Origin of the sequence: Streptococcus oralis (assembly GCF_026782375.1) — a bacterium.
Lineage (GTDB): Bacteria > Bacillota > Bacilli > Lactobacillales > Streptococcaceae > Streptococcus > Streptococcus oralis_CL.
Window position 1 is genome coordinate 88,098 of the sequence record NZ_JAKUWJ010000003.1, and the last position, 107,647, is coordinate 195,744.

Sequence of the window (107,647 nt, forward strand, 5' to 3'; positions counted from 1 at the left end):
AGGTAGTTCGTTGCGGTTGTAACATTTTGTTGATTTATAATATTCACTTGGCAGATACTATCTTTTTTCATAATTTTTTCTCCTAGCCGAACACAGTCCTTAGCATGTCAAAGCTGTTGTTTTCAATCAGGATATACATCCCCAATCCTAAATAAATAACGGCAATAAACCATCTGCTATATTTTTCCAAAGTTTCTCCAACAGAAGGGACTTGTGCCAATTTTTGGGCAGAAAAAACCAAGAGATAAATCATGACTAGAAAAGTAAGTAAAGCCACTATCAAATTCGCTAAATTTAAGGTAATAAAATATGGGACAAAAACACCAATATTGTCAGCACCACAACTTGCAAAAGTAATCATAGCGACTAGAAAAATCAGGTTATTATTATCTTTGCGCAAACCATCTTTTGCAATAGCTTCTCCATCAGAATCTCCTAAAAGCAAAACTTTGAGCCCTAGGAAAATTGGAATCAAACCGAGCAAACCTAAAATCTCTTTACTAGGAATATAATTTAAGACAAATGCAAAAAGTAAACTTAGCAATATTAGACTAACAGAGCCTAGAAATTGTCCTAAATAGATGTTAATGATGTCTTTTCTGCTTTTTCTTTTGGCAAAAAATAACATTAGGATAATAAGTAAGTCTACGGCTGTCCCAGAATACAGGATTATTGAAGTAACAACATTTTGAATCATAAAATACCTCATTCAAATATATTTTTGAATGTATTCTAACATTAAGCTTTGTAGATGTCAACTTAAAATCCACCAAAATATAGATAAGAAGGTAGTGTAACAAATATTAAAAAGTCCTGCCATCAAAATGATAGCAGGGCTTAACTTCAATATCTAGATGATATATTTATCTAAAAAAGGTAGAGTTTTTATTGATTTGTAGTGCGATATAATGAGTTTCTAAAAATCAAAAATCGCTTAAAATCAATATTTTGACATCTATTGACGTGTACTGAAACCCTTACTTAACCTCTGTAAAAATTAACTTATACTCTTACAAAGCTTATTCTGATAGACTTTATAACTGTCCTCGAAAAAAAGGTAGAGATTTAAAATTAAGACACAAATATAGTTATCTTCTTAGTTAAATTGATTATATTACTTGCAAATAGTTAATCTAAATTATACAATTTAGCAAAAAGAAATAAATTTTTTTACTTCATTCTAAAAATCCTCGGAGTATTCTAATATGAAACAGACTAAGAACTCATTTCGGTATTCTAAAATGAAAAAAGCTAAGAAAACGTCACGGAAACGTAAATTAACAATCTTTGATAAAGATGTTAGTTTTAAACGTATTGAAAGAATTATTTTAATCCTTACTTTTATTGTTACTCTTGTAACAAATATATTAATACCTGCATATAATTATTTTACAAATAAACCGGAATATTCTTTTGTGTTAAATAACCCCGTAGGTTGGTCTAAAAACGATGATATATTTTCAATCTATAACTATAGTGACACAGATATGAAAGATACTACTGTGTATATACGATCTTACATGGTTTTGTCTGGTGATTCGAATTGGGATCGTTTTGATGATTATCTTTCTAGTGATAGTAAGTATATACCTATGGAGGGTCTAGATATGAGATTTCAGCTGACTGGGAAATCAAGAGGAAAAATTGGTAATATTACGATGGATAAAGAGAGTAATCCCTTTAGTAACTATTTCGTTAATAATAATTACGCTGAATTTGGACCAAGTTTAGGAACGGATATTATATCCAGAATACATGATAAGAATTTAAGTGACTATGCTAAGGAGTATAATACAGCCTTTGACAAGATGAATATTGTCATTTTTACAATTTTTGATGAAAATACTAATTCGTTTAACAGAGATTATAATAAGATTCAAGTATATGCAACAGACTATAGTGTTGGTAAGTCTGGTACAAAATTGGTAGATTCAAAGAAATACTTTGACAAGTATGACAACTCAGAAGATTATGCAGTATATTATAATAAAGATACCTACGATAAATTTTGGAACGACAAAGATATAACAAGAACCTATTACAATAAATTTATCGATGAAATAATAAATGACTCCTTGCCGGATAACAAAAAATATAATTATTAAGGAAAATAAGTAAGAATTAACCTTACGTACAACTATTATTTTTCTCACAAGAATAGCTGTTATAATTTTTGTATTATTTTATTGATTTTAGGTTTTGAATTTTTGAAAGTCTTTTATAGCAAAAAGGAGTTTTATTGTTTTGATCAAGGTAGGTTTGAAGACGATCATTTTTATTTAGGAACGTAGCAAGATGAGAAATTCCTATTGTTTCGATTGTTTTTATTTCTGACTAAATTTTTACCTCATCACATATCTCTATCTATTATTTGTTATACAATTAAGAGGATAAAGAAAATCGATATCTCTATTTTTAAAAATCTTAAATTAAAGTTTTCATACATATTTTTTTACATTACTCAACTTTCCGAAAAATAAGTATTCTTCCGAAACTTGATTGTGATTGTTTTTCAAGGAGAAATATTTTTTCCCGTAACCAAAAATTTTTTAGAGCTAATTATTCTCAATTATGTATTTTGTTTAAGTGAAAACTGGTATTTTTAAAAAATGTTCATCTACTGTAGAATGTACTTTATTTATGTAAATACTAAAAATTTTTTCAAATATACATTTTTGTTTTTATGTTTGATGAACCAAAGTATCCTTGCTGATTTGCTCTTAAGCTTCTCCCTAAAAATGCGAAAAGTTAAACTACTGAAAAAATGTAGCTTGGTTTTTAGACTATGATTATCCCATCCAAAATAGGATAACGAATTCATCCGTTTTGAAAAATCAAAGTAACATACCAAGATTCCATATACACTAAAATAAACGAAGAACATTAAAATCACTTATGGTGTATTATAGTCTTAATTGTTTATGATCTATTTTTATGTAATAAAGTCAGAATTACAGCATATTCATTTTTTAATCTAAAAATGGCATTTTTGTTGGCGGGAATTCAAAAAAAGAAAAAAGGAATTATTTATTCCATTTTTCTTTTTTTTGAACTGAAAAAGTGATATAATACCATTAAAAGATATAGGAGATTCAAAATGGTAATTAAATTAAGGGAATTAACAATTGAACACATTAAAAATGTTGACTATGGCAATATAAAATTCTATGACAAGAACGGTTATATCAATCTCTTGGGAATCTATGGACAGAATGGTTCGGGAAAAACAACAGTGGTTGATGCAATTGACATTGTAAAAACTATTATGACAGGAGATTCAATCCCTGAAGATAGCTTCGGGATTTTTAACACCAGTGAAGATTATTTACCCAAAATTTCAGTAGAAATTGAATCTGAAAATAACCTTCTACTGAAATATGAAGTGGAGTTTATTTCAGATGAATCCACAGTGGAACAGAATGTATATCTTGCACATGAAGCAATTTCTTATAAGGAGCTTAAACCAAGAGTGCAATTCAAAAATCTTTTTACTTTTACACCTTTGCATAGAGACGAGCAAGGTGAATTCGTTGGTAGCTTAAAGTCACGTTCGAAATTCTTGAGTAAAGATGCTATAGAAGTATTAGCTGAAACTGCTATCAGAACTAAATCCTCTGTCCTTTTTTCTAAAGAATTTAAAAATCGCTTAGAAAAACAAACTGAGAAGGAATTAGAAAAAGAATGCTATAAAGTATTAAATGATTTTTGTGATCATATAAGAATTTATACTCAGCGTTATGCAAATTTAACTGGTATGGGTGCAATGCCAATTAATATCAATTACAAAAATGAAACACACGCTTTCCAAGGTGCTTTACCAGCTCTTTTAAATAAGGGAGGGATGCCAATTCCACAAGATCACCTTTCAGTCTATAAAGACACAATACGTTACATGAACGAAATAATTCCAGTAATTATTCCAGATTTAGTTTTGGATATGACTGTAGGTGAATTGCAAATTGATCAAAACGAAAATAGTTATTATAATGTTAATTTTTTTGCTAAACGTAATGATAAAACTTTTTCTCTAATTCATGAATCTGAAGGGGTTAAAAAAATAATTAGTATGATTGGTTTTTTAGTCGAGGTATATAATCATCCTGGAACAATTGCTTTTATTGATGAAATTGACTCGGGAATTTTTGAGTATCTACTAGGAGAATTAATGGAAGTATTCTCAAGAGATGCTAAAGGCCAACTAATATTCACCTCTCATAACCTTAGAATATTAGAGATGCTGCCAACACGTAAAATCCGTTTTTCAACTACAAATCGAAAAAATCGTTATATTACTCTTAAGGGGGTAAAATCAACGAATAATCTTCGTGACCTATATTTGAGATCAATCCAAATTGGTGGAGCAGATGAAGAACTTTACCAAGGAAAAAGTCAATCTAAAATCCGTCGGGCTATTAGAAAGGCGGGTAAGTATAGTGGCGAATAGTAATAAAGAAATGGTATTCTTAATTTTTGTTGAAGGTAGTACGGATGCAGACTGTTTAGATCTCATTGTTGAAGATTTCAAAAAAAAATTAGATCTATCTGATATCACAATACGTATTCAGAATGGAGATATATTTACTTCAACAGAAAATAAAACAAAAAACGGTCAGACTATTTTAAAAGATCAGATTCAGTTTTATCTAAACTATAGTAAATTATCTCCCCAGCAAATCATACATGTTGCTTTTGTTACTGACACAGATGGGATTTTTATAAATCCAATAAATTATCTTGTAACACCTTCAATTGATTCTTGGTATTATGATTTTTCAAACAAGAAAGTATTATTTAAAGACTCTGTTCAGAAAAGAGATGTTATTGCTTCTAGACAGACAAAAGCTAGAAAAGTATCTCAAGTTATTAAAGACCCATCTGAAAGCACTTTGAAAATAAACCGAACTCAATTATCTTATTCGGTTTACTTTAATTCAGTTAATCTTGAACATGTATTATTTGAAAAAGTCTTGCCCGACGAACAAAAAACAGAAGCCATTGATAATTTGTTGGATGAGGTTGATGATGATCCAAATAAAATGATTGCAATTTTCGAAGGTAAAGCATTGGGTACTTCTTATCTAGATTCTTGGAATCAAATAAAAAATCTAGAAAAAGAGATGAAACGTAGCTACACAAATTTACATATACTGTTTGAATTATTAGAGAGTTTCAAAAATATAGAAAAAATGTAAACTTCTTGCATTCAACTCTAATAAAAAAGTTTCAGAGTCACTCAAGACTTTGAAACTTTTTAATTTCTTTTTGCTCATCAATTTTCTTATTCCGATTTCAGTTGACAATGAGCCTATTTCAATAACTTTCGATCTCTAATATATTCATGTCAAAGATTCGATACTACTATAATTCAACTAGTTCAGCATCAGATAGATAGGCCAATTTCTTCAAAAAATTGGTTCATCGAAATACATCTAACATTAAGTTCTTCACATACGTCTGGAACTTTAGCATTTTTACTAGGATTCATAGCGTTGAGATTAATATTTTTAATTTCATCAGTTACGATAGTATAGTTCTCACTTTTAGCAATAGCAATCAACCAAGGGTCTGCAATTTTTTCATTCGCCCAACCTTTTTCCGATGAGAGAGCAGTATCTTTGTATAAAGGACTATCTTGAATATATTGAATTACTTCACTCCACTCTCTAGCATAAGATTTATGGTCTATTAAATCTTTTTCGTAATTATCATCTAACCAGTCCCTAAACCATGGATCTTGATAATTCTCTGAAACCACTATATCAGGAACTTTTACATCTGAATTCAAAATACTCACAAAATTAAGCCAGAAAGTTGGGAAAAATTCATTACGATAATATCTATCATAAAAGTTGATGTATATATTTGAATCTAATAAATACATTTATCCCTCTCCCTTACTCAATATCTTATATCCTTTATAACCGACTCCAACAATATTAAAAGCATCTGTATATGTAATCTTATTTTGTTGGACAGCATTATTCACATATTTAAAGAAGTTATTGTCGATTCTGAATCTAAGATTATTACTATAATTCCCACCGCTGGAAGGTTTTCTGAGTTTTTGTATTTGCTTAAATTCTTCCTCTAATTCATAATTTATAGATTGATAAGTATCTTTTGAAATCATTGATAAATCATATAAACGCCTTAGAGCAACAAACTTACTAACCTCAGTTTTCTTTGAAATGATTTCTAAATTATCTTTTATATTTTTCTCTTCATCAAATAAATCTATAATTAAAGATTTTGGAGCTAAAATTTCGGCTGTTACCGAATTTATTATCGCCTCTTTTTTATTTCGTTTTCTCAACTCTTCGCTTTCTAATAAGTCACTATCACCATACAATACATGAATAAATTCATGTATTAGCGTGAATAATTGACCTGCTTTAGAATCTAACTGATTGATAAAAATAATAGGCGCTTTTTTATCAGACAGAACAAAGCCCCTAAATTCTTTAATATTTAATGGACGATGAGTGTTATCTTTATACTTACCATTTAAAAAAATATATATTCCTAAATTACCTAACACTTTTCTATAATGGTTAAATCGATTTTTTGTAATCTCAGCTCCCAGAAGATTTCGTGCTTTTTCTATTACTTCTTCATGTTTACTATCAAAATCAAACATACCAACGAAATAACATTCATTCTCAACTGTATCTCTCAAAAAGTCTTGTTTTTCTTGCATTTCAAGAATTGTAGCTTTTAATTCCGGACTAATGTCAGATAAATATTGTGAATTCAAAGTTCTAAAATCAATATTTAAACTAATAGGAGTAATTCTTTCTTTGAGTACTAACAATCCAGTAGGAACATTAATAAGTTTTGAAAGTCTTGATAATTGATTAAATGTCGGATCTAGTTCTCCAGATAAAAATTTATCTATATTAGGCAATCTTTTACGTATTAATTCAATAGGAGTATTAGAATTATGAATATATGCTGATAAAACTTTATTATTTACTTTTATACGTTGCGTCATAATATACCTCCTTTTTTTTATTCTACCAAAATATTTTAAAAAATTCTATCTATATCAATTGCCACACATAAAAATTACAAGCTCAACATTCAACTCAAAAACGAGTAGATTACTAATCAAATAATTAGAAATCAGAACGATACTTTGATATCTCTTTAGACAACTTACACTTTTTGAGTTAACTTGATATACTTTTCATTACTCATTTAATAATAAGAATTATTCCTCTCAATAAAAGAGAGCGGAACTTCCTATTATAATTTCGAATCCTCAACAAGAACATCTCAATGTCCTCAAAACATATAAAATCATTTTTACCATACGTTGTTCCAATAACATTATTATAATTTTCTTATATCTTGGTTAATTTACAATTCTGTGGTAGACTAGACTATAATAACAAATCATTCTCTAGTAATCAATCGCAAATCCACTCAACAAATTGCTTATGTTTTTTGTGATTACACAATAAGTCTCCGACTATTTATATAAATATTGATAGAAAAGGGTAAAATATGGTAAAAAATACAAACGATTTTAGCGAGATAGACACATTAAAAAAAAGTCTAGAACAACTTAAATCGCCTTGGGAGTTTCAAGGAAATGAGAAATCTGTAAAAGTTGAAACTAGTATAATTGAAGATATAAACTATAACTTTTTAGGGATTATTAGTGATTTTTACTTCATAGAATCGCTAGATAAGCTTGAAAAATCTGAAAAACATAATTCAGATATAATACTTACTTTAGAAAGAATTTCAGATTATCATAGATTTCTTCTATTCCTAAAGTATCTCTATCAAACTGAATTAAAAAATTATTTAGGATATCTAATAAAGAATAATCGTAAGAAAAAAGAAATTATACTAAATTTTCAACCTTTTGAAAGTGTATCAGAAATTTGGAATTATATTTTTTCAAGAGTAAAAAAAAATGAATACCCCTTAAAAGTATTAATCTTAATTTATCTTTATAGAGATCTTCTAAATTTTAGCGATGATAACGAATCTGATAAAGATATTCTCACTGATATTAATAATAATTTAAGTTTATTTGATTCTCGTTACAGTTATAGAGAATATTTAAAAATATTAGTAGGTTTGACTTTTATTAGCGATGATATTAATACCTTTTTGGCTAATCTAATCAATAGGTTTCAACTTTGTTTGTTAGAGTTTAAACAAAGCAAGTCAGTCCCTGATGATGTATATTCAAGTTTTGCTAATTTATCTTCACTAAAAACTACGATAGATAAATTCTCAGAAAAAATAAATCAGGATGAAAAATTAAAAACTTTTTATGAGAACAAGGTTAACTGCGTTGCATCCGCTTCATGGAATAATCACAAATATATAGCAATTAACGGATTAGATGTTAAACAAAAATCACAAAAAATTATTGAAATTATCAATGAACTATCAATCCCTCGAAAATATGAGTATGTTAAGATTCCTCAAGAAACACAATATTTTCTTAAAAAGGAGACCTTACTTTTCCACAAATTAAGCAATAATATTACATACAAAGAGTTTGAAGATTATAAAAAATATCTAAGAAAAACAAATATTTCAAAAAAAGATATAAATTCCAATAATCGAATGTTTACATGCTGTGAAAGAAAGTTGATTAGTAATATTACTAAAAAGGGTATTGGGGAGAATAATCCTAACTTAGAACTAATTATAGCAATGAAACCATGTATTTTATGTAAGCGAACCATTGATATAATCTCTCAAGAAAATAACTTTAAGCTTACTATAATCCACTCAAAGAAATCTTCTGAGTTGCCAAAAGAAAATATTAATAAATATGATAAGCTTGCTAAGGCTATTCTGAAATTTGAACAACAAAAAAAGAATTCAGATTAATCTAAAAAGACTTAGCCTACACCTTATAGAACTAAATCCTTTACTTAAATTATTTTTTATCATTAGAGGTCAAGATTTAACTTGACCTCTTTTTCTATTCACTTCATGTTTTAGAAAGGATATAAAATACTACAAAAAAGAAGTGGAGAGGTTGACAAATGAAAATTCTAAGTTCTAAAAAATTTGGTCGTAGGCTAGTATTGACTTTAGAAGAAAACCTTCCTGATGATTTTAAGAATAATTCTAAAATTTCAATCGATGGACATATATTCACAGATGCTCTTGTTACGATGACTTCTTGGGAAAAAACACGGAATGTCCTTTCTGTTTTATTTGATGGAGTTTCTAATGTAGACGGGAAAGAATTAGTGATTTTATAGATTGCTTATTCAGAGGATAAGTAAAAATAGAATTTGTTTATTAATAATTATCAAAGCACCTAGAACTATCTAAGTGCTTTTTTTCATGCTCAGAGAGGAGAAATTTTGGTAAGGTACAAGAGTTATGGTAAAATTAAGATAGAACAATGAGTACAAAGTAAAGAACTGGAAGGTTTTAAACCATTATGAAATACAGTCAACAAGTCTTAGACTTGCTAAAAAGAGGTGTAAATGGTGATGTTGATGATTACTATGACTTTTTTCTTGAACTCACTGCCAAATTAGGCGAAGACGAGGCTTTTGCTGAAGGTTTGATAGCAGAGAATGAACCCCTTTTTGATCTTATCAATGATGAACCAATGTATTATTTCTATGTTGAAGAGGATACAGAAGATAGAGAATTGTGTAGGAAGTTCCTTGAGCCATACTACAACAAGGCAAAACAGTTAGTAAATTATAGCGCATAGAACAATCTAGGCGCTTTTACAATCTAAATATTGAAAAGGAGGAACTCATTGAAACTATGGGAATATGTAGATAAAAAGTGCGCCTTGTTTTAGAAGATGGCACCTCCATCACTGGCAAGGTAGTTGATTGGTTTGACGGCTATGATTTAGATGGTGCTGACGAAATCGTTATAGGTGACCACTCATACCCTGAGAACATTATCAAGGAAATCAAAATTATCAACGCTAAGAACAATCTGGGCACTTTTGCCTGCCTTACTTGAAAGAAAACGCTACGGAAAAGGATTTAGATTTATATGGCAATATTAGATGATTTACAAGCGTTATACGATAATGGTTGGGATGCCTCTTTTGTCTACAAAGGGCAAGATTGTGCCATTTTACCAAATTCTGTTCATGATATTGTAGTGGTGATTGGAGATAAGGAATACCAGGTATCGTCATTCAATGATCTGATTTCTTTAAAAATTGAAGATTACACTTTAATAAATATTATGGATGGAATTGAAGTTCAGTATTATTAAAATAAAATGCACCCATGAAAGGTGCATTTTATTTGTTTACTGAACACATCAATTTAATTAACCTTTTAGTTAACCATTGTATTTTCTCTACTTATTTATAAAATGAACTTTGGTAGAAAACAGAGCAGGCTTAGGCCTGTTTTTCTGTACCTTTGAATAGGGAGATAACAAAAAGTTATCTTTTCCTATTCATAATCTCTTAAATTCCCTGTTTTATACTGTTCAACCAATTCCCATAGATTATGAGTAGTTAAATCTGGTACAAACGTATACCATTTATTGGCCACGAATAACTCCACTAACATATCAATTGCATATTTGAAATTTAGAATCTCATTCATTTCTGTAATACTATAATACAGTTTATCATGGCAACAGTGATAAATAATCAAATTCAACCTATCATCAATGAAATCAAACTCTAGTTCTTCTCCTTCACGAGATAAAGTTAGATAAAAATTATATTCATCACGGCAAAAATTAACAGTAACATCAAAATCCGCACCTGCTTCAATTTCGATATTTACAGTCTCTAAAATTTTTTTAGATAAATACTCTTTATAAACCTTCATATTTTTTCTCCTTTTGTTGTTTATTGAGTTTAAAAATAAATTGAATGATACCAATGTCTGGAGGGCCAAGTTCATATACTAGGCCTGTATTTAAAAACGAATATGTTTTATACATATTTAATCCCCTTTGCTTTTACAATTAAAGTATGCCATAAATTTTAAAATAAAAAAAAATAATTAAGAAAAAATGATAAATAAGTTGTTTCGCTTATTAAATTTTTTTGTAGTTTTTCCTCTTTCTCTCATTTCTAATTTTTTACGATTCTGATTTTTCTGTGTGTTTAGCGTTGACAGAAACGTATGTGTAAGTCACGCTAAACACACAGTACTAGGTAAAAGTGAATAACGTAAAAAAATCTTATCCTAATTTTTTTATTTTAAAATTTATGGCATACTAATAATATCTAGATAATTGATTGAGTAGAGACGTAACTAATATAGCTACGTTTTTTATGTTTGAAAGGAGGTAGCTATCATGGAAACAGTAGGTTTAAGCTGGGTTAGGAAAGAACCAGTTTTGTATTTCATTAACTAAAAAAAAATAAATGTATAGATAATAAAAGAGATGTCAATAGCAGTTTAAAAAAAATTTTTTGATCGTAACAAAGTAAGAAACGAAAGTAAATAACAGGAACCAATTTTTGTATTTCATTTACCAATAAAAAATAAATGTATAGATAATAAAAGTAATGTCAACAGCAGTTTAAAAAAATTTTTTGATCATAACAAAGTAAAAAATCAAAGTATAAAAACTAAAGTAAATAACAAAAGTCTAAAAATCAAATACAAAAACTAGCTTAGCTCAGTCGCTTAATTCAGAGCATTTAAACCTGAAAAAGACTAACAAGAAAAAATAGAAGACATTCATTTAATCCATACCGACCGAACTCTTCATAACTACGCTGGGTCCTGGAGCAGATTTGCTTCCTTTGTTGCCTCAATAACTACTGCCGAAGATTTAGAAGCTCTTGAAAAATCTAACAATATTGAGGGATGGATTGACTTAGTAAATCAATACTTAGAACATTGTAAGAAATTAAGACTTTCTGCTCCAACTCAGTCAACCTACAAAGCAGCATTAGCCAAAGTTTTAGGAGTACCTTCTACCGCTTTTATTGCAACGAATATTCGATATCGAGCCGACAAAAAGAATAATCGTTTGAAGTCTAATGACGACAGGATGTCTGAAGAAACAAATAATCGCTGGTTCTCAATCGTATCTGCCACTGGGCTACGGAAAAATGAATTAAAAGCTATTACAGGTGATTCTCTACATCAACGTGAAGATGGTCGATACTATCTTAAAATCATTGGTAAAAAGCATAAATCAAAAGGAGCACGAGACCGATGGATTCCGATTATTACGCGAGACAAAAAAGAATTAGAAAGGCTTGTTGAAGAATTTAAACTAGCTGGTAAAAAGCGTGTGTTTCAAGTTCCATCTGCTTTAAAACCTCATAAATATCGTGCAGAATACGCAAAGCGTCTTTATCTTCTTGTAGCGCGAGATTCCAAAGATATCAGAGATAAAAAAGAAAAAATTTATCTACGAGGCGAATTAAAAGGTGTTGTCCTTGATCGAAAGGCTTGTTTAGTTGTATCACGTGCTCTCGGGCACAATCGACCTGAAGAGTTTCAAAAGTCCTATGCTTATAAGTTAATCGCACAAGCAAACTAAGTAACTTCTTTAAACATTATGATATATCTCTCCTTAAAATAAAAAAGGTGGTTCAAATTATTGAACTACCTTTTTTTAAGACTATTTAGCTATTTTTGCTTTTCAAATGTTCCATCAATTATACGAAACTTACTTTGTAATGTTTTAGCTGTATCAAACTTAAAATCAAGTTTTTTCACTTCTTTAGCACCTTCTTCAGGTAATTCTGCTTTTGCACTAGATGCACCATCTATAGATAATTTGATATATTTACCAGCTACTTTCCATGTTCCTTCTTTAGTTTCATCTTTATCATTAGTCACTTCAAGGCTGTTATCTTTTTTAAATACTATCATAACATCATGCTCTTTATCATACCATGAGCCAACGAACTGGCTTGCTGGATCAGATTTTTGATTTAGGTAAAAGAACGCTCCACCCGCCACTAAAAGTGCTACAAGTACAGAAGCTACTATCGCAATAATTTTTTTCATCATTTTTTCCTCCTAAAATACTAAAATGTATTGAATAAAAATTTTAAATCTTTTTTATAGAAATTAAAATACTAAAAATTTCATGTTGTATTCGTTCTGCCCTTATAAATAACTTACTATTCTAACAGAACTCTAACTTAGTATATCCTAGTTAATCACGTCTTCTAAGTGGTAATGCTAGACCAATTCCACTAAGTATAGTTCCTAGAACTACCATCAACATATTTTCAGTTGAACCTGTATTTGGTAAAGTCGTATTGACACCATATTTAGGTTTGTTTCCAACATAGATATAAGCTGGATTACTTAGAGCAGTTCTAAGTTTATCTGTTACCAGTTTATGTTCTATATTTGATACCTTAGAATCATGTCTATGGTTCAATGATTCTTGAGGTTTATTATATACCTTCTGATAAGCAAGTAGAACAGCCTCGTACTGAGCCTTGGCATCCAATTGGTTTTGGAGGAGAGCATTTAGTTTAGCTTGTTCTGCTTCAAGAGTTTGAAGAGCTAGGCGGTGAGCCTCAAGAGCTTTTTCGTACTCATCTTTTGCGACTTCGTAGTTTTCAGAAGCGTGGACTAGGCTATCAAGGAGTTTTTCCAACTCTTTAATGCTGTCTTCGATTTTAGCAATCTCTGCACGAACAGCTTTTTCTTGAGCTTTCAAGTCGTCTAGTTTAGCTTGAATAGTTGCTAGAACTTTTTCCTCTTCGGCTTGTTTTGCTTTGAGTTCTTCAAGAACTTTCTCTTCTTGTGCAAGTTCAGCTTGCACATTGTCCAAAGCTTCTTGTTTAGTCTTCACATCAGCAGTTAGATTTTCAACTGCCAATTTAGCATCTGACAAGCGTTTTTCTGCAAGAGACTCAGCTTCAAGAGCTTGGTCATAAGCTTTTTGAGCATCAGGAGTTAAGTCCTTAGTTGCCTCCAACTCTGCAATCACTTTGCGAGTAGCTGTAAGCTCATCCTCAGCTTTTTGATAAGTAGCTTGTGCGACTTCCAATTCAACTTGTGTCGCTTTCGCAAGAGCTTCAGCTTCTTCAAGTTTTTGAATAGCATCTGCCAAAGCTTGGCGTTTTTCTTGCAATCCTGCGTTTAGGTTCTTAACGGCTGTTTCCGCATTTTCCAAGCGAGTTTGAGCAGCCTTGTACTCTACTGTTGCATGGTCAAATTTAGCTTGTGCATCAGGTGTCAAATCCTTAATGGCGAGGAGTGAAGTAAGAGCGTTTTGGATGTTTGAAAGCTTACTTGTTGCTTTAGTATGTACTTTTTCTGCATCAACTTTCTTAGCTTGAGCAGTATCGTTAGCTTTTTCAGCGTCTTCAAGTGCTTTGATAGCATCAGCCAAAGCTTGGCGTTTCACTGCAAGGTCAGCGTTTAGGTTTTTAACGGCTGTTTCTGCATTTTCCAAACGAGTTTTAGCTGTATTGTAGGCTAGTTCTGCTTGGTCAAATGTAACTTGAGCTTCAGGAGTCAACTCTTTAATCGCATTTGCTTTATAAAGAGCATCTTTTGCGACATCAAGTGCTTTAGAAGCATTGTTCTTAACAGAAGTTGCTTCTTTGAGATTAGCTTGTGCATCCTTGTCAGTTTGTTCTGCTTGGCGCAATTCTGCCTTAGCTGTATTTAGAGCATCACTATTTGTGTTGATCTCGTTATTAAGGTCAGTCAAAGCTTTCTCAGCAGTTGCAAGTCGTTTTTCAGCGGCTTGATGTTCTGCTTTAGCAGTATCAAACTTAGCTTGAGCATCAGGAGTTAAGTCTTTAATGGCTTTTGTACGTTTGATAGCATCTTTAATGCTATTTAGTTTATCAAGAGCATTATCATGTGCAGTAGTTGCTTTTTCAAGAGTTTCTTGTGCAACTTTATTTGCGACAGTTGCTTTAGATAAAGCTTTTTCTGCTTCTTTGTGAGTAGCACGCTTAGTTTCAATTTCTTTTGTAAGATTTTTATAAGCAGTGCTTGCGTTTGTATTGCGCAATGTAGCTTTGCTTAATTCTGACTTAGCAGCATCAAGAACACGCTCTGCATTAGGAGTCAAGTCTTGTGTATTCAACAAGGTATTGAGACGACTTGTAGTTGTTTCAAGTTCAGATTTTGCAGTTTCGTCTGCATCTTTAGCAGCACTTAAACGACGTTGGGCATTGTTGTGAGTGGCAAGGGCAGAAGTTTGAGTTCTCTTAGCTTGCACCAAGTCTTCTTCCATCTTGCTGGTGTCAAATGGAGTAGGGAGTGGTTTGGCAATACCGTTTTGGTAATATTCATCCACATAAGTTTCTGTTTTTTGACCTGTTTCTGGGTCTCGTTCGATGATAATACGAGCGTTTTTCCCTGCAAATTTAACGAAGTGCATCCGACCTGTGTTATCTTTCGTGTAGCTAATGTTACCACCAACTGCACTTTGGATGGTTGGCTGAACACGCCCCACCATTCCTTTCATGTGTCCAAAATTAGCATGAATATCGTTGGTCATAAAGGCGATTACTGAGTCATAAACCTCACGGTAAAGTTGAGACATAGTGGCTTTATGAGTTTTTTCAGTATCAATCGCTTTTTCTAAAGGAGAAGTGCTACTTAATGTATTTGTATAATTCATTACTTCGCCATTAAAACGAATACCATCTACTCCGTGATTATTTAAAGCGGTGTCGCTATGTCCACTATTGTATGGTTTATTTTCTTTGGCATAATTTTGAGTAATCTTCTTAATGCCTTGAATGGACTCTTTGGTAACAACAAAATTGTGCGTTCCCCAAACTTGGTCTTGGAGATTGTTTGCAAGAAGAACGTAATAGTGACTTAACGCCTTAATTTGTTCGTCTGTTGGATTGTCAAGATTTACAACTGTATCATCAATCGGCAGAACAATGTTTTTGTTTGCCCAACCTTTAAAGACAGTTGTTTGCATGTTGTCAGACCATTCAAATTGGCGAGTACCAAAGTCATACTTACCCCCCTTGTACCAAGCTTGAATAGCATTGTTCAAAGCGTGTTTATTAGCTTCACTAGCATCATTCAAGTAAGTTTTGTATGCTGCAATGACATTTTGTGGCAATTGAGGAATGGTCAAGTTCTTGATCGCAGAGATTTGTTTTTCAAGCGTATCAACAGCTTTATCTGCTTTATTCTTAGCATTTTCAGCATTTTCAGCGGCAGTTGTTGCGTCAAGCAACTCTTGAGCAGTTGCACGCTTGGTATCTTCTTGTTGACCTTTTAGAGTTCGTAACTCTTGGATGTCAGAGCGTTTTTGAGCATCTGTATTTTTTGCATCTTCTAATTTACGTTCAGCATCCTCTTTTTTTGTTTGCTTAGTTGCTAAGTCAGTTTTAGCATTATCGCGTTCGTTTGTAACACCTTCTAAGCGACTTTCAGATGAAGCAAGACTGTCTTTTGCCTCTTTTTCATCTGCGATAGCTTGTGTTAGCTTCGTTGAAGCAAGATTTGCGCCACCTTGGGCTTTTGTTTTAGCTTTTTTAGTTGTAGCTTCTTCATCTTCAGCTTGAGTTTTTGCTTCATTTAACAATTCAAGTTGTTCAGCTTTTTGAGCATCTGCACGTTTAGCATCTGCCAAAGTACCAGTAGCGCTTGCAAGAGTTGCTTCTTTCGCTTTTAGGTCAACTTTAGCATCATTAAGTTCTTTTGTAGCGCCAGCCACTTTTCCTTTAGAAGCATCCAAAGTTTCCTGAGCTGTTTTTTCAGCTTTTTTCTTATTCTTCAAATCATCAGAAGCTTGGTTTGCGGCAGTTTGAGCATCAAGCAAGTCGCTTTCTGCTTGTTTAAATGTAGCAGTAGTTTGGTTTAGCTTAGTTGTAGCCTCAGCAATTTTTTCTGCACGTTTAGCATCCGCACGTTTAGCATTGTCCAAGTTTGTAGTAGCATCTTCAAACTCTGATTTTTTAGTTACTAAGTCAGACTTGGCATTGTTACGCTCATCTAGGATGGCTTTTGTGCCAGTTCCATCAAGAACAGCTTGGGCGTTGTCCTTGTTTTGTTGGGCTACACCAAGTTTAGAAGAAGTTTCATTTGCTTCATCAGTCGCATCTTGAAGATTTTTTGCAGTAGAAGCGCTTGTGCGTTCGGCATCTGCTTTCGCTTCATCTAACTCAGCAATATCCTCCGCCTTTTTAGCGTCAGTCTTTTTAGCATCATCTAAAACTTTAGTAGCGTCTGCAAGAGTCGCTTCTTTAGTCGCCAAATCAGCTTTTGCGTTTTTACGCTCATCTAAGATAGCTGTTGTTCCTGTTCCGTCAAGAACAGCTTGGGCGTTATCCTTGTTTTGTTGAGCGACATTACGTTTAGATGTAGCTTCGTTGTTAGCTTTAGTTGCGTTTGAAAGAGCATCAGTCGCTTTGTCAAAAGCATTCTTTTGTCCTACTTCAAGCTCTTTTGCATCATCCAGTTTGCGAGCTTTTTTTGCATCCGCATCTTGTGATTGTTCAAGAGCTTTCTTAGCATCTTTCACGATAGCTTTTTTAGTTTCTAGGTCTTTCTTAGCATCTTTTTCTTCTTTGATAACCTTCTCAGCGCCAGTTCCATTTAGGACATCTTGAGCGTTCTGAACTTTCTTTTCTGCACCAGAAACCTTTTTAGCTTGATTGTTTGTAGCTTCCGTAGCATCTTTAACAACAGCTTCTTGTGCATTTTTCTTTTCTTGCAATTGATTTTGTTGTTCTTTCAAAGAATCAATTTTTTCTGTGTGTGTCGTTACTTCTTTCTTAGAAGCGTCAATCGCATTTTTTGTTCCTTCGATTGCTTCAGGAGTTGCAGCCTTTTTCTTTTGTTTAGCTTGTTCAAGAGCTTGTTTAGCAGAGCTTTCTGCCCCCGAAGTTGTAGTTTCTTGTTTTTTAGCATCTTCAACAACAGGAGTTTGAGCTTCCACCGCTTGGTCAGCTTGGTCTTTAATTTCTTTTGCTTGTCCAACAACTTCTTGAGTTGGAGTCTTAGTTACAAGAGCAGTTCCGTTTGAAACCTCAACACCCTCGACTTGAGTGATAGAAGTTGTAGGCGAATTTTGTATATGTTTTTCTTCAGCTACTGTATTGTCTGTCGGTTTTACATCAACCTGTTCATCTGCTTTTACAGATAGGGTTGAAAAACTTGTTAAAGCAACTCCTGCCGCTAAAGCAAGAGTTATTTTTTATTCTTTTTGCTTTTTCTTGATTTCATTTTTACCCACATAAAATTTGAAGCGTATATGCCCCAAATCCAAGCCCTTCTTATAATATTACAAACGCTCTCATTATACCATTTTTATTTACTATTATAAATAATAACGTATATTTTGAATACTATTGTTTATATAAATATCAACAAAAAATATATACAATAATTAAAAGGAGAATTTGTAAATGAAGATTGGAGAATTAGTCAGGGAATATCGACTAAGTAAAAAGCTAACTCAACAAGAGCTTGCCGAAAAAAGTGATCTTAGCTTACCTTTTATTAATCTAATTGAAAACAATAGAAGAAACTTATCTGTCGATACTCTACTAAAAATTTTATCTGCTATGGATATAGATCCATCTGATTTTTTTAGACCATTTTCTGAAACTTCAGATGATAATCTTCAACTTTTAATCGAAAAAATTCAACTAAATAAAAATCGTACTGAAATTATTGATCTTTTTCTCAACATCCTAAATTTAAATGAAAAATAAAAAAATTTTTTTAAAAATAAATAAAGTAGATAAAAACTTACTTTTTCCTTCAAAACCTTGTCACATCAATAAAAGATCGTACTGAAAGTATTGATTTCTTTCTTAACATTCTTGTTCTAAACTAAAAAAATTAAATTAGGTAAGAGCCTACTTTTTTTCTTCAAAACCTTGTCACGACGCGTTTTTGAAGCACTCTTAATTGAGTGTTTTTTTTTGGGGGGCGTTTTTTGCATGATTTATGGCATACTAACCAATATAAGAAAGAAGGAGGTTTAATTTTAAAGAAAATTACATTTTAGAAGTACATCTTCATTACAGATTTAACAACAAGGAGGAATATACATGGTAAGAAGATATAAAAAAAGTAAACGAGAAAGAGAAGCAGCTAAGAAACGTCATTTAACCCCTGCAGAAAGAAGAAAAAAGGAAAAGCATAAGAAAAATAGAGAACTCAGACAGAGAAAATTACTAGAACTACAGCAAAAAAATGAAAAAAATATAAAATCTTGTTTCTCAGTTACCCCAGCTTATTGGGGGATTGATAACTGTACAGTCTCAATTTTTAGCCCAAAAGTAACTTATGATCCTAACGTTTTTGATGAACAAATCTTTAAAGAAACAGTTTCTCTAAATTATAATTCAGAAGGAGAATTAGATAAGATCACTATTCAATCAGAAGATTTAGGAAAAGTAACAATTAGTCTTAAAGAAGAAGATTACAAAAAGAAATTTGCTGCAATACAACTTAACGGTCCTTCTCCCAATTTTCAAACTACAGGCATTAATGGGATTAAATTAAGGTTACTAGAGGTATTACATAAGTTAGAAAGAGATTATAAGATTAAAATCAAATATAATCCGGATTATGTTAGGTTTAAGAAGATTGAATTAGCATTCACAATTGCTTTTGATAAATTGCCATCTTTACAAACTCGTCAATTATTAATAAGGTCACTTGCAAAAGAAAAGAAAGCAGATTTAAAAAACCATAGAACAAGTAAAAATGCAGATGGTTTTTCAATGATAACGAGTAAAATTAATCAAAAAGAAATACACACTTTTTATAATAAAATTGAAAAAGCAAAAAAGAACAAACAAATCCGTAAAATAAATTCATCATTAAATAATCTAGAAATCTTCAGATATGAAATCGAATTAACGGATAATAATATAGCTAATAAATTAGATTCCCATTTCTTAACAGAATTAACTGATGAAAAGATTATTCAATATTTGGAATCTATCTTGTCTTTAGCTATCTTTGAATATGTAGAAATCCTCGAGAAATCAATTAGTTCGTGCAATAGGAAGTTAAAGAGGATTTATAGGGAATGTAAGCCTCAAGATTATATGACGGTATTTTTACTCTTTGTTATTGATCAGTTATCAAATACTACAGTATCTGATTTAATTGATGAAGAAATCATTACATTTCTTCCATTAGAATTTTTAAAAACAAATAGGGGTACAACTAAAAGAAGAATCCTAGAAAGGCTCCAATCCCACGAAGTAAATACGGAAACAAAACATGCATTAGGAAAAATGACTAGTTGGCATGTTTTAGAAATAATAAGAGTAATGTTCCATTCACTGGAAGAAGCAAAAAATATGGTTTAGGTACTCGTATAAACCCTTCCACAACTTCTTATAAAACTTTACCACTAAAAACATACTCTTTAGAAGAACGAAATAAGATCTTCAATAACACAATTAAAAAAAATACAAAAGAAAAACTTGAAGATAAAATGTTAAAACTGATCTTAAAAAGATTAAGAGATGGAATAAAAATTTAGCAGCTATTTTAATAGCAAATTTATTCTTCAATGTCAAAAAACGTTGATATATCAAAGGGCATATATAAATATGTACCGCGACTGCTATTCGAATATTTTCAAAAGGATAAGGATATGAAAGTTACTTTAAGTAAAAATAAAAAAGAGCTTGTTTCCAAACTTTGGTCGGTGTCAGAAACAAACTCAAAATATACTAGTAATAATATCTATTACCTTCTTCTATTATCGCAATAAAATTTAGAAATTTCAAGAGGATTATATCCCAGTTTTTATAGTAGGGAAGCAATCTATACATTCTATAAATAGAAAACAGAGAATGTACTTGATAATAGTTACTTACTAATGCTTCTATAAAAATATTAATAGAAAGAAATAAACGGAACTATTTATGAATTTATTTATTCCAGACGAAGTGATTCGGCATTTTCAATTACTAATATCAGATACTGTTAAGAAAGAACTGGATAAATTTTTAGATATTAATGAAAATACCAATCAACTTTTAAATAAAAAGCAGACTTGTGAGTACTTGAATATAACAAACAATACTTTAGACAAGTGGATTAAGCAAGGATTGCCTTGCATTAAGGTTGGTAAAACTATTCGCTTTAGCAAATCTGAAATCAATCTCTGGTTACAAAATCAGTAGTATTTCTACCGTGGTTTGTTATAATGAAATCACGGTATTTTTCTAGCTCAATTACAAAGGAGAATACTATGTCAATTTCAAAAACTAAAAATGGAACTTATCGCTTACGTATCTACATTCCTGAGGAAGTCAAGTCTTCACTAGGTGTTGATAAGAAAGTGATTGAAAAACGGTTCAAAACAAAGAGTGAAGCAAAAAGATACGAACTAGAACTTCAAAATAAGATTGATAAAATTCTTAGTGGAGGATCTGCTTCATTGGAGAATAGCGGTTCTATCCTCTTTTCAGATTTCTATCAAAACGTTTGGTGGGAATCCTACAAAGCAGGTCAGACAACTTCTACTGCTAAACCACCTTCTCAAGCAACTATAGTTGGAACAGAAATTGCTTTTAGAAAACACATCTTACCCTTACTTGGGAATTATTCAATAGAGTTTCTTAACCAAAATAAACAAGTTGTTTTAAATCTCTTAACTCAAAAAGCCGAGGAATATGCAAATTTCAAAGTTATCAGGAGCTACGTTAACTCTATCTTTGACTGGGCAGAAGAATTAGAGTATATCGAAACTAATCGCCTATCAAAAACGATAAGCCGTATCAAAGCCACTAAGAAAATCAAGCTACAGGAATCTAAAAAAGATGAAGATTTATATCTATCTCAAGAAGAACTTCAAGCATGGTTTACAGCATTTGAAAAGGATTTAGAGACTAAAAAAATTCTGTTCAAAGACTATGTTTTGTTCTATACTACCTTCTTTTTGGGAGATAGAAAATCAGAGAGCTATGCTTTGCAATGGAAGCATATTAATACAAAGGAACAGGAAATTCAGTTAGTACAAGCTTTGGATAAATACAAAAATCCAAAGTCTACCAAAGGAAACAAGAAGACAACTTTTCGAATTCCTAATGAGTTAACTGACTTGCTTCAGGAATGGAAAAAACAATAAAAAATTGAACTGGCTAAATTCAATATTATCCAAACTCCAGAACAGTATGTGTTTACGTACATTGATACAAAGGGGAATGTAAACAGTTGTCTCCATACTGACTATCTCAACAACAAGATGAAATCTGTTAAACGTCGTCATCCAGAACTTGCACATGCAACCCCTCATAAATTACGACATACAGGAGCCACGCTCGCTAAGAAAGCTGGAACCTCTATGGAAGCTATTTCTGAAGCACTCACTCACAGTGATACGATTACAACTAAGACTTATGTCAACACTTCAAATGTAATTCCAATGGCTGTTGGAGAAATTGCCTTTCGTAATCTTAAAAAATAATGGTGTGAATTTGGTGTGAAAAGTGGTGTGAATTTTGCTAAAAATATTCAAAAAAACACCCCATGGTGTGAACCATGAAGTATTTCGAAACGTTGATATAATCGTATTGATTAACGTTTTGAGAATTGTGAAGCTTTACGAGCTTTCTTAAGACCTGGTTGGGGCATCACTTATTTTATCCAATTTCAAAATGCTTTAAAATCAACTTTTTCACGAATTTCAAAAAGATAAAATTTCAACTAATTTTAATCAATTTCATCAAAATAAGGTAAACTTTCAATCAAAACAAGCTAAAATCGAACCAGAATATCAAAAGTTTACCTTATTTAATTTTCACAAAAATGAAATGATGAAGCTTCTTTCTATAATGTTATTATTCCTAAAAATACTAGAAATAGTATAATCTTTTCTAGTATTTGTGGAATCCAAAACGCAGGACTTCCAATCCTGCGTTTTTATTATTCTGATTTGAAAAGATGCACTAGTACCAATTCATCAAATGAAATAAATTCTATTTGTTGATACATTCCTATCAAATTTTTAACCCCCTCCGCTTTAGCTAATCCGACTGGTATATAATCCCCCATATCGATAAAACAGAGTATCTTAGATAAAATAAACTGTTTAATATTTAAATCAGTTAGAAGTAAAAAATCAGCTTTCACTTTCAGCAATAGTCTATCTATTGATTCAGACCATTTTTCAAAATAATCCACTATTGAAATTTCTCCCTCATTTAGGCTATTGAGGTATATTTTATTCTGCTTATTGCTAGTCTCATTTTTTCTTAATTCCGAAACTGAAATAAGGGGTTCTATAGCTGTTGTTTTTTCTTGCAACACACTATAGCTTCTTTTCAAATTACTAAAGGGTAAGGAGTAATGTTGACCATAATCCCTCAATAATTTTAACATTTTTATTTCATCTAATTTTTCAAAATTTAAAACTTCTTTCTTCAAATCAAAGCGGTTTTCCTGCTTACAATACGATTTAATATTGTCAATAAATATCCTTCCAAACATAATATTTTGCATAAATAGATACTTGCAATCTCGATATATATCATTTAATTTATTAGTATCATAATCATCGATATTCTCAATGTATTCTTTTATCAATTCTTCTGACTTCTTATAATTTCGATAACAATCAAAAATATTAGTATATTTTTTTAAAGAGATATTGTATTCCTTAAAATCTTGAAATTCATTCTCATCGATTTTTAATAAAAAATTTCTATCATAATTTGAAACAAAATAACTATACAACTTAACCCTCAATTATTTTCAGTCTCTCGGTCCCATAAAGCGGTCACCATTTAAATGTATCACATACTATGGCAATTCAGATAACCAAACCTTTGTTTTCCAAGCAATACTATTCGCAAACTTTTTATAAGTTTTAAAATCTTGAAATCCTGTTATATAAATATTTCCAGCATCACAATCTTTAGTTATTTCCTCTATGGGGCATCACTTATTTCATATAATTTTAAAATGCTTTAAAATCAACGTTTTATCGAGTTTTTAAAAGATGAAATTTCAGCTAATTTCAATCAACTTCATCAAAATAAGGTAAATTTTCATTCAAAATACGATAAAATCGAACCAGAATATCAAAAGTTTACCTTATTTGTCCTAGAAATCCAAAAGACGAAAAATGACCTGTCTTTTGGATTTATTTTTTTATTTTACCTGCTAATTCTATTTGAAGGAATGGTTTAATTGAACCAAGAATAATTGCTGTGGCCTTCTTATTCTGTTTATCAGTTCTTGTTCTCTTATTAAACATATCAAGCATGAATCTATAATCATTTTCAGGATTATAATTATTCCATTGATTTGGCTCAAACGCTCCGATATCCAACAAATATCGTAATAGTTTACGACTAAAAAATTCAGATGATAACTGAAGATACTGATTATCCTCTACAGCATGCAATAACTTAAACAATTGCTCTCTAACATCTACTAGATGTTTCAAATCATCACGCTCAAACTTCTTAATGCAGGAACTACCAATAGGGTATAGCTCATTCCCATTCAGTTGGTTTTTAATTGTAAAAAGGTAACGAAGATGCTCTTTACCACATATACATGACTCCTCCAAACGCTCATCTTCTTCAACATCTACAATTTCCCACTCTGTAACAGCATCCTCCCAATATTCCGACTCGGAATTATCCATCACATCCTTAATAAGAGTTTGAAAATAATTACTTCTGTCTATCATATGACTTAACTCCTTCCCAACATTTCATTCATTACTACAAGTGATTATTCATATCTATCATGTACAAGTTCCTTGAATCCCTTGCCCACTAAAAATGCATTACATTTTCCAACATCCCAATTCCCTGTTGAACAAATAAATAGTTCATAAAGAAATTCTTGTTCATTTCCTAAACGAAGCACTTTGCCCGATAGTTCAACTAACTTCTTACTAACAACGGGGGGTAATTTCATCGCAACACAAATTGCAATAACACTTTCAAGTTTAGGTTCTGTTTTCCCATTTCTTAAATTAGAGATTGCCTTCAAACCTAGATAACTCGTATCAGCCAATTCCTGATTCCTAACATCACGCCATTTCATCACCTCAGTCAAAGCAGAACCAAAACTATTTAACCCTTGTAGTTTTAACATGATTTCCATTGTATCAGCTACGTGGGCATCGACTTTCTCAAGCCACTCATTCTTATCTTCAGGATAGCTAATAGTGAATTGAATATCAGAATCTGCATCTCTGTTAAGTAATAAAGTTAAAGAGGTGGAACTTCCTGATTGAGTTCTTGAAACAATATCAAATACTACACAACATTCTTCCATATGATGTCTTGCATAATCTGTTAAAAAAGGATTGCCTGCAAGGTCATATGAAACAAACTTATTATCATTTATGCAAAGATGGGATTCTACATAAATCAATGCTCCAGTTTCAACAAGACTCTTTAAGTTTGGTTGTGCTAACAATTGCAAACCAAGTTGAATTAAGTTTATTGAGAAAGTCTGAGTATTTTCTAAATAACCATCTTTCCATTTGTGAGTTGGAACATATTTATCATCAATATAAATGAATGCCCCCTTCACTACATCAAATCCACATTCTGCCAATCTAACTTTAGCAGAAAGACGTGATACGCCAAAGAACAACACTAGTTCATCAATCCATTTTTCAACAATATCAAGTTCATCTTTCGTTTCACTAAGTTCAATGAGTCTTTTATGTCTCACTCTTGCTTCTTGGATGAACATCCCCTTAGGCATCAGTATTTTGGGAGCAATAGATTCAGCATGCCATTCCATCCACCCGAGAATATCTGACAAATTCTGTTCTCCGACATTACTAGTAGTAGATAGAACTGATAACTTTTCTTTCTTTGCTCGAGCCAATTCCAGAGCATATCGATGTAGTTCCCAATGAACACATTCATGAAGTATTGTATTTCTTACAACTCCAATATTTCGTAGTTGAAGAAGTTTTGCCTCAATGACTATTGTCCCTGCAGAAATTCCTTTTTCAGGTACATCTTGAAAATAGACTTGACCAAAAATTGAAGCATCTTTGGTAATGCTTTCATATTTTATTTGTAGCCCCATTTGTTGGGCTATAGTTTCAGGTTCAATTCTAGTTGGGGTCAGTAAAGCATCTGGTTCATATTTCTTCAATATCGCTTCAGCAAATTTATCCAAATCGTCTTTCCAAATAAAAGGAATAAGCTTATCCGAAAGAGGTTTCTCAAAAATGCTATAAGTTCCTTTTTCGTAAGAATCAACCTTCTTGATTCTAAAATTTTTGATTCCTGTATCAGGCTTCCCAATACATGATATACGAAGCCAACGATTTTTTTCATAAGATGAATCACGATTATAGTTATACCCGAAAACAGTTGCATAGACATTGGTTAGAATATCTATGTCAATTTCATTATCTTCACGCTTTCCAGCATAAACATACATCACTTCAATATCTGTGACTTCAACTTCGTCATCATCATTGTCGATGACCCCTAAATCTTCAAGATGCTCTAAGAAGTATTCTTCACTTGCTTTATAAATATCATTGTAGAAAGTGTTTTTAATATAACTAGTAAAAGAAATCAAATTTCCTCCTAAAATCCAAACAATTCATCAATTGGATGCCATTCTGACATATTATCTTTCCATTCACCCTCGTTTAAATATCGAAGAGTTCCAGCGATATCACGAATAAAGGCTCCTTTTAAACCATGTTTATCAAGGTACGTTTTTAATGTTTCATATTTCAACGGTGCATACTTATCAATATTTTTATCTTTACCCTTGGCATTCTCTCCACCCTTGGTTTCAATGATATAGACATCACCATTCTTCATTTTTACAATGTAATCAGGATAGAAATGATGAGAAGAGCTTGCTGTATTATAAACCAATGAGAAGTATTCAGTCCCTTTATCACCATTCTTATAAACAAACTCAACTACATCCTTATGTTGTTCGATATAGTCCTCAAATAAGCGCTCTGCTTCGCTACCTTTAATAATCCTACTCTCATAACCATCATACACATTTGTTTCTACAATATTTTTTTCCAGATTAGGATTGTATAAATAGCGGTCGTTCATTGGTATATAAAAATCATTTTCTTGAATTTCTACAAGTCCCATACTGACTATTGGGTAAATGTCTACTTTTCTAAACACTTCACGAAGTTCTCGCCAATTATTCAAAATAAAAGCTGTCCACTCGTTCGGTTTCAATTTTAAGAGTCTATGTTTATTTGAGCTTGGACTTTTATAATCCATAAAAAAGCGTTTTAATAAAGCTTCAACCTGTCTTACTTGCAAATGAGTGACACGGTCAAGTTCATGATAAGCATGGAGTAAATCCAGTCGATTTGCATTATAATCTGCCTCAACTCTTCTTTCTCTATCCTGCAAACCATCTGAATGCTTAAGCGTATCAAATCTCCCTTGTTTATAAGTATTCACAATAGAACTACCAAATTGAATTCCTTGATTCTCTAATTTTTGCTTGTTCAAATCAACATCATTGGTCAAATTCCATTCTCTAACCAATCCCTGATAAAGATTTTCACGTACGGCCTTTTCATCCTGTCCTGCATGTAAATCAAGAGCTCTCTCACTGACTAATTGAAAATCTTTGGCAATATCCTTCCGTTCTAAAGGAGGTGTCGGAATTCCTACCCCTTTTTGCCCAAACGCCCCATTTAGAAAGTCATTATCAAAGGTATAAATGTAAGAATTATCCAATACATCTACATCATAGTGACCTTTTAAGGGTTCAGGCATTCTACGAATACGACCAATCGTCTGAATAGTAAAGGTATCCCCCATTTTTTCACGTATCTTTATCAAGATTTTAGCACGAGGGGCGTCCCATCCAGTAGCGATTGCCTGTTTGATAATGAGATATTCAACCTCATTATCAAGTTCTTGAACATTGAGATAATTTCGTTTCTGTTCTGCCAACCAAATACCTAGTTTACCATCTTCGTATGTCTTATGTAACTTATTTTGAATATAATCCTCAATACGACTAACTAATTCGGGTTCAGAATCAGATTTGTCAGGTAGTTGAACCAGCACTAATGGATTTATACCTGCAATGTTATTTTCAGTGTACTCTTGTACTATCTCTTTTCGTTTTAGCTCAGCGCTTTCAAACAGCAATTCAAATTCTCTACTGATGTCAGGATTAGCATCTATAAACTCCTCAATCCCTTCATTGACAACTACTGATTTTGTAATCAAACCTGATTCGATAACTTCCTCTTCAGTAACTTCATAGAACTCTATCTTATCAGGTTCCTTCGGGTCTTCAATAGTTGCTGAAACCCTAACGGTTTTAGAAGCTTTAAAACGTGTAATGATATCTCTTGCCTTCTTAGTATCATTTCTATGTGCTTCGTCAATAACCAGAATAAAATGACGACCCAATTCAAAAGCTTTCTCAATCTTGTCTTCAAGATTTTCTCTCTCACTATCCGTCAACATAGCATTTTTATTTTTACCTACAACCGATTCATAGTTAATAAAAGTTGCGGTATCTTTGTCAAATCCTTGAAGAAGAGCATCCGCAAGTGATTGCTCCTTGACCGACGAAAAGCTTTTCGCCTTATCCTGACTTTGTTCTTCAAGTTCTCCCGCACCAGGAGTAAACCACACAAAAGCAACGTTATCATGTGTACTCGCGATATAAGTATCCATCCATTCAAGAAGTGTAATTGTTTTCCCTGAACCTGTTGGTGACTTGATAACCATTTCATCGACACCATATTCAGGAGCTGTAAATCTCAAGAGTTTATCAACTAGATTTTGTTGGAAATTTTTTAATTCAATCATGACCACATGTCCTTTCCGAAGTAATAGTTTGGAATTTCTCGTTTCGTGATATTCTTGTCACGAAGGATTCGTTCTTGTTCAGCGTCAAAGAAAATTTCAGGATGAATAAAAAGTGTAGAATTTTCTATGAAATCTGTCTCATCCATCTCATCTAACTGTTCCTCTGACAAGATGACCTCTACTTTAGGATTTGTAATATCTACTCCAAACTCCAACTCAACAAGAGGTGTAACATAGTTTAGTAATTCATATTCAAGGGTGACATCAGGGAATTCTTCTTTAACAACAAAATCTGTCTTAAAATATTTTAAATTATGAGGAAGTTCTTCTTGTATATTGTTCAAACGTTTATACGTAATTTCTTCACAAATATTATTCTCATTATTGGTGCAGAGGATATATTTCCGATTCCCACCATCCTCTTTATTGAGCTGTTCCACCGCGTGTCCTACCGAACCTGAACCAGCAAAAAAATCTAGAACTTTAATATTTTTTCCTTTATGGTAATTAATAATTTGTTTTAACATTTTGACCGGCTTCTTGCCACTATTGAATGCCACTTTCCCCTCGTGTCTAATATTTCCAAAGTCAGCACTAAAATCAAAATAATTAGGAATAGATTTATATTTCTTTGCACTACCATTTGCCAGTTCCCTATTCTTCACCAAAGGAATTCCAGAATACATCTTACTTCTAGAAGCTCCAACTTTGCTAGGGCCCACAAAATATCTATACCCTAATCCATCTTCACCAAGTCCATCAATTTTATATAGACTACCTACTCCATCTATGCTAATTCTTGGTTCAATAACGTTTTGTACCATTGTACCGTTTCCAGTTCCAGAATATATACTACCTGAGACCCACGTTTCTTTTAATAGATTCTCTGCTGGTTGTTTGTGCTTTATACTTTTCCATTCTCCTTTTTTAAAAACTGTAACTTTCCTACCTTTAATTTCAAATGTAGTTCCTTCTGTCAATTCTTTAAACTCAAAAACAAACTTATCAATAGAATAGTCTTCTTCTGGTTTATTCGCTTTAAATTTTGTCTTGTCTTTGGAATATACTAATATATACTCTAAAATAGGTTGCCAATCATTTTTTTCGTTTAAAGTTTTATCAGCATATCTAACCTGTGTATGCAAAGTAACTAATTTGTTATCTACGCCAAATATCTCATCACACAATAATTTTAATTGATTAAACTCATTATCATCAATAGAAATAAAAATAACACCCTTTTCGTTCAGAAGCTCCCTAGCAATTTTCAATCTTTTATTCATAAAACTTAGCCACTTAGAATGCCTATAACTATCGTCCTGATTTACATAATCATCATTATACTTAAAATCCTTATTTCCTGTGTTGTATGGAGGGTCAATATATATGACATCAATCTTGCCTGTATGAGTTTTCTTCAAAAGATGTAGACTATGAAGATTATCGCCCTCTAGTAGGAAATTATAGTCTTCAGAATCTGGATTTCCCACAACCTTTTTGGTTTCATCTTCAACAAAGACAGGGATTTTGGCCTTCATTTCCTCTTCAACCCACTCAGCATGTTCCTCCCAAACGAGACCATACTTCTTGGTATTAAGTAGACGAGCAAGATTTTCTAATTTATCAACATCTTCACTTCGTCTATCCTCACGAGCTTGTTTTAAAAGTTCCTGAACGTAGGTAATTGCTCCCTCCTTCTCATTCTTATGAGGACGTTCAATAAAATTTTCACGCATTAGAAAACACCTCCTTTGCATACAGAAGGTGCTTTTTTACATGCTGAAAAAAGGCAAAAACTACCTTGTTGCTTGTTGCTTGTTGCTTGTTGCTTGTTGCTTGTTGCTTGTTGCTAATGGTATCAAGTTCATAGTCTCCTTGTAAATGTTTTCAACAAGTCTATTATACCATGAACAGTTGCATAAAAAAATTTAATACATTAAAAATTAAAAAATAACCTATCAAGTCATTTTTGAAGACATTTTGAATCATGTTTTTTAGAAAATTGTTTCAAAAACCTTATCTCTTCAACTCTAATCATAGTGACTTAGCAAGTTATATATTTATATCCGAATACGGATTAAAATGAAATTGTCCTTAGCTAAGACGGTCACACCCACGACTTAAAATGGGCATCAATCTAAACATCCATTCGGAGGAATTAAATATGACAATTAAAACAAAACATAGACAAGGTGGATACTCTGTCGCAACTGCATCACAATATGTGAAACCTACAAAACCTATTCATAGTTTGAGCACGGAACTTGAGCCACAGCAACTCTTTGAGGATGGAAAGCCTACTGGCGAAATCATCGCTTACAAGGCAACCTTCATACAAGAAGGACTCGAACCGTTCCAAGTTAAGTTTGAAGACAAAATAAAGCTACCTGATTTCATGAGTTTGATTCAATTCGATAACCTTCAAGCCGTTGAAGTACGCTACAACGTTTACTTTAAAGCAGATGGTATTAAGGAGGTCAAATAATGGTATCTAAAACAGATGCCGTCTTGCAATCATACTTGCTCCAGAGCCTTAATATGGCTCTTGGAGCCTTGATGCAAGGCGAAACAAGTTATACCAACAGTTTTAACATTGTCATTCAAGAGGACGGTTTCATCTTCATCCCACGGCTTCCCTGCGCCTATATTTTAGATGATGAGCTCTATAATAAAATTTTCTTGATTGCCAACGCGTCCCTATATCCACATTACACATTGTTGAAGCAAAATGCCACATACTTTGTCCCTCTAAAAACGGATGATATTCATGTTCAGCGAGGACTCTTCTTTCCGTGGAGGGTGGGAATTTCAAAACGATTGGTCATTCCTGACCTTGATAGATACACAACAAGTTTACCAAAAAATCAAATTCCAATTATGGAAAATTTCACTCTCAATCTTGATAAGGTTAATCACATGGCAATCTGTGGGAATAGTGGTTCGGGTAAATCCTATGCTCTCACCTATTTACTGAGTGTACTCAAACATCAATCTGATTTAATTATCGTAGACCCAAAATTTGATACGCCTAGTCGTTGGGCTCGTGAACATCAAATTGCAGTGATTCACCCTGTTGAAAATCGCTCTAAGTCCGACTTTGTATCAGAAATCAATGAGAAATTAAGTCAATGTCTAGAACTGATTCACAAACGTCAAGCAATCCTATACGAGAATCCACGTCATGAATTCAGCCATATGACAATTGTGATTGATGAAGTTCTTGCATTATCCGAGGGAGTCAATAAGACGATTAAAGAATCGTTTTTCTCACTCTTATCTTCTATCGCACTTCTCGGACGTGCTACAAAACTTCATTTGTTACTTGTTTCACAAAGATTCGACCACACTACGATTCCCATTTCTGTTCGTGAACAACTTAATGTCCTCATCCAGATTGGCAACATTAACAAGAAGACAACACAATTTCTATTCCCTGACCTCGACCCAGAAGGTATTGTTATCCCTATTGGGCATGGAACAGGTCTGATTCAAGTGATTGATAACGAACATCCTTATCAAGTGCTTCCACTACTATGTCCAACATATTACACAAAGAAAGGAATTCTTTAATGATGAAAAAATCTTACTTCATGAGGACATTCAACCTCAATATCAATCTAATTCTAGTTTCATTTCTAGCAGGATTTATAGGATGGTCTCTGGATTTTCTATCAAATCAGTTTAAACTAAATCCTCTCAGTTTTTTTGACCTCTCCCAGTTCAATGGCTATTTAGATTTAGGAAGCAAATATTCTTATACAGCAATGTCCTTCCTTTTATTTACACTATTTGTTTCTGTAATATTTGAAATTCTGAATCGATTTCGATTTGATAGTCTATTCAACTATTTTAAGTCCGTATACTTTACATTCAAACTTCGTCAGTTTTTAACGCAACGTGAAAAATCAGAAAAAGTAACAACGATTGACAATCAGAATATAACTACCTTCAATCCCATAAATAGTAGTTTTAATCACTGTGCACATAAGAGTATCGTAGACATACGAAAAGATGATGTGACGGTTTTTGTCAAAGTCCCTAGAGACCAGCAGGGGCAAAAAATTTTGGCTGACATGACCTCTCAACTGAAAGAAGAGGTTTCGAGTCAACATCCTGACTACTACTTTTCAGCACCTAATCGGATTCGTAATAAGCTATGGTTAGTTGGTAAAAAACGATAAAAAGGGGCTATGGCTTGCGTTAAGCAGTAGCCAGATAGCCCCTTCTAGCATTTTCCAAGATAATTGGGGTTACTACGACCCCCAATTATCCTATAATCAGTAATCAGAAAGGCGTATCAAAATGACAAAAGAACAACGCTCTAGCAAGTGGACATTCCTTTTTTACAAAGAAAGTGCCCCTGCTGACTACCTTGAAGTTCTTGAAGAACTACACATCCCCTTCGTCCTGAGTCCTTGGCACGATAAGGATATTAATCGACAAACTGGGGAACTGAAAAAATCTCACAAACACGGAGCTTTCTTCTTTGATTCTCTCAAAAGTTATAAACAAGTTTCTGAGCTAATCAAGGACAAGATGAATGGCCCTGCTCATGTAGAAATCGTACAATCACCCAAAGGACTTTTTGACTACTTCATTCATGCCGAAAATAAGGAGAAAACTCAATATGATATAGATGATATTGAAGTTGGATATGGTTTTAATCTTGATAAATTTCTTGTAGAAAATAACTCAGATGATTTCATGCATGAAGTTGTGGATATTATTGATCAGAATGACTTCACAGAGTTTGAAGAACTCGTCTGGTATGCACGAGCTAATCACACACCACTTCTTGGACTTATCATTGAGCGTACCTACTTTTTTGCTAAGTATTTGGATTCACGTCGATGCAATCCAATGAGAAACCAAGATAAGAAGGAGGATAATAAATGCAAGTGATTCTTCCTGATGAACAGATTCATCAGATTCAACTATTGCTATCAAACCTTATCCAAAAAGAAATTGAACAGCAAATAGAAAAAAATACTTTAAGTTGTCCCTATTTGAACAAACAACAGACTTGCGACTATTTAGGAATTTTCAACAATACTCTTGATTCATGGATTCAAAAGGGGCTTCCATCAATCAAAATTGGAAAAACAATTCGATTCCACAAAGACGCTATTGACCGCTGGCTAAACAGTAACAACTAGAAAAATCAAGATTTTTATTTTATAATGGTCATGATATTTTCTGGTTCGATATAAAGGAGAATATCATGACTATCAGTAAGACAAAAAACGGAACTTACCGCTTAAAAGTCTATATACCATTAGAAGCACGAATGCCTCTTGGTATCGTTAACAATAACTATTATGATAAGAGATTTAAAACAAGAAAAGAGGCACGACAAGCAGAGATAGACCTACTGACGAAGCTAAACCAAATTGAAGATAACGTCTTTTCGGGACTAGGAAAAGAAGATATTCTTTTCTCGGACTTCTATAATAATATTTGGTGGGAATCCTACAAAGCAGGACAAACTACATCTACTTCGAAGCCACCAAGCAGGTCAACAATTGCTAATACCAAAACATGTTTTGAAAAGCATATACTACCACTTCTTGGCAACTATACGATTCAATTTTTAAACCAAAATAAACAGGTTATTCTAAATTTGATGACGGCAAAAGCCAACGAATATGCCAACTTCAAAACTTTACGAAGTTACGTTATTTCTATTTTTGATTGGGCAGAAGAACTTGAATATATTGAAGCAAATAGAGTTGCAAAAACTTTAAGACGAATTAAGGCTGTTAAAAAAATTCAACTTGCAGAATCAAAACGTGATGAAGATTTATATTTAACTCATGAGCAACTCCAAGAATGGTTCTCAGCTTTTAAAGAAGATTTAGAAAACGATAAAATATCACTCAAAGATTACGTCCTTTTCTATCTCACTTTTTTCCTTGGAGATAGAAAATCAGAAACATAGGCTCTCCAGTGGAAACATATCGACTTTTCAAAATCTCAGATTCAGTTAATTCAGGCTTTAGATAGATATGGACAAGTAAAATCTACCAAAGGAAATAAAAAAACTATATTTTCTATTTCTAGCGACTTGCTTCAACTTCTAACCTTATGGAAAAAACAACAAAAATATGAACTAGCAAAGTTTGGTATCATCACTAATCCAGAACAATTCATCTTCACTTACATAGATACCAGAGGAAATATCAATAAACCTTTACACTCTGACTATCTCAATAATAAGATGAAAACTATCAGAAAGCGACACCCAGAGCTTACACACGCTACACCACATAAACTACGTCATACGGGAGCAACACTCGCTAAACAGGCAGGAATGAGCTTAGAAGCTATTTCCGAAGCTCTAACACATAGCGACACAGGTACAACACAGATTTATGTCAATACTTCTAATGTAGTCCCTATGGCAGTCGGTGAATTTGCCTTAAAGTCTCTAAAACAATAAGGTTAAAATAAGGTAAACTTTGAGGTGAACTTTTTCAAAAAACATAAAAAAAGCACCCATGAGGTAAACTCTTGAGTGCTTTGAAACGTTGATATAATCGTATTGATTAACGTTTTGAGAATTGTGATGCTTTACGAGCTTTCTTAAGACCTGGTTTCTTACGTTCAACTTTACGTGAGTCACGAGTAAGAAGTCCTGCGCGTTTCAATGAATCGCGGAAGTCTGGGTCTACTTGAAGAAGGGCACGAGCGATACCGTGACGGATAGCCCCTGATTGACCAGCGTATCCACCACCTACAACGTTAACGAAAACGTCGTATGAACCTACAGTTGAAGTAACTGCGAATGGTTGGTTGATTACAAGACGAAGGTCAGCGTGTGGGATGTACTCTTCAACATCTTTTTTGTTAACAGTGATTTTACCAGTTCCTGGAACAAGGCGAACGCGTGCAACAGCGTTTTTACGACGTCCAGTACCTGCATATTGTGCTTGTGACATACTTTATTGTTCCTTTCCTTAGATAAGTCCTGAAATATCAAGAACTTCTGGTTGTTGTGCAGCGTGAGTGTGCTCAGCTCCAACGAATACTTTCAATTTCATACCTTGAGCGCGGCCAAGAGTATTGTGTGGAAGCATACCTTTAACTGATTTTTCGATCAAACGTACTGCATTTTTAGAACGAAGTTCACCAGCAGAGATTTGTTTCAATCCACCTGGGTGGTTTGAGTGAGTGTAGTAGATCTTATCAGTTGCTTTTTTACCAGTCAATTTAACTTTTTCAGCATTGATAACGATTACGAAGTCACCTGTATCAGTGTGTGGTGTGAATGTTGGTTTGTTTTTTCCGCGAAGTACGCTAGCAACAACAGCTGAAAGGCGTCCAAGAGGTACATCAGTTGCGTCAACAACGTACCATTTGCGTTCTACTTGGCCTGGTTTAGCCATGAATGTAGTTTTGTTCATGATTTCTCCTATATGAATATCGTTTTTGTTTACAGGGCGGATGTTCCGGTCCGCGGGGTATTTGAAAGGTTCCGGGGCCTTACAAATGGGGTAAACAATACCGTCTACTATCATACCAAATTTTACTACTAAAAGTCAATAGATATGAAAAATAATTTTCCCGATTTGACCTTTAAAATATCACAAAAACCTCGTGAAAACGAGGTTTCTACTACTATTTGTAAGCCAAGGCACGTTTAAAGCTTTTCCATAGACCTAAGTCATCTGTCTGAAGGACTAGGCTGGCATACATGCGTCCGATAAAGGCTGTTGCAGTCACTGCAAAAACGACTGTAATCCCTAGTGAAATCCAAGCTTCTAAATCACTTGCATAACCATTGATGGCTCTAAATGGCATAAAGAAGGTCGAGATGAAAGGAATATAGGAACCAATTTTCAAAACCAAATTGTCTCCTGCAGCACCTAGAGAAGTCACACCGACAAATCCTGCTATAATCAAGATCATCAATGGCGACAAGGCCTTTCCTGAATCCTCAGGGCGAGAAACCATAGAGCCTAGAAAGGCTGCTAAAACAACGTACATAAAGAGGCTAACCAAGACAAACAATAAGGTATTGAGCGAGAAGGCCTCTCCTATATGGTTTAAAATACCAGATTGTGCCAAGATTGGTAGGTCTTTAAAGAGCAGAATGGCAGCCAGCCCACCTACGACGTAAATGCCAATATGAGTCAAAATCACAAGAAGTAGAGCCAGCATGCGAGCGTAGAAATAATGACTTGCTCGGATACTAGAGAAGACCACCTCCATGATTTTGGTTCCTTTCTCGCTAGCTACTTCCTGAGCAGTGACACTAGCATAAGTAATCAAGATCATATAAAGGAAGAAACCAAGCCCTGCGGCCGCAATGGTTTGGACCATCTTTTTGTTTTCCTTAGATTCGTCAATCTTCTCAGTAAAGTCAACAGTTTGAGCCAGCCGTTTTTCCTGCTCTTGGGACAAATTAGCCGCCGAGCGATTGAGTTGGTATTGAAGCTCATTGAGTTTATTGGTTACTGCTAGCTTGATGCCTGTTTCAAGAGAAGTTTCACCATGGTAAACGGCTTTGATGACACTATCCTCTTGATCAATGGTTAGGTAACCCTTGATTTTTTCATCCTTGATAGCAGCTTGGGCACTGGCTTCATCCTTATAATCAAAGTTGATACCATTGGTACCCTTGAGCCCTTCTTCCACAGATGGTACAGTTGTTACTACTGCTATCTTACTATTCTTGGCCATAGAAGACCCTTGGAGAAAGCCGATTCCTACAGATAAGGCTAAAAAGAGGAACGGCGAAATCACCATAAAGAAGAAACTCCATGACTTAACATGTCGAAGATAGGTTTCCTTCATTACAACCCACATATTTCTCATACTTCCACCCCTGATTCTAGTTTAAAGATTTCATCGATTGTTGGAGCTTGTTGGTCAAAGGTCGCGATGTATTGACCTTGAGTGAGGATTGGGAAAAGTTCTCTTCCAGCGCTCTCATCATCTAGGATTAATTTCCAACTACCTTGCTTGGTTAAACTCACCTGTTTGACATGAGGAAGACTTTCCAGTTCTTCCTTGCTTCGTTCACTTGAAACAAAGAGACGTGTTTTCCCGTATTGATTGCGAACATCCTGAACTGGTCCATGCAAGACCACACGCCCATCACGAATCATCAAGATATCATCGCAAAGTTCCTCAACATTGGTCATGACATGGTCAGAAAAGATAATGATTGCACCACGCTCTTTTTCTTTTAAGATGACCTGCTTGAGCAGTTCAGTATTGACTGGATCCAGTCCACTAAAAGGCTCATCCAGAATAATCAAGTCTGGTTCATGGATTAGAGTAATAATCAGTTGGATTTTCTGCTGATTCCCTTTTGAGAGACTCTTGATTTTGTCGGTCAACTTGCCCTTCACTTCCAATTTCTTCATCCATTGAGGGAGTTTTTCCTTGACCTCCTTGGCATCCATGCCCTTTAGAGTCGCTAGGTAGCGAACTTGTTCAAGGACGGTCAGCTTGGGCATGAGGCTGCGTTCTTCAGGCAAATAACCTATACGAGCGTAAGTTTCCTGACGAATCTCCTGCCCATCCAGACTGATCTCTCCTTGATACTCTAAAAATTTCAACATACTGTGGAAAATCGTTGTTTTCCCAGCACCATTTTTTCCGACCAGCCCTAGAATCCTTCCTGGACTTGCCTGAAAATCGACACCAAACAAGACTTGCTTGGAACCGAAACTTTTCTCTAGATTTCTTACTTCTAGCATCTTCCACCTCCGAAATATGTTGCACTTATTATACTCCTTTTTGACAGCCTTTACAACGATTTATGTCCATTTCTAACATGATAATTTATAGTAAATAATATCGTCTCTAAGGATTTTAAGTGCTTCAGCGATAGCTTTAGTATAACTCATTAAAGACTGTCTGGGAGAATTTTTCCTCAACTGTTGCTTTTTATTCCTGAACTGGCATTTTAAGAATTTAAAAATCCACCCCGAAGGATGGATTGATGGTTTAACGTACTTCTGCATGGACTTTTTCTTCGAGAGAAGTTTGGATTTTTTCCATGTAACGTGCGACTTCTTCGTCCGTTAAGCTGTCTTCTGGATTTTGGAAGGTCAAGCTATAGGCCATTGACTTCATACCAAGTCCCAATTTTTCGCCTGAGAAGACGTCAAATAGTTTGATATCTGTCAAACGTTTCACGCCGGCAGCTTGGATAGCATCCACAACTTCTTGATGAGTGACTTCTGCCTTAAGGAGAAGGGCAACATCACGGCTGACTGCTGGGAATTTAGTAATTTCCACAAATGGAGCAGCTGGTTGAAGTGCTGCTTCGATGGCTGAAAGGTTAAGCTCAGCTACATACGTTTCTGGAATATCGTAATCCTTAGCAGTGACTGGATGCACTTGGCCAAGGAAACCAAGAACTTGGTCGCCGAGTGAAATCACGGCTGTACGTCCTGGGTGGAGACTTGCAATCTCAGCTGTTGCTGTATAGGTCACTTCTAGTCCCAAGCGATCAAAGAGCGCTTCAAGGATTCCCTTAGCATAGAAGAAATCAACTGGAACTGCTGCCGTTTGGAAATCTTTTTCAGCAACCAAGCCGGTTAAGGCAAAGGCAAAGCTATTGATCTCATTTGGTAGATCTTCTTTTGGATTGCCTGTTTGTTCAAAGACTTTTCCAATCTCATAAAGAGCCAAGTTTTTGTTCTTACGAGCCACGTTGTAGGCCACTGTATCAAGAATACCTGAGACCATATTTTGACGGAGAACGGAACGGTCCACTGTCATTGGCCACATGAGTTCTGTAAGGTTACTTGGTTGAGCTGTAAACTCAACTGCTTTTTCAGGAGTTGTCAGAGCGTAGGTGATAATTTCTGTCAAACCTGCTCCTTCAGCAATGGTACGAACTTGGCGACGAAGTTTCTGTGTCGCTGTCAATTCACCTGCTGTACCATCGTCTTTTGGAAGACTGGTTGGCAAACGGTCATATCCATAGATACGGGCGATTTCTTCAAAGAGGTCAGCTTCGATAGTGATATCCCAACGACGACGGGGTACGCTGACTGTAAAGCTTTCTGCATTGCCAGAAAGGCCAAAGCCAAGACGACGGAAGACATCTTCCACATCAGCATATGAAAGCTCCGTACCAAGGACGCGGTTAACGTCTGCAAGGGTTGAAGAAACTTCCACATCAGAAGTATCAAGCTGGCCTGCTGAAACGATGCCCTTACGCACCGTAGCACCTGCAAGTTCTGCAATCATGCTAGCCGCCGCATCAAGGGCTTCGTTAACAGTTGCCACGTTAATCCCTTTTTCAAAGCGAGAAGATGATTCCGAACGAAGGTTGAGGCGTCCGCTAGTCTTGCGGATGGATTTACCATTGAAAACAGCCGCTTCAAGGACAACACGACTAGAATTTTCAGAGATTTCTGTTGCTTGACCACCCATAACACCTGCAAGGGCTACTGGCTTGTCTGCGACAGTGATGACTAAGTCATTTGTTTCCAAGTCACGCTCTTCACCATCCAAGGTCACAAATTTTTCACCAGCACGCGCTTCACGCACACGGATGTCAGTCCCTTCAAAGGTATCCAAGTCAAAGGCATGCATCGGTTGACCAAAGTAAAGCAGGATGTAGTTGGTTACGTCTACGACATTGTTAATTGGACGGATACCTTCGTTCATAAGGAGGTTTTGCAACCATTGTGGACTTGGTGCGATGGTCACATTATCCAAGATACGGGCCGCATAGTAAGGCGCCTTATCTGTTTCAATCCCTACAGAAAGAGCATCTCCTGCACCTTCATTTGTTTCTGTTAAACTGAATTCTTTAAAGCTAACTGCCTTGTCATAGATGGCTGCCACTTCGTGCGCTACTCCACGCATAGATAGAGCATCTGCACGATTTGGTGTGATAGAAAGTTCGATGATTTCATCATCCAAGTCTAGGTATGAGAAGACTTCCTCACCTGGAACGGCATTTTCTGGCAAGATTTGAATGCCATCTGCGAATTCCTTTGGCACAACAGAGTCAGAAATTCCCAATTCACCAAGGGAACAGATCATTCCAAGTGACTCCAAACCACGGATTTTCCCTTTTTTAATCTTGTAGTTGTCAGCGATACGAGCTCCTGGAAGAGCTACCATGACCTTGATTCCAGCACGTACATTCGGTGCACCACAAACGATCTGACGGGCTTCTTCTTCGCCAACGTTAACCTGACAGACATGCAAGTGTGTTTCTGGCACATCTTCGCAAGACAAGACCTCACCGACGACAATTTTTGAGAGACCGGCAGCCGGTGATTCGACACCTTCGACCTCAATCCCTGTAGTTGACATTTTCTCAGCCAACTCTTGTGATGGCACATCAATGTCCACCAATTCTTTTAACCATTTATAAGATACAAGCATAATTCTGATTGTAAGATCTCACCGAATAAGACCTTTTCAATTCCTTTCTTTTTCTTCGAGTCAGTCCTCACCATTCTCATCAAGAGAAAATAACTAGGACTGTATAGGACTGTGTTTTAGGTTTCAATCTTATTTAAACTGTTCTGAGAAGCGGACATCTCCTTGATAGAAGCCGCGGATATCGTTGATTCCGTAACGGAGCATAGCGACACGCTCTTGTCCAAGACCAAAGGCAAAGCCAGAGTAAACAGTCGCATCGATTCCACTCATTTCAAGGACACGTGGGTGAACCATACCGGCCCCCATAATCTCAATCCAACCTGTTTTCTTACATACGTTACAGCCTTCTCCACCACACTTGAAGCAAGAAACATCCACTTCAACAGATGGCTCTGTGAATGGGAAATACGATGGACGCAAACGAATTTGGCGCTCTTCACCAAACATTTTTTGCACAATCAACTGAAGGGTTCCTTGAAGATCTGCCATAGAGATGTTTTTCCCAACAACCAAGCCTTCGATTTGGTGGAATTGGTGACTGTGGGTCGCATCGTCCGTGTCACGACGGAACACACGCCCTGGTGAGATCATTTTCAAAGGACCTTTTGAAAAATCATGAGCATCCATGGCACGCGCCTGAACTGGAGACGTGTGAGTACGAAGCAAGATTTCTTCTGTGATGTAGAAAGTATCCTGCATATCGCGAGCTGGGTGATCTTTTGGAAGGTTCATACGCTCGAAGTTGTAGTAGTCTTGCTCCACTTCAAAACCATCCACGACTTGGTAACCCATCCCAATGAAAATATCTTCGATTTCTTCACTGGTTTGTGTCAAAACGTGACGGTGACCAGTCGCAACTGGGCGACCTGGAAGTGTCACATCGATGCTCTCACTTGCTAGTTGAGCTTCTACTTTCTTTTCTTCCAAGAGCTTAGCTGTTTCTTCAAAAGCAGCTGTCAAGACATCACGCGCTTCATTGACGTGTTTCCCGATGATTGGACGCATCTCAGCAGAGACATTCTTCATGCCTTTGAGGATTTCAGTAAGTGACCCTTTTTTACCAAGGACAGAGACACGCAAGTCCTGCATCTCTTTTTCATTTTCAGCAGTAATCTGCTTCAAGCTAGCCAGCGTTTCTTCGCGAAGCGCTTTTAATTGTTCTTCAATAGTTGACATAATTCCTCCATCAGTCGCTCGTAGATAAAAAGAAAACCACATGCCAAAAACTCCACTCGGAGCGTTGACACGCGGTACCATCCGTTTTCATCTGACAAGTCAGACCTCCATTTCTAAATCCATGCGCAAGTGAATTCACCCAGCTTTCATATAGAGAGCTTGCAGTCACGGCTCTCCTCCCTGATATACTTCCCTTGGGCTACTAGTCTTGCGGATTTCTATTCGATTACTACATAGTTTATCAGATTTTTAGTTAAAAAACAAGTTAGATTAGACTAATTTCAATATAAAACTCGTTCCTTTTTCTGTTTCTCCATTTTCCACAAATCCAAGCGACTTGAAACACCTCCTAGAAGCATGATTGTAGGTGTAGATTTCCTTGACTCTCAATTCTTTCCATCCTTTTACTCGAGCCAATTCAATCAAAGTACTTAGAATCTTTTTTCCAACTCCTCGATGTTGGTAAGCGGAATCCCCAATCACAATGGGGAGATTATCCTGAGATAGTGTAACATCCCCAATTGGAAACCATTCTCCCTTCTCCTTGACTTCAATCCAAAAAAGCTCACCGTGCTGATCCAAATAGGAATACATAGCTTCCAAGGTCGCTGGACTGTAAGGACTCTTCACACCATCTACGAGGTAAACCAAGTTCACATCCTGATACCAAGCAAAAGCTTCCTCACAATGATTGACCTTATAGTAAGGAACAAGACGCAGTGCATTATCTATTTGTAAAATCTGTTTCATCTGCTTCCCTTTTCAAATAAGAGAGTTGCTGCCTGATTAAAACCATCACACCAGTTATACCATTTTGCTTCATACTCATCTTGAGGTAAGATATGATTTTTTAAATCCAGAACAGAGTAAATCTTTCTTTCCTCGCAAGCTTGCGCATAGAGATAATACAGTTCATCGTCACCATCTCTATCCCACTCAGCAGAAATCGTATCTTGACCTAGCAATAAAGCCTGATAAGCCCTGTGATGCCCATCTGTAATCAACAAGCAATCTCCGAACGCAAGAATACTGATTGGAGCAACATTGATTATTTCTGCCGATTGATAAAGTGTCTGGATGCCTTCTAGTTTCTTTTCTGATAAGTATAGTTGAGTCGGATGGAGAGCTTTTATGCTGACTTTCATTTCTTTCTCCTCAAAGGAATTTGATACTCACTTCTGCTTGCCTTTAAATCGCCATTGGAAGCGAAGCTTGTCATAGAAGGGAAATTCGATAAACAGGACTCCCAAGCCCACACAGAGACTGGCAAGAACATCTGATGGATAGTGAACTCCCAGATAAACCCTTGATACTAGCACACTGACTAAGTAGAGACCAAGGACGATTTGTACGATTTTTCTCCAAACCGGATCTTTAATCCGTTGACTGAGAATGACAATCAAAGTCCCTACCATCAGCGTCACTGCCAGAGAATGGCCGCTTGGGAAGGAAAATCCCTTCTCCTCCACCAGATGTAAGATAGCTGGTCGTGGACGCTGGTAGATGTTTTTAAAGGTCACGATTAAGAGACCGGCTAAGGCTAGATTACCCGCCATGAAGTAGCTTTCTATCTTCCACTGCTTACGATAAAAGATAAAGACTGCAATGGCAACCCAGGTGATGATTACTGGGATATCAATCAAATGCGTAAGCGCACGGAATAGAACTGTCAAATAATCTGGCAAGTTCCCACGAAGAGCAGTCTGAATCGGTTGATCAAAACCGACCAACGTTTCAGGATAGAACTTAACCATATAGCCAAGAAGGACGAAAAGTAAAAGGGCAAAACTGCCCTTCATTAAAAATGTTTGTTTATCTCTCATAATGTTTTAAGGTTGGTTTCAAGAGGACGTATAACAACCAGAATGAAACGGCAAAGATGATACCTTCAATCAGGTTAAAAGGTAAAACCATGGTCATCAAGTAGTTAGAAAGTCCTATAATTTCTCTAATATCAAAGTTGGCAAACTGCGCGTATAAAGGAACCGCATAGACATAGTTGAGAACCAACATGGCAGCAGTCAATCCAATAGTTCCCGCCAGAGATGCTAGTAGGAAACGAAGGGTGCTGCGTTCCTTTTCCCAAATCAAACCAAAAGCGATAACAAAAACTCCCAAGGCTACGATATTCATTGGCAAGCCAATGTAAGTATTCACTCCCTGGCTATTGAGAAGCAACTTCAAGAGTGATCGCAGCAAGAGAATTCCTAGAGCAGCAGGCAAGTCCATGACCACTAAGCCCACAAGGACTGGCAAGATACTAAACTCGATCTTGAGGAAGGTCGCCGCTGGCAAGAGCGGAAAGTCAAAATACATCAGCACAAATGAAATGGCTGATAAAATCGCAATGGTCGAAAGTCGACGTGTGTTTGTCATAACAGGTTCCTCCAATTTTCTATAAAATCAGAAGAAGTTGGAAAGGATCCCTCTATCTATTCTCACTTTTTATATCCCAAAAGTTCCCCCTCACTCTTTTGAGCAAGCGGTTGCAATTTATCTATAAACTCATCCGAACAGACAAAGCTATTCTTTCGTCTTCTCCCATCCAGACTATACTGTCGGTTGTGGAATCGCACCACATCAGCTTGCGCTCGCGGACTTCTTTAACTAAGATATGTTGGATTAATCTAGGCGTCGCAGTCGAAGATAATACTTAAAGTATATCGAGACAAGACAACGACGAGAAAGCTAAAATAGCTAGTCAAATTTACCGCCGGTCGGGAATTACACCCTGCCCTGAAGACCCTTTAATCATAACAAAAAACGCTTGCAAGTGCAAGCATTTTGTTTATTTCAATTTATCCGCTTCATAGGTGTGAACGAGCTCAAGACCTGCAAAGTTCTGCTGGCGGAGGGCTTCATAAACAATCATGCAGACGGTATTCGAAACATTGAGACTGCGGACATGTTCATCGTTCATAGGAATACGGAGAGCTTTCTCAGGATGGTCTCGCATAAAGTCCTCAGGCAAGCCCTTGTCTTCACGTCCAAAGAGAAAATAATGGTCTTCGTCCGTCGATAAATCTGCTTCAGAATAGACCTTTTCCGCAAATTTTGAAATCAGATAGAGTTTACCCTTCATCTGAGACATGAAATCTTCCAAACTATCATAAAAATGAATCTCTAACTTATCCCAATAATCCAAACCAGCCCGCTTCATCTTGCGGTCATCAATCGGAAATCCCATCGGTTTGATAATGTGAAGGGGAGAATTGGTCGCAGCGCAAGTACGCGCAATGTTACCTGTGTTTTGTGGAATCTGAGGTTCAAATAATACAATGTGATTTGTCATGACGGGTTTCCTTTTATCATTGCAAAAAAATAGCCACACTGCCCGGAGTCAAGCTCAGCAAACAGCGTGGTTAAGGCATCGTTAACTTACCTCACAACAGGTTTGAAGTAAATCAGCGAAACTACTTTCTTAGTATAACACTTTCAGAATCATTGTCAATAGAAATGACTTGATTTTTTTACTTTTTTTGATGATATTTTCATGTTTGGTCATTTCCTTTCTGAAAAGGGATAGTAAGAGAGTAATATCACTCCAAATCGGAGACATCGTTATAGAAATTAAGCAAATGTAGCTTCAAAACTTGAAAAAGGCCTTTCTTCCCTTAAAAATCGCCTTAGCAAGTGCATTTTTTGCTAAAAAAGGGTATGATAGTTACATCATGAAAAAGTAGGTTTTTTATATGAAAATTGTCCTTGTTGGTGGAGGGAAAGTTGGTTTCGCCCTCTGTCGTTCACTGGTTGCAGAAAACCATGACGTTGTCCTCATCGAACAAGATGAGGCTGTCCTCAATCACATTGTCAGTCGCTATGATATCATAGGTCTCCTTGGAAATGGGGCTGACTTTGCCATCTTGGAGCAAGCCAGTGTTCAAGAGTGCGATATCTTTATCGCCCTAACCGAATACGATGAAGTGAATATGATTTCAGCGGTACTTGCTAAAAAAATGGGGGCTAAAGAAACCATCGTTCGGGTACGAAATCCTGAATACTCCAATGCCTATTTTAAAGAGAAAAATATTCTTGGATTCTCACTTATCGTTAACCCAGAACTCCTAGCAGCGCGTGCGATCTCAAATATCATTGATTTCCCTAATGCCCTCTCTGTCGAACGATTTGCTGGAGGTCGGGTTAGCTTGATGGAGTTTGTGGTCAAAGATGCTAGCGGTCTTTGCCAGATGCCCATTTCAGAATTTCGGAAAAAATTTGATGTGATTGTGTGTGCTTTAGAGCGCAACCATGAGTTGATCATTCCAGGAGGTGAAATGACCCTTCAAGATAAGGATCGCATCTTTGTTACAGGAAATCGGGTCGATATGATGCGCCTACACAATCATTTTAAAGCTCGGACTGTTAAGAGCTTTCTGATTATCGGAGCAGGGAAAATTGCCTACTATCTCGTCGGCATCTTGAAAGACAGCCGGATTGACACCAAGGTTATCGAAATCAATCCTGAAAGAGCCCGTTTCTTTAGTGAAAAATTCCCAAATCTCTATATCGTTCAGGGAGATGGGACAGCCAAAGATATCTTACTAGAAGAAAGTGCTCCTCACTACGATGCGGTCGCAACCTTAACTGGGGTGGACGAAGAAAACATCATCACCTCCATGTTCCTTGACCGTGTTGGCGTCCAGAAAAACATCACCAAGGTCAACCGGACCAGTCTCCTAGAAATTATCCATGCACCTGATTTTTCAAGTATCATCACGCCAAAAATCATCGCAGTGGATACCATTATGCACTTTATCCGAGGTCGGGTTAATGCCCAATACTCAGACCTTCAAGCCATGCACCATCTTGCAAACGGCCAGATTGAAACCCTACAATTCCATATCAAGGAAGCTAATAAAATGACTGCCAAGCCTCTTTCTCATCTGAAATTGAAGAAAGGTATTCTCATCGCAGCCATTATTCGTAAAGGAAAAACAATCTTCCCGACCGGAGAGGATACGCTGGAGGTCGGAGACCAATTACTGGTAACCACCTTACTACCAAATATCACCAAAATCTATGATTTGATTGAGAGGTAAGAAATGAATAAAAGTATGATTCGTTATCTCCTCTCCAAACTGCTCTTGATCGAGGCTGTTCTCCTCCTAGTTCCTGTCAGCATAGCGACCTATTACCGAGAATCTAGCCAAGTATTTACAGCTCTTTTTACTACGATTGGAATTTTAGTCCTTCTCGGTGGTCTAGGCGTTTTACGGAAACCGAAAAATCAACGGATTTATGCCAAGGAAGGGGTTTTAATTGTTGCCCTCTGTTGGATTCTCTGGTCTTTCTTTGGTGGCCTCCCCTTTGTCTTTTCAGGACAAATCCCCAGCGTCATCGATGCCTTCTTTGAAATCAGTTCTGGATTTACGACTACAGGAGCAACTATCTTGAACGATGTTTCCGTTCTCACTCGTTCCCTCCTCTTCTGGCGAAGTTTCACCCACTTGATTGGAGGGATGGGGGTACTCGTCTTTGCACTTGCCATTATGGACAATGCCAAGAATAGTCACTTGGAGGTGATGAAGGCTGAGGTCCCTGGACCCGTCTTTGGCAAGGTCGTATCCAAGCTAAAAAACACTGCCCAGATTCTCTATCTGCTTTATCTGGCTCTCTTCTCCCTTTTTGTGGTTATCTACTATCTAGCAGGCATGCCTCTCTATGATAGTTTTGTCATCGCTATGGGAACGGCAGGAACTGGGGGCTTTACCGTCTATAACGACGGAATTGCCCACTATGGTAGCTCACTCATCACCTATCTAGTTAGTATCGGAGTGTTGGTTTTTGGGGTTAACTTCAATCTCTACTACTACCTCATGCTCCGTCGGGTTAAGGCTTTCTTTGGAGATGAAGAACTACGAGCATATATCATCATTGTCCTAGTTTCTACAGGCTTGATTACGCTTAATACACTCCACCTCTATCAAGGTGTCTCTAAGAGTGTTGAAATGGCCTTCTTCCAGGTTTCCAATATCATCACGACAACAGGTTTTGGTTACGGAGATATTACCAACTGGCCCCTCTTCTCCCAATTTATCCTCCTCTTCCTCATGGGAATCGGTGGATCAGCTGGCTCAACTGCAGGTGGTCTTAAGGTGATCAGAGGACTTATCCTCTCTAAAATCGCAAAAAATCAGATTTTGTCCACTTTATCCCCTCACCGTGTTTTGACTCTACACGTCAATAAAACTGTGATTGATAAGGATACCCAGCACAAAATTCTTAAATATTTTGCTATCTATATGATGATTATTCTCTCTCTCATCTTTATCGTCAGTCTTGATAGCAATGATTTTCTAGTCGTGACCAGTGCGGTCTTCAGCTGTTTTAACAATATCGGACCTATTCTAGGTACAACCTCGAGTTTTTCCATCTTTAGTCCCATCTCTAAAATCCTCCTCTCCTTTGCAATGATTGCAGGTCGCTTAGAGATATACCCCATTTTGCTACTCTTTATGAAACGTACCTGGTCTAAACGCTAATGATAATACAATTCCCCTTTTACAAGCAAGTAAAAGGGGATTTTTTCTATTAAAAATGAGAAGACCTTTCGGTCCTCTCCTAATTTGTTTATTCTTTAAGAGCTTTCTTGTAACGAGCAAGTTCTGCTTGATTGGCCCAAACATAGTGACCTGGACGAATTTCTATCATAGATGGCTTGTCTGTCTCATAGTCATGTTGGTCAGGATCGTAAACTTTCAAGACCTTCTTGCGTTCCAAGATTGGATCTGGAATCGGTACAGCAGATAGAAGCGCTTGAGTGTATGGGTGGACAGGATTGTTAAACAACTCCTCTGTCTCCGCCACTTCGACGATAACTCCCTTATAGATAACTGCGATACGATCTGAGATAAAGCGAACAACTGACAAGTCATGCGCGATAAAGAGATAAGTCAAGCCCAACTCTTTTTGGAACTTCTTGAGCAAGTTCAAGACTTGCGCACGCACTGATACGTCCAAGGCTGAAATTGGCTCATCCGCAATAACGAAATCAGGTTCCATCACAAGGGCACGGGCAATCCCAATACGCTGGCGTTGACCACCAGAAAACTCGTGTGGATAACGGGTCAAGTGTTCTTTCAAAAGTCCAACTTCATGGATCATCTTTTGAACTTTTTCTTTACGATCTTCTTCATCTTTGAACAGATGGTAGTTGTAAAGACCTTCAGAGATGATATAGTCAACTGTTGCACGCTCATTCAAGCTCGCTGCAGGGTCCTGGAAAATCATCTGGATACGACGGATCAAGTCTGATGACTCCTTATGAGATTTTTTCCCATTAATCTTATGACCATCAAAGATGATTTCACCTTTACTAGTATTATTTAGACCAATAATAGCACGACCAATGGTTGTTTTCCCACTACCAGACTCACCAACAAGAGAGAAGGTTTCTCCCTTGTTGATAAAGAAGTTGGCGTTTTTAACCGCGACAAACTTCTTACTTCCTTCACCGAAGGAAATTTCTAAATCTTTAATTTCTACTAATTTTTCAGACATTTCCTTCCTCCTAGTCTTCTAGATGAGCAAAGCCCATTTTATCACGAATCTTGTCATGCAAATCTGCAATGACTCCAGGTTTTTCAACTTTAGGAGCATTCTCATGAAGCAACCAAGTCTTAGCCCAGTGGGTATCAGTGACTGAAAACTTAGGTGCCTTCTCTTCAAAATCAATTTGCATCGCATAATCTGAACGAAGGGCAAAGGCATCACCTTTCAACTCAGTATAAAGAGACGGTGGTGTTCCTGGGATAGAGTACAATTCCCCTTTATCATCAGCAAGCTGTGGCAAGCTAGACAAGAGACTCCAAGTATATGGATGACGTGGATCGTAGAAGACTTCCTCAACAGTACCGTATTCTACAATTTCACCAGCATACATAACCGCTACCTTATCGGCAATACTTGCTACCACACCAAGGTCATGGGTGATAAAGATAATAGTAAAGTGGTACTCATTTTGTAAAGTTTTAAGCAAATCAATGATTTGCGCTTGAATGGTTACATCAAGGGCCGTTGTCGGCTCGTCACAGATTAAGATATCTGGACGACAGGCAAGAGCAATCGCGATAACGATACGTTGACGCATCCCTCCAGAATATTGGAAAGGATACTCATCAAAACGTTTTTCAGCGTCTGGAATTCCGACCTTGTTCATATAGTCGATTGCCATCTCTTTGGCTTCCTTAGCTGTTTTCCCTTGGTGTTTAACGATAACTTCAGTGATTTGGCTACCGATTGTATTGATTGGGTCCAAACTTGTCATAGGATCTTGGAAGATGGTCGCAATTTTAGCGCCACGAATCTTCTCCCATTCCTTGTTAGAAGTAAGAGCAGTCAAGTCTTGTCCACGATAGTCGATGCTTCCTTGGGCAATACGTCCATTGTCTTCTAACATCCCTGTAAAGGTTTTTGTTAAAACAGATTTACCAGAACCGGACTCACCTACCAAGGCAAGAACTTCTCCTTCAATCAAGTCTAGAGAAACTCCTCGGATAGCCGTTAGAACTTTGTCACGAACGTCAAATTCCACGACAATATCACGAGCAGTCAAAATTATATCTTTTCCTTTTATCATGTCTACTCCTATCTATGTGTACGTGGATCACTAGCATCCGCTAGGTTTTGACCAACAACGAAAAGAGATAGGGATACCAAGATCAAGGTTGTCAACGGAATCCAGAATAAGTAAGCGTTGGTCGTAACGTTTTGTGAGTAATCTGAGATCAAACGTCCCAAACTTGGCACTGTTACAGGCAATCCCAATCCAAAGAAGGAAAGGAAGGCTTCATAAGAGATGAAGCTTGGCAACATCAAGGTCATTGTAGAAACAATAACAGATACCAATTGCGGCATGATGTTTTTAACAATGATTTTAAAGGTTGGTGTTCCAAGTGTTTGAGAAGCAAGGTTGTATTCCAAGTCACGGTAACGCATGATTTGGATACGAATCATATAAGCAATCCCAATCCAAGTTGTCACACTCATAGCAAAAATCAAATTCCAGAAACCAGCACCAATTGAGTAAGTCAAGACAATGACAATCAAGAGAGATGGAATGTTTGAAATAATGTTATAAACTTCCATCATGACACGGTCAACGGATTTTGAAATCCCCCAAATTCCACCAACAATAACCCCGATCACAAGGTTGATAAAAGTGGCAATTACAGAGATAAGAATTGAATTACGCGCACCAAACCAAACCCCATCAAACAAGGATTTACCATTGCTATCTGTACCAAACCAATGTTCAGCATTGGGCTTGATAAAACGAGCAGAGAAGTCATTGACCTTACTTACATCGTTGAAATCAAAATCTGAGAACATTGGGTAAATAAAGCTCATCAAGATAATGGCAACCAAAATTCCTAGCATAAAGACGGTTGATTTTTTCTTTAGAAATTGTCTAAATACAGAACCCCAGTATGAATAGGCAGGAGCATCAATTGTTTCAGAGGCAAAATCGTCACGTTTTACGAACTGAAATTTTTCTTTATCGATTGTTGACATTATTTGCCTCCTTTCTCTGTCAATTTAATACGTGGGTCAAGCATGGTCATCCAGATATCTCCTACAAAGAGTGAGAAGATAGAAATACATGTGAAGATGAAGACAAGACCAACTACCATTGAGTTGTTTGATGCCTTAACAGAGTCAATCAACATTTTACCCATACCTGGGAAGGCGAAGACTGTTTCTGTCAATGTTGCACCACCAATAACTCCGATTACGGCACCAGGAATACCTGAAACCAAAGGAACCATGGCATTTTTAAAGATGTGTTTATTTGAAATTTCTTTTTCAGACAAACCTTTGGCACGAGCAAAACGTACAAAGTCCTGAGATTGCAAGTCGATCATGTAACGACGAATCCAGATAGCTGTACTTGGCGCACCCAACAAACCTAGAATGACTGCTGGTAAGACATAAGAACGCCAATCTCCAGCACCCAAAATAGGGAATGAGTCAGGCAGACCAATTGATGATCCAATCAAGCGGACGATATAAACCAAGGCAATCGTTGGAAGGGCAAGCAAGAAGGTCAGAGCACCTGTCGAGAAGCTGTCAATCCAAGTATTTTTGTGGCGAGCCATAGCAGATCCAAGTGGAATCGCAATCGCATACGAAATAATCAAACCAATCAAACCAGCAACCGCTGAACTTGCAATCATTGATGGGTATTGGTAATTGCTTTCTGTAGCTGTATATGGATCGTCTTTACCATAGTTGGCTACCTCACGCGCGTCTGCTTGACTTGGAGATTTGTAGGTACGAGAGTAAATATCTACAGATGAAGTCTTTTTACCCATAGGGAATTGAACTTCTGATGTCTTAGTTTGTCCCTGACCTTGTGTGATAACTTGAAGCACTGGTGTGTTTGCATAAGTTGGGTAAGAGTCACCCAAGTTGATGTTCACAAAGTTTTGGTGTACAAATGGGAATTGATTGTTGAAATACAAAAGGTATTTATGTTTTGTACCTGAACCAACCAATGACCAACCAATAGCAGGGTCATTTTCAAAACGAAGATAACGTTGCAAGTTTGGATTTTCAGGGTCTTGAATCTTGTTTGGATGATCAATGTCAATCAAGTTCGCATAGAATTTGAAAACACGTTCAAAAATCGGAATTTCACGCGTAGCATAGAATTGACCACTTTCTGAGAATACACCTAGCGTCCAACCATTTCCTAGTTGGTTGATGTATTTTTCGTAGATTGCCTTGTTGGTATCATTGGCATCTACTGTTACAGATGAGTCCATCGTGCTCGCTCTTTCTTGCAACTCTTTGGTATCGTAGTACTCGATATAGCCCATCCGTTCATAAACGGTATTTTCATAATTATCCCGCTTGTCCGGCGTCGTTGCAATCTTGTTATAGTTGGTATCCTGCTTGAAAATCAATTTTCGAGGAACCATCGTATAAATTATTGTGTAAGTCAAAGTTGTCACCAAGAAAATAGACAACAATGAACGCAATACACGCATAAAAATATATTTCTTCATATCGTTTCCTTTTAAAATCCCAAAAGAACCTTCTCCTCATGGAGAGAAAGTTCTCTTGAGAGTTATTTATTTAACGTGATTAGCCAATTCTTTTTGAACTTTTTCGTTTGATTCTTTTTTCTCTTTGAGCCATTTTTCACGAGCTTGTTCATAGTCAGCTTTTGTTACAACCTTATCTTGTAACTGAATATACTTGAAGTATACGTCTGAGCCCTTATCTCCAGATTGGCTGTATGATGCTGTGAATGGTACAACACGAGAAATGAATGGTGCAGCACCACTTGATGACATAGCTGGCAAGAAGAGGGAGCTGTCTGTCAACCAAGCTTGAGCAGCCGCATATTTTTCATAACGCACATTCAAGTCATTGGTTTCTTTTGCAGCTTCATCAACTAACTTGTCGTATTCTTTCAAACCAACTTGGGCAGCTGCTGCATTTGCTGGATCATCATAACCCATGTAAGTTTTTGTTTGTTCGCTGTTAGTTGTTTTCAAGATATCAAGGTAAGTTGATGGATCTTCATAGTCTGGGCTCCATCCAACTGCTCCTGAGAGATCCCAATCTTCTGCTGCAGCGTTTGCGGCATAGTATGTGATATTGTGCAACTCATCTTTAGAAATTTGTTGAATATCAATGACTACGTTTCCTTCACCAAGTACTGTTTCAACGGATTGTTTGAAGGATTGAATACGAGCAATAAGACCCTTATTTGTTTGGTCAACTGGAATATCCAAGTGGATAGGGAATTTTACACCTTCTGCTTCCAAAGCAGTCTTAGCTTTGGCAAATTCAGCTTTGGCTTTATCGGCGTTGAAGAGTCCATCTTGACCATCCGCAAAGTTAACATTCTTCCACTCATCACCGTAAGCAGCCATCTTTTCAGTTACCAAGTCACCGAAAGTTTTTTCACCTGCAGAGACAAAACCTGGTTTCACAAAGAGGTTACGAACTGCAATAGGAGCACCTTCTTTACCATTAATTTGTGCTGAGTAAGAAGTACGGTCAAAGGCGAAGTTCAAAGCCTGACGGAAGTCCTTGTTAAGAAGGGCTTTCTTGGTAGAAGTCTTCTCTTCATCAGTTGTTTTAGAAGTGTATTTGTAACCTTGACGGTCAATATTCACACCCAAACCAGCAATACCAGGTCCTGATGGAGTGTAGTAGATATTGTCTTTGTATGTTTCTTCTACCTTAGAGTAGTTTGAACTTGTTGGGAAGAGACGAGCATAGCTATAGGCTCCACTTGTAAAGTTACGTTCAATTGACTCTTGGTCTGATCCATCATAGAAAGCAAGGGTTACTTTATCAATGTGAACATTATCTTTGTCCCAGTAATTTTCATTCTTAGCGAATTCAATAGAAGATTTAGCAGTCAAACCTTTCAGTAAGAACGGACCATTGTAAAGCAATGATGTAGGGTCAGTTGCTTTGGCAAAGTCAGCCCCTTTTGATTTTTCAAAATCTTCGTTCAATGGCCAGAAGATTGAGTAGGCTAGCTTAGAGTTCCAGTATGGTTCTGGTTTGTTCAAAGTGTATTCAAGGGTATAATCATCAACTGCCTTTACACCTACTGAAGAAAAGTCTTTATTGTTTCCAGCTTTATAGTCAGCTAGACCTTTAACTGAATCTTCTGCTAGATAAAGTGCTTCAGACTTGTTATCAGTTGCGTGTTTCAAGCCATTTACAAAGTCTTTGGCTTTTACTTCAGCATACTCTTCGCCATCTGATGTAAACCATTTGACACCTTTACGAATCTTGTAGGTATAAGTCAAACCATCTTTTGAAACTGACCAGTCTTCTGCAACTGCAGGGACTAGGTTCCCATACTTGTCGTTTGTGAAAAGACCATCGATACCATTTGAAGTGGCAACCTTAGTACTTTGTTTCCCTGAAATGAGGTAATCCAAAGTTTCTGGGTCAGCTGAATAAATATAGCCATAATTTTTTGGCGCTGTAGAATCAGATGATTTTGAAGAACCACAAGCAGCTAAAACGCCAGTTGCTAATAGGGCAATTCCTGCTGCGACAAATACTCTACTTTTTTTCATATTGTTAACTCCTCTTTGAAAAATTTAGGCTTATTGGAAATTATAACATATATCTTTTAAAAAGTAAACGAATTTTCAGAATATTTAGGCGCATTTCTTCAAAAAACTTCTATTTGTCAAAATTCTACACTCTTTGTTTGCTATCTAGGTGATTAGATGGCAATTTTACAGCCTGTGAAGACTGATTCCCAGACTTTCTCTCTCGGTTTTAAAGTCTATCATAAAAAGGGAAAGTTTCCTAAATTGGATTTTCGGTTAAGAAACTATTGACGTAGAATCATTTTCAAGGTATAATAATAAACGTTGAGGCGGTATAGCCAAGTGGTAAGGCACGGCTCTGCAAAAGCTTGATCGTCGGTTCAAATCCGTCTACCGCCTTATAGTAAACCAAAAGACTCCTCGTGAGTCTTTTTTCTTATAAATGGGAGCTTGAGCACCTGATGGTGACTCAAGCTCCTTTATTCTGTTTCTTCTTCATTTTCTATTTCAGTGATTTGAACCTTCACCTTAGTGACACGTCCGTTTTTCACCTTGTCGTTGGTCAGGACGACTTGCTTGTTTTGACTGACCAGTTGGTAACTGATTTTCTCAGTGGTTGGAATCGTTCCAACACCCGTCAAATAATAACCGGCGATGGTATCCACATCATCGCTTTCTAGTTCGACACCAAAGTAGTTATTGAAGTCGTTAAGATTCATGGTTCCCTGTGCAATATAGGTGTCCTCACCGATTTGATGGACTTCAATTTCTGCTCGGTCTGTCTCGTCGTCGATTTCTCCGACAATCTCCTCCAGCAGGTCCTCCAGTGTGACCAGACCAGCCATACCACCATATTCATCGAGCAAAATGGCCATCTGTCTCTGAGTATTTCGCAATTCTTTTAGCAAGTCATCCACAAAAATAGTTTCCGGGACAAAGAGTGGATCTTGTAAGATCCTCTTCCAGACAATATTGTCAAAACCATCCACAAAGGCCGCATTAAGAAGACTCTTGGTGTGAATAATCCCAATCACATTGTCCTTATCCCCATCATAAACTGGGATACGGGAAAAGTTCTGTTTTAAAATACTTTGGATAATGGTTTGACTATCATCCTGAATATCCACCATAAAGGCATCTGTCCGAGGAACCATGACTTCTCTTGCCATCAGTTCATCTAGAGAGAAAATCCCTTGCAACATCTCGATTTCGTCTGCATCCAAGGTTTCCTCACTCTTGGTCAACATGTACTCAATTTCATCTCGAGTCATTTTTTCATCCGCATCATCAAAGGTCATTGGTGTTAAACGACTCAAGAGATTGGTTGAAGCAGATAACAACCAGACAAAGGGACTGACAATCTTCCCAAGTCCAATAATTATCGGAACAGAACGAATGGCTAAGGCATCTTTGAGATTGAGGGCAATCCGTTTAGGATAGAGTTCACCAAAAACAATAGAGATGTAGGTCAAGAATGCCAAAGAGAGGAAACTTGCAATGGCATAAGCTGTTTCTCCATTCCCCATCCAAGAGGCAATTACTTGTCCAAGTGTAGCTGCCAATTTTGCCCCTGACAAGATCGTGATCAAGGTGATACCGACTTGAATGGTTGATAAAAAGTGATTAGGGTTTTCAAGTACCTTTAGCAAACGGATATAGCGTTTATCGCCTTCTTCTGCTTTTTGCTCTACTCGGGCACGATTTAGTGACACCATAGCCATTTCTGTAGCTGAGAAAAAGGCATTTAAAAAGGTCAATACAACTAAAAGTACAAATTGCAGTAACAAATCCTGACTGCTCGGGTCTTCCATGGTCTTTCTCCTAAAATAGTATCTTGTGTTCCATTATATCATAAATCGGCCTAGGAATCACATTATTTTCTAATTTATACAATCGCTCCCTTATCAATGACGGACAAGGGAGCAATTTTTATTCCTTTTTTTCTAGTTTGTCACCGTGACCTGACCTGTTCGGTAATCAAGTTGGATACCCTTTTGAACATTTGGAATCAGGACGTTGAATTCCAATTCGCCATCCGAAGACTTGGCTTCAATTTGTGAAGCAGATGGAACCAAATCCTCATTCGTAGCATAGTGGAGAGTTACCCGATAACGGACTCTCTTATTCTGGTCTAAGGCTTTCCTAACCAGACTCTCATAGTAGTTCTGCCCTGTCGAATCTTCCGCCTGAGCCTGATTGGCCCAAGCTGTCTGAACTGCAATGTTCTTGGGATTGCTGGTAGAAGCATCAAAGCCATCTAATCCACCTATCAAGGCATAACCCAACAAGTGCCCCCTATCTACTGCGTGTGTATAGGTTCCCTTTAAATTTTTAACCTGATGCCATCCCGGCGGTGTCCAAGAGGTCGAGCCGTTGCCTGTTTCTTCACGATTTTTATACTGCCGAGTCGCTTTGGATAAGAGAGCATTGGCAACCGTTGGGACGGTCTCTTTCCCGACTGGTTTTGTTTTATTATCCGCGTAGGGTTTGCTAGAAACTTTGGCATCTAGATTGGTTTTATTGCCATTTACGACAAAGGCACCTGCCCCATTCCATTCTAGACCACCTTTTATTTGATTCTTGATCGACTCGGTTAAGACACTTTCTGCCAACTCCTGACTAGGAGCTTCTGAAGCTTGTCTTTTCTGGCTAACCTTGGTTTTAGGGGTGTTTGGCGCTGACTGCATCTGCTTGATGTAATAGCTACCTGCAGATAATAGTAAGAATATGAGTAGCCCTATCAGAGCTTGTCTTGTTTTCTTGTCCATATCTCTCCTTATATCTCTAGAAAAAGACTGGTCTCCCAGCCTAATTTCCTGTAAATTTACTAATCAATTCTTGCCATTTCGCTGGAGACAAAATCGCCCATGGATCCTGTCCCTTTCCTAGAATTCCGTAGCCAATCATCAAGCCGATTCCTAAAGCAAGGAATCCCAGCAAGAGTACAATAAAAATCAACAGTAAGCGACGGAGTACATAACGTATATTTTTATTCTTCTTCATCATTTGCCTCAATCCGCTGAATCTTTGCTCCTAGCTGAGCTAACTTCTCATGGAAGCGGTAGTAGCCTCTGTCAAGGTGGACTAATTTACCAACAACTGTCTCTCCTTGCGCTACCAGACCTGTCAGAATCAAGGCCGCGCTGGCACGAAGGTCTGTTGATAGAACCTCTGCTCCCTGCAAGACTTGTCCTCCTACGATACGGGCTGTATCACGGATAATCTCCGAATGCAAGCCCATCCGACGCATTTCCTCCAGATGTTGGAACCGATTCTCAAATACAGTTTCCACCATGGTGGATTCCCCTTTTGCAACAGTCATTAAGGCTGTAAATTGAGCCTGCATATCTGTCGGGAATCCTGGATGTGGCAAGGTTTTCACATGAACAGCTTTAAGATTTTCCAGTTGAGAACGGACACGAATGCCTTCCGACTCCTCCGTTACCTCAACTCCCATTTCAAGGAGTTTGGCAATCAAGGGGCGATTATGCTCCCAGACTGCATCTCGAATGAGGACATCTCCGCCAGTCATGGCTGCCGCCACCATAAAGGTTCCAGCTTCGATACGGTCCTGTACCACATTATGAGTTGTTCCATGGAGTTCCTTGACACCAGTTACTGTAATTGTTTCAGTACCAGCTCCCTTGACCTTGGCTCCCATTTCATTAAGAAGGATAGCAAGGTCAACAATTTCCGGCTCACGCGCAGCATTTTCAATGACCGTCACACCATCAGCTAACGTCGCTGCCATCATCAGGTTTTGTGTCGCGCCGACACTAGGGAAGTCCATATAGATATGAGCGCCATGCAAGCGTTCTGCCTTGGCTTCGATGTAACCAGCTGTCTGGCTAATCTTAGCTCCCATAGCTTCCAAGCCCTTGAGGTGGAGATCGATTGGACGACTCCCAATGGTGCAGCCACCTGGCATGGATACCTTGGCATGTCCTACACGAGCAAGGATTGGGCCCAAGACAACGATCGATGCACGCATCTTGCTGACATACTTGTAAGGAGCCTCCTCTGTGATGTCACCAGTCGCATCGACTTCGACAAGATGAGCTTCCTCATCAAAGTCAACCTTGGCATTCAGACCACGAACTACTTGATTCATGGTGAAAACATCTGACAAGATCGGGACGTTCTGCAAGACTGTCTTACCCTTGCTTGCTAGAATAGTCGCTGCCAACAAGGGCAAGACGGCATTCTTTGCCCCCTCTATGGTCACACTCCCGACCAGACGATTATCACCGCCTTGAACCACAATTTTTTCCATAGTTGTTTCCTTTACTTTTGATTTTATAATAATCCTCTAAGTGCTTCTTGCCACAGTTGGTACAAACTGATAAAGAATGAACTCAAGATGTAGCCCATTACAATACTAAAGAAGCCTACCAACAAACGAACTTTTTTTGTGTTAGTAGCGGTTACTTTTAACACCTTTTCCCATCTCACAAGATCCTTTAAAAGGTAAAAACTCAAATAAATAAAGAGTATATGACTACTTAGAGTGAATAATAATTGAACCATTTGACTATTATACCATCTTATCCGCTTGCGCGCTAGTTTTCGATTTTTCTACGAATTAGGGGTTGTTTTTAAGGTAATCAATCGCATCCTGCAAGGTTTTAACGGGAACGATTTTCATCTCTGTCTTGATCGTTTTGGCAGCTTCTAGGGCTGTTTCATAGTTGCTTTTCGCATTGGGATCTGCTTTTTTCGCTTCCTCGGTGACTGGATTATCAGGAGCAAAAAAGACGTTTGCTCCCTGACGAGAGGCTGCAACAACTTTTTTGTCAATTCCACCAATGTCGCCAACATTTCCGTCCCGATCAATAGTCCCCGTTCCCGCAACGATACGACCATTACGAAGACCTGGATCTGCTATCTGGGTGTAGATAGCTAGACTAAACATGAGACCTGCACTGGGGCCGCCAATACCAGCTGTGGAGAAGCGAATCGGAACGTCACTGGTCACTTCCGTACGGTCAATCAAACCAATCCCAATCCCATTTTTCCCGTTTTCAAGAGTGATAATTTTACCTTCAGCAGTCTTAACTCTTCCGTCTTCTTCATAGGTCACCTTGACTGGATCTCCTAGTTTTTGAGAGTTGACATAGTCGACCAAGTCTTTTGAACTGTCAAATGTTTTGTCATTAACAGCCATCACGGTATCTGCTATGTTCAGAATGCCCTTAAAAGTTGAATTGTCTGTCACAGTTAAGACATAAACTCCCAGATACTTGAGTTCGATATCCTTACCAGCCGTCTTTAATCCTTGATACTTGGCCATGTTTTGAGAAGTTTGCATGTAGAACTGATTGATTCGCATAAACTCTGCATCAGTAGAGCCACCCGTAGTCTCCTTGGCACTTCTAATATCCGTGAAAGGTGTTAACCAAGCATAGACAAGATGCGACAGGGTTGCGTGTCGAATGCCGACTGTTACAAACTGGTAAGCTCCTGCTTCTGTGTCTTCTGTTTCATTGACTTTCAAAACTCGACGAATATCTTCCGCTCCACCTGGAACTTCTATGTAGTAGGGCAAAGGTACTACAAAGGCCAAAAAAGTCAATACTAGTGCTAGGATGGCATATAAGGGCCATCTAGTTTTTTTCTTCATGTTCTAATTCCTCCACAACACTGTTTGGAACATATTGCTGAATCTCCTGACCAAACTTCAGAAGTTCTCTCATGGCTGAAGAGCTAATATAAAGATGCTCTGGGCGACTATATAGGTAGACCGTCTCAATCTCTGGAGCTAGTTTATGATTGTAGTAGTCAAAACTAGCCTCGTATTGCAAGTCTGTAGCATTCCGCAAGCCACGGACAAGGGTTTTGGCTCCCAGTCTCCTTGCAACTTCGACTACCAATTCATCATGAGAAGCCAGCACCTCTACATTACCTAAATGCGCCACCGCTTTTTCGACTGCTCGTTTGCGATTTTCAACAGGGAGAAAACCTTGTTTGTGGGGATTATAGAACACCCCGACATAAAGCTTATCAAAAAGTTTGCTGGCACGTTCAATCATATCCAGATGTCCATTTGTCATCGGATCAAATGAACCTGTAAATAATCCAATTTTATCTGACATAGACTGTCACCTTACTAATCCCATATATTTTTTCCTTCCAGATGCCTAAGCAGGCGATTTCTTCTGGTAGTTCTACAGACTTATCGGTTTCGCAGACAACCATGACTTCTTGGGAGAAGAGATTTTTTTCTGCCATTTTTTCGATATCTGCAACGATTTGTTCTTTTGCATAAGGAGGGTCTAAAAAGACCAAATCAAATGTCCCTCCGACTTGCTCTAGAGCACGGTCAGCTTCCATCTTTAAGAGCTGAAATTTAGAAACTTCCTTGGTCATCTGGATATTTTCAGCGATGACTGCTTGTGCCTTTCGCTCCCGTTCCACTAAGACAGCACTGGACATCCCTCTTGACACAGCTTCAATAGACAGACCGCCACTGCCAGCATAGAGATCCAAGACACGACCACCCTCAAAATAAGGACCAATCATGTTAAAGATAGCTCCTCTCACCTTATCAGATGTCGGCCTAGTCGTCTTTCCTTCTAGCGTCTTGAGAGGACGCCCTCCGTAGATTCCTGATACGATTTTCATACCGTTTATTATACCAAATTATGGGCAAAAAGAGAAAGAAAACCGAACCTTGTGGTTCGATTCTCTACAAGATATTTTCGTAAATGTCGCGAACTTCTTGAGGCCAAACACTAGTCTGAACCTCTCCGATGTGTTTCTTACGAAGAAGGAACATGGCCATCCGAGACTGTCCAATCCCTCCACCGATTGTCAATGGGAAAAGACCGTTAAGCAAGGCCTTGTGCCATTCCAACTCCAGACGATCTTCGTCTCCTGTAAGGGCAACTTGGCGACGAAGGGTATCTTCATCTACCCGAATCCCCATTGAGGAAAGCTCAAAGGCACAGCCAAGAGATTCGTTCCAAACCAGAATATCTCCATTTAGCCCCTTGTAGCCATTCTCAGACTCTGTAGTCCAGTCATCGTAGTCAGGCGCACGTCCGTCATGCGGTTTTCCATCTGGTAACTCTCCACCAATACCAATTAAGAAGACTGCCCCGAATTCTTTACAGATTGCATTTTCACGCTCTTTTGGTGTCAAGTCTGGGTAACGTTCTACCAACTCTTCTGTGTGAATGAAGGTGATTTGCTTTGGCAAGATGGATTCGATATCATAGCGGGCTTCTACGGCTAGCTCTGTCAGACGAATAGCCTTGAAAATCTTCTCAACGGTTTCTTTGAGATAGGCGATATTGCGTTGACCATTTGGGATAACCTTCTCCCAGTCCCACTGGTCTACATAAACAGAGTGGGTCGCATCTAGTGAATCTTCATCTGGGCGCAAAGCCTTCATGTGAACAAACAGACCTTCACCTTCACCGAAACCAAAACGAGCCAAGGTGTGGCGTTTCCATTTAGCAAGTGAGTGAACGACTTCATAGGTTTCATCTGGAATCTGCAAAACCTTGACGGATACTGGATTTTCGACACCTGACAGGTTATCCTGCATCCCATCCCCGACCTTGCTCAAGATAGGACCTTGAACTTCAACAACTTCTAACTTATCTTTCAAATACTGGGTAAAAGTGTTTTTGACAAAGGAAATTTCTTCTTGTTGATGAATAAAACTTTTCTTCATAAACAGCTCCTCAAAAATTAGTTAAAAGCATTATACACCTATTTCCAAGAAAAGAAAAGAGTAAATAAGAAAAAGTCAGTGCTCTTTTGAACACTGACTCTGTCATTCATTAATCGTTTCGACCAAAGATTCGTAAGATGCTAAGGAAGAGGTTGATAAAGTCTAGATAGATGCTGAGAGCCATTGAAATGACCCATCCTGTCGCTACTTGCCCTTGTGACTGCTCATAAACATAGCGAATCTTTTGGTTGTCCCAAGCAATCAAACCTGAGAAAACCAAGACCATGGCAATACTAATCATGTAGTCAAAGAAACTATTGGCTAAAAATAGATTCACAACCATAGCAATGATGAGACCAACAAGCGCCGCCATCAAAGCTCGTCCCATTCCACTCAAATCTTTCTTAGTGAAAATTCCGATTGCCGCCATGACAAAGAAAAGAAGGGCACTGGATACAAAGGCTGATAAGACGGTTCCAGGTGTATAGAAGGCTACGACAAAGCTGAGCGTAAAGCCATTTAAAACAGAATAAACTAAAAATACTGGGAGAGCTGCTGGGCTATTTTTGGCAGCCATGCTACTTGCAACAAAGACTAGAGCAAGTTCTGCAAAAGTTGCAATCATCAACCAGAGACGGCCATGCATTAAAAAGTAGACCAATTGGGACTGAAAGACTGTCAACATCAAAGCTGACACGAGAGCTGATAGACCAATCCCCAGTCCCACAAAGGCGTAAACCTTAGCGTAAAATTGATTGAGACCTGAACGTTCTTGAATAATCGATTGATTCATTTTGATTCTCCTTTTTCTATAAATATGTCTTGATTATAACAAAGATTTTATAAATTAGCTGAAATAAAACATCAAAATGCCTGCTGCAACTGCCACGTTGAGACTTTCTGCTCGGCCTTTCATGCCAATATGAACCAGCTGATCAGCACTCTCAGCCATGACAGAACTAATCCCCTGCCCTTCATTTCCCATGACTAGAGCAAAGTTTTCTAAGGGAGAAAGCTCACGATAGTCCTTGGATTCTTTGGATAAGGTCGTTGCTAGAATGGGCAAATTGCTCTTCTTTGCCTCTTCTATAAAGATGGCAAGAGACATCCGATAGATGGGCAAATGAAAATGACTTCCTTGCATGGAACGCAGGGTCTTAAGACTGTAGATATCTGCTGACTTGTCTGAGACAATAACCCCTGTAAAACCTGCAGCATCCGCAGTCCGAATCATGGTGCCCACATTACCAGGATCTTGGACGTCTTCTAAAAATAGAAACTTACCCTGACTAAAATCAGGCAGTCCCACTTCTTCTTTTTGAAGAACAGCGACAATGCCTTGAGGAGTTTGCGTATCTGCTAAATCCCGCAAAATCTCCTCTGAAACCCAGACCGTTTTAGGAAAAGCAGCTAACTGATCTTGGTAACTTTCCAGAGCAAAAATCTTCTCAATCCTCACTCCAGCTTGAACAGCTTCTTCAAATAAGTGCCAACCTTCAATCAAATAGGCAGACTTTCGATGTTTTTTTTGATGCAATTTCTTGGCATTTTTTACCACTGAATTGGCTTTTGAGGTTATAATAGTCATAGAAATATTATAACACAATCAAAGGGGTTTGGTATGCAAAAGGTTAGAATGATTGCCCAAGGCAGGGTGCAGGGTGTTGGTTTTCGTTGGGGTGTTGTTACTCTAGCGCTTGAAATCGGTGGCATCACCGGTCGTGTCTGGAATAATGACGACGGCACAGTGGAAATTCTTGCTCAAGCAGAGTCTTCTGCCACTATGGCAAAATTTATCCAAGAAATCCGTAAAGGTCCAACGCGATTTTCAAAAGTCACCTATCTGGATGTGCAGATGAGCAATTTTTCATCCTATTCAGACTTCAAAGTTGCAAATTAGGTCTCCAGAACTATTGTATATTTTACAAAAAAACAGTAGAATAGAAAGGTATAATTTTTAAAGAAGGAATGAAAACATTGAAATCTATTAAACGTTTTGCCCTCTCTGCTATGGGAGTGGCTATGCTACTCGTCTTGACAGGCTGTGTCCAAGTAGACAAAGCAACAGGTAAGCCAGTTGGTCCCGTTTGGGATTTCTTGGGTGCTCCGATGGGAGAAGCTATCAAGTACTTCGCTACTGATAAAGGACTAGGCTTCGGGGTAGCTATCATTATCGTAACCATTATCGTGCGCTTGATTATCTTGCCACTTGGTATCTACCAATCATGGAAGGCGACACTTCACTCAGAAAAGATGAACGCCCTCAAACACGTGCTTGAACCACATCAAACACGTCTTAAAGAAGCAACAACTCAGGAAGAAAAACTTGAGGCTCAACAAGCTCTCTTTGCTGCTCAGAAAGAACACGGTATTAGCATGTTAGGTGGTGTAGGTTGCTTCCCTATCCTCATTCAAATGCCATTCTTCTCTGCTATCTACTTTGCTGCCCAGCTCACTGAAGGGGTAGCTAGCTCTACCTTCTTGGGTATCGATCTTGGTTCACCAAGTATGATCCTCGTAGCCTTTGCTGGTGTCCTCTACTACCTCCAATCACTCCTCTCACTTCATGGCGTAGAAGACGAGATGCAAAGAGAACAGCTCAAGAAAATGATCTACATGAGCCCACTCATGATTGTCGTCTTCTCCTTCTTCTCACCAGCCAGTGTGACACTTTACTGGGTTGTCGGTGGTTTCATGATGATTCTCCAACAGTTCATCGTTAACTATGTTGTTCGTCCAAAACTTCGCAAAAAAGTTCGTGAAGAATTTGCCAAAAATCCACCAAAAGAAAGCTCATTTTCAACTGGAGGCGGACGCAAAGATGTCACTCCAAACCAAGCAACTGCGATCATGACTAATAAGAAACATAAAAAACGCAATGCTGGTAAACAACATTCTAGAAAATAAGAAAAAAGCTTAGCTGAAAGGCTAGGCTTTTTATGCATCACAAAAGCCCGATGTTCCCATCAGGCTTCTTTTTATCCATGTACACGCTTCATGTAATCTTGATAGCTTTCTGTATCCATCAATTCCTTAGCGTTCTTCACACGGTCTGCTGTTGGAGGTTTGACTCCTTCGAGCGAATAAGGAATTCCAAGTTCACGCCACTTGAACTCACCCATCGTGTGATAAGGCAAGATTTCAAACTTGTCAACGTTTTTGAGGGTCTTGACAAACTTACCGAGTTCGATCAAGTCCTCATCTCTGTCCGTCAAACCTGGAACCAGCACGTGGCGAATCCAAACAGGCTTCCCAATATCTGATAGGTACTGGGCACAGGCCAAGATGTTTTTATTGGTTTGGCTGGTTACAATCTTGTGCTGTTCTTCGTTGATTTCCTTGATATCCAGAAGAACCAAGTCTGTCACCGCCATGAGTTTATTAAACTTTTCGAGATAACGTGGCTTGTTACGGAATGGAAGGGCACAGGTGTCCAAGGTACAGTGGATTCCTTTTTCCTTGGCCTTGGTAAAGAGTGCAATTAGGAAATCAATCTGTAAGAGGGCTTCTCCTCCACTAACAGTGATTCCTCCCTTGTCTCCCCAGAAACCACGGTAGCGAAGGGCTTCTGTCAAGACATCGTCTACTGTCCGTTCGCGTGATTTATTGGTCTCCATAGCCCATGTGTCGGGGTTATGACAGTACTGGCAACGCATGTGACAACCCTGCAAAAAGACAATGAAACGAATCCCAGGGCCATCTACCGCCCCAAAACTCTCTGTCGAATGCACCATTCCTGTCACTTGTCCATAGTCAATTGTTTCTTCAGACATATCGTCACCTTCCTTGAAACCGTTTTATAGTTTTATTATATCATGAGTAAGATGAAAAACAAGGTTTTTTGTCTATTTTTTAGAAAGCAATCTGTTTTTCACTTTCATTTTCATACCCTTTTAGTGATCTGGTTCAAAATCAAAACCATACAAGGTTGCGAAATAGTCCTCAGGACGCTCTGCACGGCGGATTTGGCGAGCATTTCCTTCTTCGGTATAGAGGATTTCTGCCGAGCGTAGTTTGGCATTGTACTGGTAACCCATGGAGAATCCATGTGCACCTGTATCATGAATCACCAGCAAATCACCGATTTCTGTATGAGGTAGTTCGCGGTTAACGGCAAATTTATCATTATTTTCACAGAGCGATCCAACCACATCTACGACCTCCACTGGTCCGTCTGGTTGCGTCAGATTGCTGATATGATGATAGACGCCGTACATGGCTGGGCGCATGAGGTTGACTGCTGAGGCATCCACACCCAGATAGGTACGGTAGGTTTTCTTTTTATGAGTTACCTTGGTGACGAGAACTCCGTGAGGTGCCAACATAAAGCGGCCCAATTCAGTGAAAATCTTGACCTGACCAAGACCTGCTGGCGTAAGGACTTCTTCATACACCTTACGCACACCCTCACCAATCATCGCAATATCATTTGGCTCCTGGTCTGGGCGATAGTTGACACCGATTCCGCCAGAAAGGTTAACAAAGTCCAGTAAAATGCCCAATTTTTCTTTGATTTCAACAGCCAATTCAAAGAGTTGACGTGCCAACTCTGGATAGTAGAGATGGGTCACGGTATTGGATGCTAGGAAGGAATGAATCCCAAAAGTCCTAGCTCCTTTTTCCTTTAAGATGGCAAAAGCTTCAAAGAGTTGATTCTTGGTCATGCCAAACTTAGCTTCCCCGGGATTGTCCATGATATCTGTTCCTAGCTCAAAAACGCCTCCAGGGTTGTAACGGCAAGAGATGATTTCTGGAATGCCTGCCGCTCGCTCCAGATGTTCAATGTCTTCAAAGGCATCCAAGTTAATGGTCGCACCTAATTCATGGGCATAAGCGTACTCTTGGTCTGGCGTATTGTTTGATGAGAACATAATCTCAGGACCTGCAAATCCAAGTTTATGGCTCATCAAGAGCTCTACATAACTAGAACAGTCCACACCACAGCCTTCCTCTTTGAGAATTTTCAAGATGGCTGGTGTTGGGGTGGCCTTGACTGCAAAATATTCCTTAAAGCCCTCGTTCCAGGAAAAAGCTTGGTTGACCGCTCTTGCTTTTTCACGAATCCCCTTCTCGTCATATAAGTGAAAGGGAGTCGGGAATTCGGAAACAATCGTTTCTAAATCTTCTCGGCTGATAAATGGTGTTTTCATAAGCTTCCTTCTATTCTGTTTGCAAAGAAAGGCTGGGACAATCGTTCCAACCTTTAGTTCTATCTCTTATTTGTCTTCGTCAAAGATATTTCCAATCTCGACATCGATGGATTGGTTCTTGACATCAATATTGGTTACTTTCAAGAGTGACTTGTAATCAAACTGCTTTTCACGTTCTTCTTGGGCATTGTCTGCAAAGACTGCGACACCAGCTAGTTCAGAATCGAACTCACGCAAGAGACTAATCATCCCGTTGACAGTTCCGCCACCTTTCAAGAAGTCATCCACGATCAAGACACGACTGCCTGCCTTGAGACTGCGTTTTGAAAGGAACATTTTCTCAATGCGGTCGCCACTTGATCCTGATACATAGTTGACGCTGACTGTTGAACCTTCAGTAATTTTCAAATCACGACGCACGATAACAAAAGGAACGTTGAGGACATTGGCAACTGCATTTGCAAGCGGAACACCCTTTGTTGCTACTGTCATAACGGCATCGATTTTTTGGTCCATAAAACTCTTGGCAATGATACGACCAATATTTTTCAAAATGGCAGGCGTACTAAGCAAATCAGATAGGTAGATGTAGCCACCTGGCAAGATACGGTCGCTTTCTGAAAGCTTATCACGCAAGTCTGCGATCATTTCTTTAGCTTCATGGCTCGAAATTGATGGTGTAAAGATAACGCCACCACCTGCTCCAGTCACTGTCTGGATATGGCCGATTTCGATTTCCTCAAAGGCACGCTTGATAATCACGATGTCCTCTGAGATAGATGATTTAGCTGATTCGTACTTTTCCGCAAAGGTATTGAGACTGGTTAGTTTGTATGGATTATTAATCAAATAGTTGGAAATGACAACCATCCGATCACTTCTTCTTAATTTCATTTTTATTTACCATTCCATTTAATTTTGATATTTTATCCATTATACCATATTCACATAAAAAAACGAACATTCTTGTGTAAAAAATGCTCGTTTTTCTTAAATTATTAATCTAAATCTGGTTTATAGAAGGAACGATTGTCCATGGCGAAGATTTTGTTGGTCATTTCTCCTTTATCCACCAAAGCAAGAGCTGTTGTCATCATCATCATGCTGGCATCGAGATTATCGATCATATGAATGATTTCAGCTTCCATCACACGAGGACGAACAGGACTACCATACTCGAGTAATCCATGGTGACTGAGGATAACATGGCGTAGAAGAACGACTTCTTCTCGAGTGTCATCGATGCCAAGCTCCATGACTGATTTGGTAATTTCGCTATCAATTAGGGCGATATGACCGATGAGATTGCCTCGCACTGTGTACTCCGTCTGATCAGGACCGCTGAGTTCTAGAACCTTGGCCAAGTCGTGCAACATAATCCCGGCATAGAGCAAGCTCTTATTGAGCTGAGGATAGATATCGCTAATGGCATCTGCCAAGCGCACCATGGTTGCCGTGTGAAAAGCCAAACCCGTTTCAAAGGCATGGTGGTTGGTTTTTGCAGCTGGATAGGAGTAGAATTCCTTATCATACTTGGTGTAGAGACTGCGAACGATACGTTGCCAGACAGGATTTTCAATTTTGAAAATCATTTGCGACATGTAGTCACGGATTTCCTTGATATCGACTGGTGACTTGACCTTGAAGTCAGCTGGATCATTGGGTTCGCCAGGCTGAGGCAGGCGGAGAGTGATTTGATTGACTTGAGGAGTATTATTATAAACTTCTCTGCGCCCCTGCATGTGGACCACTTTCCCTGCGGTAAAGGCCTCAACGTTATGAGGCTGAGCATCCCAGAGTTTTCCTTCAATCTCGCCACTATCGTCTTGGAAGGTAAAGGCTAGGTAGTTTTTCCCAGCTCGTGTCTGTCTCAGGTCAGCTGATTTGATCAGGTAAAACCCTTCAAACAGCTCATCTTTTTTCATGTGACTAATCTTCATATTCTTCCTCATCTTCTTGGAAATGGAGTAGATCAAGCGCAGGCTCACCTTCTGATAACTCAATGTGACGGAGCGTCCGCTCAATAGCTGTGGTGCGACGGTTTAATAATTCATCAATATTGCCAGAGGCATGTTGAAGATGTTTTTGTGCCTTAACCAAAATCCCCCCGAACTTGCCAAACTCAGTCTTAACGCTAGCAAGGGTCTTACTGATATGGTCGGCACTCTTTTGGATATTGAGAGTTTTGAAGCCAACCGATAGGGAGTTGAGCAGGGCTGATAGGGTACTTGGTCCTGCAACGATAATCTGCTCTTCCCGTCTCAAATCATCAAAGAAGACCGGATTGCGGACGATTTCTGAATAAAGACCTTCTGTCGGAACAAACAAGACTCCAAAATTGGTCGTCCGAGGCGGCGCTATATACTTGCTCTTGATATCCTTGGCGAAACGCTTAACGCTTGTCAAGAGAGATTTGCGACAGCGTTCAATCTCGTCCTTATCACCTGATTCATAGGCTTCTTCTAGGCGGTAATAATCTGCCAGTGGAAACTTGGAGTCAATTGGTAGATAGACGTATTCCTGGTCGCCTTGCCCAGGCAACTTGATGGCGTATTCCACTCGTTCACTGGAGTTTTCAACCGTTGCATATTCTCGTTCGTACTGGGTAGGCGTCATGATGTCTTCGATGATTTGCCCCAGTTGCAATTCACCCAGAATACCTCTCGTTTTGGTTCCTGAGAGAACCTTATTGAGGGCTCCGACATCGCGGGCAACTGTCTGCATTTCTCCAAGGCCGCGATTGACAGATTCCAGTTGTTTGGAGACTGTTTCGAAGGAAGCCTGCAAGCGTGTCTGCAAGGTTTTTTCTAACTTTTCCTCAACCGTTTGACGCATTTGTTCTAGGCGTTGCTCATTTGATTCCTGCAAAGCTTGGAGACGTTGGTCGGTCTTGTCTCTGGTTTGCAAGAGATTATCTGTCATTTCTTGACGGACTTGAGTCAAGCCTTGATGCAATTCCATTCGTACTTCCTGCAAGCGGTCACTAACAGCCACTTCCAAGTCTTTTTGATCTAGCTGGCTAGCTTGTCTGGCTTGTTCAAAGCGATAATCCAGTTGATCTGAAAGATTGTCTGCCTGATCCTCCAAGCTCTTGCTTAGGTGTTTCTCTTGCTTATCCTGCCTTTGCCAAATGAGAAAGAGTCCAGCTAGGTTGGCAATTAATAATAGTAATAATACAGTCTCCATCCTACCTCCTGTCCTTGCTGTGCAGTACGACTACATAGCCATCTGGGCAAGTCACCGAAACTTCCCTATCTATATATTCGTTAGAAGCGTACACTTTTCTAAAGAAAAAATTCTCCTCAGTCAACTCATACTTGGCACCGAGAATGGTCAACTGGCTATCCCGAACCGGCAGAAAGGCTAGATAGTCATAGTCCGAACGCGGTTCAAGCTGACTGGTTCCTTCTGGACAATAGCTAATCACATTTTGCCCATCCTCAATCTCTATCTGGCGCATATAGGGTGCTAACTTGGGATTGCTAGGCAGAAAGACATTGGCCAACATATGGTCAATACGGCCACCCAAAGCACCGAAAATAGTGACCTGAGCCTGAGGATTTTGCTCAAAGACGGTTAAGAGAGCCAATTCCAGATCCGTATCATCCTTTTCTGGCTGGGCTTGAACGAAATGCTGAGCACGTGCATGAATCAACTGACGTTCGTCTGCAGTGACAGAATCAAAATCTCCAACTGCTAGAGCCAGAGGAAGATCTTCTTCCAAGACCCAGAGCGATCCTCGATCCACACCGACAAAGCAATCAAAATCCGTCCGATAATGACCACGGTCTCCACCTGCAAAAACAGCAACCCTAGTCCAGTTGTTTTCTGAGCGTTTGCACTCGTTCATTGACATCTCCCTTAAAGACATAAGACCCTGCTACAAAAACTGTAGCACCAGCTTCTTTAGCTTGAGAAATGGTTTGATCATCAATCCCACCATCGACTTCGATCTCAAAATTCAAGCCTTTTTCCTCACGAAGGGTAACCAACTCACGAATCTTATCCATGGTTTCAGGTAGAAAGGCTTGCCCGCCGAAGCCAGGGTTAACCGTCATGACGAGGACTTGGTCCACTAGGTGAAGTACGTGTTTGATAGTTTCAACCGGTGTACCAGGGTTAACGACAACAGAAGGCTTGACACCTAGAGAACGAATCTTTTGAAGAGCACCATGGATATGAGGCGTTGCTTCGACATGAATGCTGATGATATCTGCACCTGCACGCGCAAAGTCCTCTAAATGGTGCTCAGGATTAGCCACCATCAAGTGGCAGTCAAAGACCATCTTGCTATGGGGACGAAGAGCTTCAACCACACCTGCACCAAAGCTGATCTGAGGTACAAAGTGACCATCCATGATATCGATATGGGCATATTCTGCCCCAGTTGCTTCTAGGTGTTTGATTTCACGTTCAAAGTTGGCATAATCTGCTGCCAGAATTGACGGAGCAATCTTGTATTGAGACATCGGTTTCTCCTTATTTTGGAATTTTTTTGCTGACTTTTTTATAGGTTTCTCTGCGATTTTCAATCTCACTGAGGAATTGCAGGTAATTGTCAAAACGGAAGCTGGCAATGATACCTTCCTCTACTGCTGGCTTGACTGCACAGGACGGCTCATGGGTATGGGTACAGGTACGGAATTTACAGTCTCGACTGACACTAGCAATCTCTGGAAAAGCCTGATTGAGGTCTTCAGCCGTTGATACTTCGTAATCCAGCGATGAAAATCCTGGTGTGTCTGCGATTTTCCCGCCATTGAGATTGTAAAAACTAACAGCTCGAGTGGTATGACGACCACGGCCTAGACTATCAGAGATTTCTCCTGTTTCAAGATTGAGGTCCGGTGCGATTTTATTGAGAAGGGTTGATTTTCCAACGCCTGTCTGCCCCATAAAGACCGTCACCTTGTTTGTCAAAAATGGCAAGAGTTCTTCTTTATTAGTCACAAAGTCATAGCCAATGGCACCGTAAGTTTGCTGGTAAAAATCCAGTTCTCCTCTATCTTCCAGCAAGTCCATTTTAGAAATATAGACAATAGGATGGATGCCCTTGTGTTCTAAGAGTACCAAGAAGCGATCCAGCAAATTGCTGTTGAACTCCGGTTCCTTGACGGACATGATCACCACAGCTTGGTCAATATTGACAATAGGTGGACGGACCAGACTGTTTTTCCGTTCGTGAATCTTGAGAATATAACCTTCAGAATTTTCCTCCGCAGAAAAATCTACCCAATCCCCAACATAGGGTGTATGACCTTTTTTACGGAAATTTCCACGCGCGCGTGTTTGATAAACCTGACCGTCACTCTCCACATAGTAGAAGCCCGCCAAGGCTTTAATGATTTGTCCCTGCATCTTAGAGTCCTTGTCCTTTAAGCGCATCTGAAAGGCTAGCAAATTCTTCCAAGCTTAGTGCTTCCCCACGCACACTTGGTGACAAGCCTGCTTGGTCCAAAGCCTTGGTCAGCTTATCCTTGACTTCTTCGGTCTTGCCAAAGTAGCCTGTTAAGTTGTTCCACAAGGTCTTGCGACGATGAGTGAAACTAGCCTTGGAAACCTTAAAGAAGAAATTCTCATCTTCGACTGCTACGGCTGGATCTGGACGGCGCACCATTTTCAAGATGGCCGAATCCACATTTGGTGCTGGCACAAAGACCGTACGAGGCACGATAAAGGCAACCTTGGCTGTCATGTAATACTGGACAGCAATCGACAAACTACCGTAAGCCTTGGTATTGGGTTGAGCGGAGATACGATCTGCCACTTCTTTCTGCATCATGACCACAAACTCACTAAAAGGAATGCCACTTTCAATCAAGTGCATGAGAATAGGTGTCGTGATATAGTAAGGCAAGTTGGCTACCACCTTAATGGGCAGGTCAGGATTTTTGAAATTCTGAATATGCTGCGCCAAATCGACCTTGAGAATGTCCTCGTTGACTACGGTAACATTGTCAAAATCACGCAGAGTATCCGCTAGAATTGGCATCAAACGGTGGTCGATCTCAAAGGCCATGACTTGAGCTGCGCGCTCAGCCAAAAATTCTGTCAAGGCACCAATCCCTGGCCCGATTTCAATGACATTAACCTGATCATTAATTTCAGCCGTATCCACGATTTTTTGAAGGATATTGGTATCCGTCAGGAAATTTTGCCCGAAGGACTTTTTAAAGGTAAAACCGTGACGCTCCAGCACTGCCTTGGTCACGCTGTAATCTGCAATTCTCATCTGTTCTCTTTTCTATTATCTGTTACTACTATTGTAACACATTCCCCATGCATTTTGAGGTCTGCTCAACTATTATCATAAGATTTCATCACCTCTTCCACTTCTGCCAAGGTTACTCCAAACAACTCTAAGCGCTTAAGCAACTGCTTGCCGTTGGAATAGCCGATACGGAGGCTTTCTCCTATATATTCTCTGCGTTTTCGACTATCCGCTCCTGCTAGGAAACCAAGGCGAATCAAATCACTCCGACTAATGTCAAACTCGTTCTCATTTTCAAATTGTTCTGTCACCTGAGCCAGAGCTGTTTTTAGGTCCTCATAGCTGGCGTGTTCGATTCCCAGTGAACGCCCCTTGGTCTTGGACTTGGGAACCGCTTCATCTCGTTTGAGAAAGGCATGCTGAACTGTCGGAATGGCCGTCATAATCATGCGACGAATGCGCTCACCGTTAAAGTCAGGATCTGTAAAGACAATGACTCCATGCAGTTCATGCAAGCGTTGAATTCGCTCTATATCTTGATTATTGATTGCGGAACCTCGTGTCTCATAGGTCTCTACGTCAAAATAACGTTTGAGATTAGCTGTATCATCCCGTCCTTCGACCACGATGACTTGGGAAATTTTCTCTTTCATGATTGTTTTTCCAATCCAAAAATACGCTCAGCATTGGCACTTGTCACAGCAGCTAATTCTTCTGTCGTCATGCCACGCAAGTCAGCGATAAAGTCCACCACATAGCGAGTATAGGCTGTTTTGTTTTCGCGACCCCGTTTAGGAACTGGTGCCAAGTAAGGGGCATCTGTTTCTACCAACATCTTGTCCAAAGGAAGTTCTCTGGCAGCTTCTTGGATATCCGTCGCTTTCTTAAAGGTCACCACTCCTGAGAAGGAAATGGTCATGCCAAGCTCAACAAACTTTTCAGCCCACTCAAGAGAGCCCGAGAATGAATGCATGATGCCACCACGAGAACCAACGCCCTCGCTCTTGATGATCTCATAAGTATCTTCTAACGCATCACGGGTATGGACCACAAAAGGTAAATTTAAGTCCTTGGATAACTGAATCTGACGGCGAAAAACCTGCTCCTGCACTTCCTTAGATGCTGTCATCCAGTGATAGTCCAGACCAATCTCACCCAAGGCAACTGCTTTGGGATGTTTTAACTTTTCAAGCAAGTAAGCTTCGACCTCGTCTGTGTATGTCCCTGCTTCAGTCGGATGCCAGCCAATAGTTGCGTAGAGTTGCTCATACTCATCTACCAATTTTAGGGCACGTTCAATGGTCGGCTTGTCAAAACCAACAATATTCATCCGGGTCACACCCATCTCAGCAGCTAGGGCTAATTCTTCATCTTCCCTTCCTGCAAATTCTTCTATATTTAAATGTGTATGCGTATCAAATATCATCTCTTCTAACCTCGTTTTCTTCCCTCTATTATACCAAAAAAGAGAAAGAGAGGTAAAACCTTCTTTCTCCATTTTTTTCTTTATTCTACATGCTTCGCTAGATCTTCTTGAGCTTTTTTGTTGGAATCAGCTTTTTCTTTTTGCCATTTTTCATAAAGCTCTTGATACTGTTTCGCAGTTACGGGATCCTTTTGCAACTCAACATACTTGTAGTTGTCCGCATCCCCTTTGTGTCCGACAAATGAGAAGGCTCCTGTGAATGGCACAGTCTTACGGAAGATTGGATTAGCTCCACCACTTTGAACGGGTAGGAAAAGAGCACTATCTGTTAGCCAAGCTTGAACTTCAGCAAATTTTTCATAGCGAGCCTGAGTATTTTCAACCTCATTTTCTGCCACATCCAACAACTTCTTATAGGTAGATAGATCAATTTTTTCCTTGACATCATTGTCTTTTCCTGGGGTCAAACCAAGATTTTTTAACTGAGAACCAGATTCTGGATCCAAGAGGTCAAGATAGGTCTTAGGATCAGAGTAATCTCCGCTCCAGCCTGAGATGTCGATGTCATAGTCCTTTTGTTCAGCTGTATCAGCAAAGAAGGTTGCATTGTCTTTCTCGTCTGGAGACAATTGAATCACATCGATAACAATATTGTCTGATCCAAGTGTTTCTTCAACCGTCTGCTTGAAAGAACTTGCTTGCTGTACGTCTAACTTGGCAGTCTGGTCAACCAACATATCTAAATGGATCGGGAAGGTAACACCTTCTGCCTGCAAACTTTCTTTGGCTTTAGCGAATTCTGCCTTGGCTTTATCAGCATTCAAGAAGGCAGGTTGCGCGTCGTTCAGATTGATATTTGACCACTCTGTACCATAGTTGACTATCTTTTCATTGACAGCATCCCCGAAGTTTTTGCCTCCGATTTGAACAAAGTTGCTCGGTGTGACTGTGTTTCGAAGAATACGGTCAGCTCCATCTTCTCCATTTGTCTGCGCAGCGTAGGCATGACGGTCAAAGGCAAAGTTAATCGCCTGACGGAAATCTTTATTTTGCATAGCTAGACGTGAATCCGTCTTTTCTTTATCCGTCTGTTTCATGGTTTGATTGTAACTTTGACGGTTGACATTGAAAAGATAATAGAAGGTCACAGCGTTTTGAGGAGTATAAGTAATCTTATCCTCATTCCCTTTTTTCAGCTGGTCAAAGACAGAACTTGTCGGGAAGATACGTCCGTCTGTGTAGTTACCTTCTAAGAATGCTCGAGCCAAACTATCTTGGTCTGAACCATCATAGAAGGAAAGTTTTACCTTCTCAATCTTCACATTGTCCTTATCCCAGTAATTAGGGTTCTTTTCAAACTCAATTAAAGATTTTGATGTGAAAGACTTGAACAAGTATGGCCCATTGGACAGGATGCTAGAAGGCGTTACACTTCCAAAGTCATCTCCCTTAGATTTCAAAAAGGCTTCATTGACAGGGCTCAAAATCCCCCCGGTTGTCTTCGAATTCCAATAAGATTCCGGCTTGTTCAAAGTGTATTGAAGAGTATAATCATCCACAGCCTTGACTCCAACAGTCTCAAAGTCAGATGTTTTCCCCTCAACATAGTCTGCCAAACCTTTGATTGAGTCTTGGACCAAATACAAGTTTTCAGCCTTTTTATCAGCTGCATACTTCAGACCGGTCACAAAGTCATGAGCTGTCACTTCAGCATATTCTTCTCCCTCAGAGGTATACCACTTAGCTCCTTGGCGGATTTTGTAGGTATAGGTCAAACCATCTTTTGATACTGTCCATGACTCTGCCATAGAAGGAACGAGGTTCCCGTACTTATCATTTTCCAACAAACCATCGATCAAGTTTGTCGTAATACTAGAGGTCGAACCACGTGTTGAAGTGATATAGTCTAATGTATCTGGGTTACTTGCAAATACATATGAGTAGGTTTTATCTGCAGCATTTGACTGCGTTGAGCCACAAGCTGCCATCAAAAAGCTTGCACTCAGAATTCCAGCTCCTAGTAGAAGGGCTTGTGATTTCTTCATATCTGTTCTCCATTTTTATAGTATATGAAATATTATACACCATTTCAGCAAAAATATAAAGCATTTTCAGACTGGTATTATAGGAAAAAAGAAAAGCCAGTAGACTCGAGTTCCTACTGACTTCTTTGTTGAATTCGTTTGGATTAAGCAGCCAAAACTTTGCGTCCTTTACGACGACGAGCTGCCAATACGCGACGACCGTTTTTAGTTGACATACGGTTACGGAATCCGTGTTTGCGCGCACGACGAAGTTTACTTGGTTGATAAGTACGTTTCACGATGAATACCTCCTCATAGATTTTGTATTCGTTTAGCCGGCTATAAAGTGATCAGTTACTAAACATACTTTACTATTCTATCTGATTCTGCCACTTTTGTCAATAGCTCCAAGCAAATGTTTTCTAGCTTTTCCTATGAAAGCCCTATCTACGATACTGACTCAAGAAACGTGTCATCTTTTCTTGGATTTGTGCCAATTCATCCACACGAGGAAGGTAAACGATACGGAAATGGTCTGGTTCCTTCCAGTTAAAACCGCGACCATGAACCAAAAGAACCTTTTCTTGTTTCAAGAAATTGAGGACAAACTGCTCATCATCATCGATGCGGTACATATTACGGTCAATTTTAGGGAAGATATAAAGACCCGCCTTAGGCTTGACTGCAGATAAACCTGGAATATCTTGAATGGCATTATAGATAAAGTTTCTTTGCTCATAGATTCGACCACCAGGAAGGAGCAATTCGTCCACTGACTGGTGACCTCCTAGCGAGGTTTGTACAACTTGCTGGGCCAAAACGTTGGAGCAAAGGCGCATATTTGACAGCATATTGAGCCCTTCGATATAGCCCTTAACATGAGTCTTAGGTCCAGACAAGACCATCCAGCCTACACGAAAACCTGCGATACGGTGAGATTTTGACAGACCATTCATGCTGACGCAGAAGACATCTGGAGCCAGACTTGCTACAGGTGTATGCACATGTCCGTCCATCACCATGCGGTCATAGATTTCGTCCGCAAAGATGATCAAATCATGCTGGCGCGCAATCTCGATAATATCTAATAAGAGTTCCTTAGGATAGAGAGCTCCCGTCGGGTTATTTGGATTGATAAGGACAATGGCCTTGGTATTAGAGCTAATCTTAGATTTAATATCCTCCAGATCAGGGTACCATTCTGCTTCTTCATCACAGATATAGTGAACAGCATTTCCTCCAGCCAAGCTGACAGCAGCCGTCCAGAGAGGATAGTCTGGCATAGGTACCAAGACTTCATCACCGTTATCCAAAAGCCCTTGCATAGACATAACAATCAGCTCACTGACACCGTTACCTAGGTAGATGTCGTCGATGCCCACGTTTGGAAATTTTTTCAGTTGGCAATACTGCATAATAGCCTTACGTGCTGAAAAAATACCCTTAGAATCAGAGTAACCTTCACTATCACGCGCATTCATAATCAAATCATGAATGACCTCATCAGGTGCTGTAAAACCAAATTCAGCAGGATTCCCTGTATTTAGACGCAAAATCTTTTCACCATTTGCGCGCATCCGCATGGCTTCTTCCAAAACCGGACCACGAATATCATAAGCCACATGCTCTAACTTACTAGACTTGTTAAATTCTTTCATCTTTTTTCCTCAATTCATCAGGATAGTAACATTATACCACTAGACAGGCCATGCGACAAGTTTTCTGAAACAAGCCAACAAAAGAAAAGTCTCGCTAAATGCGAAACCCTTCGGACATAGAAGATTGATCCTTTAGCTAAGTCCTATCACATGCCAAAAGACAGACCAAGAAAGACCAAAGCTAAAAAAGAATCATACAAAAGATTAAACATAAGAAACAAGCCCCACGTGACCAAATAGTCCATGTGCCCACTTCTTTTGGCTACTAAATATAGGATTAGATGATAAACCAAATGAAAAAGTAAAAATCCCACAAATCCTGGATAAAGAATCGGAATAACCTTCTCTAGCTGCCAAAGCATCACTACTTCACCTACAAGTGACGCAAGGATAATTCCATGATAAAGAAAACTTATTTTTTTAGAAGCTTGAACAAAATCTTTCATGCTTTCTCATCCCCTCGCTGTGTTTTCTACTATCCCGTTTTCTTTTATTTTAACATATCTCCACCAAATTGAATCTCCAATCATATTTATTTAAATCTGATTTTTGCTTTACTTCTTTAGTGAAAAGGGTTACAATAACAGTAAGAAAATTTCAGGAGGTTTCATTATGGCACAACGTTACCAAAATGTTATGGTCGCAATTGATGGTTCTAAAGAAGCAGACTTGGCTTTCGTCAAAGGTGTTTACACTGCTCTACGTAACGAATCCAAGCTCACCATTGCCCATGTTATTGACACACGCGCTCTTCAAAGCGTGTCTACCTTTGATGCTGAAGTTTACGAAGAACTCCAAGTCGACGCTGAAAGTCTGATGAAGGAGTACGAAAAGCGCGCAAGAGATGCTGGTGTGACCGATATTCACATCGTCATCGAAATGGGAAATCCAAAAACCCTCCTTGCCCGTACTATTCCAGACGCAGAAAATGTCGATCTGATACTCGTTGGTGCAACAGGGCTCAATGCCTTTGAACGCCTCTTGGTTGGCTCTTCATCTGAGTACATTCTCCGTCATGCGAAAGTCGACTTGCTGGTCGTGAGAGAAAGTGAAAAAACATTGTAATCATAAAAAAAGGAGCACGGAGCTCCTTTTTTTATGACTTATTTCTGTTTTTCTTTGTGGCGCTCATAGGCCTTCATCTGGCGTTGGATCTCTTTTCGAATCGCAGCTTCCGGGGCATAGTGTTCATCCCAGTCATCTGGTTTTAAAATTTTATGTGTAACTGGATCAAAATGAGCTTTTCCATCAGGGAACACTTTCCCCATATTCGCCTCGTGAACAATATCAAAGATACGTTCCGGATCTACTCCCATTAAGACAAAGCTACCATAGGTAAAGTAGAGAGTATCGATCAAGGCATCAACTTGCCCAATCAAATCTTTTTGGGCCGGTGTCTTTTTCACCACTTTCTCTGCAGCCTTATCAATCGCCTCGTGCATACTTGCAAGCGACTGCTGGAATTCTTCCTCTGAAGAACTTGCTGCACGAACAAACTCTACTAATTCTTCAATTTTAAAGTCTGCACGGTGGGTCGCTCCTTCAACATCCCAGGCCCGTGGTTCTTCTTGGGTTCGTTCATCCATCATGTGGTGGAAGGTTTTGACCTTATTGAAGTGGTAGTCCCGACTGACAAATACCTTTTCTGCTGCTAAAACACCAAAATGTTCGAGTGCCTTGTGGATACCATCTTGTTGGTTACTTGCAGTGATGTGTTTGGCAACCTCTTTGACGCTGTTACTGCCATTTCCCATAGCCACAGACATACCGACACCCGCCAACATTTCCAGGTCATTGTCTGAATCTCCGAAGGCCATGACTTGGTTGAGGTCGAAACCATATTCTTTCCCAATTAGGCGAATGCCTTCTAATTTTGAATTCCCTTGGTTGATGATATCTGCTGCGAAAGGATTGCTTCGAGTCAATTTCAAATCTTCAAAATCACTGGCAGCTTTCTCAGATTCTTCTGGAGTCATCAGCATTAACACTTGATAGATTGGCTCATTTATCAAACGAAGCAGGTCATCTTCCTTTTGAGGGACTGCCTTGCTAACCATTCGATTAAAGGAACGGCTAACGGTTCTTGTTAAGGCAGTCGGGATAAAACGGCTCACCAGCTGTGAAAAGGATCCGAGACCAAAGGACATAATTTTAGAGCCAACTACTGCATGCTCCGTTCCAAGAGCGATTTCTTTACGCTCCTTTTTAGCATAAGCAATCAGTTGACGTAGACTTGACTTAGCGATTGGGCTTGCAAAGAGTACCTTTTCTTTATTAAAAATGTATTGGCCGTTGTAGGTCACTGCAAAATCCAAGTCCAAGTCTTCCATCAATTCCTTGACAAAGAAAGGTCCCCGTCCTGTCGCCACTCCAACAAGCACCCCTTGTTCTTTAACGATCCGAATTGCGTCCTTAGTGGATTTCAAAACACTCTTACGATCGTTGACTAGCGTTCCATCGATATCAAAAAAAACAGCTTTGACTTCCATCCTATCCCATTCTCCCCTTTTGTGTTACAATGATTATACCACATTTCAGAAAGAGTGAGTAATTCATGCCTAAGAAAATCCTTGTTTTACATACAGGTGGGACTATTTCCATGCAAGCAGACGCCTCTGGCGCAGTTGTGACCAGCCAGGACAATCCCATGAACCATGTCACCAATCCTCTTAAAGGGATAGAAGTCCATGCCCTAGACTTTTTTAACCTACCGAGCCCCCATATCAAACCCAAACACATGCTAGCCCTCTACCATAAGATTAAAGAGGAAGCAGACAACTACGATGGGGTTGTGATTACACATGGGACGGACACTTTGGAAGAAACAGCCTACTTCCTTGATACCATGAAAATCCCCAACATGCCCATCGTTCTAACCGGAGCTATGCGTAGTTCCAACGAACTCGGTAGCGATGGCGTTTATAACTATCTGAGTGCTTTACGAGTCGCCAGCGATGACAAGTCAGCTGACAAGGGTGTCCTGGTCGTTATGAACGATGAAATCCACGCAGCCAAGTACGTCACCAAAACCCATACCACCAACGTCGGGACCTTTCAAACTCCTACTCACGGGCCTCTCGGCCTCGTCATGAAGCAAGAAATCCTCTACTTCAAAACAGCCGAGCCACGAGTTCGCTTTGATCTTGATTGCATACAAGGTCTGGTGCCTATCATCTCCGCTTATGCAGGTATGACCGATGAACTGATCGACATGCTGGATTTAGAGCACCTAGATGGGTTAGTCATTCAAGCTTTTGGAGCTGGAAATGTTCCCAAAGAAACAGCCCAAAAATTAGAAACTCTCCTCCAAAAAGGAATTCCAGTCGCCTTGGTTTCACGTTGCTTTAACGGGATTGCCGAGCCCGTCTACGCCTACCAAGGGGGGGGAGTGCAGTTGCAAGAGTCTGGCGTTCTCTTTGTCAAAGAACTCAACGCTCAAAAAGCGCGCCTCAAATTATTAATTGCCCTTAATGCTGGACTAAAAGGACGAGCCTTAAAAGACTATATGGAAGGCTAATCCTCTTCTCTAGAAAGCAAAATCAGGAAATCTTCACGATTCCCTGATTTTTTTATTTGCGTTTTCGTGTAGAACGACGTTCTGTCAAACCATGAGGTAGGAGAACTTCGCGCTCTTCCAATTCTTCCTTATGCATAATCTTAGTCAACATACGCATGCTGATAGCCCCCAAATCATAAAGCGGTTGGGCAACTGTCGTCAAGTTTGGACGGGTGTATCGTGCAATTTGAGAGTCATCCGTCGTAATGATTTCAAACTCTTCTGGCACTGAAACACCATGATCTGATAAACCATTTAGCACACCTGCTGCCAATTCGTCACCGGTCACAACTGCAGCTGTGGCTTGTGATGAAACCAACCGTTCTGCCAAGGCATAACCATCGTTATAGCTATATTTTGATTCAAAGACTAAGCCCTCGCTATAAGGGACTCCTGCTTTTTTCAAAGCTTCCTTATAACCAATCAAACGAACCTTGCCATTGATATCATCAACAAGTGGGCCACTCACAAAGGCAATTTTCTCATTTTCTTTAAGAAGATAGCTCACTGCGTCAATCGTGGCTTGTTTGTAGTCAATATTCACACTTGGAAGTTGGTGTTCTACATCCACCGTACCTGCAAGAACAACCGGCGTTCGTGAACGAGAAAATTCTGAACGAATCTTTTCAGTCAAGTGATAGCCCATAAAAATAATCCCATCGACTTGTTTTGAAAAGAGCGTGTTAACCACTGAAACTTCCTTTTCATCATCCTCATCACTATTTGCTAGGACAATGTTATACTTGTACATTTCAGCAATGTCATCAATCCCCTTAGCAAGTGTTGAGAAATAACCATTGGTAATGTTAGGAATCACAACTCCGACTGTCGTTGTTTTCTTACTAGCCAAACCACGAGCGACCGCATTTGGACGATAGTCCAAGCGTTCAATCACTTCGAGGACTTTTTTTCGAGTGTTCTCTTTAACATTCTTGTTGCCATTAACGACACGGCTAACTGTTGCCATTGAAACTCCTGCTTCACGGGCAACGTCATAAATCGTTACTGTATCATCTGTGTTCATTCCGTTTCCTTTCTATATTGAAAATTTCGCTTTCACGCATCTGCTTACTCCATTTTATCACTTATTGTAAACACTTTCAAGTATTTTTTAGAGAAACTTTGAAAAAATTTCACAGTCTATTCTCATTTTGAAAAAACAAGCAGGATTCCTTGATTTTTCAGCTTTTTTACTGTATGATAAGAAAAATAAAAGGAGGAAGGAAACATGGCTTTTACAAATAAACAGAGACGTTCCGCCAGTTTTGGTGTTGTGACCAGTCTACCCGACGATGTTATTGACTCTTTATGGTTCATTATCGATCATTTTTTGAAAAATGTCTTTGAATTAGAAGAAGAACTCGAATTTCAGATTCTCAACAACGAGGGGACCATTACCTTCCATTTCTCTAGTCAAAACCTTCCGACTAGCATCGATTTTGATTTCAATCATCCTTTCGATCCCCTTTACCCTCCTAGGGTCCTTGTTTTAGACACGGACGGTAAAGAAACCATTCTCCTTCCAGAAGAAAATGACCTATTTTAAAAACTCTAGCTTCTCGGCGTAAACTGCTGAGGAACTAGAGTTTTCTTTTTTTAATAAATGGAGCGACTAACAACTAGACCATTGGGTTTTGTGTACTCTAAATCAAGGTAATCCTGGTAAGTCCCCGGTACAATGAAACCTTGGGGACTTAATATATCCGTCCCAGCTTTTCCCACGATTGAGTCTGCCAGCAAGACACAATTGGTACTGAGAACAAAGTAGGTCTTAAACTCGGATGAGCTAAATTTATAGAGGGTCGCATCCGCTTCTTGCTTCAGTTGGTAGGAGTAGGTATGCTTGACCTCACCTTCTCTTCTTTTCATCAACTGAGAGCTCGGCTCCCAAGGAATTAACAAATCTTCTATTTCTTCTAAACGAGCTTGGATAGCATCTTTCTGTTGTTCTGTCAAACTTAGACCATAAGCAAACAAGGTCTTCTGACTTTCCCTCTTACAGAGCTCGATGTATTTTTCCCGATTGGCCTTAAACAAGACACCGTCTCCAACCATGCCGAATAAACGCTCCGAGTGAGGATCATAAGAGCCATAGGAAATAACCTTCCCTTGGTAACAAATATCCACATGTCCCATAGCGAGGAAGAAAGAGGTTTCTGAGGTATGAATAAAAATTTCTAGATCAACTACCTGATCATTTTTTCTTTCTGAATGAACTTCCCATTCTTGGCTTTCATGATTTGACAGCCACTCATTTAGTTTTCGCAAGGTGCTGATAGGGATCAAAGCCGTCACAAAGATCGGCAGAGTCATTCGCATACGTCGTTTCAGCTTGGGATTGTTTTCTATCTTTTCAAAAAAGAAACCATCCCGAAGACTACTGGCCCCTAGCATGAGCAAGTAAAATCCAAGTAAGAGCAATTCAAAATTCGCCGCATCGTGAAAAGGAGAAATGCTATAAAGACCAAATCCTATCATCCATACAGCATCGAAGAAATGATGAAGCCGAGGATGAATGGCATTTTTTCGATAGAGAAACCAAGTCACAAGACTAATGACGCCCGTAAACAGCTGGTAACTCGCAATGATAAACACCAGGAGGTAGAGGGTCAGGTCTTGTAAAATGATAGAATCAAATAAGAGAGCAGCAACCACCAGCTTGGCCAAGGTTACAAAGATGTTTTCCCTACGCTGTTTATCCTGAAACCAACGAGTCAACAAGTGCCAAACTGCTGACAAGGAAAAGTAAGTCATCAGCAACTGATACCCCATTCGCGGAATAACTTGTCCAAAACGAATCAGGAGAAGCCCTAAAACAATAGCAAGTAGTCCCTCCCCGATACTCTTCCACTTGCTATAAGTCTCAGAAAGCTTAGGCATCTCCTTGCTCCAACTGGTCAACCAAGCAACGAATCGGTTGTTTTAAGTTTGGATGGATAAAATGGGGAGCTATTTCTTGCAGAGACTCAAGGACAAAGAGGCGTTCTGCTACATAAGGGTGAGGCAAGATGAGGTCGTCTGTATAAATGACCTGGTCCTCCACAAAGAGCAAGTCCAAATCAATCAAACGTGGTCCCCAATGCACTTCTCGAACCCGTCCCATCTCTGCCTCAATGCTTAACAAGTTCTCTAACAAGACTGGTGCTGGTAGCCAGGTTTCTACTTCAATCACCTGATTGGCAAAAGTATCTTGCTCCACACCGCCCCAAGGCTCCGTCGTCAAAACACTGGATTCTTTGAGAATATGGATGCCGCGAGTTCGCAGTTTGTCGATAGCTTGTTCCAAGTTGGCTTGCTTATCGCCCATATTGCTTCCTAGGGCGATAAAGGCACGTTGCTTGCGACGGTGGATGGTTACCGAGCAGGTATCAAGGGGCAAGTGGACTGGCGCCCAAGGTTTTTTGAGTTCCAGTTCAATTTCTTGGACAAGAGGATAGGTCTCAAAGGTACGCTCTACTAGTTTGTAGGCTACCGTTTCAATCAAATCCTCAGTGCTTTCCTGAAACCAAGTCTTCCACTGTTGGCAAAGTTCTCCATAGTGGACAGAAGAAGCCAAATCTAACTCAGTCGCCGCCTTGGTCATATCATAGGATAAGCGTGCGGAAATAACAAACTTTTGCCCCAATTCCTTCTCACTTGGAAAGAGTCCGTGATAAGCAAATATTTCCAAATCTTTAATCTTTAGCTGATCCATAACTAGTCCTTTCTATAAAAATTCGCTTATAGCGGATTCTTTTTATACTCAATGAAAATCAAAGTGCAAACTAGGAAGCTAGCCGCAGGCTGCTCAAAACACTGTTTTGAGGTTGCAGATGGAAGCTGACGTGGTTTGAATTTGATTTTCGAAGAGTATTATAGTCCCATTAAACGATAAGCCTGATCTCTTAGGTCCTTATCCGTCTCAAATAGGCCACGGGCTACAGTGGTCAAGGTTGCAGTGCCTGGTTTTCTGACACCACGCATGCTCATACACATATGCTCTGCTTCAATGACAACAAAGGCTCCCTTAGCCCCTAGATAGTCCATCAAGGCATCAGCCACTTCGATATTCAAACGTTCTTGAATCTGTGGTTTTTTAGAATAGACTTCAACCGTACGGGCTAGCTTGGACAAGCCTGCCACACGACCATCTGGAATGTAGGCAATGTGCGCTCTCCCATAAAAGGGCAAGAAGTGGTGTTCACACATGGTGTGGAAAAAGATATCCTTCTCCACCACCATATTATCGTCGATAATCTCAAAGGATTTTGACAAATGTTCCTCCGCAGTCTGACCAAGACCTGAAAAAATCTCTTGGTACATGCGGGCTACGCGAGCAGGTGTCTCCTGCAAGCCCTCGCGGTTAGCATCCTCTCCTACAGCCTCGATAATCATTTTTACAGCTGCTTCAATTTTTTGTGTATCCATTCTCTAGTTATTCCTCTCCATTAGGTAGGCTCTCACTTGGCTCAAGAAATACAAGGAACCCGTGACAATCCTAACTGTTTGTTTCTCTTCATTTTTACCTGTCAATTTCTGCTCTAGAAAATCCTGCCAACTTTGGTAGTTGAGATTTCGAGAAGCTGCAACTTCTTGCATCACTTTCTCATCCGTCGCCCGACTATCATCAAAATAAGTCAGAGTCAGTTGACTATCCGGCACCGTCTCTAGCAAATCCAACATATCCTCCAAAGCCTTGGTTTTGATACAAGTAAAGAGGATTTCCTTATGATAATCCGCAAAGCGTTCTTGTAAAGTAGTTAACAAAGCCTTGATAGCATGGGGATTATGAGCCCCATCCAAAATCATCATAGGGTCGCCAGACAGAACCTCCAACCGCCCTGGCCATCTGGTTTCCTCCAAGGCTTGAGCAAGCAAGTCATTGCTAGCTAATTCTTGCCCAATCTCTTGGCAATAAATGTCTAGAAGAGCAAGTGCCATCCCTGCATTCTCGATCTGATGCAAACCAAGTAGACCTGTTTGAAAGCGACCTTGTCTGACAGGACTTGTATAGTCAAAGGCCTCGCCTGTCACCACACTTTCTTGATGACCAACCTGATAATCTGTTCCATAGGCAATTCTCAGCGCATCTTTCCCTTCCGCAATGCGGTCAATAACAGCCAAGGCTTCTGGAGCAATGCGACCTGTCACCAAAGGAATGCCTTGTTTGATAATACCAGCTTTCTGTTCTGCTATGGCCTCTACAGTATCACCAAGCAGGGCTACATGGTCCAAGCCAATAGTCGTAATTCCTGTCAGAATGGGCTGACAGACATTGGTGCTATCCAGAAGTCCACCCATGCCGACTTCCATGATGGCCACATCAACTTTTTCAGCGGCAAAATAATCATAGGCTAGGGCAGTGATAATCTCAAACTCGGTCGTTCCTTGTAAAACAGCGCTCTTCTCCCCCTCAAGCAAAGACTCATAGTCTGCCATCAGGGCTTCTAGTCTAGCTTCTGGGATGGATTCCCCGTTGATGCTAATCTGGTCTGTGTAATGAATGAGATAGGGCGAACTGAACACACCTACTCTCAGACCTAGCTTTACGAGCATATTTTTCAAAAAAGCAATGGTCGAGCCCTTGCCATTGGTCCCTCCAATATGGATGACCTTGAGTTTGAGATGGGGATTGCCTCTCAGTGCCAAGAGTTCCACCATTCTCTCCAAACCAAAATTTGGTTGGTCTGTTCGATAGTGGGCGATCCACTGATTGTTTTCAATTTCGTTCATCTTATTTGTATTGTTTTAAATCTAAATTTTCTGCATCATCTGCCAAACGAATAGCTGACGCAATTTCAACTGCCATCCTGTGACTGGCTACATCATGCACGCGCACTACTTCTACACCCTGTCTCGCAGCGATACTAGTCACATGAGCCGAAGCGGTGTCCCGATTTCGGAAACCGACTTCTGTCTCAGGATTGACTTCGAAGCCATTCTCCTCAAGGATATTGATAACAAACCGCTTGCGCGAAACACCAAGAAAGATTGGATAGCCCTGCTGATGCAATTTATCAAGGTCCCGTAGAAGAAGTAGATTTTCCTTCTTGGTGAGACCAAAACCAATCCCCGGATCCAACATGATCTTATCTTTTGCAATCCCAGCTTGAACCGCTCTCGCCAAAGCTCGTTCAAAGAAAGCCTTCAACAAATCTTCGATTGACATTTTTTCAAAGTCAGCTAACTCTTTCTCTGTAAATGCTTGCCCAAAACCAAAACGAGGAAATATGAGCGAACTAGGGTGTTGAGGTCGAGCCATGACTGGATTAAACATGATGACCACTTGCGCTCCCGCTTTGGCAACCACCTGAGCCATTTTCTCATCTCCCATGAGTCCAGTGATATCATTGACAAGATTGGCACCAGCTTCCAAAGCAGCCTCTGCCACCTGACTCTTCCATGTATCGATGGAAATGAGGACATCACTTTCCTTGCGAATAGCTTTGATAACTGGAACAACACGTTGGATCTCTTCTTCTATCTCAACATAGCTACTTCCAGGACGAGTCGATTCTCCTCCGATATCTAGCATACTCGCCCCTTCATCTATCAATTTACGGGCTTGCTGAAGCGCCTGGTCAACAGCAAAAAACTGACCACCATCCGAAAAGGAATCTGGGGTTACATTGATAATTCCGCAAATGGCTGTTTTTGCCTGACTAGCTTTATTGGACATAGGGTCACTCCTCAAGTTTTTTCACCACATTATTTCTCTATTTTACCATAAAAAGAAAAAGATGGATACGCAAGCATTCATCTTTTCCAAGCGGCCAATGGTTTAGAATGATAGACCTAGATTTCTACTAATCAACACCAATATAGCTATCAAACAAAAGGCTACACCATTTAGAATCATATGAAGCAGGATGGACATCTCTAAACGTTCTGTCTTATAGGCTGTCCAAGTTAGAACTGTTGACATCCCTCCATAAATAAGTACAGAAGGTAGATTGGTTGGAGTATGGAGTAAGGCAAAGACAATTGCCCCAACAACAAAGCCAAGTTTTTCCTTACCTCGGAAGATTTTTTTAGGAATAATCCCACGACACAAAATTTCCTCACAAATCGGCGCAATCAAGACTAGCATGAAAAAAGTGGCAATCAAGGAACTATTTTCGACCAGACTGTTAATAGTTGATTGATTGCTCGTTGTCGTCTCATTCGTCATGCGAAGCAAAGCTGCACCAAACAAATTGTTAGCAAAAATCACTAGGTAACTCAACACCAAGCGAGCCAAGTCTTTGGCCTTAAAAAAGGACAGATTAAAAGTGGCAAGTTGTGTTTTTCGAGCACCCAAAATAAAGACAGTCAAAATAACAATGGATAGAGCACCGACTAAGAGCCCTGATTGTAAAAGTGGAAATTGATTAGAAGCTAACCAAAAAGATAGCCCTAAAGGAACTTGCGCTAGAATTAAAGCCACTAAAAGAATGAGGACCCACATTCCTCTGTTCAAAATCTCTTGCCAAATTGTCTTTTCTTTCATCTTGTACCTCCTTATAATAAAAAGGGGAAATTCCCCTTTTTCTATTATACCATTTATAATGCCATACTGATATAGTTAAGGATAAACAAGGCATCCAAAATCCAAATCATCACGTGCACATCCTTGGCTTGACCTTTGACAAGTTTTGTCAAGGTGTATGTCAAGAAACCAACAGCAATCCCTTGAGTAATTGAGTAGCTGAATCCCATAAAGATAGAAGTAAAGAAGGCAGGAACAGCTTCAGCCATATCATCCCAAGGAATATTTTTAAGATTAGACAGCATCATAATTCCGACGATAATCAAAATTGGTGCTGTTGCTGCTGAAGGAACAATAGCAAGAAGTGGGCTAAAGAAGCTAGATAGGGCGAAACAGATAGCAACTACTAGAGCTGTCAAACCTGTACGTCCACCAGCACCAATACCTGCTGCTGACTCAATATAAGTTGTTACGTTTGAAGTACCTGCAATGGCACCTACCGAAGTTGCTACCAAATCAGAGTATAGAGCCTTGTCCAACTTAGCGGACTCATGGTTTTCTCCACTTGTCGCAACGATACCAACTTTTTCACCAGTACCGATAAGAGTACCAATTGTGTCAAAAATATCCGTCAGTGAGAAAGCAAGAATAGCCATCAAGGTTTCTGGTAAACGCGAAGTGTTTGAAATCAAAGATCCTAAACCTTCTGAACCAAGAGCAGCACCAAACAAAGTTCCTAAATCATTAATCGCTGATGAAAGATTGTTGCTAGCAAAGTCAATCCCTGACAAATTCACAACACCAACAGCAATAGCAAGGACAGTCGTTGTTAAAATAGAAAGAATGATTCCACCTTTGATGCCTTTAACAACAAAGAAGATGGTAATAGCCAGACCTGCAAGAGCCACCAATACTGCTGGAGTATTGAAGTCTACTAAGCCTGGAACGGCTGCTGAATTTGCTGTAAGTGCAGCTTGAGCCTTGTCTGCTCCTTCGCCTGCTACCGTATAAGTACCTGGATCGATTGAGAATTTCAAGAGACCGGCATTCTTAATCCCAACATAGGCAAGGAAAACACCAATACCAGCCGAAATAGCTGAACGAAGTGTTGTAGGAATAGATTCGATGATCATTTTACGAACATTTGTCAAGGTAATAATCAGTGAAATAATTCCACAGATGAAGACCATACCAAGAGCTTCTTTCCAAGTATAGCCCATTCCAAATACAACTGTAAAGGTGAAGAAGGCATTTAGTCCCATACCTGGTGCTTGTGCGTACGGCAAATTAGCATAGAAAGCCATCATCAAAGTACCGACTACAGAACCGATAATCGTTGCCAAGAACACACCTTGAACAGGCATACCCGTTTGGGAAAGCATTTGAGGGTTTACAAAGAGAATATAACTCATTGCAAAGAATGTTGTTAAACCAGCAAGCACCTCTGTACGGACATCTGTCCCGTGCTCTTTTAGTTTAAATAGTTTGTCCATCTTTAATCTCCTTTTGTTTTTTTACGAACAATATGAGTATTATATCATTTATCATTCACCTTTTCAATATGTTTGTTTGAATTATTTAACAAAATGGAATTTTCATTTTTTGTTTTGAGTCTGTTTTTCTTCTTTCTTTTTGATATAATAGTAGACATCTTATCTGGAATCTACTAGGAAGGTTTATATGACTAAAAAAATTATTGCAGTCGATTTGGACGGAACCTTGCTCAATGGTGAAAGCAAGCTCTCCGATTTTACCAAAAAGACAATCAAAAAAATTACTGAAAAGGGGCACCATGTTGTCATCACGACAGGCCGTCCTTACCGCATGGCGAAGAACTTCTACCGTGAACTAGAGTTGCATACTCCCATGATTAACTTTAATGGTTCCCTCACTCATCTACCCGGACAGACTTGGGCGCATGAAAAGTGCTTGACCTTGGACAAAAAATACCTCTTGGACATGGTCCAACGCAAAGAGGATATCCAAGCTGACTTTATTGCTGGAGAATACCGTAAGAAATTCTACATTACAGCTCCTAATGAAGAAATCGCAGATCCAAAATTATTTGGTGTGGAAAATTTCCAACCCGAAAATCAATTCAAGCCTGAACTGGTGACCAAGGACCCCAACTGCATCCTCTTGCAAACGAGAGCCGAGGACAAATACGCTCTAGCAGACGAGATGAATCGTTTTTATCAACACCAACTATCCATCAATACTTGGGGAGGCCCCCTCAACATCCTCGAGTGTACTCCCAAAGGGGTAAACAAGGCTTTTGCCCTCGAATATTTGCTCAATGTGATGAATCGTGACAAAAAAGACTTAATTGCCTTCGGTGATGAGCAAAACGATAGAGAAATGCTGGCTTTCGCAGGCAAGGGATATGCCATGAAAAATGCCAATCCGGACTTGCTTCCCTATGCAGATGAGCAACTCCCACTAACCAATGAAGAAGATGGTGTTGCCCACGCCTTACAAGATTTATTCCTATAAAAAAATACAGGCTAGCTAATTCTAGCCTGTATTTTATACTTTGTGTTTTCAAACTATTTTCAAAAAATCAACTTGTTTTCATATTCTATATATTAACTTTCTGACCATATATTTTCGAAAACATCCATATATTAACATTTTGTAACTGTGCATCCTTCTGAATTTTTTATATTTTTATAACAAATGGTTGCTTTTTTTATGAAAACGGTTTATACTTAATTAGGCTTAAAGTTTTCTTAAACAAACAGTCAAACATTTTAAAGGAGGAATGACAATAATGAGTATCGGAATCATTATTGCGAGCCACGGCGAATTTGCTGCGGGTATTCATCAGTCCGGATCCATGATTTTTGGTGAACAAGAGAAGGTGCAAGTTGTAACCTTTATGCCAAATGAAGGTCCAGATGATTTATACGCTAAGATCAATAACGCTGTGGCGGCATTTGACGCAGAAGATGAGGTTCTAGTATTGGCTGACCTTTGGAGTGGATCTCCATTCAACCAAGCTAGCCGCGTGATGGGAGAAAACCCAGATCGTAAGTTTGCCATCATCACAGGACTGAACTTACCGATGTTGATCCAAGCCTACACAGAGCGCCTTATGGACGCTAATGCAGGTGTGGAAAAAGTCGCTGCGAATATCATTAAAGAAGCCAAAGATGGCATCAAAGCTCTCCCAGAAGAGCTCAACCCAGTTGAGGAAGTTGCAAGTGCTGCAACTGCTCCAGTTGCCCAAGCAGCTATCCCAGAAGGAACTGTTATCGGTGACGGTAAACTGAAAATCAACCTTGCTCGTCTAGACACTCGTCTACTTCACGGTCAGGTTGCGACTGCTTGGACTCCAGATTCAAAAGCAAACCGTATCATCGTTGCTTCAGACAACGTTGCTAACGACGACTTGCGTAAAGAATTGATCAAACAAGCAGCTCCAAACGGAGTAAAAGCCAACGTTGTCCCAATTCAAAAATTGATCGACGTTGCAAAAGACCCACGTTTCGGCGAAACTCATGCCCTTATCTTGTTTGAAACTCCACAAGATGCACTTCGTGCTATCGAAGGTGGCGTGCCAATCAAGACCCTTAACGTTGGTTCTATGGCTCACTCAACAGGTAAAACAATGATTAACAACGTTTTGTCTATGGACAAAGAAGACGTTGCAACCTTTGAAAAAATGCGTGACCTCGGTGTTGAATTTGACGTACGTAAAGTACCAAACGACACGAAAAAAGATTTGTTTGACTTGATTAAGAAAGCAAACGTTCAATAATTAGAATCTTCTTCTCTCAAACTCTTGGAAGAAAGATTTTACACTTTATATAATTAAATAGAAAAGGAATAAAACCATGTCAGATATTTCAATCATTTCTGCTATCTTGGTTGTAGTTGTTGCCTTCCTTGCAGGTCTTGAAGGTATCCTCGACCAATTCCAATTCCATCAACCAATCGTCGCATGTACCCTTATCGGACTTGCAACTGGTAACCTCGAAGCAGGTGTTATGCTTGGTGGATCTCTTCAAATGATCGCCCTTGGTTGGGCAAACATCGGAGCTGCCGTAGCTCCTGACGCTGCTCTTGCATCTGTTGCCGCAGCGATTATCTTGATCAAAGGTGGTAACTTTACTACTGAAGGTATCGCCGTCGCAACAGCCACAGCTATCCCTCTTGCCGTAGCTGGACTTTTCTTGACTATGATTGTTCGTACAATCTCAGTTGGTTTGGTTCACACTGCAGATGCTGCCGCTAAAGAAGGAAATATTGCAGCTGTTGAACGTGCTCACTTTATCGCACTTCTTCTTCAAGGTCTTCGTATTGCAATCCCTGCAGCCTTCCTTATCGCTATCCCAGCTTCTGCCGTTCAAGATGCTCTTAAATTGATGCCAGAATGGTTGAATGGTGGTATGGCTGTCGGTGGTGCTATGGTCGTTGCCGTTGGTTACGCTATGGTTATCAACATGATGGCAACTCGTGAAGTATGGCCATTCTTCGCAATCGGTTTTGCTCTTGCAGCAATCTCTCAATTGACTTTGATTGCCCTTGGTGTCATCGGTGTTGCCCTTGCCTTCATCTACCTTAACCTTACAAAACAAGGTGGAAACGGTGGCGGCGGAGCTGCAACTTCTAACGACCCAATCGGTGATATCCTAGAAGACTACTAGAAAGGGGAACAATCATGGCTGAAAAAATTCAATTATCAAAATCAGATCGTCAAAAAGTTTGGTGGCGTTCACAATTCCTTCAAGGTTCTTGGAACTACGAACGTATGCAAAACTTGGGTTGGGCTTACTCATTGATCCCAGCTATCAAAAAATTGTACACTAAAAAAGAAGACCAAGCGGCTGCTCTTGAGCGCCACCTTGAATTCTTCAACACTCACCCATACGTCGCTGCTCCAATCATGGGGGTTACTCTTGCACTTGAAGAAGAGCGCGCTAACGGTGTTGAAATCGACGACGCGGCTATCCAAGGGGTTAAAATCGGTATGATGGGACCTCTTGCTGGTATCGGTGACCCAGTATTCTGGTTTACAGTTCGTCCTATCCTTGGAGCTCTTGGTGCATCACTTGCTGCATCTGGTAACCTTGTTGGTCCACTTCTCTTCTTCTTCGGATGGAATGCTATCCGTATGGCCTTCCTATGGTACACACAAGAGTTCGGTTACAAAGCTGGATCTGAGATCACTAAAGACATGTCTGGTGGTATCTTGAAAGACATCACTAAAGGTGCTTCTATCCTTGGTATGTTCATCCTTGCCGTTCTTGTACAACGTTGGGTATCCATCAACTTCACTATCAACCTTCCAGGCAAACAATTGTCAGAAGGTGCCTACATCAACTTCCCAGAAGGTCCTGTTACAGGAGCTGAGTTGAAGGGCATTCTTGGTCAAGCGCTTAGTGGTATGAGCCTAGATAGAGTTCAACCACAAACGCTTCAAGGTCAGTTGGACTCATTGATTCCAGGATTGATGGGACTTCTCCTTACTTTCCTTTGCATGTGGTTGCTTAAGAAAAAAGTATCTCCAATCACAATCATCCTTGCCCTCTTTGCAGTTGGTATCGCAGCTCGTTTCTTCGGTATCATGTAATCTCGGTGAGAATATATAAACAAAAAAGAATCAGGATTAAACCTGATTCTTTTTATGTATCAACTTTTTCTCCTAGTAAGATAATGAAAGCACCCAATCACCACTGCTAGTATGGCAACATAGAGTAGCTGTTTGGCTTCTAAAGGCACAAAAGCTCCCTGTAGGATAAAAGTATTGGCAAGTACACCAACAAGGGCTGCAAGGCTCAAAAACGTGAGCAAAAGCATCTTGTATCGATTAAAAGGCAAGCTGACCTTGGCAACTAGACACAGACCATTGATCAGGGCAAGGAGGAAGCAAATAAATTTGACCTGACCTGGGACAGTGATAAAGAAATTGGTCAAAAGAACACTAGCAACCAGAACGCCACCACCAATCGCCGCGTTGGTTAGGATATCTCTCATAAAGTGAGTGCTAACCTTTTCTTTATTGGACTCAAAAGTCAGGAAGAAGGATGGAATCCCAATCGTAATGGCTGAAATGATTGTAAACTGAATGGGGATAAAGGCAAATTCCAAACCAAATACCACACTCAAAATGGCAAAAACGATGGAGAAGAAGGTCTTTGTTAGAAAAAGAGAGGCTACCTTTTGGATGTTGTTAATGACCCGGCGTCCTTCCATCAAGATATCATAAAATACTGCAAAGTCATCTGTGAGAAAAACAATATTGGAGACGCTTTTTGCTGCACTGGTGGCTCCATTCATAGCAAAACTAATATCTGCTTTTTTGAGAGCCAGAACATCATTGACACCATCACCACTCATGGCGACTGTTTTCCCAGCATTCTGCAAAACGGTCACCATCTTTTCTTTCTGCTCTGGTGTCACGCGACCAAAGATATCATGCTCCAAAACCACTCTTTCAAAGTTCTCATCACTCACCTTGGTCATATCAATCGCACGGGCTTCTTCTTTAAAACCTGCCTTACGAGCAACCCCATATACAGCCACATGATTATCTCCACTGATAATCTTTACTTCCACTCCCTGAGACTCGAAATAGTCAAAGGTTTCCTTGGTATTATCCTTAATCTCATCTGACAGAACGACGTTACCTAGTAATTCCATATTGGCTGGGGTAGTAATCTGGTCCTTGCTATGAGCGAGTGTCAAGATTCGAAAACCTTGCTGTTTTAGATGTTCATAGTAAGGATCCATCGGCTGGGTAAAGCCTAGAAATTCATAAGCACCGAAGAAATAGGTCCCACCCTCTTTTACTTGGACAAAGGAATACTTGTTTTTACTTGAAAAGGCACCAACTTCTTGAACTTCCCATTTTTTCTCACACGTTAAGTAAGTCTTCAGAGCCCGCGACGTCGCATTTTCATCCTCGAAATAAGCCAGATAAGAAGACAGTTTCTCTGCTAGCTTATCATCTATCTCTTGGACCTTCATATTACCAGTCGTGATGGTTCCAGTCTTATCAAAACAAAGAACATCTACACGCGCCAAGGTCTCCACACAGTATAGTTCCTGCACCAGAACCTTCTTTTTAGCCAGCTTCATGGCCGCTACTGCTAGGGAAACGCTAACCAGGAGAATCAATCCCTCTGGAATCATGCCGACCAGAGCACCAGAACTTCCCAAGACAATTTCAATATAAGTCCGTCCTAGACTAAAACCTCTGATATAGAGCAGAATGGCAACTGGGACCAGCAAGATAGAGACGATTTTTAAAATCTTATCCATATAATCGCGCAGTTGAGAAGGGTATTTTTTGAATTCCTTGCTGGATTTTGCAAGTTTGTTGATATAACTATCGGGACCCACAGCTGTAGCCGTGACCAGACAAGTACCGCTGACAACATTGCTTCCGCTCATCAGCTTGTCACCAACTGTTTTAAAGACCGAATCACTCTCACCCGTCAGCAAGGACTCATCAACTTCAATATTCCCTTCAAGCACTTCTGCATCTACAGGTACCTGATCTCCCAGATTGAGATGCAGATACTCGCCCAGTACGATGTCTTCTGGAGCAATCTCAATCGTTTGACCATCTCGGTTGACCCTATACTTACTTTTACCAAGTAAACTTAGCTTTTCCAAAGCATTTTTTGAACGCACTTCTTGGAAAATACCGATGGCTGTATTGATAGCAATCACACCTAAAAAGAGCATATTCTCAAATCGCAAGGTTGTGGCTACCAGAACTGCCAGAGCCAAGTTCATAGCATTAAAGAAGGTAAAGATATTTGAAAAAATGATTTCCTTGGTCGTTTTATAAGGTTTAATGTCACTGATGTTTCGTTGACGATCCTTGGTGTCTTGGCTGCTTAAATACTTCATTTCTACTCCGATATCCTTTTGTACTACTATAATAACACATATCTTTTTCTCTGTCACTTAAAGACTCAAAATAAGAAGAACTCCCTTGGCAAGCATTATCTATCACCACTTTAAGAAATTGCTTGAAAAAAAGAGGCTAGGATTCCCCTAACCTTTTTCTTTATGCTTTATTCCGCCAAGGCACCCATTGGATCCCATGGTGCGAGCACTATTGGTTCTGCTTCATAAGCAGCTTGTTCTTCTGCTGTCAGCAATTCTTTGCGAACAACGATTTGGTAGGTGTATTCGTCCATCCAAGCGTCTGAGGCAACAAAGTACCCATCTGTACCGACCTTGTCTCCCCAAGAGTTCTCAACCTTCCACTTGATTGATTTACCATTTTCGTCCAAGTCTACACCTGTCAAGACCATGGCGTGGGTCATCAAGCTTTCGCTGTAGTCCAAGCGTCCAGCCTTATCTTGAGTCAGTTGGATATCCATGCTTGATTCAAAGTCATAAACATCTGTCGCAAGGATTCCTGCTTTACGGTTGCTGAGTTGGCCAACATCTGAACCAAACCAAACAGTCTCACCTGTCTGCATTTGAGCAATCGCCAATTCTTTCAAGCGCTCCATTGGAACATTGATGTAGCGAACTGCACGGCTACCAACCACATTTCCTAACATCTCAACTGTATATGATTTACCGTAAGGTTTGTCAGCAGTTGGAGCATTGATAACAGAAACATAATCTTCTAGAGGTAGATTGACATATTTCTTGTAAAACTCTTGTGGAGTAATCCCCTTTTCACTTTGGTAATTGTTATCCTTATCGCGATAAGCAAAGTCAAATTTACGTGGTGGAAGTCCTAGTGACATGGCAAGGAAGTTAAAGATTTCCTGCAAGAGCTCTTCTTTCTTGCCTTGAACAGTTGCTTGGTCTGCACCAGAGGCGAGCAAGTCACGCAAGATTTGAGCATCTTGGCGAAGCAATTTGTTGAGGATGGCATTTAGCTCACGGCTGTTGCTAGATGAGATAGACTCAGGATAAACAGACTTGGGAACGACACCATATTTCTCAAAGAGGGCAACGACCATATCCCATTGTCCTCCGTCTTGTTGAGGGGTTTGGAGTAGGAAGCTAACCTTGCGACTCGTCAATTCTTGGTCTGCAGTCGCAATGACTTGCTCCAAAAACCAGTTAGATTTCTCATACTTGTCCCAGAAGAAGGTGTGAGCCTGTGACAACTCAAAGTTTTCCAGTTTGTATTGAGAGATGAGTTTGTGACGGAAGGTGTTAAGGGCTGCGAACATCCAGCAACGACCTGATGCTTTCTGGTTAGTCACCTTGTCCTTGGTCAAATCAAGCGAGAAAACAGGTGTATTATCTACATGGCTTTGGCGACGCTCTAGGGCTGCAAAAATTCCGTTGTGACTGGCAGCATTTTCAATAGCTTGGTATTTTACATTTGCTTCATAGTTAGCAAATAATTGATCAGTAAATGATTCTTGAATCGCGTTCATAGATTCCTCCTTTTATTCTACTGTCTATTATAACTCTTTTCACAAAGGAAGCAACTGGAAAATGAAAAAGGCAGGGACATTCTCCCTCACCTTTTCTAACATAATCCAAACTAAGCAATACTAGCAAGGAGATTTTCTAACTCCTCCTTGGTCAAACGACGCCATTCTCCCCGTTTCAGGTTCTCGTCTAAAATCAGTGTCCCCATCGTCAAACGTTGCAAGTCCACGACTTCCTTACCACAGTAGGCTACCATGCGTTTAACCTGATGAAACTTCCCTTCTGCAATGGTCACTCGGACCAGGCTTTGATCCTTTTCCGTATCAATAGACACAAGCTCCAGCTTAGCAGGCTGGCAAGTAAAATCCTTAAGCGGAATGCCCTTGGAAAATGTTTCCACATCTTCTTGGGTCATAATCCCCTTGACTTGAGCCAAGTAAGTTTTATCCACATGACGTTTGGGTGAAAGAAGGGCATGAGCCAGCTGACCATCATTAGTCAAAAGCAAAAGGCCATGGGTATCAATATCCAAGCGCCCCACTGGAAAGACTTCCTTGGCGCGAGCATAGTCATCTAACAAGTCTAAAACAGTTCTATGCTTGGGATCCTCAGTCGCCGAAATGACTCCTTGGGGCTTGTTCATCATGTAGTAAACAAACTCCTCGTACTCTAGCACTTGACCGTCAAAACGAATTTGGTCTCTTTCTTCGTCAATCTGCAGTTTAGCTGATTTTTCTTTCTTGCCATTGACCGTCACGCGTCCAGACTTGAGCAAGTTTTTGACCTCCGTCCGACTTCCCACAGCGCAGGCAACTAAAAATTTATCTAATCTCATAAAACTATTATATCATACTCAAAAGGAGGCTGGCCCAAGTGACCAACCTCCTTTTTTCTAATTTTTCAAAAAACTAACTTCCTCGTCTCCAGAAAATCGCTAAGACAATCATAGCTCCTAAAATAGCTGGGATAATGGCCGTTCCTGCTATAATTGGACCCCAAGTTCCAAAGAGCAGGTGGCCCAGAAAGGCACCAATCCAGCCAAGAAACATTTTCCCAAAGCATCCCATGCTCTCTCCACGATTGGTCAAAGCACCTGCCAAGAATCCCACTAGGAGACCAACAAACATACTTCCAAGCATAACTTCTCCTTAAATTGCCCAGTCTCCATTACGGAAGAGGGGTACGCGTGTTCCATCCTCACGGATACCATCGATATCCATTTGGCTAGAACCAATCATAAAGTCCACGTGAACATCTGAACGGTTCAGTCCTGCTGCTTCAAGCTCTTCTTCGCTCATCTCTGCTCCACCAACAACGCTGGTCGCATAGGCAGCACCGATAGCCAAGTGGTTTGACGCATTTTCATCGAAAAGGGTATTAAAGAAGGTAATGCCTGACTGAGAAATTGGACTTGGATCTGGTACCAGGGCACATTCACCTAAGGCACGCGCGCCCGCATTTTCAAAGACAAGGTCTTTCATGACCTGATCACCCTTCTCAGCAGTGATATCTACGATTTGTCCATCCTTAAAGGTCACTTTAATGCCTTCAATGATGTTTCCATTGTAACTAAGCGGTTTTGTAGAGGTAACATAACCATCTGCACGACGGAAGTCAGGAGCCGTAAAGACTTCTTCTGTCGGCATATTTGGCAAGAATCCTTCTCCCTGTGCATTGGTAGCACCAGCTGATTCCCAAACGTGGTTCTTCGGCAAACCAAGTGTCAAATCGGTCCCTGGAGCTGTGTAGTGAAGGGCTGAGAATTGTTCTTTATTGAGCATTTGAGCCTTGCTCTTGAGGATTGCAGCATGTTCCTCCCAAGCCTTAACAGGATCTTCTTCGTAGACACGGCAAGTTTTGAAGATTTGGTCCCAAAGGAGATCGACTGCTTCTTCATCGCTCGCAGCATTTGGAAAGACTTTCTTAGCCCACTCAAGCCCAGCAGCGGCAGCCACTGTCCAGCTAACCTTGTTGGACTGAGTTGCGATACGCATTGGCTTCATAGCAAGTCCCATAGCTTTGGCAGAAGCTGAAAGTTTGTCAGCATCCACTCCGTTCAAGGCACCTGGATCAGATGAGCGGACACCAAGACGGCTAGCCTTATTCTCCAAGAGATAGTTCATCTCAGCAATCTTGTATTCTGGCACATTGTCCAAACGCTCCATCGGCGCGTGGAGGAATTTCTCACGATTTACAAAGTCATCTGCCCACTGAACGATAACTTCGTGCGCTCCAAGTGCATAGGCTTCTTTAACGATTAAGTGAGCCAACTCACGTTGCTCCACATCAATAGAGAGAGCCAAGGTATGACCAGGTTGCACATTAATTCCATTCGCAACCAACAATTTCGCATATTTTTCTAGATTTTCTTTAAAATTTGGTAAAACCATTTTATTTTTCCTTTTCTTTTGTTATTTCTCTTTAAACAAGGACAACAGACTAACCGCTGCCACAGTGCCGCAAATCAAAGCGGTCATTCTCAAAATCGTATCAGGGTCAAGATCCAGCTGGTAATCAAACACATTTTGCGCTGGCTTATCCTGAGCGGAAATGGTAAGTTTCATAAAAACCTCTTTCTATATTTTAGAAAAACTCATCAAACAAACTCAATTGGTTATCCTCTGGCATATTACCGAGAATTCCCATTTCATCCATCTTTTCAACCAAGGTTGATGAAAGTCCACCACGCTTGCGCAGTTCTGTCTTAGAGAGGAACTCACCCTCTTCACGCGCATGCACCAACTGCTTAGCAACGTTCTCTCCCAGACCATCCATTGCTACAAATGGTGGGATGAGGGTATCCCCATCGATGAGGAATTCAGTCGCATCACTACGATAGAGGTCCAACTTGCCAAACTTAAAGCCACGTTCCCACATCTCATTGACAATCTCAAGAGTCGTGTAGAGATCTATTTCCACATTAGAGGCTTCATTATTCTTCCGTTTTTCAGCGATTTCTGCCATTCTACGCTTGATGGCATCCAAGCCCGCACCCATGGTCTTGATATCAAAGGCCTTGGCGCGGATAGAGAAGTAAGCACAGTAATAATAAATGGGATGGTGAACCTTGAAGTAGGCCACGCGCAAGGCCATCATAACGTAGGCTGCCGCATGGGCTTTAGGGAACATATACTTGATTTTTCCACAAGATTCGATATACCACTCTGGCACCTTATTGGCCTTCATGGCTTCGATATAGCCATTTCGCTCCTCTTCGGAAATCTTCAACCACAAGCCCTTACGTACGCGCTCCATGATGGTAAAGGCCATCTTTGGTTCTAGACCCGCGTGCATGAGGTAAACCATGATGTCGTCCCGACATCCGATAACGGTTGATAGGTCCGCAATTCCTTGCTTGATTAAATCCTGAGCATTTCCCAACCACACATCGGTACCATGGGACAGACCAGACAGCTGCAGCAACTCCGCAAAGGTTGTCGGATGGGTTTCATCGACCATCCCACGTACGAAGTTAGTTCCAAACTCTGGAATTCCCAGCATACCTGTCGCCGTTCCAATTTGTTCAGGAGTCACTCCTAGCACATCAGTCCCTGAAAAGAGAGCCATAACGCCTTCATCATCCATAGGAATTTCATTGGGGTCAATACCAGACAAATCCTGCAATTTCCGAATCATGGTCGGATCATCATGCCCCAGCACATCGAGTTTGAGGACGTTCTCATCGATATCGTGGAAGTTAAAGTGAGTGGTCTGCCATTCAGCCGTCACGTCATCTGCTGGATACTGGACAGGTGTAAAATCGTAGACGTCCATGTAGTTAGGAATAACAACGATTCCCCCCGGGTGTTGTCCTGTTGTCCGCTTGACACCAGCCGCACCTTGAGCGAGGCGTTCCACCTCTGCATCACGATAAAATTTGCCAAAGTCCCGCTCATAACCCTTGACAAAGCCATATGCAGTCTTAGCAGCAACTGTACCAACCGTTCCTGCACGGAAGGCATACTCTGAACCAAAGATATCACGCACATCCAAGTGAGCGCTAGGTTGGTCTTCTCCCGAGAAGTTCAAGTCAATATCGGGAACCTTGTCCCCATCAAAACCAAGGAAGGTTTCAAAAGGAATATCCTGCCCATTTTTGCTGAGTTTGTGACCGCAGTTTGGACAGTCCTTATTGGGCATATCAAAACCTGAACCGTAAGAACCATCGGTGATAAACTCACTGTACTGACACTGACCACAGACATAGTGTGGAGAGAGAGGATTGACCTCTGTAATCCCAATCATGGTCGCAACGAAACTAGAGCCAACAGACCCACGAGAACCAACCAAGTAGCCCCGTTCATTGGAACGTTGCACTAGCATCTGCGAAGCCAGATAAATCACAGCAAATCCATTCCCCAGAATAGAAGTTAATTCTTTTTCAATCCGCAAATCAACAATATCTGGTAGCGGATTTCCATAAATCTCAAAAGCTTTCTTATAGGTCAGCTCAGCAACCGTTTCTTCCGCCTTGTCAATGAAAGGCGTGTACAAGTCACCCTTAACAACCTCAACAGGCTCAAATATTTCTGCCAAGGCATTGGGATTTTCAATAACCAATTTGCGAGCTAGTTCCTCTCCCAAGAAGGCAAATTCATCCAACATCTCATTGGTCGTTCGAAAATGAGCCTTAGGTAGCGGAGCCGGTTGGGCATGTTCGCCGTGACCGATGGTTCGGTTAATCATAGCCCCCTGTCCCAAGCTACGGACGATAATTTCACGGTAAATCTCTTCTTCCGGTTCGATATAGTGAACATTACCCGTAGCCAAAACAGGCTTGCCAAGGCGGTCTCCCACTTCTATCAAACTCTTGATAATGGTCTGAAGTTCTTCCACATCCTTGACCTGCTCCTTGGCAATCAATGGAGCATAGATAGCTGGTGGCATGACCTCGATAAAGTCATAATACTTAGCCACCTCAACCGCCGCATCCACACCTTGGGAAACGACCGCATCAAAAACTTCACCTTCTGAACAGGCTGACCCTAAAATCAAACCTTCCCGGTGGGCATCTAGAACTGTTCTCGGAATCCGTGGAACTCCTTCAAAATACTTGGTATTGGACAAAGAAACCAGTTTAAAGATATTCTTCAGCCCCACCTGATTCTTGACATAAATCGTCGCATGCTTGATTCGAGCTTTTTTATAAGAATCTGGACTGATTAGATCAATATTTAACCTAGCCAAATCCGTCACACCATGTTTGTCTGCTACCTCTTTGATAAAGATGAAAAGCAGACGACCAGTAGCTTCTGCGTCGTAGTTGGCCATGTGGTGGTGTTCCAGAGCTACACCAAAACGCTTGGTCAAAGGGCCCAAACCATGACGTTTATACTCAGGGTAGAGATTTCTAGCAAACTCTAGCGTATCGATAACTGGCTGGCTAATCTTAGGCAAACCATGACGCTCATAATTAGCATTCATAAAACCAACGTCAAAGGTTGCATTATGGGCGACTAAGACTGTATCCTCGCAAAATTCTTGGAATTCTTGCAAAACTTGTTCCAGTGGTTTAGCATTTTTGACATGGTCATCTGTAATTCCAGTCAACTCAGTAGTAAAAGCTGACAAGGGATGCCCAGGATTGATAAATTCATCAAATTCGGCAATAATATTGCCCTTGTACATTTTAGATGCCGCAACCTGAATCAGGTCATTATAGATGGCTGAAAGACCTGTCGTTTCCACGTCAAAAACCACATAGGTCGCTTCTGACAAGTCCATCTCCATTTCGTTATAGACGATAGGAACACGGTCTTCAACAATATTGGCTTCCATTCCATAGATCAGCTGGATTCCAGCTTTCTTAGCTGCCTTATAGCCATGTGGGAAGGACTGGACATTGCCATGGTCCGTAATTGCTACCGCCTTATGACCCCATTTTGCAGCTGTCGCAACGATTTCTTCGACCTCAGGCAGAGCATCCATAGTCGACATATTGGTATGGGCGTGAAATTCGACCCGTCGCTCACCTTCTGGCATTAAATCCTTCCGCTCATAGTGAATAACTTCCTGCACATCCTGAACGTTCATGGTCAAATCGCGTGTGAAGTTATTCATCTCCACATTCCCACGAACTCGGAGCCATGAATTCTTCTTAATGATGTCAAACTTCTGAGCCTCTTCTTCATTCTTAACCCATTTTTGCATTGAAAAACTTGACGTGTAGTCCGTCATTTTAAAATTGATCAAAACGCGACCAGTTCTGGTCACTTTATGTTCCACATCAAAAACGACCCCTTCAAAGACCAAACGATTTTCCTCAGTCGTCACATCAATCATCTGAGTCACTTCTGCCTTGTCTAATTTTGGCTTGGCAGCAACTTTTTTAGCCTGAAAATCAAAAGCTGGCTTCTCTTCTACTGGAGGAGCCATTTGTTCCAGTTGCTCCATAGCCCGCAGAGCTTCTTCGTTGGCAGCCTGAACAATCTGTTCATTCTCCACATGAAAGGCTTCCTCCTGCTCTTGTGTAAGGGCATCGTTCTTTTCTATTTGGCATACAAAAGCTGGGAAACCAAACTTTTCAAGTTGTTTCGATAAATTAGGGAGATGATTCTTCTTAAAGTGTTCCTTATCAATCGCCTCGGAACCTTCAATAATGAGCTGATTTCCCTCCGCACGAACTTGCAAATTCTGGTAAAGAGATTTAAATCCTTGGCTGGCACACGGACCTTCAGAAAAAGCCTCCTTGTAGTAGGCCTGTAAGAGTTGATTAGAAAATTCTTGAGACAGAGCCTTGATTTCAAAAACAGCTTGATTCCCTGTCTTAGAAAATTCTTCACTCAACCCCTTCTTTAACTCCAGAAAGATTTCAATAGGCAAAATTTTAGAAAATACAAAATGAAATTCCCAAACCCTACTAATTTTATGAACCACGACACGCTCAATGCTTGCATCAATAAAAGCAGGATCCTGTTTCAGTTGTTCAGAGATTCCTAATTGATTCATTAAAATTTCAAACTTACTTGACATTCATTTCCCTCACATTATTCTCTTACTATTTTACCATAATTAAAGAAAATATATAGTCACTACCATTCCTTAAGTACTGCTAGTTCTCACAAAATTATTCCCATAAAACAAAAAAGAAGATTCTCAGAATCTCCTAAACAAACAAAAAAAGACACCCTAAAGTATCCTCGTAATCAATCGGGAAGACAGGATTCGAACCTGCGACACCTTGGTCCCAAACCAAGTACTCTACCAAGCTGAGCTACTTCCCGAGTTAAATAGAAAAAATGCACCCTAGAGGAGTCGAACCTCTAACCGCCTGATTCGTAGTCAGGTACTCTATCCAGTTGAGCTAAGGGTGCCCATCAATATATGCCGAGGACCGGAATCGAACCGGTACGATCGTTACCAATCGCAGGATTTTAAGTCCTGTGCGTCTGCCAGTTCCGCCACCCCGGCCTCTCTAAGCGAACGACGGGATTCGAACCCGCGACCCCCACCTTGGCAAGGTGGTGTTCTACCACTGAACTACGTTCGCATCGACCTCTTATATAAAAAAATGCCGGCTACATGACTTGAACACGCGACCCTCTGATTACAAATCAGATGCTCTACCAACTGAGCTAAGCCGGCTAATTTCTATTATGCGGGTTAAGGGACTTGAACCCCCACGCCGTTAAGCGCCAGATCCTAAATCTGGTGCGTCTGCCAATTCCGCCAAACCCGCAATGATGACCCGTACTGGGCTCGAACCAGTGACCCATTGATTAAAAGTCAATTGCTCTACCAACTGAGCTAACGAGTCTAAAATAACTTCCGTTATCTTAAACGGTCCCGACGGGAATCGAACCCGCGATCTTCGCCGTGACAGGGCGACGTGATAACCGCTACACTACGGGACCTATGGGAGTTAACGGGATCGAACCGCTGAC

The 107,647-nt window shown here is 39.5% G+C and carries 97 protein-coding genes, 9 tRNA genes, 5 pseudogenes and 1 riboswitch; of the genes and pseudogenes, 32 read left to right on the forward strand and 79 right to left on the reverse strand.

Annotated elements, in window-relative coordinates; genetic code table 11:
• Both MK409_RS07330 and MK409_RS07335 read right to left on the reverse strand, forming a co-directional pair.
• A pseudogene (locus tag MK409_RS07330) lies at positions 1–71 on the reverse strand (transcriptional regulator); the annotation flags it as partial.
• Positions 72–82: 11 nt separating this feature from the next.
• The gene (locus MK409_RS07335) at positions 83–697 is read right to left on the reverse strand and encodes a CadD family cadmium resistance transporter (protein WP_326845916.1); all 615 of its coding nucleotides are present in this window, start codon (positions 695–697) and stop codon (positions 83–85) included.
• A 28-nt stretch (positions 698–725) separates the two neighbouring features.
• Between MK409_RS07335 and MK409_RS07340 the strand changes: the two are divergent.
• The 4 genes and pseudogenes from MK409_RS07340 to MK409_RS07355 all read left to right on the forward strand — a co-directional run bounded on the left by MK409_RS07340 (position 726) and on the right by MK409_RS07355 (position 5,192).
• Positions 726–854: pseudogene (locus MK409_RS07340) on the forward strand (FanG protein).
• Positions 855–1,241: 387 nt separating this feature from the next.
• Positions 1,242–2,105, forward strand: a complete 864-nt coding sequence (locus tag MK409_RS07345; RefSeq protein ID WP_268705853.1) for a hypothetical protein — start codon at positions 1,242–1,244, stop codon at positions 2,103–2,105.
• A gap of 992 nt (positions 2,106–3,097) precedes the next feature.
• Positions 3,098–4,444, forward strand: a complete 1,347-nt coding sequence (locus MK409_RS07350) for an AAA family ATPase (protein ID WP_268705854.1) — start codon at positions 3,098–3,100, stop codon at positions 4,442–4,444.
• A complete protein-coding gene (locus MK409_RS07355) occupies positions 4,434–5,192 on the forward strand; it encodes a hypothetical protein (RefSeq protein ID WP_268705855.1) in 759 nt (252 codons plus the stop codon). The genes MK409_RS07350 and MK409_RS07355 overlap by 11 nt, the downstream gene beginning before the upstream one ends.
• A gap of 188 nt (positions 5,193–5,380) precedes the next feature.
• Here MK409_RS07355 and MK409_RS07360 read toward each other — a convergent pair whose 3' ends face one another.
• Together MK409_RS07360 and MK409_RS07365 are read right to left on the reverse strand one after the other, a co-directional pair.
• Positions 5,381–5,881 carry a DUF4411 family protein gene (locus MK409_RS07360; protein ID WP_268705856.1) on the reverse strand — a complete coding sequence of 167 codons (501 nt, stop codon included), beginning with the start codon at positions 5,879–5,881 and terminating at the stop codon, positions 5,381–5,383.
• Positions 5,882–6,991 carry an ImmA/IrrE family metallo-endopeptidase gene (locus MK409_RS07365; protein ID WP_268705857.1) on the reverse strand — a complete coding sequence of 370 codons (1,110 nt, stop codon included), beginning with the start codon at positions 6,989–6,991 and terminating at the stop codon, positions 5,882–5,884.
• Between the two features lie 515 nt (positions 6,992–7,506).
• Between MK409_RS07365 and MK409_RS07370 the strand changes: the two genes are divergently transcribed.
• From MK409_RS07370 to MK409_RS07390, 5 genes are all read left to right on the forward strand, one after another.
• Positions 7,507–8,859 carry a hypothetical protein gene (locus MK409_RS07370; RefSeq protein WP_268705858.1) on the forward strand — a complete coding sequence of 451 codons (1,353 nt, stop codon included), beginning with the start codon at positions 7,507–7,509 and terminating at the stop codon, positions 8,857–8,859.
• 158 nt (positions 8,860–9,017) lie between these two features.
• A complete protein-coding gene (locus MK409_RS07375; protein ID WP_268705859.1) occupies positions 9,018–9,239 on the forward strand; it encodes a hypothetical protein in 222 nt (73 codons plus the stop codon).
• A 185-nt stretch (positions 9,240–9,424) separates the two neighbouring features.
• Complete coding sequence (locus tag MK409_RS07380; RefSeq protein ID WP_268705860.1) at positions 9,425–9,706, forward strand: hypothetical protein; 282 nt, start codon at positions 9,425–9,427, stop codon at positions 9,704–9,706.
• A gap of 77 nt (positions 9,707–9,783) precedes the next feature.
• A complete protein-coding gene (locus tag MK409_RS07385; RefSeq protein ID WP_268705861.1) occupies positions 9,784–9,969 on the forward strand; it encodes a 4-hydroxy-3-methylbut-2-enyl diphosphate reductase in 186 nt (61 codons plus the stop codon).
• Positions 9,970–10,002: 33 nt separating this feature from the next.
• Positions 10,003–10,230 (forward strand): 16S rRNA processing protein RimM, encoded by a 228-nt coding sequence (locus MK409_RS07390; protein ID WP_268705862.1) that lies wholly within the window; start codon positions 10,003–10,005, stop codon positions 10,228–10,230.
• 185 nt (positions 10,231–10,415) lie between these two features.
• Here MK409_RS07390 and MK409_RS07395 read toward each other — a convergent pair whose 3' ends face one another.
• A complete protein-coding gene (locus MK409_RS07395; RefSeq protein WP_268705863.1) occupies positions 10,416–10,802 on the reverse strand; it encodes a hypothetical protein in 387 nt (128 codons plus the stop codon).
• Between the two features lie 1,180 nt (positions 10,803–11,982).
• On the opposite strand from MK409_RS07395, the gene MK409_RS07400 reads away from it, so the two are divergent.
• A complete protein-coding gene (locus MK409_RS07400) occupies positions 11,983–12,480 on the forward strand; it encodes a hypothetical protein (protein ID WP_268705864.1) in 498 nt (165 codons plus the stop codon).
• Positions 12,481–12,569: 89 nt separating this feature from the next.
• On the opposite strand, the gene MK409_RS07405 is transcribed toward MK409_RS07400, so the two are convergent.
• Entirely contained in the window at positions 12,570–12,956 is a 387-nt protein-coding gene (locus MK409_RS07405; RefSeq protein ID WP_021002067.1) for a hypothetical protein, read from the reverse strand.
• Positions 12,957–13,104: 148 nt separating this feature from the next.
• On the reverse strand, positions 13,105–17,829 hold the full coding sequence (locus MK409_RS07410; protein WP_268705865.1) for an SEC10/PgrA surface exclusion domain-containing protein: 4,725 nt from the start codon (positions 17,827–17,829) through the stop codon (positions 13,105–13,107).
• Positions 17,830–18,298: 469 nt separating this feature from the next.
• On the opposite strand from MK409_RS07410, the gene MK409_RS07415 reads away from it, so the two are divergent.
• The 4 genes and pseudogenes from MK409_RS07415 to MK409_RS07430 all read left to right on the forward strand — a co-directional run bounded on the left by MK409_RS07415 (position 18,299) and on the right by MK409_RS07430 (position 22,335).
• Positions 18,299–18,607: a helix-turn-helix domain-containing protein gene (locus tag MK409_RS07415; RefSeq protein ID WP_268705866.1), complete on the forward strand. Its 309-nt coding sequence runs from the start codon at positions 18,299–18,301 to the stop codon at positions 18,605–18,607.
• Positions 18,608–18,949: 342 nt separating this feature from the next.
• Positions 18,950–20,224 (forward strand): hypothetical protein, encoded by a 1,275-nt coding sequence (locus tag MK409_RS07420; protein WP_268705867.1) that lies wholly within the window; start codon positions 18,950–18,952, stop codon positions 20,222–20,224.
• Between the two features lie 564 nt (positions 20,225–20,788).
• Positions 20,789–21,049: a helix-turn-helix domain-containing protein gene (locus tag MK409_RS07425; protein WP_268705868.1), complete on the forward strand. Its 261-nt coding sequence runs from the start codon at positions 20,789–20,791 to the stop codon at positions 21,047–21,049.
• 68 nt (positions 21,050–21,117) lie between these two features.
• Positions 21,118–22,335, forward strand: a pseudogene (locus MK409_RS07430) (tyrosine-type recombinase/integrase).
• 458 nt (positions 22,336–22,793) lie between these two features.
• Here MK409_RS07430 and MK409_RS07435 read toward each other — a convergent pair.
• The 6 genes from MK409_RS07435 to MK409_RS07460 form a co-directional block, all read right to left on the reverse strand.
• Positions 22,794–23,603, reverse strand: a complete 810-nt coding sequence (locus tag MK409_RS07435) for a hypothetical protein (protein ID WP_018365025.1) — start codon at positions 23,601–23,603, stop codon at positions 22,794–22,796.
• A gap of 66 nt (positions 23,604–23,669) precedes the next feature.
• The gene (locus MK409_RS07440; RefSeq protein WP_326845917.1) at positions 23,670–23,801 is read right to left on the reverse strand and encodes a BsuBI/PstI family type II restriction endonuclease; all 132 of its coding nucleotides are present in this window, start codon (positions 23,799–23,801) and stop codon (positions 23,670–23,672) included.
• Between the two features lie 211 nt (positions 23,802–24,012).
• The gene (locus tag MK409_RS07445) at positions 24,013–24,567 is read right to left on the reverse strand and encodes a hypothetical protein (protein ID WP_018365024.1); all 555 of its coding nucleotides are present in this window, start codon (positions 24,565–24,567) and stop codon (positions 24,013–24,015) included.
• Between the two features lie 44 nt (positions 24,568–24,611).
• Complete coding sequence (locus MK409_RS07450; RefSeq protein ID WP_268705869.1) at positions 24,612–26,438, reverse strand: ImmA/IrrE family metallo-endopeptidase; 1,827 nt, start codon at positions 26,436–26,438, stop codon at positions 24,612–24,614.
• An 8-nt stretch (positions 26,439–26,446) separates the two neighbouring features.
• Complete coding sequence (locus tag MK409_RS07455) at positions 26,447–28,678, reverse strand: DEAD/DEAH box helicase family protein (protein ID WP_268705870.1); 2,232 nt, start codon at positions 28,676–28,678, stop codon at positions 26,447–26,449.
• Positions 28,675–30,414, reverse strand: coding sequence for a site-specific DNA-methyltransferase (locus MK409_RS07460; RefSeq protein WP_268705871.1), 1,740 nt, complete (start codon positions 30,412–30,414; stop codon positions 28,675–28,677). Before MK409_RS07460 ends, MK409_RS07455 begins: the two co-directional genes overlap by 4 nt.
• Before the next feature lie 428 nt (positions 30,415–30,842).
• On the opposite strand from MK409_RS07460, the gene MK409_RS07465 reads away from it, so the two are divergent.
• The 6 genes and pseudogenes from MK409_RS07465 to MK409_RS07490 all read left to right on the forward strand — a co-directional run bounded on the left by MK409_RS07465 (position 30,843) and on the right by MK409_RS07490 (position 35,117).
• Positions 30,843–31,163 carry a hypothetical protein gene (locus tag MK409_RS07465; protein ID WP_268705872.1) on the forward strand — a complete coding sequence of 107 codons (321 nt, stop codon included), beginning with the start codon at positions 30,843–30,845 and terminating at the stop codon, positions 31,161–31,163.
• Positions 31,163–32,248: an AAA family ATPase gene (locus MK409_RS07470; RefSeq protein WP_268705873.1), complete on the forward strand. Its 1,086-nt coding sequence runs from the start codon at positions 31,163–31,165 to the stop codon at positions 32,246–32,248. The genes MK409_RS07465 and MK409_RS07470 overlap by 1 nt, the downstream gene beginning before the upstream one ends.
• Positions 32,248–32,859, forward strand: coding sequence for a hypothetical protein (locus MK409_RS07475; protein WP_018364574.1), 612 nt, complete (start codon positions 32,248–32,250; stop codon positions 32,857–32,859). Before MK409_RS07470 ends, MK409_RS07475 begins: the two co-directional genes overlap by 1 nt.
• Before the next feature lie 121 nt (positions 32,860–32,980).
• The gene (locus MK409_RS07480; RefSeq protein WP_268705874.1) at positions 32,981–33,580 is read left to right on the forward strand and encodes a replication protein; all 600 of its coding nucleotides are present in this window, start codon (positions 32,981–32,983) and stop codon (positions 33,578–33,580) included.
• The gene (locus MK409_RS07485) at positions 33,571–33,834 is read left to right on the forward strand and encodes a helix-turn-helix domain-containing protein (protein ID WP_268705875.1); all 264 of its coding nucleotides are present in this window, start codon (positions 33,571–33,573) and stop codon (positions 33,832–33,834) included. The genes MK409_RS07480 and MK409_RS07485 overlap by 10 nt, the downstream gene beginning before the upstream one ends.
• A 65-nt stretch (positions 33,835–33,899) precedes the next feature.
• Positions 33,900–35,117 (forward strand): annotated as a pseudogene (locus tag MK409_RS07490) (site-specific integrase).
• A 106-nt stretch (positions 35,118–35,223) separates the two neighbouring features.
• On the opposite strand, the gene rpsI reads toward MK409_RS07490, so the two are convergent.
• From rpsI to MK409_RS07545, 11 genes and pseudogenes are all read right to left on the reverse strand, one after another.
• Positions 35,224–35,616 carry a 30S ribosomal protein S9 gene (gene rpsI, locus MK409_RS07495; protein ID WP_000075973.1) on the reverse strand — a complete coding sequence of 131 codons (393 nt, stop codon included), beginning with the start codon at positions 35,614–35,616 and terminating at the stop codon, positions 35,224–35,226.
• Positions 35,617–35,634: 18 nt separating this feature from the next.
• Complete coding sequence (rplM, locus tag MK409_RS07500; RefSeq protein WP_001044624.1) at positions 35,635–36,081, reverse strand: 50S ribosomal protein L13; 447 nt, start codon at positions 36,079–36,081, stop codon at positions 35,635–35,637.
• A 214-nt stretch (positions 36,082–36,295) separates the two neighbouring features.
• Positions 36,296–37,495, reverse strand: coding sequence for an ABC transporter permease (locus tag MK409_RS07505; protein ID WP_268705876.1), 1,200 nt, complete (start codon positions 37,493–37,495; stop codon positions 36,296–36,298).
• Positions 37,492–38,385, reverse strand: a complete 894-nt coding sequence (locus tag MK409_RS07510) for an ABC transporter ATP-binding protein (RefSeq protein ID WP_268705877.1) — start codon at positions 38,383–38,385, stop codon at positions 37,492–37,494. Before MK409_RS07510 ends, MK409_RS07505 begins: the two co-directional genes overlap by 4 nt.
• 250 nt (positions 38,386–38,635) lie before the next feature.
• Positions 38,636–41,041 (reverse strand): phenylalanine--tRNA ligase subunit beta, encoded by a 2,406-nt coding sequence (gene pheT / locus MK409_RS07515; protein ID WP_268705878.1) that lies wholly within the window; start codon positions 41,039–41,041, stop codon positions 38,636–38,638.
• A 129-nt stretch (positions 41,042–41,170) separates the two neighbouring features.
• Positions 41,171–42,217, reverse strand: coding sequence for a phenylalanine--tRNA ligase subunit alpha (gene pheS / locus MK409_RS07520; RefSeq protein ID WP_268705879.1), 1,047 nt, complete (start codon positions 42,215–42,217; stop codon positions 41,171–41,173).
• 270 nt (positions 42,218–42,487) lie between these two features.
• Positions 42,488–42,937: a GNAT family N-acetyltransferase gene (locus tag MK409_RS07525; protein WP_247931604.1), complete on the reverse strand. Its 450-nt coding sequence runs from the start codon at positions 42,935–42,937 to the stop codon at positions 42,488–42,490.
• A 4-nt stretch (positions 42,938–42,941) separates the two neighbouring features.
• Positions 42,942–43,362: pseudogene (locus MK409_RS07530) on the reverse strand (chromosome partitioning protein ParB).
• A 27-nt stretch (positions 43,363–43,389) separates the two neighbouring features.
• Positions 43,390–44,040: a phosphatase PAP2 family protein gene (locus MK409_RS07535; protein WP_268702608.1), complete on the reverse strand. Its 651-nt coding sequence runs from the start codon at positions 44,038–44,040 to the stop codon at positions 43,390–43,392.
• A complete protein-coding gene (locus tag MK409_RS07540) occupies positions 44,030–44,593 on the reverse strand; it encodes an ECF transporter S component (RefSeq protein ID WP_268705880.1) in 564 nt (187 codons plus the stop codon). Before MK409_RS07540 ends, MK409_RS07535 begins: the two co-directional genes overlap by 11 nt.
• A 153-nt stretch (positions 44,594–44,746) precedes the next feature.
• A riboswitch (FMN riboswitch) is annotated at positions 44,747–44,965 on the reverse strand.
• A 40-nt stretch (positions 44,966–45,005) separates the two neighbouring features.
• The gene (locus tag MK409_RS07545) at positions 45,006–45,509 is read right to left on the reverse strand and encodes a tRNA (cytidine(34)-2'-O)-methyltransferase (protein ID WP_268705881.1); all 504 of its coding nucleotides are present in this window, start codon (positions 45,507–45,509) and stop codon (positions 45,006–45,008) included.
• Positions 45,510–45,909: 400 nt separating this feature from the next.
• Here MK409_RS07545 and trkA point away from each other — a divergent pair, with 400 nt between their 5' ends.
• Positions 45,910–47,256, forward strand: a complete 1,347-nt coding sequence (gene trkA / locus MK409_RS07550; RefSeq protein ID WP_268705882.1) for a Trk system potassium transporter TrkA — start codon at positions 45,910–45,912, stop codon at positions 47,254–47,256.
• Between the two features lie 3 nt (positions 47,257–47,259).
• On the forward strand, positions 47,260–48,699 hold the full coding sequence (locus MK409_RS07555; protein ID WP_268705883.1) for a TrkH family potassium uptake protein: 1,440 nt from the start codon (positions 47,260–47,262) through the stop codon (positions 48,697–48,699).
• 88 nt (positions 48,700–48,787) lie between these two features.
• Here the strand turns inward: MK409_RS07555 and MK409_RS07560 are convergent, their stop codons facing one another.
• The 5 genes from MK409_RS07560 to MK409_RS07580 form a co-directional block, all read right to left on the reverse strand.
• Complete coding sequence (locus tag MK409_RS07560; RefSeq protein ID WP_268705884.1) at positions 48,788–49,717, reverse strand: ATP-binding cassette domain-containing protein; 930 nt, start codon at positions 49,715–49,717, stop codon at positions 48,788–48,790.
• A gap of 10 nt (positions 49,718–49,727) precedes the next feature.
• Positions 49,728–50,795 (reverse strand): ABC transporter ATP-binding protein, encoded by a 1,068-nt coding sequence (locus MK409_RS07565; protein ID WP_268705885.1) that lies wholly within the window; start codon positions 50,793–50,795, stop codon positions 49,728–49,730.
• A gap of 8 nt (positions 50,796–50,803) precedes the next feature.
• Entirely contained in the window at positions 50,804–51,730 is a 927-nt protein-coding gene (oppC, locus tag MK409_RS07570; RefSeq protein ID WP_000103692.1) for an oligopeptide ABC transporter permease OppC, read from the reverse strand.
• A complete protein-coding gene (locus MK409_RS07575) occupies positions 51,730–53,226 on the reverse strand; it encodes an ABC transporter permease (protein ID WP_129313689.1) in 1,497 nt (498 codons plus the stop codon). The genes oppC and MK409_RS07575 overlap by 1 nt, the downstream gene beginning before the upstream one ends.
• A 66-nt stretch (positions 53,227–53,292) precedes the next feature.
• A complete protein-coding gene (locus MK409_RS07580) occupies positions 53,293–55,272 on the reverse strand; it encodes a peptide ABC transporter substrate-binding protein (RefSeq protein WP_268705886.1) in 1,980 nt (659 codons plus the stop codon).
• Between the two features lie 307 nt (positions 55,273–55,579).
• On the opposite strand from MK409_RS07580, the gene MK409_RS07585 reads away from it, so the two are divergent.
• A tRNA-Cys gene (locus tag MK409_RS07585) sits at positions 55,580–55,650 on the forward strand.
• Between the two features lie 80 nt (positions 55,651–55,730).
• Here the strand turns inward: MK409_RS07585 and MK409_RS07590 are convergent.
• The 11 genes from MK409_RS07590 to MK409_RS07640 form a co-directional block, all read right to left on the reverse strand.
• Positions 55,731–57,062 carry a hemolysin family protein gene (locus tag MK409_RS07590; RefSeq protein WP_268705887.1) on the reverse strand — a complete coding sequence of 444 codons (1,332 nt, stop codon included), beginning with the start codon at positions 57,060–57,062 and terminating at the stop codon, positions 55,731–55,733.
• A 132-nt stretch (positions 57,063–57,194) separates the two neighbouring features.
• On the reverse strand, positions 57,195–58,019 hold the full coding sequence (locus tag MK409_RS07595; RefSeq protein ID WP_268705888.1) for a DNA/RNA non-specific endonuclease: 825 nt from the start codon (positions 58,017–58,019) through the stop codon (positions 57,195–57,197).
• Between the two features lie 40 nt (positions 58,020–58,059).
• Positions 58,060–58,254, reverse strand: coding sequence for a DNA-directed RNA polymerase subunit beta (locus MK409_RS07600; protein ID WP_000739700.1), 195 nt, complete (start codon positions 58,252–58,254; stop codon positions 58,060–58,062).
• Positions 58,241–59,524, reverse strand: a complete 1,284-nt coding sequence (gene murA, locus MK409_RS07605) for a UDP-N-acetylglucosamine 1-carboxyvinyltransferase (protein WP_268705889.1) — start codon at positions 59,522–59,524, stop codon at positions 58,241–58,243. Before murA ends, MK409_RS07600 begins: the two co-directional genes overlap by 14 nt.
• A gap of 23 nt (positions 59,525–59,547) precedes the next feature.
• On the reverse strand, positions 59,548–59,778 hold the full coding sequence (locus tag MK409_RS07610) for a DUF1146 family protein (RefSeq protein ID WP_002892633.1): 231 nt from the start codon (positions 59,776–59,778) through the stop codon (positions 59,548–59,550).
• Between the two features lie 55 nt (positions 59,779–59,833).
• Positions 59,834–60,871: a SepM family pheromone-processing serine protease gene (locus MK409_RS07615; protein ID WP_268705890.1), complete on the reverse strand. Its 1,038-nt coding sequence runs from the start codon at positions 60,869–60,871 to the stop codon at positions 59,834–59,836.
• Positions 60,855–61,343, reverse strand: coding sequence for a pantetheine-phosphate adenylyltransferase (gene coaD, locus MK409_RS07620; protein ID WP_268705891.1), 489 nt, complete (start codon positions 61,341–61,343; stop codon positions 60,855–60,857). The genes MK409_RS07615 and coaD overlap by 17 nt, the downstream gene beginning before the upstream one ends.
• The gene (rsmD, locus tag MK409_RS07625) at positions 61,333–61,872 is read right to left on the reverse strand and encodes a 16S rRNA (guanine(966)-N(2))-methyltransferase RsmD (protein WP_268705892.1); all 540 of its coding nucleotides are present in this window, start codon (positions 61,870–61,872) and stop codon (positions 61,333–61,335) included. Before rsmD ends, coaD begins: the two co-directional genes overlap by 11 nt.
• Positions 61,873–61,936: 64 nt before the next feature.
• Complete coding sequence (asnA, locus tag MK409_RS07630) at positions 61,937–62,929, reverse strand: aspartate--ammonia ligase (RefSeq protein WP_268705893.1); 993 nt, start codon at positions 62,927–62,929, stop codon at positions 61,937–61,939.
• A 109-nt stretch (positions 62,930–63,038) separates the two neighbouring features.
• Positions 63,039–63,722 (reverse strand): Bax inhibitor-1/YccA family protein, encoded by a 684-nt coding sequence (locus MK409_RS07635; RefSeq protein ID WP_268705894.1) that lies wholly within the window; start codon positions 63,720–63,722, stop codon positions 63,039–63,041.
• Between the two features lie 54 nt (positions 63,723–63,776).
• Positions 63,777–64,517, reverse strand: coding sequence for a TrmH family RNA methyltransferase (locus MK409_RS07640; protein WP_268705895.1), 741 nt, complete (start codon positions 64,515–64,517; stop codon positions 63,777–63,779).
• A gap of 33 nt (positions 64,518–64,550) precedes the next feature.
• On the opposite strand from MK409_RS07640, the gene MK409_RS07645 reads away from it, so the two are divergent.
• Both MK409_RS07645 and yidC read left to right on the forward strand, forming a co-directional pair.
• On the forward strand, positions 64,551–64,829 hold the full coding sequence (locus MK409_RS07645; RefSeq protein ID WP_268705896.1) for an acylphosphatase: 279 nt from the start codon (positions 64,551–64,553) through the stop codon (positions 64,827–64,829).
• A 77-nt stretch (positions 64,830–64,906) separates the two neighbouring features.
• On the forward strand, positions 64,907–65,836 hold the full coding sequence (yidC, locus tag MK409_RS07650; protein ID WP_268705927.1) for a membrane protein insertase YidC: 930 nt from the start codon (positions 64,907–64,909) through the stop codon (positions 65,834–65,836).
• A gap of 71 nt (positions 65,837–65,907) precedes the next feature.
• On the opposite strand, the gene pflA is transcribed toward yidC, so the two are convergent.
• The 15 genes from pflA to MK409_RS07725 form a co-directional block, all read right to left on the reverse strand.
• Positions 65,908–66,702 (reverse strand): pyruvate formate-lyase-activating protein, encoded by a 795-nt coding sequence (pflA, locus tag MK409_RS07655; RefSeq protein ID WP_001288281.1) that lies wholly within the window; start codon positions 66,700–66,702, stop codon positions 65,908–65,910.
• Between the two features lie 120 nt (positions 66,703–66,822).
• Positions 66,823–68,079: a diaminopimelate decarboxylase gene (locus MK409_RS07660; protein ID WP_268705897.1), complete on the reverse strand. Its 1,257-nt coding sequence runs from the start codon at positions 68,077–68,079 to the stop codon at positions 66,823–66,825.
• A gap of 66 nt (positions 68,080–68,145) precedes the next feature.
• Complete coding sequence (purR, locus tag MK409_RS07665) at positions 68,146–68,973, reverse strand: pur operon repressor (protein WP_002874197.1); 828 nt, start codon at positions 68,971–68,973, stop codon at positions 68,146–68,148.
• 104 nt (positions 68,974–69,077) lie between these two features.
• Complete coding sequence (locus MK409_RS07670) at positions 69,078–70,019, reverse strand: 3'-5' exoribonuclease YhaM family protein (protein WP_268705898.1); 942 nt, start codon at positions 70,017–70,019, stop codon at positions 69,078–69,080.
• Positions 70,009–71,265 carry a DNA recombination protein RmuC gene (rmuC, locus tag MK409_RS07675; RefSeq protein ID WP_268705899.1) on the reverse strand — a complete coding sequence of 419 codons (1,257 nt, stop codon included), beginning with the start codon at positions 71,263–71,265 and terminating at the stop codon, positions 70,009–70,011. The genes MK409_RS07670 and rmuC overlap by 11 nt, the downstream gene beginning before the upstream one ends.
• Position 71,266: 1 nt before the next feature.
• Complete coding sequence (locus MK409_RS07680; protein WP_268705900.1) at positions 71,267–71,929, reverse strand: thiamine diphosphokinase; 663 nt, start codon at positions 71,927–71,929, stop codon at positions 71,267–71,269.
• Entirely contained in the window at positions 71,892–72,548 is a 657-nt protein-coding gene (gene rpe, locus MK409_RS07685; protein ID WP_268705901.1) for a ribulose-phosphate 3-epimerase, read from the reverse strand. The genes MK409_RS07680 and rpe overlap by 38 nt, the downstream gene beginning before the upstream one ends.
• A gap of 10 nt (positions 72,549–72,558) precedes the next feature.
• On the reverse strand, positions 72,559–73,437 hold the full coding sequence (rsgA, locus tag MK409_RS07690; RefSeq protein WP_268705928.1) for a ribosome small subunit-dependent GTPase A: 879 nt from the start codon (positions 73,435–73,437) through the stop codon (positions 72,559–72,561).
• Between the two features lies 1 nt (position 73,438).
• Positions 73,439–74,311 carry a 16S rRNA (adenine(1518)-N(6)/adenine(1519)-N(6))-dimethyltransferase RsmA gene (gene rsmA, locus MK409_RS07695; RefSeq protein WP_268705902.1) on the reverse strand — a complete coding sequence of 291 codons (873 nt, stop codon included), beginning with the start codon at positions 74,309–74,311 and terminating at the stop codon, positions 73,439–73,441.
• 65 nt (positions 74,312–74,376) lie between these two features.
• On the reverse strand, positions 74,377–74,943 hold the full coding sequence (gene rnmV / locus MK409_RS07700) for a ribonuclease M5 (RefSeq protein ID WP_268705903.1): 567 nt from the start codon (positions 74,941–74,943) through the stop codon (positions 74,377–74,379).
• Positions 74,940–75,716 carry a TatD family hydrolase gene (locus MK409_RS07705; RefSeq protein ID WP_268705904.1) on the reverse strand — a complete coding sequence of 259 codons (777 nt, stop codon included), beginning with the start codon at positions 75,714–75,716 and terminating at the stop codon, positions 74,940–74,942. Before MK409_RS07705 ends, rnmV begins: the two co-directional genes overlap by 4 nt.
• Positions 75,717–75,796: 80 nt before the next feature.
• Positions 75,797–77,761 (reverse strand): peptide ABC transporter substrate-binding protein, encoded by a 1,965-nt coding sequence (locus MK409_RS07710; RefSeq protein ID WP_268705905.1) that lies wholly within the window; start codon positions 77,759–77,761, stop codon positions 75,797–75,799.
• 143 nt (positions 77,762–77,904) lie between these two features.
• A complete protein-coding gene (rpmH, locus tag MK409_RS07715; RefSeq protein ID WP_000831905.1) occupies positions 77,905–78,039 on the reverse strand; it encodes a 50S ribosomal protein L34 in 135 nt (44 codons plus the stop codon).
• Between the two features lie 144 nt (positions 78,040–78,183).
• Entirely contained in the window at positions 78,184–79,398 is a 1,215-nt protein-coding gene (locus MK409_RS07720) for a pyridoxal phosphate-dependent aminotransferase (RefSeq protein WP_268705906.1), read from the reverse strand.
• Positions 79,399–79,544: 146 nt separating this feature from the next.
• Positions 79,545–79,844 (reverse strand): hypothetical protein, encoded by a 300-nt coding sequence (locus tag MK409_RS07725; protein WP_268705907.1) that lies wholly within the window; start codon positions 79,842–79,844, stop codon positions 79,545–79,547.
• A 166-nt stretch (positions 79,845–80,010) separates the two neighbouring features.
• Between MK409_RS07725 and MK409_RS07730 the strand changes: the two genes are divergently transcribed.
• Positions 80,011–80,463 carry a universal stress protein gene (locus MK409_RS07730; protein WP_000079162.1) on the forward strand — a complete coding sequence of 151 codons (453 nt, stop codon included), beginning with the start codon at positions 80,011–80,013 and terminating at the stop codon, positions 80,461–80,463.
• A 38-nt stretch (positions 80,464–80,501) separates the two neighbouring features.
• Here MK409_RS07730 and MK409_RS07735 read toward each other — a convergent pair whose 3' ends face one another.
• Entirely contained in the window at positions 80,502–81,887 is a 1,386-nt protein-coding gene (locus MK409_RS07735; RefSeq protein ID WP_268705908.1) for a Cof-type HAD-IIB family hydrolase, read from the reverse strand.
• 65 nt (positions 81,888–81,952) lie between these two features.
• Between MK409_RS07735 and MK409_RS07740 the strand changes: the two genes are divergently transcribed.
• Positions 81,953–82,915 (forward strand): asparaginase, encoded by a 963-nt coding sequence (locus MK409_RS07740; protein WP_268705909.1) that lies wholly within the window; start codon positions 81,953–81,955, stop codon positions 82,913–82,915.
• 52 nt (positions 82,916–82,967) lie between these two features.
• Here the strand turns inward: MK409_RS07740 and ccpA are convergent, their stop codons facing one another.
• On the reverse strand, positions 82,968–83,978 hold the full coding sequence (gene ccpA, locus MK409_RS07745; protein WP_268702913.1) for a catabolite control protein A: 1,011 nt from the start codon (positions 83,976–83,978) through the stop codon (positions 82,968–82,970).
• 204 nt (positions 83,979–84,182) lie between these two features.
• On the opposite strand from ccpA, the gene MK409_RS07750 reads away from it, so the two are divergent.
• Positions 84,183–84,500 (forward strand): DUF960 domain-containing protein, encoded by a 318-nt coding sequence (locus MK409_RS07750; protein ID WP_268705910.1) that lies wholly within the window; start codon positions 84,183–84,185, stop codon positions 84,498–84,500.
• 50 nt (positions 84,501–84,550) lie between these two features.
• Here the strand turns inward: MK409_RS07750 and MK409_RS07755 are convergent, their stop codons facing one another.
• The 7 genes from MK409_RS07755 to MK409_RS07785 form a co-directional block, all read right to left on the reverse strand.
• Positions 84,551–85,834: a DUF308 domain-containing protein gene (locus tag MK409_RS07755; RefSeq protein WP_268705911.1), complete on the reverse strand. Its 1,284-nt coding sequence runs from the start codon at positions 85,832–85,834 to the stop codon at positions 84,551–84,553.
• On the reverse strand, positions 85,827–86,648 hold the full coding sequence (gene folK, locus MK409_RS07760) for a 2-amino-4-hydroxy-6-hydroxymethyldihydropteridine diphosphokinase (RefSeq protein WP_268705912.1): 822 nt from the start codon (positions 86,646–86,648) through the stop codon (positions 85,827–85,829). Before folK ends, MK409_RS07755 begins: the two co-directional genes overlap by 8 nt.
• Before the next feature lie 158 nt (positions 86,649–86,806).
• Positions 86,807–87,361, reverse strand: a complete 555-nt coding sequence (gene folE / locus MK409_RS07765; protein WP_000380916.1) for a GTP cyclohydrolase I FolE — start codon at positions 87,359–87,361, stop codon at positions 86,807–86,809.
• A gap of 3 nt (positions 87,362–87,364) precedes the next feature.
• On the reverse strand, positions 87,365–88,666 hold the full coding sequence (locus MK409_RS07770) for a bifunctional folylpolyglutamate synthase/dihydrofolate synthase (protein WP_268705913.1): 1,302 nt from the start codon (positions 88,664–88,666) through the stop codon (positions 87,365–87,367).
• Between the two features lies 1 nt (position 88,667).
• Positions 88,668–89,612 carry a dihydropteroate synthase gene (gene folP, locus MK409_RS07775; RefSeq protein ID WP_268705914.1) on the reverse strand — a complete coding sequence of 315 codons (945 nt, stop codon included), beginning with the start codon at positions 89,610–89,612 and terminating at the stop codon, positions 88,668–88,670.
• A 102-nt stretch (positions 89,613–89,714) separates the two neighbouring features.
• Positions 89,715–90,422: a CPBP family intramembrane glutamic endopeptidase gene (locus tag MK409_RS07780; RefSeq protein WP_268705915.1), complete on the reverse strand. Its 708-nt coding sequence runs from the start codon at positions 90,420–90,422 to the stop codon at positions 89,715–89,717.
• Positions 90,423–90,475: 53 nt separating this feature from the next.
• Complete coding sequence (locus MK409_RS07785; RefSeq protein ID WP_000359244.1) at positions 90,476–91,894, reverse strand: NCS2 family permease; 1,419 nt, start codon at positions 91,892–91,894, stop codon at positions 90,476–90,478.
• Positions 91,895–92,081: 187 nt separating this feature from the next.
• Here MK409_RS07785 and MK409_RS07790 point away from each other — a divergent pair, with 187 nt between their 5' ends.
• From MK409_RS07790 to MK409_RS07805, 4 genes are all read left to right on the forward strand, one after another.
• Positions 92,082–92,894: a Cof-type HAD-IIB family hydrolase gene (locus tag MK409_RS07790; protein ID WP_096405960.1), complete on the forward strand. Its 813-nt coding sequence runs from the start codon at positions 92,082–92,084 to the stop codon at positions 92,892–92,894.
• A gap of 277 nt (positions 92,895–93,171) precedes the next feature.
• On the forward strand, positions 93,172–94,161 hold the full coding sequence (locus MK409_RS07795; protein WP_268705916.1) for a PTS sugar transporter subunit IIB: 990 nt from the start codon (positions 93,172–93,174) through the stop codon (positions 94,159–94,161).
• A 76-nt stretch (positions 94,162–94,237) separates the two neighbouring features.
• Complete coding sequence (locus tag MK409_RS07800; protein ID WP_049490467.1) at positions 94,238–95,050, forward strand: PTS mannose/fructose/sorbose transporter subunit IIC; 813 nt, start codon at positions 94,238–94,240, stop codon at positions 95,048–95,050.
• Between the two features lie 14 nt (positions 95,051–95,064).
• Entirely contained in the window at positions 95,065–95,976 is a 912-nt protein-coding gene (locus MK409_RS07805; RefSeq protein ID WP_000818322.1) for a PTS system mannose/fructose/sorbose family transporter subunit IID, read from the forward strand.
• Between the two features lie 59 nt (positions 95,977–96,035).
• Here the strand turns inward: MK409_RS07805 and MK409_RS07810 are convergent, their stop codons facing one another.
• The 15 genes from MK409_RS07810 to MK409_RS07880 all read right to left on the reverse strand — a co-directional run bounded on the left by MK409_RS07810 (position 96,036) and on the right by MK409_RS07880 (position 107,617).
• Positions 96,036–98,264 carry an HAD-IC family P-type ATPase gene (locus tag MK409_RS07810; protein ID WP_268705917.1) on the reverse strand — a complete coding sequence of 743 codons (2,229 nt, stop codon included), beginning with the start codon at positions 98,262–98,264 and terminating at the stop codon, positions 96,036–96,038.
• 167 nt (positions 98,265–98,431) lie between these two features.
• Positions 98,432–99,766 carry an aminopeptidase C gene (gene pepC / locus MK409_RS07815; protein ID WP_268705918.1) on the reverse strand — a complete coding sequence of 445 codons (1,335 nt, stop codon included), beginning with the start codon at positions 99,764–99,766 and terminating at the stop codon, positions 98,432–98,434.
• A 110-nt stretch (positions 99,767–99,876) separates the two neighbouring features.
• Complete coding sequence (locus tag MK409_RS07820) at positions 99,877–100,599, reverse strand: pseudouridine synthase (RefSeq protein ID WP_268705919.1); 723 nt, start codon at positions 100,597–100,599, stop codon at positions 99,877–99,879.
• Between the two features lie 73 nt (positions 100,600–100,672).
• Positions 100,673–100,903, reverse strand: a complete 231-nt coding sequence (locus MK409_RS07825; RefSeq protein ID WP_000901565.1) for a GlsB/YeaQ/YmgE family stress response membrane protein — start codon at positions 100,901–100,903, stop codon at positions 100,673–100,675.
• Positions 100,904–100,912: 9 nt separating this feature from the next.
• Positions 100,913–102,154, reverse strand: coding sequence for an aminopeptidase (locus MK409_RS07830; RefSeq protein ID WP_268705920.1), 1,242 nt, complete (start codon positions 102,152–102,154; stop codon positions 100,913–100,915).
• A 21-nt stretch (positions 102,155–102,175) separates the two neighbouring features.
• Positions 102,176–102,328: a hypothetical protein gene (locus tag MK409_RS07835; protein ID WP_268705921.1), complete on the reverse strand. Its 153-nt coding sequence runs from the start codon at positions 102,326–102,328 to the stop codon at positions 102,176–102,178.
• A gap of 19 nt (positions 102,329–102,347) precedes the next feature.
• The gene (locus MK409_RS07840) at positions 102,348–106,736 is read right to left on the reverse strand and encodes a PolC-type DNA polymerase III (protein ID WP_268705922.1); all 4,389 of its coding nucleotides are present in this window, start codon (positions 106,734–106,736) and stop codon (positions 102,348–102,350) included.
• Between the two features lie 177 nt (positions 106,737–106,913).
• Positions 106,914–106,987, reverse strand: a tRNA-Pro gene (locus MK409_RS07845).
• Between the two features lie 16 nt (positions 106,988–107,003).
• Positions 107,004–107,077 (reverse strand) — tRNA-Arg (locus tag MK409_RS07850).
• 11 nt (positions 107,078–107,088) lie between these two features.
• A tRNA-Leu gene (locus MK409_RS07855) sits at positions 107,089–107,174 on the reverse strand.
• A 7-nt stretch (positions 107,175–107,181) separates the two neighbouring features.
• Positions 107,182–107,253: transfer RNA gene (locus tag MK409_RS07860), tRNA-Gly, on the reverse strand.
• Positions 107,254–107,275: 22 nt separating this feature from the next.
• Positions 107,276–107,348: transfer RNA gene (locus MK409_RS07865), tRNA-Thr, on the reverse strand.
• Between the two features lie 12 nt (positions 107,349–107,360).
• A tRNA-Leu gene (locus MK409_RS07870) sits at positions 107,361–107,442 on the reverse strand.
• 5 nt (positions 107,443–107,447) lie between these two features.
• Positions 107,448–107,520: transfer RNA gene (locus tag MK409_RS07875), tRNA-Lys, on the reverse strand.
• Between the two features lie 24 nt (positions 107,521–107,544).
• Positions 107,545–107,617: transfer RNA gene (locus MK409_RS07880), tRNA-Asp, on the reverse strand.
• Positions 107,618–107,647 lie beyond the last annotated feature (30 nt).

Bases quoted from the DNA above. Each gene is read 5' to 3' on its own strand.
- MK409_RS07455 (WP_268705870.1), bottom strand. From the start codon at position 28,678: ATGATTGAATTAAAAAATTTCCAACAAAATCTAGTTGATAAACTCTTG.
- MK409_RS07350 (WP_268705854.1), top strand. From the start codon at position 3,098: ATGGTAATTAAATTAAGGGAATTAACAATTGAACACATTAAAAATGTT.
- MK409_RS07575 (WP_129313689.1), bottom strand. From the start codon at position 53,226: ATGAAGAAATATATTTTTATGCGTGTATTGCGTTCATTGTTGTCTATT.
- MK409_RS07770 (WP_268705913.1), bottom strand. From the start codon at position 88,666: ATGAACGAAATTGAAAACAATCAGTGGATCGCCCACTATCGAACAGAC.
- MK409_RS07425 (WP_268705868.1), top strand. From the start codon at position 20,789: ATGAATTTATTTATTCCAGACGAAGTGATTCGGCATTTTCAATTACTA.
- MK409_RS07710 (WP_268705905.1), bottom strand. From the start codon at position 77,761: ATGAAGAAATCACAAGCCCTTCTACTAGGAGCTGGAATTCTGAGTGCA.
- MK409_RS07705 (WP_268705904.1), bottom strand. From the start codon at position 75,716: ATGATATTTGATACGCATACACATTTAAATATAGAAGAATTTGCAGGA.
- MK409_RS07480 (WP_268705874.1), top strand. From the start codon at position 32,981: ATGACAAAAGAACAACGCTCTAGCAAGTGGACATTCCTTTTTTACAAA.
- MK409_RS07660 (WP_268705897.1), bottom strand. From the start codon at position 68,079: ATGAAAACACCATTTATCAGCCGAGAAGATTTAGAAACGATTGTTTCC.
- MK409_RS07750 (WP_268705910.1), top strand. From the start codon at position 84,183: ATGGCTTTTACAAATAAACAGAGACGTTCCGCCAGTTTTGGTGTTGTG.
- folP (WP_268705914.1), bottom strand. From the start codon at position 89,612: ATGTCCAATAAAGCTAGTCAGGCAAAAACAGCCATTTGCGGAATTATC.
- MK409_RS07800 (WP_049490467.1), top strand. From the start codon at position 94,238: ATGTCAGATATTTCAATCATTTCTGCTATCTTGGTTGTAGTTGTTGCC.
- MK409_RS07820 (WP_268705919.1), bottom strand. From the start codon at position 100,599: ATGAGATTAGATAAATTTTTAGTTGCCTGCGCTGTGGGAAGTCGGACG.
- MK409_RS07645 (WP_268705896.1), top strand. From the start codon at position 64,551: ATGCAAAAGGTTAGAATGATTGCCCAAGGCAGGGTGCAGGGTGTTGGT.
- MK409_RS07600 (WP_000739700.1), bottom strand. From the start codon at position 58,254: ATGAAGAAGAATAAAAATATACGTTATGTACTCCGTCGCTTACTGTTG.
- MK409_RS07360 (WP_268705856.1), bottom strand. From the start codon at position 5,881: ATGTATTTATTAGATTCAAATATATACATCAACTTTTATGATAGATAT.
- MK409_RS07555 (WP_268705883.1), top strand. From the start codon at position 47,260: ATGAATAAAAGTATGATTCGTTATCTCCTCTCCAAACTGCTCTTGATC.
- MK409_RS07640 (WP_268705895.1), bottom strand. From the start codon at position 64,517: ATGACTATTATAACCTCAAAAGCCAATTCAGTGGTAAAAAATGCCAAG.
- rmuC (WP_268705899.1), bottom strand. From the start codon at position 71,265: ATGGAGACTGTATTATTACTATTATTAATTGCCAACCTAGCTGGACTC.
- MK409_RS07445 (WP_018365024.1), bottom strand. From the start codon at position 24,567: ATGATAGACAGAAGTAATTATTTTCAAACTCTTATTAAGGATGTGATG.
- trkA (WP_268705882.1), top strand. From the start codon at position 45,910: ATGAAAATTGTCCTTGTTGGTGGAGGGAAAGTTGGTTTCGCCCTCTGT.
- rsgA (WP_268705928.1), bottom strand. From the start codon at position 73,437: ATGCAGGGACAAATCATTAAAGCCTTGGCGGGCTTCTACTATGTGGAG.
- MK409_RS07485 (WP_268705875.1), top strand. From the start codon at position 33,571: ATGCAAGTGATTCTTCCTGATGAACAGATTCATCAGATTCAACTATTG.
- MK409_RS07405 (WP_021002067.1), bottom strand. From the start codon at position 12,956: ATGATGAAAAAAATTATTGCGATAGTAGCTTCTGTACTTGTAGCACTT.
- MK409_RS07610 (WP_002892633.1), bottom strand. From the start codon at position 59,778: ATGGTTCAATTATTATTCACTCTAAGTAGTCATATACTCTTTATTTAT.
- murA (WP_268705889.1), bottom strand. From the start codon at position 59,524: ATGGAAAAAATTGTGGTTCAAGGCGGTGATAATCGTCTGGTCGGGAGT.
- MK409_RS07780 (WP_268705915.1), bottom strand. From the start codon at position 90,422: ATGAAAGAAAAGACAATTTGGCAAGAGATTTTGAACAGAGGAATGTGG.
- MK409_RS07390 (WP_268705862.1), top strand. From the start codon at position 10,003: ATGGCAATATTAGATGATTTACAAGCGTTATACGATAATGGTTGGGAT.
- MK409_RS07720 (WP_268705906.1), bottom strand. From the start codon at position 79,398: ATGAAAGAATTTAACAAGTCTAGTAAGTTAGAGCATGTGGCTTATGAT.
- MK409_RS07460 (WP_268705871.1), bottom strand. From the start codon at position 30,414: ATGCGTGAAAATTTTATTGAACGTCCTCATAAGAATGAGAAGGAGGGA.
- rpe (WP_268705901.1), bottom strand. From the start codon at position 72,548: ATGTCTCAATACAAGATTGCTCCGTCAATTCTGGCAGCAGATTATGCC.
- coaD (WP_268705891.1), bottom strand. From the start codon at position 61,343: ATGTCAGATAAAATTGGATTATTTACAGGTTCATTTGATCCGATGACA.
- folK (WP_268705912.1), bottom strand. From the start codon at position 86,648: ATGGATCAGCTAAAGATTAAAGATTTGGAAATATTTGCTTATCACGGA.
- MK409_RS07615 (WP_268705890.1), bottom strand. From the start codon at position 60,871: ATGAAGAAAAAAACTAGATGGCCCTTATATGCCATCCTAGCACTAGTA.
- rpsI (WP_000075973.1), bottom strand. From the start codon at position 35,616: ATGTCACAAGCACAATATGCAGGTACTGGACGTCGTAAAAACGCTGTT.
- MK409_RS07380 (WP_268705860.1), top strand. From the start codon at position 9,425: ATGAAATACAGTCAACAAGTCTTAGACTTGCTAAAAAGAGGTGTAAAT.
- MK409_RS07680 (WP_268705900.1), bottom strand. From the start codon at position 71,929: ATGAACGAGTGCAAACGCTCAGAAAACAACTGGACTAGGGTTGCTGTT.
- MK409_RS07830 (WP_268705920.1), bottom strand. From the start codon at position 102,154: ATGGTTTTACCAAATTTTAAAGAAAATCTAGAAAAATATGCGAAATTG.
- MK409_RS07420 (WP_268705867.1), top strand. From the start codon at position 18,950: ATGGTAAGAAGATATAAAAAAAGTAAACGAGAAAGAGAAGCAGCTAAG.
- asnA (WP_268705893.1), bottom strand. From the start codon at position 62,929: ATGAAGAAAAGTTTTATTCATCAACAAGAAGAAATTTCCTTTGTCAAA.
- rsmD (WP_268705892.1), bottom strand. From the start codon at position 61,872: ATGAAAATCGTATCAGGAATCTACGGAGGGCGTCCTCTCAAGACGCTA.
- MK409_RS07415 (WP_268705866.1), top strand. From the start codon at position 18,299: ATGAAGATTGGAGAATTAGTCAGGGAATATCGACTAAGTAAAAAGCTA.
- MK409_RS07370 (WP_268705858.1), top strand. From the start codon at position 7,507: ATGGTAAAAAATACAAACGATTTTAGCGAGATAGACACATTAAAAAAA.
- MK409_RS07805 (WP_000818322.1), top strand. From the start codon at position 95,065: ATGGCTGAAAAAATTCAATTATCAAAATCAGATCGTCAAAAAGTTTGG.
- MK409_RS07535 (WP_268702608.1), bottom strand. From the start codon at position 44,040: ATGAGAGATAAACAAACATTTTTAATGAAGGGCAGTTTTGCCCTTTTA.
- purR (WP_002874197.1), bottom strand. From the start codon at position 68,973: ATGAAATTAAGAAGAAGTGATCGGATGGTTGTCATTTCCAACTATTTG.
- MK409_RS07735 (WP_268705908.1), bottom strand. From the start codon at position 81,887: ATGGAAGTCAAAGCTGTTTTTTTTGATATCGATGGAACGCTAGTCAAC.
- MK409_RS07595 (WP_268705888.1), bottom strand. From the start codon at position 58,019: ATGGACAAGAAAACAAGACAAGCTCTGATAGGGCTACTCATATTCTTA.
- MK409_RS07540 (WP_268705880.1), bottom strand. From the start codon at position 44,593: ATGACAAACACACGTCGACTTTCGACCATTGCGATTTTATCAGCCATT.
- MK409_RS07345 (WP_268705853.1), top strand. From the start codon at position 1,242: ATGAAAAAAGCTAAGAAAACGTCACGGAAACGTAAATTAACAATCTTT.
- rsmA (WP_268705902.1), bottom strand. From the start codon at position 74,311: ATGAGAATTGCAGATTACAGCGTGACCAAGGCAGTGCTGGAGCGTCAC.
- MK409_RS07365 (WP_268705857.1), bottom strand. From the start codon at position 6,991: ATGACGCAACGTATAAAAGTAAATAATAAAGTTTTATCAGCATATATT.
- MK409_RS07470 (WP_268705873.1), top strand. From the start codon at position 31,163: ATGGTATCTAAAACAGATGCCGTCTTGCAATCATACTTGCTCCAGAGC.
- MK409_RS07725 (WP_268705907.1), bottom strand. From the start codon at position 79,844: ATGAAAGATTTTGTTCAAGCTTCTAAAAAAATAAGTTTTCTTTATCAT.
- MK409_RS07475 (WP_018364574.1), top strand. From the start codon at position 32,248: ATGATGAAAAAATCTTACTTCATGAGGACATTCAACCTCAATATCAAT.
- MK409_RS07505 (WP_268705876.1), bottom strand. From the start codon at position 37,495: ATGAGAAATATGTGGGTTGTAATGAAGGAAACCTATCTTCGACATGTT.
- MK409_RS07395 (WP_268705863.1), bottom strand. From the start codon at position 10,802: ATGAAGGTTTATAAAGAGTATTTATCTAAAAAAATTTTAGAGACTGTA.
- MK409_RS07840 (WP_268705922.1), bottom strand. From the start codon at position 106,736: ATGTCAAGTAAGTTTGAAATTTTAATGAATCAATTAGGAATCTCTGAA.
- pheT (WP_268705878.1), bottom strand. From the start codon at position 41,041: ATGCTTGTATCTTATAAATGGTTAAAAGAATTGGTGGACATTGATGTG.
- pflA (WP_001288281.1), bottom strand. From the start codon at position 66,702: ATGTCTGAAGAAACAATTGACTATGGACAAGTGACAGGAATGGTGCAT.
- pepC (WP_268705918.1), bottom strand. From the start codon at position 99,766: ATGAACGCGATTCAAGAATCATTTACTGATCAATTATTTGCTAACTAT.
- ccpA (WP_268702913.1), bottom strand. From the start codon at position 83,978: ATGAACACAGATGATACAGTAACGATTTATGACGTTGCCCGTGAAGCA.
- rplM (WP_001044624.1), bottom strand. From the start codon at position 36,081: ATGAACAAAACTACATTCATGGCTAAACCAGGCCAAGTAGAACGCAAA.
- MK409_RS07835 (WP_268705921.1), bottom strand. From the start codon at position 102,328: ATGAAACTTACCATTTCCGCTCAGGATAAGCCAGCGCAAAATGTGTTT.
- MK409_RS07810 (WP_268705917.1), bottom strand. From the start codon at position 98,264: ATGAAGTATTTAAGCAGCCAAGACACCAAGGATCGTCAACGAAACATC.
- MK409_RS07465 (WP_268705872.1), top strand. From the start codon at position 30,843: ATGACAATTAAAACAAAACATAGACAAGGTGGATACTCTGTCGCAACT.
- MK409_RS07740 (WP_268705909.1), top strand. From the start codon at position 81,953: ATGCCTAAGAAAATCCTTGTTTTACATACAGGTGGGACTATTTCCATG.
- MK409_RS07375 (WP_268705859.1), top strand. From the start codon at position 9,018: ATGAAAATTCTAAGTTCTAAAAAATTTGGTCGTAGGCTAGTATTGACT.
- MK409_RS07825 (WP_000901565.1), bottom strand. From the start codon at position 100,903: ATGCTTGGAAGTATGTTTGTTGGTCTCCTAGTGGGATTCTTGGCAGGT.
- MK409_RS07580 (WP_268705886.1), bottom strand. From the start codon at position 55,272: ATGAAAAAAAGTAGAGTATTTGTCGCAGCAGGAATTGCCCTATTAGCA.
- MK409_RS07335 (WP_326845916.1), bottom strand. From the start codon at position 697: ATGATTCAAAATGTTGTTACTTCAATAATCCTGTATTCTGGGACAGCC.
- MK409_RS07730 (WP_000079162.1), top strand. From the start codon at position 80,011: ATGGCACAACGTTACCAAAATGTTATGGTCGCAATTGATGGTTCTAAA.
- folE (WP_000380916.1), bottom strand. From the start codon at position 87,361: ATGGATACACAAAAAATTGAAGCAGCTGTAAAAATGATTATCGAGGCT.
- MK409_RS07510 (WP_268705877.1), bottom strand. From the start codon at position 38,385: ATGCTAGAAGTAAGAAATCTAGAGAAAAGTTTCGGTTCCAAGCAAGTC.
- MK409_RS07670 (WP_268705898.1), bottom strand. From the start codon at position 70,019: ATGAAGATTAGTCACATGAAAAAAGATGAGCTGTTTGAAGGGTTTTAC.
- MK409_RS07795 (WP_268705916.1), top strand. From the start codon at position 93,172: ATGAGTATCGGAATCATTATTGCGAGCCACGGCGAATTTGCTGCGGGT.
- MK409_RS07545 (WP_268705881.1), bottom strand. From the start codon at position 45,509: ATGACAAATCACATTGTATTATTTGAACCTCAGATTCCACAAAACACA.
- MK409_RS07785 (WP_000359244.1), bottom strand. From the start codon at position 91,894: ATGGACAAACTATTTAAACTAAAAGAGCACGGGACAGATGTCCGTACA.
- MK409_RS07755 (WP_268705911.1), bottom strand. From the start codon at position 85,834: ATGCCTAAGCTTTCTGAGACTTATAGCAAGTGGAAGAGTATCGGGGAG.
- MK409_RS07400 (WP_268705864.1), top strand. From the start codon at position 11,983: ATGTCTGAAGAAACAAATAATCGCTGGTTCTCAATCGTATCTGCCACT.
- MK409_RS07790 (WP_096405960.1), top strand. From the start codon at position 92,082: ATGACTAAAAAAATTATTGCAGTCGATTTGGACGGAACCTTGCTCAAT.
- MK409_RS07560 (WP_268705884.1), bottom strand. From the start codon at position 49,717: ATGTCTGAAAAATTAGTAGAAATTAAAGATTTAGAAATTTCCTTCGGT.
- rnmV (WP_268705903.1), bottom strand. From the start codon at position 74,943: ATGAAAGAGAAAATTTCCCAAGTCATCGTGGTCGAAGGACGGGATGAT.
- MK409_RS07565 (WP_268705885.1), bottom strand. From the start codon at position 50,795: ATGATAAAAGGAAAAGATATAATTTTGACTGCTCGTGATATTGTCGTG.
- pheS (WP_268705879.1), bottom strand. From the start codon at position 42,217: ATGTCAACTATTGAAGAACAATTAAAAGCGCTTCGCGAAGAAACGCTG.
- oppC (WP_000103692.1), bottom strand. From the start codon at position 51,730: ATGTCAACAATCGATAAAGAAAAATTTCAGTTCGTAAAACGTGACGAT.
- MK409_RS07590 (WP_268705887.1), bottom strand. From the start codon at position 57,062: ATGGAAGACCCGAGCAGTCAGGATTTGTTACTGCAATTTGTACTTTTA.
- MK409_RS07635 (WP_268705894.1), bottom strand. From the start codon at position 63,722: ATGAATCAATCGATTATTCAAGAACGTTCAGGTCTCAATCAATTTTAC.